The organism is Sinorhizobium glycinis, from assembly GCF_001651865.1.
Lineage (GTDB): Bacteria > Pseudomonadota > Alphaproteobacteria > Rhizobiales > Rhizobiaceae > Sinorhizobium > Sinorhizobium glycinis.
On record NZ_LPUX01000064.1, the window covers coordinates 339,250 to 453,704 of the forward strand.

At 63.3% G+C, this 114,455-nt stretch carries 100 protein-coding genes and 2 pseudogenes (2 of these 102 only partly in view); 57 read left to right on the forward strand and 45 right to left on the reverse strand.

The window, feature by feature from the left end; all coding sequences use genetic code 11:
• The 4 genes from AU381_RS21485 to AU381_RS21500 all read left to right on the forward strand — a co-directional run.
• Positions 1-1,896, forward strand: the 3' portion of a protein-coding gene (locus AU381_RS21485) for an EAL domain-containing protein (RefSeq protein ID WP_064243751.1). Its footprint begins 483 nt before the window's first position; the window shows 1,896 of its 2,379 coding nt (coding positions 484-2,379); its start codon lies beyond the left edge, outside the window; the stop codon is at positions 1,894-1,896.
• A 2-nt stretch (positions 1,897-1,898) separates the two neighbouring features.
• Positions 1,899-2,621 (forward strand): substrate-binding periplasmic protein, encoded by a 723-nt coding sequence (locus AU381_RS21490; RefSeq protein ID WP_064243752.1) that lies wholly within the window; start codon positions 1,899-1,901, stop codon positions 2,619-2,621.
• A gap of 181 nt (positions 2,622-2,802) precedes the next feature.
• The gene (locus AU381_RS21495) at positions 2,803-3,003 is read left to right on the forward strand and encodes a DUF2905 domain-containing protein (protein WP_064243753.1); all 201 of its coding nucleotides are present in this window, start codon (positions 2,803-2,805) and stop codon (positions 3,001-3,003) included.
• A gap of 97 nt (positions 3,004-3,100) precedes the next feature.
• Entirely contained in the window at positions 3,101-3,991 is an 891-nt protein-coding gene (locus tag AU381_RS21500) for a hypothetical protein (protein ID WP_064243754.1), read from the forward strand.
• A 36-nt stretch (positions 3,992-4,027) separates the two neighbouring features.
• Here the strand turns inward: AU381_RS21500 and AU381_RS21505 are convergent, their stop codons facing one another.
• Positions 4,028-6,571, reverse strand: coding sequence for an NAD-dependent epimerase/dehydratase family protein (locus AU381_RS21505; protein WP_064244181.1), 2,544 nt, complete (start codon positions 6,569-6,571; stop codon positions 4,028-4,030).
• A 303-nt stretch (positions 6,572-6,874) separates the two neighbouring features.
• Between AU381_RS21505 and AU381_RS21510 the strand changes: the two genes are divergently transcribed.
• Positions 6,875-8,104: a glycosyltransferase family 4 protein gene (locus AU381_RS21510; protein ID WP_064243755.1), complete on the forward strand. Its 1,230-nt coding sequence runs from the start codon at positions 6,875-6,877 to the stop codon at positions 8,102-8,104.
• On the opposite strand, the gene AU381_RS21515 is transcribed toward AU381_RS21510, so the two are convergent.
• The 4 genes from AU381_RS21515 to AU381_RS21530 all read right to left on the reverse strand — a co-directional run bounded on the left by AU381_RS21515 (position 8,098) and on the right by AU381_RS21530 (position 11,975).
• Positions 8,098-8,913, reverse strand: coding sequence for an HpcH/HpaI aldolase family protein (locus AU381_RS21515; RefSeq protein WP_064243756.1), 816 nt, complete (start codon positions 8,911-8,913; stop codon positions 8,098-8,100). The two genes, AU381_RS21510 and AU381_RS21515, sit on opposite strands and share 7 nt — an antisense overlap.
• 73 nt (positions 8,914-8,986) lie before the next feature.
• Entirely contained in the window at positions 8,987-10,000 is a 1,014-nt protein-coding gene (locus AU381_RS21520; protein WP_064243757.1) for a TRAP transporter substrate-binding protein, read from the reverse strand.
• A 38-nt stretch (positions 10,001-10,038) separates the two neighbouring features.
• Positions 10,039-11,319, reverse strand: a complete 1,281-nt coding sequence (locus AU381_RS21525; RefSeq protein ID WP_064243758.1) for a TRAP transporter large permease subunit — start codon at positions 11,317-11,319, stop codon at positions 10,039-10,041.
• A 104-nt stretch (positions 11,320-11,423) separates the two neighbouring features.
• Complete coding sequence (locus AU381_RS21530) at positions 11,424-11,975, reverse strand: TRAP transporter small permease (protein WP_064244182.1); 552 nt, start codon at positions 11,973-11,975, stop codon at positions 11,424-11,426.
• Between the two features lie 188 nt (positions 11,976-12,163).
• Between AU381_RS21530 and AU381_RS21535 the strand changes: the two genes are divergently transcribed.
• Positions 12,164-13,240 (forward strand): LacI family DNA-binding transcriptional regulator, encoded by a 1,077-nt coding sequence (locus AU381_RS21535; RefSeq protein WP_064243759.1) that lies wholly within the window; start codon positions 12,164-12,166, stop codon positions 13,238-13,240.
• Positions 13,241-13,349: 109 nt separating this feature from the next.
• The gene (locus AU381_RS21540; RefSeq protein WP_064243760.1) at positions 13,350-14,111 is read left to right on the forward strand and encodes a fumarylacetoacetate hydrolase family protein; all 762 of its coding nucleotides are present in this window, start codon (positions 13,350-13,352) and stop codon (positions 14,109-14,111) included.
• A 320-nt stretch (positions 14,112-14,431) separates the two neighbouring features.
• Here AU381_RS21540 and crcB read toward each other — a convergent pair whose 3' ends face one another.
• Positions 14,432-14,821 (reverse strand): fluoride efflux transporter CrcB, encoded by a 390-nt coding sequence (gene crcB / locus AU381_RS21545; RefSeq protein WP_064244183.1) that lies wholly within the window; start codon positions 14,819-14,821, stop codon positions 14,432-14,434.
• A gap of 572 nt (positions 14,822-15,393) precedes the next feature.
• Between crcB and AU381_RS21550 the strand changes: the two genes are divergently transcribed.
• The 12 genes from AU381_RS21550 to AU381_RS21605 all read left to right on the forward strand — a co-directional run bounded on the left by AU381_RS21550 (position 15,394) and on the right by AU381_RS21605 (position 29,292).
• Positions 15,394-17,313, forward strand: coding sequence for a methyl-accepting chemotaxis protein (locus AU381_RS21550; protein WP_064244184.1), 1,920 nt, complete (start codon positions 15,394-15,396; stop codon positions 17,311-17,313).
• Between the two features lie 59 nt (positions 17,314-17,372).
• Positions 17,373-17,552: a hypothetical protein gene (locus tag AU381_RS21555; RefSeq protein WP_064243761.1), complete on the forward strand. Its 180-nt coding sequence runs from the start codon at positions 17,373-17,375 to the stop codon at positions 17,550-17,552.
• 52 nt (positions 17,553-17,604) lie between these two features.
• Positions 17,605-19,707 carry a putative bifunctional diguanylate cyclase/phosphodiesterase gene (locus AU381_RS21560; RefSeq protein WP_064243762.1) on the forward strand — a complete coding sequence of 701 codons (2,103 nt, stop codon included), beginning with the start codon at positions 17,605-17,607 and terminating at the stop codon, positions 19,705-19,707.
• Between the two features lie 19 nt (positions 19,708-19,726).
• Positions 19,727-20,974: an ABC transporter substrate-binding protein gene (locus AU381_RS21565; RefSeq protein ID WP_064244185.1), complete on the forward strand. Its 1,248-nt coding sequence runs from the start codon at positions 19,727-19,729 to the stop codon at positions 20,972-20,974.
• Between the two features lie 76 nt (positions 20,975-21,050).
• The gene (locus AU381_RS21570; protein WP_064243763.1) at positions 21,051-21,944 is read left to right on the forward strand and encodes a LysR family transcriptional regulator; all 894 of its coding nucleotides are present in this window, start codon (positions 21,051-21,053) and stop codon (positions 21,942-21,944) included.
• Between the two features lie 117 nt (positions 21,945-22,061).
• Positions 22,062-23,201: an ABC transporter substrate-binding protein gene (locus AU381_RS21575; RefSeq protein ID WP_064243764.1), complete on the forward strand. Its 1,140-nt coding sequence runs from the start codon at positions 22,062-22,064 to the stop codon at positions 23,199-23,201.
• Between the two features lie 58 nt (positions 23,202-23,259).
• Positions 23,260-24,138 carry a branched-chain amino acid ABC transporter permease gene (locus AU381_RS21580; protein ID WP_064243765.1) on the forward strand — a complete coding sequence of 293 codons (879 nt, stop codon included), beginning with the start codon at positions 23,260-23,262 and terminating at the stop codon, positions 24,136-24,138.
• Complete coding sequence (locus tag AU381_RS21585; protein ID WP_064243766.1) at positions 24,135-25,106, forward strand: branched-chain amino acid ABC transporter permease; 972 nt, start codon at positions 24,135-24,137, stop codon at positions 25,104-25,106. The genes AU381_RS21580 and AU381_RS21585 overlap by 4 nt, the downstream gene beginning before the upstream one ends.
• Entirely contained in the window at positions 25,103-25,846 is a 744-nt protein-coding gene (locus AU381_RS21590; RefSeq protein WP_064243767.1) for an ABC transporter ATP-binding protein, read from the forward strand. Before AU381_RS21585 ends, AU381_RS21590 begins: the two co-directional genes overlap by 4 nt.
• Before the next feature lie 3 nt (positions 25,847-25,849).
• The gene (locus tag AU381_RS21595; protein ID WP_064243768.1) at positions 25,850-26,569 is read left to right on the forward strand and encodes an ABC transporter ATP-binding protein; all 720 of its coding nucleotides are present in this window, start codon (positions 25,850-25,852) and stop codon (positions 26,567-26,569) included.
• Positions 26,570-27,403 (forward strand): shikimate dehydrogenase family protein, encoded by an 834-nt coding sequence (locus AU381_RS21600; RefSeq protein WP_064243769.1) that lies wholly within the window; start codon positions 26,570-26,572, stop codon positions 27,401-27,403.
• The gene (locus tag AU381_RS21605) at positions 27,400-29,292 is read left to right on the forward strand and encodes a bifunctional sugar phosphate isomerase/epimerase/4-hydroxyphenylpyruvate dioxygenase family protein (protein ID WP_064243770.1); all 1,893 of its coding nucleotides are present in this window, start codon (positions 27,400-27,402) and stop codon (positions 29,290-29,292) included. Before AU381_RS21600 ends, AU381_RS21605 begins: the two co-directional genes overlap by 4 nt.
• Before the next feature lie 230 nt (positions 29,293-29,522).
• On the opposite strand, the gene AU381_RS21610 is transcribed toward AU381_RS21605, so the two are convergent.
• The 4 genes from AU381_RS21610 to AU381_RS28880 all read right to left on the reverse strand — a co-directional run bounded on the left by AU381_RS21610 (position 29,523) and on the right by AU381_RS28880 (position 35,557).
• Positions 29,523-30,173 (reverse strand): response regulator, encoded by a 651-nt coding sequence (locus tag AU381_RS21610; RefSeq protein WP_064243771.1) that lies wholly within the window; start codon positions 30,171-30,173, stop codon positions 29,523-29,525.
• On the reverse strand, positions 30,145-33,705 hold the full coding sequence (locus tag AU381_RS21615) for a hybrid sensor histidine kinase/response regulator (RefSeq protein WP_064243772.1): 3,561 nt from the start codon (positions 33,703-33,705) through the stop codon (positions 30,145-30,147). Before AU381_RS21615 ends, AU381_RS21610 begins: the two co-directional genes overlap by 29 nt.
• 180 nt (positions 33,706-33,885) lie before the next feature.
• The gene (mctP, locus tag AU381_RS21620) at positions 33,886-35,391 is read right to left on the reverse strand and encodes a monocarboxylate uptake permease MctP (RefSeq protein ID WP_064243773.1); all 1,506 of its coding nucleotides are present in this window, start codon (positions 35,389-35,391) and stop codon (positions 33,886-33,888) included.
• Positions 35,381-35,557 (reverse strand): DUF3311 domain-containing protein, encoded by a 177-nt coding sequence (locus AU381_RS28880; protein WP_014331092.1) that lies wholly within the window; start codon positions 35,555-35,557, stop codon positions 35,381-35,383. The genes mctP and AU381_RS28880 overlap by 11 nt, the downstream gene beginning before the upstream one ends.
• A 493-nt stretch (positions 35,558-36,050) precedes the next feature.
• Between AU381_RS28880 and AU381_RS21625 the strand changes: the two genes are divergently transcribed.
• Positions 36,051-36,407, forward strand: a complete 357-nt coding sequence (locus AU381_RS21625; RefSeq protein ID WP_064243774.1) for an SPW repeat protein — start codon at positions 36,051-36,053, stop codon at positions 36,405-36,407.
• 149 nt (positions 36,408-36,556) lie between these two features.
• On the opposite strand, the gene AU381_RS21630 is transcribed toward AU381_RS21625, so the two are convergent.
• The 6 genes from AU381_RS21630 to AU381_RS21655 form a co-directional block, all read right to left on the reverse strand.
• The gene (locus tag AU381_RS21630) at positions 36,557-37,645 is read right to left on the reverse strand and encodes a Gfo/Idh/MocA family protein (protein WP_064243775.1); all 1,089 of its coding nucleotides are present in this window, start codon (positions 37,643-37,645) and stop codon (positions 36,557-36,559) included.
• Between the two features lie 11 nt (positions 37,646-37,656).
• Positions 37,657-38,442, reverse strand: coding sequence for a ThuA domain-containing protein (locus tag AU381_RS21635; protein ID WP_064243776.1), 786 nt, complete (start codon positions 38,440-38,442; stop codon positions 37,657-37,659).
• Between the two features lie 139 nt (positions 38,443-38,581).
• The gene (locus tag AU381_RS21640) at positions 38,582-39,607 is read right to left on the reverse strand and encodes an ABC transporter ATP-binding protein (RefSeq protein ID WP_064243777.1); all 1,026 of its coding nucleotides are present in this window, start codon (positions 39,605-39,607) and stop codon (positions 38,582-38,584) included.
• 64 nt (positions 39,608-39,671) lie between these two features.
• Entirely contained in the window at positions 39,672-40,502 is an 831-nt protein-coding gene (locus AU381_RS21645; RefSeq protein WP_064243778.1) for a carbohydrate ABC transporter permease, read from the reverse strand.
• Entirely contained in the window at positions 40,502-41,488 is a 987-nt protein-coding gene (locus AU381_RS21650; protein ID WP_064243779.1) for a carbohydrate ABC transporter permease, read from the reverse strand. Before AU381_RS21650 ends, AU381_RS21645 begins: the two co-directional genes overlap by 1 nt.
• A gap of 141 nt (positions 41,489-41,629) precedes the next feature.
• Positions 41,630-42,892 (reverse strand): ABC transporter substrate-binding protein, encoded by a 1,263-nt coding sequence (locus AU381_RS21655; RefSeq protein WP_064243780.1) that lies wholly within the window; start codon positions 42,890-42,892, stop codon positions 41,630-41,632.
• Between the two features lie 366 nt (positions 42,893-43,258).
• Between AU381_RS21655 and AU381_RS21660 the strand changes: the two genes are divergently transcribed.
• A complete protein-coding gene (locus AU381_RS21660; protein ID WP_064243781.1) occupies positions 43,259-44,287 on the forward strand; it encodes a substrate-binding domain-containing protein in 1,029 nt (342 codons plus the stop codon).
• Positions 44,284-45,501 (forward strand): BaiN/RdsA family NAD(P)/FAD-dependent oxidoreductase, encoded by a 1,218-nt coding sequence (locus AU381_RS21665; RefSeq protein ID WP_425288628.1) that lies wholly within the window; start codon positions 44,284-44,286, stop codon positions 45,499-45,501. Before AU381_RS21660 ends, AU381_RS21665 begins: the two co-directional genes overlap by 4 nt.
• Before the next feature lie 118 nt (positions 45,502-45,619).
• On the opposite strand, the gene AU381_RS21670 is transcribed toward AU381_RS21665, so the two are convergent.
• On the reverse strand, positions 45,620-45,829 hold the full coding sequence (locus AU381_RS21670; protein ID WP_064243782.1) for a dodecin: 210 nt from the start codon (positions 45,827-45,829) through the stop codon (positions 45,620-45,622).
• 268 nt (positions 45,830-46,097) lie between these two features.
• Here AU381_RS21670 and AU381_RS21675 point away from each other — a divergent pair, with 268 nt between their 5' ends.
• Positions 46,098-46,751 carry a glutathione S-transferase family protein gene (locus AU381_RS21675; RefSeq protein ID WP_064243783.1) on the forward strand — a complete coding sequence of 218 codons (654 nt, stop codon included), beginning with the start codon at positions 46,098-46,100 and terminating at the stop codon, positions 46,749-46,751.
• 391 nt (positions 46,752-47,142) lie between these two features.
• Here the strand turns inward: AU381_RS21675 and AU381_RS21680 are convergent, their stop codons facing one another.
• From AU381_RS21680 to AU381_RS21695, 4 genes are read right to left on the reverse strand one after another with little or no spacing between them, the layout of a single operon-like run.
• Positions 47,143-47,916, reverse strand: coding sequence for an ABC transporter permease (locus AU381_RS21680; protein WP_064243784.1), 774 nt, complete (start codon positions 47,914-47,916; stop codon positions 47,143-47,145).
• Entirely contained in the window at positions 47,900-48,730 is an 831-nt protein-coding gene (locus AU381_RS21685) for an ABC transporter ATP-binding protein (protein WP_064243785.1), read from the reverse strand. Before AU381_RS21685 ends, AU381_RS21680 begins: the two co-directional genes overlap by 17 nt.
• 12 nt (positions 48,731-48,742) lie before the next feature.
• On the reverse strand, positions 48,743-49,744 hold the full coding sequence (locus AU381_RS21690; protein WP_064243786.1) for an ABC transporter substrate-binding protein: 1,002 nt from the start codon (positions 49,742-49,744) through the stop codon (positions 48,743-48,745).
• A gap of 45 nt (positions 49,745-49,789) precedes the next feature.
• Positions 49,790-50,872 carry a 4-oxalomesaconate tautomerase gene (locus AU381_RS21695; protein WP_064243787.1) on the reverse strand — a complete coding sequence of 361 codons (1,083 nt, stop codon included), beginning with the start codon at positions 50,870-50,872 and terminating at the stop codon, positions 49,790-49,792.
• Between the two features lie 114 nt (positions 50,873-50,986).
• Here AU381_RS21695 and AU381_RS21700 point away from each other — a divergent pair, with 114 nt between their 5' ends.
• Positions 50,987-51,886 carry a LysR family transcriptional regulator gene (locus AU381_RS21700; RefSeq protein ID WP_064243788.1) on the forward strand — a complete coding sequence of 300 codons (900 nt, stop codon included), beginning with the start codon at positions 50,987-50,989 and terminating at the stop codon, positions 51,884-51,886.
• A gap of 355 nt (positions 51,887-52,241) precedes the next feature.
• Positions 52,242-52,838, forward strand: coding sequence for a tyrosine-type recombinase/integrase (locus AU381_RS21705; RefSeq protein ID WP_064243789.1), 597 nt, complete (start codon positions 52,242-52,244; stop codon positions 52,836-52,838).
• Between the two features lie 199 nt (positions 52,839-53,037).
• Here the strand turns inward: AU381_RS21705 and AU381_RS21710 are convergent, their stop codons facing one another.
• Positions 53,038-54,615, reverse strand: coding sequence for a 4-hydroxyphenylacetate 3-hydroxylase N-terminal domain-containing protein (locus AU381_RS21710; RefSeq protein WP_064243790.1), 1,578 nt, complete (start codon positions 54,613-54,615; stop codon positions 53,038-53,040).
• A gap of 229 nt (positions 54,616-54,844) precedes the next feature.
• Between AU381_RS21710 and AU381_RS21715 the strand changes: the two genes are divergently transcribed.
• The 7 genes from AU381_RS21715 (at position 54,845) to AU381_RS21745 (ending at position 60,290) form a co-directional block, all read left to right on the forward strand.
• Positions 54,845-55,450, forward strand: coding sequence for an FAD synthetase family protein (locus tag AU381_RS21715; RefSeq protein ID WP_064243791.1), 606 nt, complete (start codon positions 54,845-54,847; stop codon positions 55,448-55,450).
• Positions 55,437-55,964 (forward strand): flavin reductase family protein, encoded by a 528-nt coding sequence (locus AU381_RS21720; RefSeq protein WP_064243792.1) that lies wholly within the window; start codon positions 55,437-55,439, stop codon positions 55,962-55,964. Before AU381_RS21715 ends, AU381_RS21720 begins: the two co-directional genes overlap by 14 nt.
• A gap of 40 nt (positions 55,965-56,004) precedes the next feature.
• Positions 56,005-56,874, forward strand: a complete 870-nt coding sequence (locus tag AU381_RS21725; protein WP_064243793.1) for an intradiol ring-cleavage dioxygenase — start codon at positions 56,005-56,007, stop codon at positions 56,872-56,874.
• A 136-nt stretch (positions 56,875-57,010) separates the two neighbouring features.
• Positions 57,011-58,135, forward strand: a complete 1,125-nt coding sequence (locus AU381_RS21730; protein ID WP_244520104.1) for a muconate/chloromuconate family cycloisomerase — start codon at positions 57,011-57,013, stop codon at positions 58,133-58,135.
• Positions 58,132-58,533 carry a hypothetical protein gene (locus AU381_RS21735; RefSeq protein ID WP_156528648.1) on the forward strand — a complete coding sequence of 134 codons (402 nt, stop codon included), beginning with the start codon at positions 58,132-58,134 and terminating at the stop codon, positions 58,531-58,533. The genes AU381_RS21730 and AU381_RS21735 overlap by 4 nt, the downstream gene beginning before the upstream one ends.
• A complete protein-coding gene (locus AU381_RS21740; protein ID WP_064243795.1) occupies positions 58,530-59,399 on the forward strand; it encodes an alpha/beta fold hydrolase in 870 nt (289 codons plus the stop codon). Before AU381_RS21735 ends, AU381_RS21740 begins: the two co-directional genes overlap by 4 nt.
• Positions 59,400-59,405: 6 nt before the next feature.
• A complete protein-coding gene (locus AU381_RS21745; protein WP_342028747.1) occupies positions 59,406-60,290 on the forward strand; it encodes a LysR family transcriptional regulator in 885 nt (294 codons plus the stop codon).
• Positions 60,291-60,609: 319 nt separating this feature from the next.
• On the opposite strand, the gene AU381_RS21750 is transcribed toward AU381_RS21745, so the two are convergent.
• On the reverse strand, positions 60,610-61,281 hold the full coding sequence (locus AU381_RS21750; protein ID WP_064243796.1) for a protein-L-isoaspartate(D-aspartate) O-methyltransferase: 672 nt from the start codon (positions 61,279-61,281) through the stop codon (positions 60,610-60,612).
• Positions 61,282-61,684: 403 nt separating this feature from the next.
• Positions 61,685-62,401 (reverse strand): Crp/Fnr family transcriptional regulator, encoded by a 717-nt coding sequence (locus AU381_RS21755; RefSeq protein WP_064243797.1) that lies wholly within the window; start codon positions 62,399-62,401, stop codon positions 61,685-61,687.
• Between the two features lie 275 nt (positions 62,402-62,676).
• On the opposite strand from AU381_RS21755, the gene AU381_RS21760 reads away from it, so the two are divergent.
• Positions 62,677-62,883, forward strand: coding sequence for a hypothetical protein (locus AU381_RS21760; RefSeq protein WP_064243798.1), 207 nt, complete (start codon positions 62,677-62,679; stop codon positions 62,881-62,883).
• A 136-nt stretch (positions 62,884-63,019) separates the two neighbouring features.
• On the opposite strand, the gene AU381_RS21765 is transcribed toward AU381_RS21760, so the two are convergent.
• The 4 genes from AU381_RS21765 to AU381_RS21780 form a co-directional block, all read right to left on the reverse strand.
• Positions 63,020-64,339 (reverse strand): alpha/beta hydrolase, encoded by a 1,320-nt coding sequence (locus AU381_RS21765; RefSeq protein ID WP_244520105.1) that lies wholly within the window; start codon positions 64,337-64,339, stop codon positions 63,020-63,022.
• A gap of 162 nt (positions 64,340-64,501) precedes the next feature.
• Positions 64,502-65,950: a mechanosensitive ion channel domain-containing protein gene (locus AU381_RS21770; protein ID WP_064243800.1), complete on the reverse strand. Its 1,449-nt coding sequence runs from the start codon at positions 65,948-65,950 to the stop codon at positions 64,502-64,504.
• A 239-nt stretch (positions 65,951-66,189) separates the two neighbouring features.
• Positions 66,190-66,597, reverse strand: coding sequence for a cupin domain-containing protein (locus AU381_RS21775; RefSeq protein ID WP_064243801.1), 408 nt, complete (start codon positions 66,595-66,597; stop codon positions 66,190-66,192).
• 79 nt (positions 66,598-66,676) lie between these two features.
• Positions 66,677-67,441 carry an SDR family oxidoreductase gene (locus AU381_RS21780; RefSeq protein ID WP_064243802.1) on the reverse strand — a complete coding sequence of 255 codons (765 nt, stop codon included), beginning with the start codon at positions 67,439-67,441 and terminating at the stop codon, positions 66,677-66,679.
• A 654-nt stretch (positions 67,442-68,095) separates the two neighbouring features.
• Between AU381_RS21780 and AU381_RS21785 the strand changes: the two genes are divergently transcribed.
• Positions 68,096-69,010, forward strand: a complete 915-nt coding sequence (locus AU381_RS21785) for an MBL fold metallo-hydrolase (protein ID WP_064243803.1) — start codon at positions 68,096-68,098, stop codon at positions 69,008-69,010.
• Between the two features lie 84 nt (positions 69,011-69,094).
• On the opposite strand, the gene AU381_RS21790 is transcribed toward AU381_RS21785, so the two are convergent.
• The 5 genes from AU381_RS21790 to AU381_RS21810 form a co-directional block, all read right to left on the reverse strand.
• Positions 69,095-69,787, reverse strand: coding sequence for a response regulator transcription factor (locus AU381_RS21790; protein ID WP_064243804.1), 693 nt, complete (start codon positions 69,785-69,787; stop codon positions 69,095-69,097).
• 103 nt (positions 69,788-69,890) lie between these two features.
• Positions 69,891-70,265, reverse strand: a complete 375-nt coding sequence (locus AU381_RS21795; RefSeq protein ID WP_064243805.1) for a response regulator — start codon at positions 70,263-70,265, stop codon at positions 69,891-69,893.
• A 2-nt stretch (positions 70,266-70,267) separates the two neighbouring features.
• A complete protein-coding gene (locus AU381_RS21800; protein WP_064243806.1) occupies positions 70,268-70,909 on the reverse strand; it encodes a response regulator transcription factor in 642 nt (213 codons plus the stop codon).
• The gene (locus AU381_RS21805) at positions 70,906-74,124 is read right to left on the reverse strand and encodes an MASE1 domain-containing protein (RefSeq protein ID WP_064243807.1); all 3,219 of its coding nucleotides are present in this window, start codon (positions 74,122-74,124) and stop codon (positions 70,906-70,908) included. Before AU381_RS21805 ends, AU381_RS21800 begins: the two co-directional genes overlap by 4 nt.
• Positions 74,125-74,520: 396 nt before the next feature.
• On the reverse strand, positions 74,521-74,892 hold the full coding sequence (locus AU381_RS21810) for an SPW repeat protein (protein WP_064243808.1): 372 nt from the start codon (positions 74,890-74,892) through the stop codon (positions 74,521-74,523).
• 439 nt (positions 74,893-75,331) lie between these two features.
• Here AU381_RS21810 and AU381_RS21815 point away from each other — a divergent pair, with 439 nt between their 5' ends.
• From AU381_RS21815 to AU381_RS31250, 14 genes and pseudogenes are all read left to right on the forward strand, one after another.
• Positions 75,332-75,961 carry a TetR/AcrR family transcriptional regulator gene (locus AU381_RS21815; RefSeq protein WP_064243809.1) on the forward strand — a complete coding sequence of 210 codons (630 nt, stop codon included), beginning with the start codon at positions 75,332-75,334 and terminating at the stop codon, positions 75,959-75,961.
• A complete protein-coding gene (locus tag AU381_RS21820) occupies positions 75,954-76,478 on the forward strand; it encodes a cupin domain-containing protein (RefSeq protein WP_064243810.1) in 525 nt (174 codons plus the stop codon). The genes AU381_RS21815 and AU381_RS21820 overlap by 8 nt, the downstream gene beginning before the upstream one ends.
• Before the next feature lie 300 nt (positions 76,479-76,778).
• Entirely contained in the window at positions 76,779-77,165 is a 387-nt protein-coding gene (locus tag AU381_RS21825; RefSeq protein ID WP_244520106.1) for a hypothetical protein, read from the forward strand.
• A 337-nt stretch (positions 77,166-77,502) separates the two neighbouring features.
• Positions 77,503-80,472, forward strand: a complete 2,970-nt coding sequence (locus AU381_RS21830) for a calcium-binding protein (RefSeq protein ID WP_064243811.1) — start codon at positions 77,503-77,505, stop codon at positions 80,470-80,472.
• A gap of 204 nt (positions 80,473-80,676) precedes the next feature.
• A complete protein-coding gene (locus AU381_RS21835; protein ID WP_064243812.1) occupies positions 80,677-81,294 on the forward strand; it encodes a calcium-binding protein in 618 nt (205 codons plus the stop codon).
• Positions 81,295-81,372: 78 nt separating this feature from the next.
• Positions 81,373-82,002 carry a response regulator transcription factor gene (locus AU381_RS21840; RefSeq protein WP_064243813.1) on the forward strand — a complete coding sequence of 210 codons (630 nt, stop codon included), beginning with the start codon at positions 81,373-81,375 and terminating at the stop codon, positions 82,000-82,002.
• Between the two features lie 190 nt (positions 82,003-82,192).
• On the forward strand, positions 82,193-83,383 hold the full coding sequence (locus AU381_RS21845) for an aminotransferase class V-fold PLP-dependent enzyme (RefSeq protein WP_064243814.1): 1,191 nt from the start codon (positions 82,193-82,195) through the stop codon (positions 83,381-83,383).
• 22 nt (positions 83,384-83,405) lie between these two features.
• Positions 83,406-84,350, forward strand: a complete 945-nt coding sequence (locus tag AU381_RS21850; protein ID WP_064243815.1) for an HpcH/HpaI aldolase/citrate lyase family protein — start codon at positions 83,406-83,408, stop codon at positions 84,348-84,350.
• A 14-nt stretch (positions 84,351-84,364) separates the two neighbouring features.
• Complete coding sequence (locus AU381_RS21855; protein WP_064243816.1) at positions 84,365-85,549, forward strand: malate--CoA ligase subunit beta; 1,185 nt, start codon at positions 84,365-84,367, stop codon at positions 85,547-85,549.
• An 11-nt stretch (positions 85,550-85,560) separates the two neighbouring features.
• On the forward strand, positions 85,561-86,460 hold the full coding sequence (gene sucD / locus AU381_RS21860; RefSeq protein WP_064243817.1) for a succinate--CoA ligase subunit alpha: 900 nt from the start codon (positions 85,561-85,563) through the stop codon (positions 86,458-86,460).
• Between the two features lie 107 nt (positions 86,461-86,567).
• Positions 86,568-88,160 (forward strand): BCCT family transporter, encoded by a 1,593-nt coding sequence (locus AU381_RS21865; RefSeq protein WP_064243818.1) that lies wholly within the window; start codon positions 86,568-86,570, stop codon positions 88,158-88,160.
• A gap of 251 nt (positions 88,161-88,411) precedes the next feature.
• Entirely contained in the window at positions 88,412-91,387 is a 2,976-nt protein-coding gene (locus AU381_RS21870) for an NAD(P)-dependent oxidoreductase (protein WP_064243819.1), read from the forward strand.
• Positions 91,388-91,393: 6 nt separating this feature from the next.
• A pseudogene (locus AU381_RS28885) lies at positions 91,394-91,633 on the forward strand (DUF4147 domain-containing protein); the annotation flags it as partial.
• Between the two features lie 16 nt (positions 91,634-91,649).
• Positions 91,650-91,760: an MOFRL family protein gene (locus AU381_RS31250; RefSeq protein ID WP_162273453.1), complete on the forward strand. Its 111-nt coding sequence runs from the start codon at positions 91,650-91,652 to the stop codon at positions 91,758-91,760.
• A gap of 188 nt (positions 91,761-91,948) precedes the next feature.
• On the opposite strand, the gene AU381_RS21880 is transcribed toward AU381_RS31250, so the two are convergent.
• From AU381_RS21880 to hutC, 5 genes are all read right to left on the reverse strand, one after another.
• Positions 91,949-93,340 (reverse strand): sensor histidine kinase, encoded by a 1,392-nt coding sequence (locus AU381_RS21880; protein ID WP_064243821.1) that lies wholly within the window; start codon positions 93,338-93,340, stop codon positions 91,949-91,951.
• Between the two features lie 292 nt (positions 93,341-93,632).
• A complete protein-coding gene (locus AU381_RS21885; RefSeq protein ID WP_064243822.1) occupies positions 93,633-94,040 on the reverse strand; it encodes a type II toxin-antitoxin system VapC family toxin in 408 nt (135 codons plus the stop codon).
• On the reverse strand, positions 94,037-94,270 hold the full coding sequence (locus tag AU381_RS21890) for an AbrB/MazE/SpoVT family DNA-binding domain-containing protein (RefSeq protein ID WP_064244189.1): 234 nt from the start codon (positions 94,268-94,270) through the stop codon (positions 94,037-94,039). Before AU381_RS21890 ends, AU381_RS21885 begins: the two co-directional genes overlap by 4 nt.
• Before the next feature lie 115 nt (positions 94,271-94,385).
• Positions 94,386-96,347, reverse strand: a complete 1,962-nt coding sequence (locus tag AU381_RS21895; protein WP_064243823.1) for an elongation factor G — start codon at positions 96,345-96,347, stop codon at positions 94,386-94,388.
• 283 nt (positions 96,348-96,630) lie between these two features.
• A complete protein-coding gene (hutC, locus tag AU381_RS21900; protein WP_082910274.1) occupies positions 96,631-97,338 on the reverse strand; it encodes a histidine utilization transcriptional repressor HutC in 708 nt (235 codons plus the stop codon).
• A gap of 266 nt (positions 97,339-97,604) precedes the next feature.
• Here hutC and AU381_RS21905 point away from each other — a divergent pair, with 266 nt between their 5' ends.
• From AU381_RS21905 to repC, 5 genes and pseudogenes are all read left to right on the forward strand, one after another.
• A complete protein-coding gene (locus AU381_RS21905) occupies positions 97,605-98,147 on the forward strand; it encodes a dihydrofolate reductase family protein (protein ID WP_064243825.1) in 543 nt (180 codons plus the stop codon).
• 6 nt (positions 98,148-98,153) lie between these two features.
• Positions 98,154-98,266 (forward strand): annotated as a pseudogene (locus AU381_RS29870) (IS5/IS1182 family transposase); the annotation flags it as partial.
• 203 nt (positions 98,267-98,469) lie between these two features.
• Complete coding sequence (gene repA, locus AU381_RS21910; RefSeq protein WP_064244190.1) at positions 98,470-99,663, forward strand: plasmid partitioning protein RepA; 1,194 nt, start codon at positions 98,470-98,472, stop codon at positions 99,661-99,663.
• 3 nt (positions 99,664-99,666) lie between these two features.
• Positions 99,667-100,671, forward strand: a complete 1,005-nt coding sequence (gene repB / locus AU381_RS21915; protein ID WP_064243826.1) for a plasmid partitioning protein RepB — start codon at positions 99,667-99,669, stop codon at positions 100,669-100,671.
• A 156-nt stretch (positions 100,672-100,827) separates the two neighbouring features.
• Entirely contained in the window at positions 100,828-102,150 is a 1,323-nt protein-coding gene (repC, locus tag AU381_RS21920; protein WP_064243827.1) for a plasmid replication protein RepC, read from the forward strand.
• Positions 102,151-102,581: 431 nt separating this feature from the next.
• On the opposite strand, the gene AU381_RS21925 is transcribed toward repC, so the two are convergent.
• Positions 102,582-103,418, reverse strand: coding sequence for a hypothetical protein (locus tag AU381_RS21925; protein ID WP_064243828.1), 837 nt, complete (start codon positions 103,416-103,418; stop codon positions 102,582-102,584).
• Positions 103,419-103,927: 509 nt separating this feature from the next.
• Between AU381_RS21925 and AU381_RS21930 the strand changes: the two genes are divergently transcribed.
• Positions 103,928-105,073: an RHE_PE00001 family protein gene (locus AU381_RS21930; protein ID WP_064243829.1), complete on the forward strand. Its 1,146-nt coding sequence runs from the start codon at positions 103,928-103,930 to the stop codon at positions 105,071-105,073.
• Positions 105,074-105,117: 44 nt separating this feature from the next.
• Here the strand turns inward: AU381_RS21930 and AU381_RS21935 are convergent, their stop codons facing one another.
• Positions 105,118-105,624: a hypothetical protein gene (locus AU381_RS21935; protein ID WP_064243830.1), complete on the reverse strand. Its 507-nt coding sequence runs from the start codon at positions 105,622-105,624 to the stop codon at positions 105,118-105,120.
• A gap of 114 nt (positions 105,625-105,738) precedes the next feature.
• The gene (locus AU381_RS21940; RefSeq protein WP_064243831.1) at positions 105,739-106,599 is read right to left on the reverse strand and encodes a DMT family transporter; all 861 of its coding nucleotides are present in this window, start codon (positions 106,597-106,599) and stop codon (positions 105,739-105,741) included.
• A gap of 115 nt (positions 106,600-106,714) precedes the next feature.
• Here AU381_RS21940 and AU381_RS21945 point away from each other — a divergent pair, with 115 nt between their 5' ends.
• Positions 106,715-108,112, forward strand: coding sequence for an aminotransferase-like domain-containing protein (locus tag AU381_RS21945; protein WP_064243832.1), 1,398 nt, complete (start codon positions 106,715-106,717; stop codon positions 108,110-108,112).
• Between the two features lie 67 nt (positions 108,113-108,179).
• Here the strand turns inward: AU381_RS21945 and AU381_RS21950 are convergent, their stop codons facing one another.
• Positions 108,180-109,079 carry a LysR family transcriptional regulator ArgP gene (locus AU381_RS21950; RefSeq protein ID WP_064243833.1) on the reverse strand — a complete coding sequence of 300 codons (900 nt, stop codon included), beginning with the start codon at positions 109,077-109,079 and terminating at the stop codon, positions 108,180-108,182.
• A 102-nt stretch (positions 109,080-109,181) separates the two neighbouring features.
• On the opposite strand from AU381_RS21950, the gene AU381_RS21955 reads away from it, so the two are divergent.
• The gene (locus AU381_RS21955) at positions 109,182-109,790 is read left to right on the forward strand and encodes a LysE/ArgO family amino acid transporter (RefSeq protein ID WP_064243834.1); all 609 of its coding nucleotides are present in this window, start codon (positions 109,182-109,184) and stop codon (positions 109,788-109,790) included.
• Between the two features lie 16 nt (positions 109,791-109,806).
• Here AU381_RS21955 and AU381_RS21960 read toward each other — a convergent pair whose 3' ends face one another.
• Positions 109,807-111,147 carry a mechanosensitive ion channel family protein gene (locus AU381_RS21960; protein WP_064243835.1) on the reverse strand — a complete coding sequence of 447 codons (1,341 nt, stop codon included), beginning with the start codon at positions 111,145-111,147 and terminating at the stop codon, positions 109,807-109,809.
• A gap of 468 nt (positions 111,148-111,615) precedes the next feature.
• Here AU381_RS21960 and AU381_RS21965 point away from each other — a divergent pair, with 468 nt between their 5' ends.
• The gene (locus AU381_RS21965; RefSeq protein ID WP_064243836.1) at positions 111,616-112,773 is read left to right on the forward strand and encodes a ceramide glucosyltransferase; all 1,158 of its coding nucleotides are present in this window, start codon (positions 111,616-111,618) and stop codon (positions 112,771-112,773) included.
• 242 nt (positions 112,774-113,015) lie between these two features.
• Here the strand turns inward: AU381_RS21965 and AU381_RS21970 are convergent, their stop codons facing one another.
• The gene (locus AU381_RS21970) at positions 113,016-113,696 is read right to left on the reverse strand and encodes a redoxin domain-containing protein (RefSeq protein ID WP_064243837.1); all 681 of its coding nucleotides are present in this window, start codon (positions 113,694-113,696) and stop codon (positions 113,016-113,018) included.
• A 209-nt stretch (positions 113,697-113,905) separates the two neighbouring features.
• Positions 113,906-114,455, reverse strand: partial view of a bifunctional sugar phosphate isomerase/epimerase/4-hydroxyphenylpyruvate dioxygenase family protein gene (locus AU381_RS21975; RefSeq protein ID WP_064243838.1) — the final stretch only. It continues 1,340 nt past the right edge of the window; only the last 550 of its 1,890 coding nucleotides appear in the window; its start codon lies off the right edge, out of view — the gene reads right to left on this strand; its stop codon occupies positions 113,906-113,908.

Sequence of the window (114,455 nt, forward strand, 5' to 3'; positions counted from 1 at the left end):
GCGGCCGCAATTCTGGGCAACCGCATGATGGTGACGAGACCGCTGCTCCGCCTGACGCACGCCATCGAGGCGACGCGCCGGCTCGGGTCGCGCCATATGGTGGACTGGGTGTCCGCCGACGAAATGGGAATGCTGGCCGCCAACTTCAACGAGATGCAGGCACGCCTCGCCCAGGAGGAAAACGACCTCAAGCGCGCCCACCAGAAGACGACGCGGATCTACAACCTCACGCCGGCGAAGCTCTATTCCGTCGACGAAGACGACCGCCTGACGGCAGTGAGCGACTACTGGCTGCTCGCCACCGGCTACGACCGCGAGACGGTTATCGGCCGTCCCTTCGCCGATTTTCTCGACCCGTCGACGCGCGACGCCTACGAGAACCGCAAGCGGCAGGCCACCGCAGGCGTGGAAGCGGCAACCGTCACCGTCAAGTTCAGATGCGCCGACGGCCGCCTCATCGACGTTCTGATCAAGGAGGTGCAGGCTCTCGAGGCGGGCGAAACCCTATCGCTGGCCGTCATGACCGACGTCACGGAATTGAAGACGGCGGAACAGCGCAACCATGTGCAGGCGATCACCGATCACCTGACGGGCCTCCTCAACCGGCCGGGCTTCGAGATGGCGCTCGATGGAGCGATCCGGCAGACGGCCGAAGACGGCGGTGAACTCGCCTGCCTGCTCATCGACCTCGACCGTTTCAAGCCGATCAACGACAATCTCGGCCATGCCGCCGGCGACGAAGTGTTGCGCCAGATCGCCGGCCGGATCCGTTCCCAGGTGCGCGGCGAGGACAGGGTCGGGCGGCTCGGCGGCGACGAATTCGTCGTGCTGATCCCGGCAGGCCAGGCACGGAACGCCGCGCTGCAAATCTCCGAGCGCATCGCCGCCGCCTGCGCAGAGCCGGTCATCGTCGACGGCAACACGCTGTCGCTGAGCGCCAGCATCGGCATCGCGCTTTATCCCGCGCAGGCGAAAACCGCCGCCGAGCTGCTGCAGAAGTCGGACATGGCGATGTACGCCCGCAAGCACAACGGCAAGAACGGCGCGAAACTCTTCGACCCGCTGATGGCAAGCCTTGCTCAGGAAAGGCTCAAGATCGACACCTATATCGAGGAGGGCCTGCGGCACGATTGGTTCGACGTCCATCTGCAGCCGATCGTCGATCTCAAAGGAGGGCAGGTCGCCGGCTTTGAGGCGCTGATGCGCCTCAATCATCCCGAACACGGCGTCCTGCCGCCGGCGGATATCATCCGGGTCGCCGAAGAAACCGGCGCGATCCTCAGGATCGGCGAGCGCATCTTCGAGAAGGCCGTGGCGCATCTTGCCCGCCTCTCTTCCATTCCCGGTCTCGAAAACGCCTATCTGGCCGTCAACTTCTCACCCCTGCAATTTTGCCCGGAACTGCCGGCCAGCACGTTTTCCGCCTTGATGAAATGGGGGATCACCCCCGCCCGCATCGTCGTCGAAATCACCGAAGCGGTGCTGATGCACCACAGCCCCGATATTCGCGACCTCCTGAGCGCGCTGAGCAATGCCGGGATGAAAATCGCCCTCGACGACTTCGGCACCGGCTATTCCTCGCTTAGCTACCTCGTCCATTTCCCGGTCAACATCATCAAGGTCGACCAGGCCTTCACCCGGTCGCTGACGGACGAAAGCGAAACGGTCCGCCGACGGGTTCTCAAGCTCATCGCCGGCATCCACACCGTGGCGAAGGAGCTGAAGTGCCAGGTTGTCGCCGAGGGGATCGAGACCGAGGAGCAGCTAAACGCGCTCCTCTCCTTGGACGTCAGCTGCGGGCAAGGCTATTTCCTCGGGCGTCCCCAGCCCGTCGGCGACATCTTATCCAGACTCGAATGCGAGCACCGGCCATTGCTGGCCGTGCAAGGGACCTGACGATGAAACAGCTCTTCTTCTTGATAACGCTTCTCTTTCCCCTGGCCGCCCAATCGGCGGACGTGAAATTCGTGACCGAATCCTACCCGCCCTTCAACTTTCGCGACGGCGAAGCCTACAAGGGCGCTTCGGTCGAGCAGGCCAGGCTTCTCATGGAGGATGCCGGCCTCAAATATACGATGGAGATGATGCCCTGGGCCCGGGCGCTTTTCCTAGCCGAGAACCACGAGATGCACTGCGTCTTCACCACCGTCCACAACAAGGAGCGGCACGGCCGCTTCAAATGGGTGGAACCTCTGCTGAAGAGCCGCACGGTGCTGATCCGCAAGGCCGGCTCGCCCGCCAATCCGAAGACCCTCGACGAGGCGAAGGCCTTCAAGGTCGGCACGCAGCGCGACGACTTCACCCAGACCATCCTCGAGGAAAACGGCTTTCCGCGGATCGATCTCGCCACCGACCTGGAACTGACGCTCAAGAAGCTCTTGACCGGCCGCGTCGACCTGATGCCGATTTCGGAGAAATACTTCGACAAGCTGAAGCGTGAGGGAACACCCATCGAGTCGACGGTGGTGCTTGCCGAAGACATCTACTCGATCGCCTGCAACCCCTCCGTTCCGGACGAACTGATCGGCCGCATGCAGAAGGGCCTCGACAAGGTCATCGCCGACGGAACGCAGGCGCGCCTCTTCGAGCAATACGGACTCGCGAGCGAAGAGCAGAAGTAGCCTGCCAACCCGACTGCGGCGCCGTGCGTGTTTTCAGGCGCACGAAGTTCGCCGTAGAGGTTTGAATTGCTGCAAGTTTTTCTCCCTACCGGATACGATTTAAGGAAGCACGGCAGTAGGCCGTCCGCGGCTAGCCCTGTATGATCGGGAAGTCCACGCTTCGCGAGGCCGCCAGGCACAGATGTCCCGTATCCTGATCATCGTCGGCCTCATCATCGTTGCCGTCGGCATTTTCTGGCCCTGGCTCGCGCGCATCGGCTTCGGCAGGCTGCCGGGCGACATCCTGATCGTGCGCGAGAATTTCACTATCTACATCCCGTTCACCACCGGCCTCATCGTCAGCATTCTCCTGACGGTGATCCTCTGGCTGGTTAACCGGTAGGGCCTTGCCACCACGCGCGCGGCGGGAAGGGAACGAATCCGGTTTCGCCCGGTTAGTTTCCGTAACGATAACATCGTGAATCTCAAGGAAGCTTTCCATGAGCGATCCGGCTTACACGAGTCCCGTAGCGACGCCTTCCGAGCCTCTGGTCGTCACAGTGCCGAACAAGCTCTCCTGGGCAGCAATCTTCGCCGGCGTAGCCCTGGCTCTCGCAGTCCAGCTCCTGCTCAACCTGCTCGGCGTCGGCATCGGCGCTGCCGCCTTCGATGTCGGCGGCGGCGACAGTCCCGGCCCCGGCACCTTCTCGATCGCGAGCGGCATTTGGTTCGCTCTTTCGGGCATCGTCTCGGCGTTTGCGGGCGGCTACCTGGCCAGTCGCCTGTCGGGCCGGTTGGGCACGACGACCGGGGCCTATCATGGTCTGACCTCCTGGGCCGTCACCACGCTGATCGTCGTCTACCTGCTGACCACCTCGGCCGGTGCTCTGCTCGGGGGTGCGTTGAGCGGGCTCTCCTCCGTCGTCGGCGGCACCGGGCGCACCGTCGCAACCGCGGCGACGACGGCAGCTCCGGCGCTGGCGACGGCGGACGACCCGTTCGCGGATATCGAGCGGCAGATCCGCGAGACCATCGGCGGCGACGATCCGGCGGCGATGCGGGATGCGGCGGTCGCGTCGATCCGCGCCCTCGTCACCGGTGACGAGGCGCAGGCGGAGGAAGCGCGCAACCGTGCTGCCGACGCCCTGGCGCGGGCCGAGAACATTCCCCCCGATCAGGCGCGCGCCCGCGTCGAAGAATACGAGCAGACCTACCGCACGGCCGTCGAGGATGCGCGGCGGGTGGCTGCCGATGCGGCGGATACGGCCGCGACCGTGGTCTCCAGCGGCGCATTTCTCGGGTTCTTCTCGCTCCTGCTCGGAGCCGCCGCCGCCTGGCTTGGCGGCTGGTACGGCACGCGTCGCCTCGACGCGTTGTCGGACGTCTCGTAACCCGAGGCGGACCGACGCCGATCCAACTCGGATCAATCAGACGATCGCCCGATCCCAGCCACCGTAATGCTCATCGCTGCGCGTCCCGCGCGGCAGGCTGAGGGCAGTCAGGCCGAGGCCGATCAACACATCCGCGAAGCCTGCCACCGTCGCGCCGCCGGAAAACAGGAACGGCGACGCCGCGACCCATGCGCCGAGCGCGACATTGAGGAAGCGCACCGGGCGGGCGACCTCCGCCATTGCCGTGACGGCGATCATGACGACGAGGCAGCCGGCGACATGGTCGCTGTAATAGAGCGGCGGAGAACTGCCGAAGATCAGCGGCGTCGTCATCAGGACCGCACCGAGGAACACGCTCGCCACCAGCGTCCACGGGAAGGTCACCCCGCCGGTGATGAATTCCTTGAATAGCTCGGAAGCCGGGCGGTCGAGGTCAGGCTCCGGCGACTGGTTTTCCGAAAGGGCCGGGCCGCCCATCCAGAAGGTCCGCCAGAACGGCTCGCCGGCCTTCGTTGCCCGCCAGAGATACTGGACGGCCGCCAGCACCTCGTCGATCGAATAGGGAATCAGCACCACGGTGACGGCCGCCTGGACGATGCAGAGCGTGCAGAGCGCGCCGATCAGCGGCGGCTGGATGATGATGAAGGAGACGCTGACCACGCCGAGCGGGATGATCAGGAGCCCGAACAGCAGCACCATCCACGGCATGGTGCGCCATCGGCGGCGGTCGCCGATCGCGCCGGCGAGAATGTCGAGCGCATAGGCGAAGGCGCCGAATCCGGCATCGGCGATCGGAAAGCCCTTTGAGACCCACGACGTCACAACCGCTTCGCTGCCATTGCGGACGGGCGCTTCGCCCGCGCCGAAGAACGGGTCCCAGAGGCCGTCGATATGGCCCATCTGGTAGGCGGCGAGATAGCGTGAGACGAACAGGCCGACAAAGGCGAGCGCCACGATCGGAATGCGCTGTGTGAAGGCGGAGGGCGAATAGCTCCAGCCGAGCGGCCGGTCGTCATCCGCCGCAAGCGCCCGGCTGCTGATGCCGGGTGTCGGCGGGATCATGACGGCGAAGACCGGAATGAGCAACCCGGCAAGCGTGTCGATGGCGTAGGCGGCGGCGCTGGTCGTCCAGAAGACCAGCGGCGCGAGCATGACCCAGACGCCGAGACCCGCCGCGATCCATTGGGTCCAGGACCAGCGGCGATACATGCCGAGAAGCGTAAAGAGCACGACGAGCAGGCCCGACGCGATTTCGCTCATGCCGAGGCGCGCATTGCGGATATCGGCCGCCGCGATCTCGTGCCCGAGGGCAGGCGGCGGCGGGACGGCGACGGGATCGAAAAGGCCGAGCGTCATCGGCGAGGCGACGAGCCACAGGCCCAGCGCAACATTGACCATCGGCGCCCAGAGGGTGCGAAGCCGCTGGCGCTCGACGGCGGCCGCGACTTGCCTGTTGCTGCGCTCCAGCGGCGCTTCGAGCCGACTTTTCGCCTGCTCGATCTCCGGCTCAGAGGCTGCAACGACGGAGGGTTCGAGCTTGTTCTTCTCGTACCAGTCGGTCGGATCGTCCTTCAGGCGACGGATCATCTCCGGCAGGGTGCGGGAGAGGCTGTGTTTCGGCTTCCAGCCGATCAGGGTTTCGGCGCGGGAAATGTCGATCTCGAAATGGTCGTCCGAGTTTTCGATCATCCACGGTTTGATGTCGCTCTCCTGATCGAGCACCTCCGTCTGCATCCACGACCCCGTCTTGGCGAGACCCTTTGGCAGGACGAAGGTGCGCCAGTCCTCGCCGTGGAGAAGCCGCCCGATGCGCTTCTGCAATTCCCCGTAGGAAAGTGTTTCCTCCTCGCCGATCAGCATCACGCTTTCGGCCGGCAGTTCGGCGCGGCGGTCGACGGTGCGCACGACGGCGTCGACCAGATCGTCCTTGTGCAGATAGGGCTGTCCCGCCTCAAGATCGCCGGTGAACAGATAGGCGGTCGGCAGCCGCTCGAAGATGCGGGCGATCTGCTGGGCGATGAAGGCGGCCCGGCAATCCTCGTCATAGACGCCGGCGAGCCTCAGGATCACCGTGTTGACCTGCCCGCGCTCCTTGGCGATCACCGCTTCGGTCTCCGCCTTCGACTGCGGATAGGCCCAGGAAGGCTCCAGCGGCGAGTCCTCGTCGATCCTCGCGCCCTTCTCCGGGCTCGGCGCATGCACCAGCAGAGTGCTGGAAAAGATGAACTGCCCGGTCTCCAGTCCCTTCAGTTCAGTGAGCAGCCGGCGCGTGCCCTGGACATTGACCGCATCATATTTCGGGTCGTTCTTGCCGGTGGTGTCGTAATAGGCGGCGAGGTGGATGACCGAGGCGACGCGGCCGCCGCTGCGCTTGCGCACCTCCTCCACCGCCTTCTTGACGCTGTCGCCTGAGGTCAGGTCGATCTCGATCGTCTCCAGGCGGTTCGACGATCCCTTCGGCGCAGCCACGTCCAATCCGATAAGGCGGTAGCGGTCCTCCAGGCCGCGGGCGATCGCCTGTCCGAGAAAACCACTCGAGCCGGTGATGAGAACGGTCGGTCGATCCATGTCGTTCGGCATTTCGAAACCTTCGCGGGAGTCTTGCAGCAAACGTCCCTCCGGAGGGGAAGGTTCCGATCTCGATCTGCCGGGCCGCTGCGTCCTCACATGCTTTGAAGAACCGATCGCCTGCGGCCGCGAGCGGACTTCTAGTTGCGGACACAACCCATCTGCGAGGCGATGGACGCCTCTGCAGCCACAGGCAGCCAGCTCCTGCTCTTCGGGAACAAGAGCCGCTCTCGGCAATTGTTGCAGGTGAGATCGTCCCTGCCCTTCGAGCGAACGCCCCCGCCCCCGCCTTCGCTCCGTTACAGGAGTTCAGCAATGAAAATTGCCCAGATCGCCCCGCTTGCAGAACGCGTTCCGCCTAAGCTTTACGGCGGAACGGAGCGGATTGTTCATTGCCTTACCGAAGAACTCGTCAGGCTCGGCCATGACGTCACGCTCTTTGCGAGCGGCGACTCGCTCACTTCTGCCGAGCTCGTGCCCTGCTCGCAGGTCGCGCTCAGGCTCAATGCGGATGTCATCGACTTCCTCCCCCATCACGTCGTGATGCTCGAGGAAGTCCGCCGCCGTGCACAGGAGTTCGACGTCCTGCACTTCCATATCGATCTGCTGCATTTTCCCCTGGTCAGGGATTTCGCCGACCGGACCGTGACGACACTTCACACACGTCTCGACTTATTGGACCTCCAGCCCTTCTATCGGCTCTTCACCGACATTCCCGTCGTGTCCATATCCGACGACCAGCGCCGGCCTGTACCGCCCATCAACTGGAGGGGCACCGTCTATCATGGCTTGGACGAGGCCGTATTGCCGTTTACCGGAAAGCCCGCCGGCAACTATCTGGCCTTCCTGGGACGGATTTCACCCGAGAAGGGCCCGGACAGGGCGATCGAGATCGCCACGCAGACCGGCATGACCCTGAAGATCGCGGCAAAAGTGGACAAGGCGGATCGCCCCTACTGGGAAAGCGTGGTCCAGCCGATGATCGCAAGCCATCCGAACGTCGAGTTCGTCGGTGAAATCGACGAACACCAGAAGGCGGAGTTCCTGGGCAACGCCGCGGCGCTTCTCTTCCCGATCAACTGGCCGGAACCCTTTGGCCTGGTGATGATCGAGGCCATGGCCTGCGGGACGCCGGTGCTCGGCTTCCGCTACGGCTCCGCTCCGGAGGTGATCGAAGACGGCGTATCGGGGATACTCGTCGATTGGGTGGAGGAGGCGGTCGCAAGGATGGACGAGGTCCTGAGGCTCGACCGGCGAAGAGTGCGCGCGGCCTTCGAGCGCCGCTTCACGACGGAGCGAATGACGCGCGACTATCTGGAGATCTATCGCAACCTTCCCGGTCTCCGCACCGAATCAAGCGCGACGCGTGCAGCAGCAAGCGATCGCATCGGCCTCGAGGTTGCCCACCAGCCCTGGCGAACCGCAGTCGAGAGCGCTTCGCCGCTCGCGGAGCGCAGCAAGAGCCGCGGGGCCATACCGGTGGTCCTCGATAACCCCAAGACCATCGGACCGGAGCAGCCCCGCGGCGGAAGACCCGGTCAGTAAGACTTCTGCAAGTGCGGGGATGCGGCCACTTGACCGCCTTTGCGCAGGGCCCGGTACTCGGCCACGGCCGCCAGGCCCGCGTCGCGCAGCAGCGCCACGTCATGCGGGCCGGCAATGACGCGGTAGCCGCGCTCGATCAGTTCGGCGACCGAGGCGCCGGCATTCGGCACGGTGCCCATGATCTTGCCGGAGGCGAGAATTGCCTTTTCGGCGCGTTGAACCAGCTCGCGCACTTCCGGATGGCCGGTCTGTTCGAGGCGGCCGATCGAGCCGGCGAGATCGTTGACTCCGATGAAGATGATGTCGGCGCCTTCCGTGGCGGCGATCGCCTCGGCATTGTCGACCGCCGTATGGGACTCGATCTGCACGGCGATCAGCATGTTCTCATTGGCCTTGTGGATATAGCCGGGCTCCAGCCCGAAGGTGGAGGCGCGCACCACGCCCGCCGCATAACCGCGAATGCCCTGCGGCGGATAGCGGCACGCCCGAACCGCGGAGAGCGCCGCTTCCGCCGTATCGACCGAGGGGATCATCACCGACTGCACACCCGCGTCGAGCACCCGCTTCAGGAAGACATGGTCGTTCCAGGGGACCCGCACCAGCGCCGGCGACGGCGTCGTCTCGATGGCGCGCAGCGTGTCGATGATCTCGCTGGTCTCGCCGACGCCATGCTCGTGATCGACGAGCAGGAAGTCGAAGCCGGCATGGCCGAGGATTTCGGCATTGGTCGGCGAGCCGCCGCCGACCCAGCATCCGAACGCGACGTGACCGGCGGCAAGGTGGGCTTTCAGGCGGTTGGGTGTGTACATGGACAGTCAGCCTCGAATGTGACGGGAGAGAAGGCGGAGAGCGCACTCACGCTCCCTGCCGGAGGTGGAGATCTCAGTTGGCGGCGCGCACCCGCTGGATCGTGTCATTGAGCGCCTTGACGAGGTCCGGATTGGCGGCGCCCGCGAATTTCTCGGCAACCGGCTTGGTCTTCTCGCGGAAGCGGGCGATTTCCTCGGGCGGCAGCTTGGTGACCGTCATGCCGGAGGCGGCAAGCGCGTCGACCGCCTTCTGGTCGGCATCGCGCGAGAGCTGGCGCTGGAAGGCGGCTGCCTCGCTGGCGGCTGCCTGCAGCAGGTCCTTCTCCTCCTGGTCGAGCTTCTCCCAGAGCGGCTTCGAGAAAAGCAGCACCATCGGATTATAGGTGTGGCGCGTCAGCGTGATGTATTTCTGCACCTCGTTGAGCTTGGCCGTCAGGATGCTCGGCGCCGGGTTTTCCTGGCCGTCGACCGTGCCGGTCTCGAGCGCCGTATAGACCTCCGGGAACGGCATCGGCACCGCATTGGCGCCGAGCGCCTGGAACATCTCCAGATAGATCGGCGACTGCACGACGCGGATCTTCAGGCCCTCGATGTCGTCGACCTTCTCGACCGGGCGGCGGCTGTTGGTGAGATTGCGGAAGCCGAGCTCCCAATAGGCGAGCACGACGAGGTTCTTCTCGTCGAGTTCCTTGGCGAAGGTCTTGCCGACCTCGCCGTCCATCACGGCGTCGGCTTCCTTGGTCGATTCGAACAGGAACGGCAGGTCGAGTATGGCGAAATCGGGCGCCAGGCTTGCCATCAGTCCGGCATTCATCACCGACATCTGCAGAAGCCCGCCCTGCAGCGACGTCACCGACTGCAGGTCGCCGCCGAGCATGCCGGCCGGGAAGACCTTGACGTCGATCTTGCCGCCGCTCTTTTCCTTGACGATCTCGGCGAATTTGCGCTGGCCGATGACGAGCGGCGAGCCTTCTGCGCCGGCGCTGGCGAAGCGGATCGTCTGCTCGTGGATTTCGGCGCCGGCCGAGAGCGGCGCGACGGAAGCCAGCATCAGGCCGGTTACCATTGCCATCAAAGTCTTACGCATGTCGTTTCCTCCTTTATACGATGCGATTCTTGCGAGATTCAGCGCCCCAGCCAGGCGGCGGGCACGGTGACGAGTTCGGGAAAGGCGATCATCAGTCCCAGCACCACGAGCTGGGCGACCATGAAGGGCGTGACGCCGCGGATCACCGTTTCCATGTTGAGCCGCGAGACGCCGGCGACGACGTTCAGCACCGTGCCGACCGGCGGCGTGACGAGGCCGATGGAATTGTTGATGATGAACAGCACGCCGAAATAGATCGGGTCGATACCGGCCGCCTGCACCACCGGCACCAGCACCGGCGCGAGGATCAGGATGGTCGGCGCCATGTCCATCGCCGTTCCGACGATGACGACGAGGATCATGATCGCCAGCATCAGCAGCTTGGGGCTGTCCATGAAGGGCGACAGGAGCTCGATCACCTGCCCCGGCAGGTCGGCGATGGTGATCAGCCAGGCCGAGACGAGCGCGGCCGCGACCAGGAAGATGACGACGCTCGTGACCTTGGCGGAGGAGACGAACACGGCATAGAGCTGCGAAAGGCTGAGCTCGCGGTAGATGCAGGTGGCGACGAAGATCGAATAGACGGCGGCAACGACGGCGGCCTCGGTCGGCGTGAACAGGCCGAATTTCAGGCCGAAGATGATGATCACCGGCAGGCCGAGCGCCCAGAGGCTTTCGCGCAGCGCCTTCAGCCGCTCCGCGCCGCTGGCGCGCGGTCGAAGTTCGATCTCCTCCTTGCGCACCATCAGCCACCAGGCGACCGCAAGTCCCATGCCGATCATCAGGCCCGGCGCGATGCCGGCCATGAAGAGCTTCGAGATCGACAGATTGGCGGTGACGCCGAAGAGGATGAAGGCGATCGACGGCGGGATGATCGGGCCGATGACCGAGGCGGACGCCACGAGGCCGGCCGAACGCGCCTTGTCATGGCCGGCCTTGACCATCATCGGCACGAGCAGCGCGCCGAGCGCTGCCGCATCGGCGACGGCCGAACCGGAAAGCGCCGAGAGAACGCAGGCCGCGATGATCGCCACATAGCCGAGCCCGCCGCGCACATGGCCGACCAGCGTCAGCGCCAGCGCCACGATCCGCTTCGACAGCCCGCCGGCATTCATCACCTCGCCCGCCAGCATGAAGAAGGGAACCGCGAGCAGCGTGAAACTGTCGGTGCCGCCGACGAGGTTCTGCGCCAGGATCTGCGGGTCGAACATGGCGAGCTGGACCATCAGCGCCACGCCGCAGATCAGCAGCGCGTAGGCGATGGGCATGCCGATCGCCATGGCGGCGAGGAGGGCTGTGATGAAGACCAGGATTGTCATCGCGGACCTACCTTTGCCGGCGATACAGCGGGATCAGTCCCATCGCATCGCGGCTGCAACTTTCGGAAGCGCCGATGGCGCATTGAGACGGCTCGGCAACAGCCTCAGCGCGGCGGCGCGCTGCCGGGCGGCAATTGCGCGATGTCGAAATCCTCTTCCGACTCCCGGACGCCGATCAGCTCCTCGTCGCTGATCCGGCCGGTGAGCGAACGCAGCAGCGAGAGGCAGAACCAGGCGGCCGCGAAGCCGGTGAAAATCAGCACCGGCACGAAGAACCAGGCCTGGGAGATGCCCATGACCGGCGTCGTCATGCCGAGATTGATGCCGAACTGCTGCCAGGTGCCGGAGAAGATCAGCCAGGTCGCATAGAGCATCAGCAGGTTCGAAAGAACGAAGCAGAAGAGGCGTCCCTTGCGCGACAGGCGCCGGATCAGCGTATCGACGCCGAGATGCGCCTGCTCGAACAGCGTCACCGCGGCGCCGAGAAAGACCACCCAGACGAAGAGCAGCCGCGACAGCTCCTCCGACACCGAGATGCCGGTGTTGAAGGCATAGCGCAGCACGACGTTGCCGAAGACGAGAACCAGCATGGCCGCAAGGCAGGCGGCGAGCAAAAACTGCACCGGACTCAGCAGGAATTTGCGGATCGCGATCAAGATAGCTCCTCCTCCGATGAATGCCTTCCCGGTCATGCGCCTCGGCACATCACCGCCTCCGGAAAGCCGATCAGAATGTAAGCGCTTACATAGCATTTCCAGCCCGCCTGTCAAACGGAAAGTAAATGGGTTGGAAAAGTGCATGTATCCGTATACATATTCAATCGATTGAGGAGAGATCGATTCAAATGGGACGTGGAGGAAGAGAGCGGAAGGGACAGCCAGGGGCCCGCGCCCTCGACGTGGCGGCGCTCGCCGGCGTTTCGACCGCCACGGTGTCGCGCGCCTTCAATGCGCCGGAAAAGGTCGCGCCGGAAATTCGCGAAAAGGTGCTGAAGGCCGCGGCCGAGCTCGGCTGGATGCCGCACCCGGCCGGCGCGGCGCTCGCCAGCCGCCGCACCTGGCTCGCCGGCGTCCTCATCCCGACGCTCGACAACGACGTCTTCGCTTCGCAGGTCGGCGCCTTGCAGACGCGTCTGTCCGCGGACGGCGTCACGGTGCTGATCGGCTGTTCGAACTACGACGCCGACCAGGCCGCCAACCAGGTCCGCACCATGCTGGCGCGCGGCGTCGAGGCGTTGGCGGTCGTCGGGGAATCGCACCGGCCCGGCCTGTTCGAGACGATTTCAGCACGCGGCGTCCCCTATGTGGTCACCTATTCGCACCGGCCCGGCTCCCCTCACCCGAGCGTCGGCTTCGACAATGCCGCCGCCTTCCGGCGCATCGCCCGCCACCTGCTCGATCTCGGCCATCGCGATTTCGGGCTGATCCATCAGCCGTCGATCGACAACGACCGCGTTGTGGCCCGCATTGAGGGCCTGCGCGCAGCGCTTGCCGAGGAAGGCGTGGCGCTGAGGCCGCCGCATGTGCGCGAGGGGCCGGCGAGCATCGCCTTCGGCCGAGAGAGCCTGCGCTCGATCATGGAAGCCCCGGGACCGCGTCCGACGGCGGTCGTCTGTGGCAACGACGCGCTGGCGATCGGCGCGCTCATCGAGGCCCGGGCGCTCGGTATCGGCGTGCCGGAAGAGCTCTCCATCACCGGTTTCGACGACGTGGCGATGGCGGAGCAGACCGATCCGCCGCTCACCACCATGCGCGTCGACAATGCCGAGATCGGACGGCGGGCCGCGGACTATCTGCTGGCCTGCCTCGCCGGCCGGCAGCCGCCGCCGCCGCCGCCGCTCGAAAGCCGCCTGATCCTCAGGGCATCGACCGGTGCCCCTACAGCGCCGCGCGTCTTATCAGACGCGCAAAGGTCGCTGTAGCACTTTGAATTGCTGCATGTCTTTGTCCCTAAATCGAGTGCGATTCAAGGAGACATGCAGTAGCCGTACCGCTGCCTGACCCTGTCCCTCCCAACACGGATTGATCGCCATGCCCGACGCCTCACGCTCCTTCGATCCCGCTGAGCTCGCCCAGCGCCTTGCCGCCGCGAAGGACCGCATTGCCGCCGCGCATCTGCCGGTACCCGCGACCATTGCCCAGGCGACCGCCGTGCAGGCCGAGTTCGTCGCGCCCGAGAACGCGCCCGCCGCGGGATACAAGGTCGCCCGTTCGCCCGAAGCCGTCGGCGTCGCCGGCCGCCTCTCGCCGATTGCGATCCTCGGGCCGGATGCGCAGCCCGTCGCCTTTCGCTGGCGGAAAGGCCTGCGCGTTGAGGCGGAGATCGGCTTCCGCCTTGCCTTGAGCCTGCCGCCGCGAGAAGCCGGCTACAGCCGGGATGAGGTGATCGCCGCCATCGGCGCGGTCCACCTCGGAATCGAGGTGCTCGACAGCCGCATCGAGGAAGGCGGCAAGGCACCGTTCCTTCTCTTCCTCGCCGACCGTCTCGGCAATGCCGGCTATGCGCTCGGCCCCGAACTGCCGCGCGATCTTCTCGACGGCGCGGAGGGGCGGCCGCTCGAAGTGACCCTGGACGGAGCCCCGCTCTTTGCGGGCGAGGCCCACCACCCGGCCGGTGACGTGCTCGCCTGGCTCGTCGGCTGGGCCAACGAAACCCAAAGGGCGGAGGACACGCTGTCCGCCGGGGAGATCGTCACCACCGGCAGCCTGTGCGGCGCCCTCGAAGTGGGCGCGCCCGGCACCGTCGACGTGAAGTTCGATGGCAGGTGGAGGCTGCTGGTCCGGTTCGAATAGCTGGGGCCGATCAAGTTGCAGCGGCGGATTGGCAGTGCGGATGCCGATACCCCCCTCTGCCCTGCCGGGCATCTCCCCCACAAGGGGGGAGATTGGCCAGAAGCAAAGCCCTGCCCGACAGTGAAAAGACAAACGCCGAAGTCGGCGACTTTCAAGCGTACGCCCTGCATAGTCGATTGAGCGAGACATCGCCGCTTGCCAATCTCCCCCTTTTTGGGGGAGATGCCCGGCAGGGCAGAGGGGGGTGCCGCTTTGGGCAATTTGCAAGCTACCCAGCTGATAAGGCAACGAGCCAGATTAGATCTACAACGCCGCACCCTTCACGCCGCCTGCCCCGCCGTCAACAACCGGACGAGCATCAGGCCGGCAAGCAAACCGGCAAGCGAAAGGACCACGGAGGACGCCGCATAGATTGCCGCAGCCGTCCACTCGCCGCGCTCCCAGAGGCTGATCGTGTCGAGCGAGAAGGCGGAGAAGGTCGTGAACCCGCCGAGAACGCCGGTCGCCAGGAAAAGCCGCACGTCCTGAGGCAGTTCACCGCGCAAGGCGAGGTACTCGGCAAGCAGGCCCATTGCGAAGGAGCCGGCGACGTTGATCGCCAGGGTGCCAAAGGGGAAAGCGGCATCCAGGGCCTGAGCGGCGAACTGGTTGACGCCATGGCGCACCGCGCCGCCCAGTCCGGCACCGAGGAATACCAGCAGATAGCCTATCACTATGTCTTTCCCTCCTACGACACGGGGCTCGGACAATAGGGCGACAGACCGCCGCCGACAATCGTCAGGCACGGTAATCTCCGCCGAGGCATGAAGGCTCGTTTCACCGCGGCGCCGATGCGTTTCAGATCGGAGCACTGGTCCTATCCACTTTCTGCATCGGCCTGTCCACTTTCCGCCGCGATCTGTACTGCCGGCGCTGTACTTAAGCGTTTGTTTACTCAAGGCGGTTTGGGTGTGATTGCGATAGGAATTGTCACCGCAACCGGCGGACGGTGTTCGGCGGGGTCCCGCGGTGGCGATTCATAGAGGCGATCGGTTGCATCCGTTCGCTCCAGCGGGATGAGCCCGCGGGACTTCCAACGACCGCATGATTCGAGGAAAGGCTGGCCGCGCTCGGCACGGAGCGCGAAGCGAAAGCTGCGTGCTCGAATTCTGCGGCTCCGCTGCCGCCTTCGCCGGACGACCCTCCCGTCGCCCGACGTCGAAGCGGCGGAAACGGAGGGAGCGCGACATAGTCTCGACCAATGGAGACCCCGGTCTCCGAGTACAGTTCAGAGGTAGTCATAGTGAAACGGCCAAGTGTGAAATTGTCCCTGATCGGCTCCGCCGCCGGGATGGTCCTGATAACCGCAGTCATCTCCTGGGTGTCCATCAGTTCGCTGTCCGACATCGACGTGAAGAGCGACGACGTCGTCGACAACTGGATGCCGAGCCTCGAACGTTCCAAGGAGATGGACACGGCCCTTTCCGACCTGCGGGTATCCTTCAACCGCCATGTTCTTGCGTCCAATGACGAAGAGGAGCGCGCGGCCGAAAAGGCGATCGAGGAGGAAAAGGTTCATTTGTTCAAGGCGCTCGACGACTATGCGGCGCTTGTGAGCGAGGCAGACGAACAGGCTGAACTCGCGAAGATCAAGAACGCGGCCGGTGAACTGATCGACGCAGGCGGCAAGATGATCGAGGCTTCGAGGGCAGGCCGGGACGAGGACGCCAAGCAGGTCATTTCCAAACAGATGGCCCCGCGCTTCGCCGAGATCTCCAAGTCGATCGACACGATCGTCGGCATCAACAAGGAGGGTGCGGCCCGGGCCGGCGCAAACATACAACAGCTCCTCGAGAATGCCCTGCGCATGATCTATGTCCTTTGCGGCATCGCTCTTCTCGTCGGAACGGGCGCAATCGTGTTTGCCGTGGCCGGTATCGCGAACCCCATCGCCCGCATCACCGCCGCAATGCGCAACCTCGCTGCCGGCGACTCGGCAACCGGGATTCCCTTCGCCGGCCGCCAGGACGAGATCGGCGCGATGGCCGAGGCCGTCGAGGTGTTCCGCCAGAACGCGCTCGCCAATCTGCGCCTTGAAGAGGAAGCGTCGCAGGCCCGCAGCCGCCAGGAGACCGAGCGCGCCGAGGTGCAACGGCGCAGCGAGCGCGAGGCCGAGCAGCTGCGCTTCGCCTCGGACAATCTCGCCGCCGGGCTGAAGCGGCTTGCGGCCGGCGACCTCGCCTTCCAGCTCAACGACGCCTTCGCACCGGACTTCGAGCCGCTGCGCCAGGACTTCAACCAGTCGGTCCGCCAGCTCGGCACGGCCATGTCCTCGATCGCCGAAAGCATCGGCACGATGGACAACGGCACCCGCGAGATCGCCTCCGGCGCCCAGGACCTCGCCAAGCGCACCGAACAGCAGGCCGCCTCGCTCGAAGAGACCGCCGCCGCCCTCGACGAGATCACCGCCAATGTCGGTTCCTCGACGAAGCTGACCGAGGAGGCCCGCACCGTCGCGACCCAGGCCAACCAAAGTGCCGCCAAATCGGCCGAGGTGGTCTCCCATGCCGAGGAGGCGATGCGCCGCATCGAGGAGAGTTCGCAGCAGATCTCCAACATCATCGGCGTCATCGACGAGATCGCCTTCCAGACCAACCTCCTGGCGCTGAATGCCGGCGTCGAGGCGGCCCGCGCTGGCGATGCCGGCAAGGGCTTCGCGGTCGTCGCCCAGGAGGTGCGCGAGCTCGCCCAGCGCTCCGCGCAAGCCGCCAAGGAGATCAAGGGGCTGATCCAGAATTCGACGACCGAGGTCGAAAGCGGCGTCAAGCTGGTTCGCGATACCGGCGAGGCGCTCAACGTGATCGGCGGCTTCATCGGCCAGATCAACAGCCACATGAATTCGATCGCGGTTTCAGCCAAGGAGCAGTCGACCGGCCTTGCCGAGATCAACACCGCGGTGAACGCGATGGACCAGAGCACCCAGCAGAATGCGGCGATGGTGGAAGAATCGACCGCCGCGGCTGCGAGCCTCGCCCAGGAAGCGGCGAAGCTGCGCGACCTCGTCGCCCGCTTCAAGATCGAAGGGGTTTCCGGCCCGCGTGCCGCCGGCGAGACGGCGAAGCCCGTCGCCTCCCCGGCCCGGGCGCTCGGCGGCCGCATCGCCCGCGCCTTCGGCGGCAAGGCGGCAACCGCCGCTGCCGTCGACGAATGGGAGGAGTTCTAGGCTTTTCCCTGGGATGGGAGTTCGCCCACCGCCGTTCCAACAATGCATGGAATTCCTGAATGTCGAATATCGCTGTTTTTCCACCCAGAACGTCCGAGGACCGGGCCCGCGCGGCCGATCTGCAGGACGCCAGGGACCGCATGCTCTCAGTCGCCGCCGAACTCGACCGCATCGTCAAGGCATTGTCACAGGAAGGCTTGCGGGCGGCCTGCGAACAGGCGGCAAGAACCGGTACCTGATGGCAGGATCGGCGGGGGAGGAACAAAGGTGCGAGCGGGACGGGCTGACGAGATGATTGGAAAACCGCCGAGCAAGCCTCGGCAATCCGTCGAGAACTATATTCGATCGATCGGCCGGCATTACCTCCAAGCCGTCATCGTGATGACGCTGCTGATCGCCGCCACCTACCTGACCATGGTGGTCGCCCTTGACCGCCATTCGCTCCAGCAGAAGATCAGCTTTCTGACCAGCAACCAGTTCATCCGGTTCCAGCAGCTCGCCAGCCAGACGCGGGCGCTGATGCGGGCTTCGGCCGATCCCACCCTGCCGGAATACATCACCAGCCCGATGCGCGACGATATCCATCGGGCGATCGGCGATATCCATGCGATGAGCGCCGAGTTGCACGAACTGCATCAAAGCATCGGCGGCAATCTCCTGGAGCGGCTCAACCCGCGCGACGAGGTCTCGGAGCAGTTGCGTCTCGAGCTCTATGCGCGGCTGGAAGACTTTCTGGAGCGGGCCACGCGGATCGCCAATGCCACGACCGAGGACCGCCGGCAGCGCTATTCCTTCTGGGGCCCGATCGACTTCGCCGTCGCGGCCGACGGCATGCTCATGCGCCAGTTCGCCGAACTGATCCGCCACGTGCATGATCGCAGCGGCGTCAGCATTGACAACGCCAAGCTGATCAGCACGGGTCTCCTCGCGCTGATCGCCGCCACCGTGATCCTGGCGAGCATCCTTCTGTTCGGCCCGCTCTTGAAGAAGCTGCGCAACGAACATCGCCGGACGATGGCTTTCGAGAAGCGGCTGACGCTTCTCGCCCACACCGACGCCCTGACCGGCCTCAACAACCGCTCTTCCTTCAACGCCGCGCTCGGCAATCTCTTTGGCGAGCTGGAGCGGACCGGCAGCGGCTTCTCCATGCTGCTTGTCGACCTCGACCGCTTCAAGAGCATCAATGACGGTCTCGGCCATCCGGCGGGCGATGCGGTGCTGCGCCACGTCGCCCGCGCCCTTCAAAAGACGGCGCGAGCGAGCGACGTCATAGCCCGGCTCGGCGGCGACGAGTTCGCCGTGCTCCTGCCGGGTATCCGCGATGCTTCCGTGCTCGACGCGGCTGCCGAGCGGGCGATCGAGGCAATCGCCGCTGAAATTCCCTTCGAGGATCGCATGCTGCAGGTCTCCGCCAGCATCGGCGGCGCCGTCGTGCCCGATCACGCCGTGGACGAGGCCGGATTGATGCGCATCGTCGATCTTGCGCTCTACACGGCGAAGGGCAGCCGCAGCACGACCGTCATATTCGACGAAACGGCGCTGGCACGGCGGCTCGAAGAGAACCAGCTCTCGCTCGCCCTCGTGCTTGCGGCCGATCGCAACGAATTCGTCGTACACTACCAGCAGAAGGTCGATCTGCCGACCGGGGCGCATCTGGGCTTCGAAGCTCTGGTGCGATGGCAGCATCCCGAGCTCGGCTTGCTTGCGCCCGGCCGCTTCCTGCCGTTGATGGAAGGAACGCAGCTCATCCGCGGCATGACCCGCGCCGTCATCGCCGCGGTCGGCCGCGACCTCAAGGCCTGGAAGGCCGCCGGGCTTACTCCCGGCCCCGTATCGATCAACCTGCCCGAGACCCTGCTCGTCGGCGACGAAGGCTACGAGTTCTTTGCAGGCACGATTCGGGAGAACGGCCTGGAATGGCGGGATTTCGCGGTGGAGATCACCGAGGACGTCTTCCTCAATCGCTCGGCCGATCAGATTCTTGCGACAGTGGCGCGCTTCCATAAGCACGGTGTTTCGATCTCGCTCGACGATTTCGGCACCGGCTTTGCCTCGCTCGTCCACCTGCGCGATTTCCCCTTCGACGAATTGAAGATCGACCGGAGCTTCGTCGACGGCATAGGCAGGGACGCCCGCAGCGAGCAGATCATCCGCGCCATGATCCACCTCGCTCAGAGCCTCGGCAAGCGCTGCGTCGCCGAAGGCATCGAGACGGAAGGGCAACGGCGCTTCCTGAAGGACGCCGGTTGCGACGTCGGCCAGGGATACCATTTCGCCAGGCCGGAGCCGGCCGCCCTTGCAGGCAAGCGGCTGCCGCGACAGGCAGCCGCGATCGACCGGCACACGGCCGCCGGGGCCCCTGCAGCGTCCCGGCGGCGGCTCGCCCTGCGATAACCGTTTCAAGGAGGAGATTGTGACAAGAAAATTCAAGGGAGCCTGCCTGGCGGCGGCCCTGCTCGCGGCGAGTTCACACCCGCCTTTGGCCGCCGATCACCGCGGCACAGTCGATGTCGTGCATTTCTGGATTTCACAGAGCGAGTCGGCGGCGCTTGACGTGTTGCGAAAGGCGTGGGCCGAGGCCGGCCATGAGTGGATCGACCTGCCGGCAGAAAACAAGGTGGCGGTACAGAGAATCGTCAGCGATCGCATCGCCAACGGCTACGCGCCCGCCGTCATGCAATGGAATGCCAACGAAGGCTCCCGCGAGCTGCCGGAAATGGGGATCGTGCTCGACATCGAAGAGGTCGCGACGGCGGATGGCTGGCGTCGCGTCCTGCCGGCAACCGTGCTCGATCGCATCACCTACAAGGACAAGGTGTTCTTCGCGCCGACCAACATCCATGCGGAGAACTGGCTGTGGACCAGCGAAACCGTCTTCCGTGAGGTCGGCTTGAAGGCGCCTGAAACCTGGGACGAGATCTTCGCCGCCGCCGACAGGATCAGGGCGGCCGGCCATCTGCCCATAGCGCTCGGCGATGGCCCGTGGGAGGTCTCCCTGATCTTCAACGGCATCCTCTATTCCAAGGTCGGCGCCGAGGGCTACACCCGGATCATCCGCGGCGATCCGGCGCTGGTCAGAGATCCGCGCATGGCCGAGGCGCTCGACATGCTGCGGCGTCTGTCGCGCTATGCGGAACCGGCTTCGGCCCGCCAGCGCAAGACCTGGGCAGACGCCACCGTCGCTGTCGGCAGCGGCAAGGCGGGCATGCAGTTCATGGGAGACTGGGCCAAGGGCGAGCTGGTGGCGCGAGGCTACGCCGTCGACAAGGACTTCGGCTGCAGCCTGATACCAGGCACGGAGATCGCCTATTTCATGGTCATCGATGCCTTTGCCTTCCCGCTGACCAACCGCGAGGACGCCGGCGAGGCGCAGCGCGCCTTCGCGCGCATGGTGCTCGATCGCGACAACCAGGTCGCCTTCAGCCGTCTCAAGGGCTCGCTGCCGGTCCGTACCGACGTCGATCCGAGCGGGCTCGACCGCTGCGGCAGGCTGGGCCTCGAGAAGATCGTCCAGAAAAGCGGCGTCAGCGCCCAGTCGATGGCCATGCCCGCGCAGATGTCGGAGGGCTGGATCGGGGTGCTGGCGGCGTTCTTCAACGACCAAGCCATGTCCGTCGAGACCGCCCAGCGGCGCCTCTATGACATCGTCAACCGCCAATGAGGGAGCGAACATAGCAACTTGTTTCTGCGGCGCCTGAAACTTACCAATAGGGTCGTTGGAGGCGTTGGGAGGCGTCATGCTGACTTTGCGACAGATCGAGGTGATCCGCGCGATCATGGTCACCGGCACCATCGCCGGTGCGGCGAAGCTCCTCGGCGTCGCGGCGCCCGGCGTGAGCCGGCTGATGAAGTACACGGAAGACAGTCTTCGGGTTCGCCTCTTCAACCGCAGCCATGGGCGATACGTGCCGACGCCGGAGGCTCGCCACATCTTCGGCTTGCTCGACACCGTCTATCGGCAGGTCGAGGATCTGCAGTTTGCCGTGCAGCGGCTGGAAAAGGGCGACGGGCTGGAGCTCAGCGTCGGCTCGGTTCCGAGCATCGCCAATGTGATGGTGCCGCGGGCGATCGCCAAGCTGCGCCAGCAATATCCATCACTCTACATCGACATCAACATCCTCAAGATCGAGGAGGCGATCGATTATCTGCTCGTCGGCCGCGGCGAGGTGGTGGCGATCAGCTCCTATCTCGAACATTCGATCATCCATTTCGAGCCGCTCGCCACCGGCCGGCTGCTCTGCATCGTTCCGCAGGACAGTGAGCTCGCCGGCAAGGACACCATCGCGCCGGCCGACATCGCCCGACATGCCCTGATCGGCATCGATCCGAACGATCCTTACGGACGGGTGATGACCGAGATTTTCCGCCGTCAGAACCTCGCCTATGATATGAAGATCAAGGCGCGTTTCGGCACGACCGTCTGCGCCCTCGTCGCCGCCGAGCTCGGGATTGCCATCATCGACGAGTTCACCGTCGCCGCCGGCCGGGTGCCGGGAATCAAATGCCTCGAAATCGAAGCGGACACGACCTTCCCGACCTTCGTCGCCTATCGGCGCGACGTTCCGCTGTCGATCTTTTCGGAGCGCTTCATCGACACGCTGAGAACCGAAATGACCCGCGCTAAAAGATAACATGATGTTATTGACTCTGCATAACTTGGTATTTGCCGTTACGTAAGAGATGGGACAGTATCACGCAGCTGGGCGGGGGAGGTTCACCGCCCATGGAAATGAAATGAGGAGGAGAACATGACGAAAAGAGCACTTGCGTCGATCGCGATCGCCATGGCGATATCGGCCGGCCTGCCAGGCCTGTCCTGGGCGGATACGATCAAGATCGCCAATGTGATCGAGCTTTCGGGCGCCGGCGCCACCGTAGGGAGCAACTGGCGCGACGCGCTGAAGCTCGCCTTCGAGGAGATCAACGCTGCCGGCGGCATTCTCGGCGAACAGGTCGAGGTGACGGATTACGACACGCAGACCGACCCGACGACCTCGCGCGCCATGGTGCAGAAGGCGATCGACGACGGCGCCTATGTCATCATGGGGCCGATCTATTCCGGCTCGGTCAAGGTCAACATGATGGTCGCCCAGCAGAACGGCGTGCCGCAGCTGACCGGCGCCGAGGCGCCGTTCATCACCGACATGGGCAATCCCTATATTTTCCGCACCTCCTTCGGCGCGCAGCAGTCGATGCCGAAGCTGGTCAAGTATCTCACCGAAGAAATGAAGGTGAAGTCGGTCGCCGTCGCCTGGGTCAATGACGATTTCGGCAAGGGCGGACGCGATTCCTTCGTGGCCGAGCTGGAGAAGAACGGTGTCGCCGTCAACGCCGACGTGTCGAGCGAAGTGGGCCAGGCGGATTTCGCCGCCGACGTCATCAAGCTGAAATCGAGCAATGCCGATGCGATCTTCGCCTATCTTCACGAAGAGGAAAGCGCCCGGCTTCTGAAGGAAATCCGCAAGCAGGGCGTCACCCAGCCGATCTTCGGCGAAACGACGCTGATGAACCAGAAGGTCGTCGACCTTGCCGGCGAAGCGGTCAACGGCGTGCGCGGGCATGTCGGCCTCAGCGCCAATGCGCCGATCCCCGGCATCGAGGAATTCGCCAAGAAGTTCGAGGCGAAGTACAGCTACAAGCCCGACCACAACGCGATCAAGGCCTATATGGGCGCCTATGTGGTGAAGTACGTCACCACCAAGAACGGCAAGGTCGACCGCCAGGCTTTTGCCGATGCGCTGCATGGCCTGACCATCACGCCTGCTGACGAACCCGGCATCCTGATGGAGACGAGCTGGGACGACAAGGGCGAGGTCAACCGCGAAAGCTTCCTCGTCGAGGTCAAGGACGGCAAGCAGACGGTCGTGACCACGCTGCCGAAACTCTAAAAACGGTGAGGCTTCCGGCCCGTCGGGCCCGAAGCCCCCTTTCTTGGGGACATCTTCCATGAATACGTTTTTCCAGTTGTTCGTCTCCGGACTGGCAACGGGGTCGATCTATGCGCTCGCGGCGATCGGCTTCACCCTGCTCTGGCAGGCGTCGCAGACGATCAATTTCGCCCAGGGCGAGTTCATCATGCTGCCCGCCTTCTTCGTTCTCGCCGGCACGCAGTTTCTCGGCCTGAGCTTTCCGGTGGCGATGGCGATCGCGGTGGTTCTCTCGCTGCTGCTGCTCGGCCTCGGTTTCAAGCGGATCATCATCGATCCGTTGCTGCCGCACGGCGTCCTGCCGATCGTCATCGCCACGATCGCGCTCGGCATCCTGATGAAGGAAGGCGTGAAGCAGTTCTACACGGCCGAGGCGCTGCCGTTCCCGGCCCTGTTTTCCGACCGCACCCTCAACGTTCTCGGCGCGGCCATCTCGGTGCAGGACATCGCCGTGCTGCTGATCGCGCTCGGCGCGGTGGCGCTGCTGCAGCTCTTCCTGAACGGCACGAAGATCGGCCGCTGCATGCAGGCGACCGCGCAGAACCCGAACGTGGCCGAAATCCTTGGCGTCCCGGTCCGCCGGATGATCCTCTACACGTTCCTGATCAACGCCGCCCTCGCCTTTCTCGCCTCCATCCTGATCTCGCCGATCTACCTGGCGAAGTTCTCGAACGGCGAGACGCTCGGCCTCATCGCCTTCATCGCGGCGATCGTCGGCGGCTTCAACCAGATCCGCGGCGCGCTTGCCGGCGGTCTGCTGATCGGCGTCATCGACAATCTATCGGCAGCCTACATTTCCGCGTCGTATCGCTCCGCGGTGCCGCTGATCCTGCTCATCATCATCATCCTCGTGCGGCCGCAGGGCCTGCTCGGCAAGGCAGAAGGACGCACCGTATGAGCAAGCACTCTCTCCTCACACTGGTCGCGGGTCTCTCGATCCTGATCCTGCTTCCCTTCACGCAGTCCAACTACGGCGTCTTCGTGCTGTGCTCGTGGCTGGTCTATTCGATCTCCGCCATGGGGCTCAACCTGACGCTCGGCTATGCCGGGCAGGTCTCGCTAGCCCAGGCTTCCTTCATGGGCATCGGCGCCTACATGACGGCGCTCATGACCATGGCGGGCGTGCCGTGGCCGGCGGCGATGATCGCGGCGATGGTCTCGTGCTTCGTCATCGGCTTCCTGCTCGGCTATCCGGCACTCAGGGTCCAGCACCACTTCCTCGCCTTCATCACGCTGGCCTTCAACGCCCTCGTGGTGCTGGTGCTGCGCAACGAGGAATGGCTGACCGGCGGCACCTACGGCATCGTCGGCGTCCCCCGGCCGGAAGTCTTCGGCCTGCCCACGCAGACGCCGCTCGCCTTCTACTTCTTCGTGCTTGCGCTGTTCGTGCTGATGGCGGCGGGCCTCTACGCCATCATCCGCTCGCCCTGGGGCCGCGCCTTCAAGGCGCTCAGGGAAAACCCGATCCGCGCCAACAGCCTTGGCGTCGACATCCGCCAGACGACGCTTCTCGCCTTCGCCATCGGCTCCTCCTATGGCGGGCTTGCCGGCAGCCTGCTGGCACAGCTCACCCAGTTCATCGACCCGCACTCCTTCGGCCTGACCATCTCGCTCAAGGTCCTGCTGATGGTCATCGTCGGCGGCGCAGGCTTCTTCTTCGGCCCCATACTCGGCGCGCTGCTGATCGTTCTCGCGCCGGAATTCCTGCGCTTCACCGAAGGATACTATCTGATGATCTACGCCACGCTGGTCATCGTGCTGATGGTCTTCTGCCCGACTGGCCTGCTCGGACTGGTCGAGCGCGCCCGCACGGCCATGAAGCTCAGGCAGAACCCGAATGCCACGACCTGGGAGGCAGGACGATGACGCCGGTCCTTTCCGTACGCAATGTCAGCAAGTCCTTCGGCGGCTTGAGAGCCGTGGACGACGTGTCGTTCGACGTCCACCAGGGCGAGATCCTGGGCCTGATCGGCCCGAACGGCAGCGGCAAGTCGACGCTCTTCAACTGCGTCCTCGGGCAACTGCCTGCCTCGACGGGAACCGTGCTCGTCGACGGCAAGGAGGTTGCAGGCAAGCGCCCCTGCGACCTCAACAAGCTCGGCGTCGGCCGCACCTTCCAGATGCTGCAGGTCTTCCCCGAGATGACGGTGCTCGACAACATCATCCTGGCCGGCCAGGAGCACAAGGGCACGATGCTGTCGCGCCTCTTCGGCAAGCCGGATGCGGGCCTCACCGAAGAGGCCTTGAGGATGATCGACTTCTTCCGGCTCGGGCACCAGACCCACGAGAAGGCGGGATCGCTCTCCTATGGGCAGCAGAAGCTGCTCGACGCCGCCATGGCCTTCATGGCGGGACCGAAGCTGGTGATGCTCGACGAGCCCGCCGGCGGCGTCAACCTCACCATGCTCGCCGACCTCAAGGAGCGCCTGAAGACCTTCAACCAGGAACGCGGCGCCACCTTCGTCGTCATCGAACACAACATGGAATTCGTGATGTCGCTCTGCACGCGCATCATCGTGCTGGCGAACGGCAGGATCATCGCCGAAGGCGACCCGGAAACGGTGCGCAACGATCCGACCGTCATCGAAGCCTATCTCGGAGGTTGAGCCATGCTGGAACTCAAGCAGGTCTATGGCGGCTACGGCAAAATGACGATCCTGAACGGCACGTCCTTCAAGATCGACAAGGGCACGATCACCACGGTGATCGGCCCGAACGGGGCAGGCAAGTCGACGGTCTTCAAGGCAATCTTCGGGCTCCTGAAGATCCGCTCCGGAAACGTCCTTCTGAACGGCGAGGACGTGACGTCCCTGCCGCCGGCGAAGATGCTCGGCAAGGGCGTCACCTATGTGCCGCAGGGGCGCAATCTCTTCCCGATGCTGTCGGTGCGCCACAATCTCGAGATCGGCGGCATCTCGTCCGGTGACCAGGCCAGGATCGCCAGGCGCATCGACGAGGTGATGGAGCAGTTCCCGATCCTCAAGGAAAAGGCGAAGGAACAGGCGATCACGCTTTCGGGCGGCCAGCAGAAGCAGCTCGAGATCGCCCGCGCACTGCTGCTCGATCCGTCGCTGATCCTCATCGACGAGCCTTCGATCGGTCTTTCCCCGCAGATGATCAACGAGACCTTCCGCACGCTGATCCGGCTGCGCGACCAGGGCGTGACCATCCTGATGGTCGAGCAGAATGCCAAGGCCGCGCTCGCCATGTCCGATTTCGGCCTCGTGCTCGAACAGGGCCGGAGCCGGATGTACGACCGGGCCGACAAGCTGCTCGCCGATCCGCGCGTCGGCCAGCTCTTCCTCGGCGCCCATCTCGAGGAGGCCTGAATGCAGCCCGTCCCGGAGATTACCGGAAAGACCGTCTTCATCCCGCTCATCGGCCACCCGGTCGAGCAGGTGAAGTCGCCGGGACCGGTGAACGCGTGGTTCTCCGACAATGATGTGGGAGCCGTCCTCATCCCGGTGGATATCTTCCCCGAGAAAGTGGCGGCCTTCCTCGATGCCATTCGAGGAACGCCCAATTGCCCCGGCGTTTCGGTAACGATGCCGCACAAGCAGGCGGCCTATGCCGGGGTGGACGAACTGACGGATAGGGCCCGCAGGGCCGAGGCCGTCAACATCATCCGCAGAAATGCGGATGGCACCCTGCTCGGCGACATGGTCGACGGCGATGCCATGGTCGCGGCCCTGGCGAAGAATGGCGTCAGCATTGCCGGCAAGTCGGTGCTGGTCGTCGGCGCCGGCGGCGCCGGAACGGCGATCGTCTATGCGCTTGCCGAAGCGGGTGCCGCGGCCATCATCGTCATCGAACGCGATCGGGCGAAGGCGGACCGCCTGATCGGGCAGCTGCGCCGCGACTATCCGCGCCTCCAGGCACACGACGCCCTGCCGGACGACATCGACGTCGAGATCGCCATCAATGCTTCGCCTTCCGGCATGAACGCGGCCGATCCCCACCCCTTTCCGCTGGAGCGGCTGACAAAGGCGGAAATCATCGCCGACGCGGTGACGAAGCCGGCGGTGACGCCCTGGCTCGAAGAGGCCAGGCGCCGCGGCATCGCCATCCAGCCCGGCGCGGAGATGACGCTCGCGCAACTGCCGACGCAGATCGCGTTCTGGGGGCTCGACAAGGCTTGCGGGCAGGAAGGAAAGCGGCGATGAAGACCTCGATCGCAACCGTCTCGATCAGCGGCGAATTGCCGGACAAGCTCGCCGCGATCGCCGCCGCCGGCTTCGACGGCGTCGAGATCTTCGAGAACGACTTTCTGGCCTTCGACGGCAGCCCCGCTGATGTCGGACGGATGGTGCGCGACCATGGTCTCGAAATCACGCTCTTTCAGCCGTTCCGCGACTTCGAGGGCATGCCGGAGCCGCACCGGACGCGCACCTTCGATCGTGCGGAACGCAAGTTCGACGTCATGCAGCAGCTCGGCACCGATCTCCTGCTCGTCTGCTCCAACGTCTCGCCAATCTCGCTTGGCGGCATCGATCGGGCCGCTGCCGATTTCCGGGAACTCGGCGAGCGCGCCGCGAGGCGGGGGTTGAAGGTCGGCTTCGAGGCGCTCGCCTGGGGCAGGCATATCAACGACCATCGCGATGCCTGGGAGATCGTTCGCCGCGCCGATCATCCGAATATCGGCCTGATCCTGGACAGCTTCCACACGCTGTCGCGCAAGATCGAAGTGAACTCGATCCGTTCCATCCCGAAGGAAAAGATCTTCATTGTCCAGCTCGCCGATGCGCCGCTGATCGACATGGATCTCCTCTACTGGAGCCGGCATTTCCGCAACATGCCGGGCGAAGGCGACCTGCCGGTCACCGACTTCACCCGCGCCATCGCCGAAACCGGCTATGACGGCTATTTCTCGCTGGAAATCTTCAACGACCAGTTCCGCGGCGGGGCCGCCAAGCCGATCGCCACGGACGGTCATCGCTCGCTCATCTATCTCGGCGATCAGGTGCGGCGGCATCCGAATGCCGGCTCGCTTACTGTGGCGCCGATGCCGGAGCGGGCTCCGGTCCAGCGGGTCGGCTTCGTCGAGTTCGCGGCTTCCGATGAAGACGCCGCTGATCTGACCGCGATCCTGAAGACGCTCGGCTTCCGCAAGGCGGCCACGCACCGCTCGAAGAAAGTCGATCTTTACCAGCAAGGCGAAATCCGCATCCTGGTCAATACCGACGAAAACGGGTTCGCCAGTTCCTCCTATGCCGTCCACGGCAGCTCCGCCTATGCCATGGCACTTGTCGTCGACGACGCAAAGGAAGCGATGGAGCGGGCGCTGGCACTCGACGCCGAGCCCTTCAGCCAGCCTGTCGCAAAGGGCGAGGCCGAACTGCCGGCAATCCGCGGCGTCGGCGGTGGGCTCCTCTATCTGCTCGACGACAGGACCGATCTCGGCCGCATCTGGGAGATCGATTTCGAGCCGTTCGAGGATGGTGGCGGCGAGGCGGAAGACGCCGGGCTCCGGTACGTCGACCATGTCGCCCAGACGGTCGCCTATGAGGAAATGCCGACCTGGCTCTTGTTCTACACCTCGATCTTCGCGGCCGGGAAGACGCCGATGGTCGACATCATCGATCCTGCCGGGATTGTTCGCAGCCAGGTCGTCGAGAATGCCGCCGGGACGCTCCGCCTGACGCTCAACGGTGCGGAAAACCGCCGCACGCTGGCGGGCCACTTCATCGCCGAGACGTTCGGCTCCGGCATCCAGCATCTCGCCTTCCATACGGACGACGTCTTCGCAACCGCGGCGGCACTCCGCCGCAACGGCTTCCGCCCGCTGCAGATCTCGGCCAACTACTACGGCGACGTGGAGGCGCGCTTCGGCCTCGAGCCGGAACTGACCGAGCGCCTGAGGGCGGAGAACATCCTCTATGATCGCGACGAGCAGGGCGAATTTTTCCAGCTCTACAGCCCCACCTACGGCGAAGGCTTCTTCTTCGAGATCGTCGAGCGGCGCGGCTATCGCGGCTATGGTGCGGCCAACGCCATCTTCCGTATCGCCGCGCTGAAGAAACACCTCAGACCGGAAGGGCTGCCGAAACTGTAGCGGCCGCCGGGAGGGCATGTTGCTACCCCCTCTGGCCTGCCGGCCATCTCCCCCACAAGGGGGGAGAATATGTGCGGCAGGCCCCCGCTCCTGCCCAACCGCTTCTGCAAGTGGGACGCTCCGGTCGAGGCGCAATGCGCGCCACATCTATTCTCCCCCCTTGTGGGACCTTGTGGGGGAGATGGCCGGCAGGCCAGAGGGGGTTTCAGTGCAACACCATCGAGAACGCCCTATCCCGCATCGCGGACGCTCGCTGACAGCAGCCGTTCGCACAGCACCGCCGCCTGGGTGCGGCTGACGACGCCGAGCTTCTTGAGGATCGCCGAGACATGCACCTTGACGGTCTGCTCGGCGATGTCCATCTCGCCGGCGATCTGCTTGTTGAGCTTGCCCTCGATGATCTTCGTCAGGATGCGCAGTTGCTGCGACGACAGCAAAGCGAGGCGTGCGCTCATCGCCGCATCCGGGTCGGCCGTCTCGGCCCCGAAGCGCGGCGGTGTCCATATCTCGCCCTCGAGGATGGCGCGGATCGCGCTCGCCATTTCCGGCAGGTCCAGCGACTTGGGGATATAGCCGGAGGCCCCGAAGGTGATCGCCTTCTGGATCGTCGCCGCGTCCTGCTTGGCCGAAACGATCGCCACCGGAAGGGTCGGGTAATGGGCATGCAGCAGGAACAGTCCGGCAAAGCCGTCGGTGCCGGGCATGGTCAGGTCGAGAAGGACGAGGTCCACCTCCTGCCGATCGCCCGAGAGCACGTTCAAGACCTCGTCGACCGACCGGCAGGCGATCAGGTCGAGGTCCGGCAGCACCGCGACGAGAGCGCTGCGCAAGGCTGCCTGGACCATCGGATGGTCATCCGCGATGACGATGCGCGTGCTCATGTCCTTCCTCCCCTTCCCTCTGCAATGCGGCGCCCTTTTGCAGGCCGACGGCATCCAGATATCGTCTCAAGGCGGCCGGTTTCACCGGCTTCGCCATGACCTCGCAGCCCAGCGCCTTCGCCTCCGCGCCGACCTCCTCGCTGCGGTCCGCAGTGATCACGAGAGCGCCGACCTCCCGGCCCCAGTGTTTGCGCAGCCTGTCCAGCACCTCGACGCCGGTCGTGCCGTCGAGATGATAATCAACGAGCGCCAGATCTGGCACCTGGCCGTCGCAATTGGCAAGCGCCGTCCTCTCGTCGCCCGCAACAATCGGCCGGTGCCCCCAGCGGGAAAGCAAGGCGGCGAGCCCCTCTCGTATCGAGCTATCATTGTCGACGCAGAGCACGGTGAGCGCGGCATGGTTCGCCACCGAGGGCTGGGCGATCTTTTCCGAAGCGGCGACTGCGGCGCCTCCCGCCGCGAGCGGGACGGTGACGGCGAAACAGGTTCCGTGCCCCGGGCGGGAGCGCACGTCCAGGCGAAGCTCGAGCAAACGGCAGATGCGCTCGACGATCGCCAGGCCGAGGCCGCTCCCCTTCTCCCGCTCCTCGCCCGTATCGAGCCGGCGAAACTCCTCGAATATCTCCTTCTGCCGCTCCGGGGCGATGCCGATGCCGGTATCGCGCACTTCGATGCACAAGCCATCCTTCCGCCGCCGGCACCCCAGCAGGACCCTTCCGCTCGGCGTGTAGCGTATGGCGTTCGAGAGCAGGTTCTGCAGCACGCGACGCAGGAGCTGCGGGTCGGTCCGGACGACGCGTGCCGAGGCAACGACCTTGAGCGCGAGGCCGCGCTGGCGCGCCAGGGCGGAGAATTCCAGCTCGAGCTGGGCGAGAAGCGAGCCGACGGAAAAATCGACGGGCTGCGCCCGCGCGGCACCGGAATCATAGGACGAAATATCGAGCAGTTCGTCGAGCAGACGCTCCGTCGAGGACAGTGCCGCCGCCGCGTTCCTCGCAAGCGCCCGCTCCTCTGCCAGCAGGCCCTTTCCTGCTTCGTCGGGCTTCAGGGTCTCGTCAAGTGCCGCCAGATAGAGCCGCGCCGCGTTCAGCGGCTGCAGCAGATCGTGGCTTGCCGCAGCGAGGAAGCGTGTCTTGCCAATATTGGCCCGCTCGGCCTCGGCCTTGGCCTGCTCAAGCGCCTGCGTCCGCTCCTGGACGCGCCGCTCCAGTTCCTCGTTGGCGCGGCGCAGCCCCGCCGCGGCCCGATGCCGCTCGGTCACGTCCGTATAGGTCGAGATATAGCCGCCCTCCGCCATGCGGTCATAGGCGATCTCCAGCACCATGCCGTCGGGCCGCTTGCGTTCGTAGACATAGGGCCAGGACTGCGTCGCGAGGTCCCGGTTGACGAGCAGTGCCTTGAGGTCCTCGGCGTCGTACTCGCCGCGCTCGCGGTTGAAGTCGACGAGGTCGGCGAGCGGCAGGCCGACGCGAATCAGGTCCTTCGGCAGGTCGAGCAGAGTCAGGAAGCGGGCGTTCCACGCCTCGATGGCGAGGTTGGCGTCGAAGACGCAGATGCCCTGCGGCACGCTTTCGAGCGCCCCTTGCAGGAGCTTGCGGTTGAAATGCAGCGCCTGCGACGCCTCGTCGAGCATCCCCACGGCTGCCTTGCGCGACAGCGAGCGGCTTTCGAGCGCCGCGGCCATCACCACGCGCGCCGACGCCGCGCCGAGCGCGCCCGCGATGAGGTTCTCGGTGAACCGCATCGCTTCCGCGTCGGCGAGCCCGTCCTGTCGCGAGCGGCGCTGTTCCACGAAATCATCGAAGGCGGATGCGCTGCGCTCGGCTCCGACGAAACGCGCGGCAAACGTCTTCAGGTCGTCGAGCCGCGTGACGAGCGGCAAGGAGGCAAGCGGTGGCTGCTGCGCGGGGACTCCCCCGGCGAAGGCCTCCGCCTGGAGGCGCTCGAGCGGCGAGCGATCCGCCAGCAGGGAGACGGCCGCAAAGACCAAGAGATTGGCACCAAGGCTCCAGAGCGTCGCATGCGAGATCGGGTCGAGGCCGGCAACACCGAACAGCGATTGAGGCTTGAGCCAGGCGAGCCCGATTGGCCCATTGGCGACAAGCGCATCGACGGCGGGGACGAGCGGCGCAATCGAGGGAAGGATCAGCGTGTAGATCCAGAAGGCGAAGCCGACGACGATGCCTGCCGTGGCCCCCGCCCCCTTGGCGCGCCGCCACAGCAAGCCGCCCAGAAGGGCCGGTCCGAACTGGGCGATCGCAACGAAGGAGAGGAGGCCGATCACCGTCAGCGGATAGGCCTGGTCGACCAGCCGGTTCATCAGATAGGCGAGCAGCAGGATCCCTGCGACGGAAATCCGCCGCACCAGAAGCAGCGCCGCGGGCGACGGCCAGATCGCGCCGGACCGGCCGACGAGGCGCGAGCGCAGGAGAAGCGGGACGATGACGTCGTTGCAGAGCATCGTGCTCAGCGCCACCGAGGCGACGATCACCATGCCGGTCGCCGCCGAGAAGCCGCCGAGAAAGGCGACCAGCGCCATCGTCGGCGCATCGGCGGCAAGCGGCAGGGAGATCACGAAGGTGTCGGGGTTTACCGTATCGGCGAAACGCGCAATGCCGGCGATGGCGATCGGCACCATCAGCACGCTGAAGAAGATGAGATAGGCGGGGTAGAGCCAGGCGGCGGCGCGCACCTGCGATAGCGACCTGTTCTCGACCACCGCGACATGGAACATGTGCGGCAGGCAGAGGAACGAGATCGCGGCGATGATGGTGTTGGATATCCAGGTCGGATCGGCAAAGTCCGGCGCCAGCAGTGACTCCATGCGCGGATCCGCTTGCGCGCGGGCGACGAGGTCGCCGAGGCCGTCGAACATGCCGAAGACGATGAACAGCGCGACGATGACGAAGGCGGACAGCTTGACGAGGCTCTCGAAGGCGATCGCCGCCATCAGCCCGCGGTGATGCTCGCTCGCATGGATATGCCGAACGCCGAACATGATGGCGAACAGCGCCATCGACGCGGCGACCGCAAGGGTGCTGTCGCCGCGGATCGGCCGGACCGCTCCGGGGGCAACGGCCGGCGCGGTCAGGATGTCGAAACTGGTGCCGACCGCCTTCAGCTGCAGCGCGATATAGGGCAACACGGCAAGCAGCGCCGCCATGGTGACGAGCGCCGCAAGCCCCTGGCTCTTGCCGTATCGCGCCGCGATGAAGTCGGCGATCGAGGTGATGTTCTGGCTTTTCGCGACCGTGACGATCCTGGCGATCAGCCGCTGCCCGAAGATGAGAACGAGGGTCGGACCGATATAGATCGACAGGAAGTCGAATCCGCTCAAAGCCCGTCCGACCGAACCGTAGAAGCTCCAGGACGTGTTGTAGATGGCAAGCGTCAGCGCGTAGCCGAGTGCCGACATCCACTCGGCCGGAACGGCCAAGCGGCGGCCCGCACCTTGCCGATCCGTCCACCAGGCAATCAGGAACAGGATCACGACATAGGCTGTAGAAACGGAGAGGACGACCCAACCGGGCATGGCACCTCGCTGCCCAACTGCAGCAATTTCAAAGTGCTATAGCGACCTTGCGGATTTGATCGGACGCGGCGCTGTAGCAGCGGCATTTTCCATCAGGCCGCCGTCGGTTCATTGCCATATCGGCCGGCGAATGGCAACGCGCGGCGCAAAGGGCCGGCCTGATCCGCCGGCCCCTTGGGATTAGCTGCGCGAGTCGGCCTCGGCGACCGTCAGGTCGTCGGCGGTCTCTTTCGCCGGCACGACGAGGTTGACGACCACTGCGACCGCGACGTTGAGCGCCAGAGCCAGCAGTCCGGTATAGACCGAGACGGTCATCCCGTCGAAGGCCAGCGCATGCAGCGGTTTCAATCCGTCCGACCAGACGAGCGCCGAGCCGCCGATGAAGCCGGCCGCCCAGCCGGCAAGCAGCGCCGGAGCCCGGAACCAGCTGGTGTAGAGGCCGAAGACGAGGGCCGGCAGGGTCTGCAGGATCCACAGGCCGCCGAGCAGCTGCAGGTCGAGCGCGAACTGGGTCGGCAGTATGAGGATGGCGAGAAGCGCCCCCACTTTCACCAGCATCGAGGTGATCTTGGCGACCTGCGCCTCGCCGGCCGGCGTGACATCGGGGTTGACCCAGACCTTCCAGAAGTTGCGGGTGAAGAGGTTCGCCGCGCCGATGCTCATGACCGCCGCCGGAACGAGCGCGCCGATGGCGATCGCCGAGAAGGCGAAACCTGCGAACCAGCCCGGGAAGAGCGTCTTGAACAGCGTCGGGACGACGTCGTTGTTGCTCTGAAGCTGCAGCCCGGCGGCGTGCCCCATGTAGCCGAGGAGCGCGAGCAGGCCGAGGAGCAGCGTATAGGCGGGCAGCAGCACCGCATTCTTGCGGATCGTATTGGCGCCCGACGAGGCGAAGATGCCGGTCAGGGTGTGCGGATACATGAAGGCGGCGAGCGCCGAACCGAGCGCCAGCGTCACATAGGGGACGAGCTGCGCCGGATCGAGCAGGATGCCGCCCTTGCCCTTCGCCTCGAAGGCCGCATCGGCCGCCGAGAAGACGGCGCTGTAGCCGCCGAGCTTGGAAGGCACGACGATGATCGCCGCGAGCACCACGATATAGATCATGATGTCCTTGACGAAGGCGATGAGCGCCGGCGCCCGGAGGCCCGACGAATAGGTGTAGAGTGCCAGCACCAGGAAGGCGAGGATGATCGGCATCTCGCCGGTCAAGCCCAGCGCCTTGATCGCCACCTCCATGCCGATGAGCTGCAGGGCGATATAGGGCATCGTGGCAATGACGCCGGTGGAGGCGACGGCAAGCTCCAAAGCGCGCGAGCCGTAGGTACCGCGGACCACGTCGCCGGCGGTCACGTAGCCGCGCTCTTTCGCCGCCTTCCACAGAAGCGGCATCACGGCGAAGACCAGCGGATAGACGATGATCGTGTAGGGCAGCGCGAAGAAGCCGTAGGCGCCGATCGCATAGACCAGCGCCGGCACGGCGATGACCGTGTAGGCGGTGTAGAAGTCGCCGCCGACCAGGAACCAGGTGATCCAGGTGCCGAACTTGCGGCCGCCGAGGCCCCATTCGTCCAGGTGATCGAGCGATTCCGCCCGGCGCCAGCGCGAGGCGAAGAAGCCCATGGCCGTGACGAGCACGAAGAAGAAGATGAAGACGGCGAGCGCCGGCATGTCGATGTTAGCCGTCATGACGCACGCTCCTGTAGACGAAATAGGTGAGCAAGGACGTCAGCGGCACCCAGGCAAGCTGGTACCAGTAGAAGAACGGAAAGCCGAAGAGCTTCGGCTCCTCGAAATTATAGAAGGGGACCCAAAGCAGCCCGATATAGGGCGCCAGCAGCAACAGGCGTATCACGTTTTCCTCCCGCGATGTCTGGACTGAAGCGGGACGAGGAAAAATATGCGCGGCTCTCCGCCCGCCTCCCGCTTTTCACTGATCGATGGCACGTGATCCTCGGCACGTGTGCCCATCGAATAGCGCCAAACGCCGCGCCGCGGCCTCCCTACTTTCGCTCCGGCGCCCCCCTACTTTCGCTCATCCTCCTGCCGCTCTGGAGACGGGGAAAGGCATGAATCTCCTTCCGGCGGGCAAGGATGTCCGGTGCGGAGGCCGGAAACAACCTTTACACGACCGGGCTTTCGGCGTTCCCCGCAGGTCATGCGCAGCCGGAATAACCTGCAAAAACCGTATATTGCGGGATTTCTTGAATCGGCTTCGATTTAAGGATAAAATTACGCCAGCAATTCAAGGCGTTACGGCAACCGTGCGATCACAGGCGACCGGAGCTGGAACGTGTGTTGCACGTGAGTGGTGACGCTTTGATCAAGCTTCATACGTGGAGGTTGTCATGCCCAACACTCTTATGGCAGGAAGAAGAAGCCAGGATTGGGCCAATCTGGTCCTGGCAGTATGCCTGTTCCTCTCGCCCTGGGTCATCGGCTTCGCATCGGATACGACGCCGACCTGGAACGCATGGATCGCCGCTATCGTGCTCGGCGCCCTTGCGGTCGCGACCCTTTCGGCATTCGCCGAATGGGAGGAATGGGCCAATATGGTGATCGGCCTGTGGTTGATCGTCTCTCCCTGGATCCTCGGCTTCATGGCGAATGTGAACGCGATGTGGACTCACGTCATCCTCGGCGTACTCGTCGCCGCCATCGCCGCCTGGGCGGTCTGGGACTATCGTCACCACTTGCACGTCTAAAGCGCGACGGCTTCGGTTCAACCGAAGCCGTCATCGTCTGAATGGAGCGAGCGGCCGTGAATTGTCGCCCGGAGTGCGTTCCCTGTGAACGCCGGCCGCGATGACTGTCTCCCGCCTCTGGAAGGACCGGAAAGCGGGAGCAGCATGTGTCACCCGCCGACGGCGAGGCGCCCGTCCTGAACCCACTCCACGTCGGCGACGCCGAGTTCCCGGCGTTCGCGTTCCGTCTCGATCGCCAGGTCGAGGACCTTCTGCAGGTCGGCGGCATGGCGGAAGCCGGGCTCGGCCATCTGCCCGGCCCGAACGGCGGCGACGAAGCGCTCGTAGTTGGTCGGCACCGTGCCCGCATCGACCTCGCGCCAGATGGCCTTTTCGACATCTGGCCCGAGGCACGCTTTGAGACTCGATCCGTCCGGCGTGTGGATCACCTCCAGCGCACCCTTGTCGCCATGCAGCCTCAGCCGCAGCTCGTTCAAATGGCCGGTCGCCCAGCGGCTCGCATGGATGACGCCCATGGCGCCGCTGTCGAACTCCACCGTCATGGCGAAACTGTCATTGGCATCGAGGTCGTATTCGCCGATCCGGTTGCCGGGTGCCTTGTCGAAGGCCTTCAGCCGGGCGAAGACGCGCTCGACCGAAATCCCGGCGCCGTAGCCGGCGAAATCCAGAATATGAATGCCGACATCCCCGAGCACGCCGTTCGAACCGTGCCTGGTCGAGAGCCGCCACAGCCATTTGGACTCGCTTGCCCAGTCGCCCCAGGCCTTCGACACCAGCCAGCTCTGCAGGTAGGAGGCTTCCAGATGCCTGACCTCGCCGATCGCGCCGGAGAGCACCAGTTCGCGCGCCTTCTGCAGCGGCGCGACATTGCGATAGGTGAGGTTGACCATGGCGACGAGGCCCGAGCGCTCGGCCGCCGCGGCCATTTCCGCCGCCTTTTCATAATTCTCCGCCAGCGGCTTTTCGCAAAGCACATGCTTGCCGGCGGCAATCAGCGCCAGGGTCGTCGGATGGTGCGCCTTGTCCGGGGTGACGTTCGTCGCGGCGTCGAACTCGCCCCACGCGATCGCCTCCTCGAGCGAGGAGAAGGTGCGGTCGATGCCGTGCTGTTCGGCAAAGGCCTTGGCGCGGTTCGGGTCGACATCGACGGCGCCGACGATTTCGACGCCGTCTATCTTGGCGAAGGCGTTTGCATGGCTGTTTGCCATGCCGCCGGTTCCGAGTATCAGCAGACGCATCGGCAGCCTCCTCATCTGTAGCCAGCCTCGCCGGCGCGGTGCAGTTTCGGGCCGCGCTCGACGATCGGCTCCAGCGCCTTTTCCACCGGCACGTTCGGCGCCTCGTGGATCGCCTTGTAGGACCCTTGAGGGTTGTAGGCCCATTTCACCGAATTGCGCAGCACATGCTGCACCGTTTGATCGTGATAGGTCGGGTAGGTCTCGTGGCCGGGGCGGAAATAGAAGATGTTGCCGGCGCCTCGCCGCCAGGTCAGCCCGGAGCGGAACACCTCGCCGCCCGCGAACCAGGAGATGAACACCGTCTCCAGCGGCTCCGGCACGGAGAACTGCTCGCCATACATCTCCTCGTGCTCGATGACGAAATTGTCGCCGAGCCCCTCGGCGATCGGGTGGCGCGGGTTGACCACCCAGACGCGCTCGCGCTCGCCCGCCTCGCGCCATTTAAGCGCGCAGGGCGTGCCCATCAGCCGCTTGAAGACCTTGGAGAAATGGCCGGAATGCAGGACGATCAGCCCCATGCCCTCCCAGACCCGCTTGGCGACCCGCTCGACGATCCGGTCGTCGACGGCGCCGTGGTCCTTGTGGCCCCACCACAGAAGCACCTCGGCCGAAGCCAGCCGCTCCTCGCTCAGCCCATGTTCCGGCTCCTGCAGCGTCGCCGTCGTCGCCTTGATCGCCGGATCGGTGTTCAGCGCCGCGGCGATGGTGTTGTGCATGCCGTCCGGATAGATTTCCCTGACGACGGCATTCGTCTGCTCGTGGATGTTCTCACCCCATACGATGGTGTTGATAGACAAGGTCGTTCTCCTGCTGATTGGGGCATCCGCCGCGGGTGCCCGCTGTCCGTGAATTGAATCAGTCGACCGTGGTCGGGCTGGGATTTCGCCCTACCGGGTCTAACGTCTGGCGTTTGGAAATGATCCGAAATCGATAGATCTAGGCGGCACCTCTGAGGATATGCCGGCCGACAGACCGTCCCGCCGCATCGAAGCGGTGGATCTGGCCGGCCTCCGGCGAAATCCGCACCGTCTCCCCCGGCTGGTGCCGCGACGTGCCGTTCTCCCGGACGATCACCGGTTCGCCGGCGCCGATATCGAGATAGATGTAGCTGTCGGATCCGAGCATCTCCGAGTGGACGACGGTTCCGGCCCATTGTCCGTCCTCGGCGATCTGCAGGTGCTCGGCCCGGATGCCGATGGTCTTCGCCTCATAAAGCTCGGCGAAGGGCCCCGAGAGGAAGTTCATCTTCGGCGAGCCGATGAAGCCCGCGACGAAGACCGAGTTGGGATTCTCGTAAAGCTCGAGCGGCGTGCCGATCTGCTCGACGCGCCCGTCCCTGAGCACGCAGATGCGATCGGCGAGCGTCATCGCCTCGACCTGATCATGGGTGACATAGATCATCGTCGTCTTGTGCATGCTGCGATGCAGCTTGGCGATCTCGATGCGGGTCGCGACGCGCAGCGCCGCATCGAGGTTGGAAAGCGGCTCGTCGAACAGGAAGACCTTCGGATCGCGCACGATCGCGCGGCCGATCGCGACGCGCTGCCGCTGGCCGCCGGAAAGCTGGCGCGGCAGGCGTTCGAGATAGGGGGTGAGCTGCAGCATCTCCGCCGTCGCCTCGACCCGCTTGCGGCACTGCTCCTTGTCCTTGCCGGCAAGCTGCATGCCGAAAGCCATGTTCTCGAAGACCGTCATGTGCGGATAAAGCGCATAGGACTGGAAGACCATCGCGATGCCGCGTTTCGACGGGACGAGATGATTGACGACCTCACCGTCGAAGGCGAGCGTGCCGGAGGTGATTTCCTCGAGGCCGGCGATCAGTCTCAGAAGCGTCGATTTCCCGCAGCCGGAGGGGCCGACGAAAACCATGAACTCGCCGGCCCGGATGTCCATGCTGACGCCCCTGATGACCTCATAGGCGCCGAAGGACTTGCGAATGTCGCGCAATTGCAGCTCTGCCATGTTTTGACTCCTAAATCAGGCGGGATGCGGGCGGAAAACCGCGCACACTTTTCCTCATCCCGCACTAGCCTTTGACGCCGCCGGCCGTCAGGCCGGAAATGATCCGCCGCTGAAAGATGAGCACCAGCACCACGAGCGGCACGGTGACGATCACCGATGCGGCCATGATGTTGCCCCAGGGAATTTCGAAGTTGCTGCTGCCCGAAAGCAGCGCGATTGCCACCGGCACGGTGCGCTGCACGTCGGACGAGGTGAAGGTCAGCGCAAAGAGGAATTCGTTCCAGGCGGCGATGAAGGCGAGCAGGCCGGTCGTGACCAGGGCCGGCCACATCAGCGGCATGAACACCCGCGTGATGATCACCCAGGGCGAGGCGCCGTCGACGATCGCCGCCTCTTCGATCTCCACCGGCAGGTCGCGCATGAAGGTGGTCAGCACCCAGACCGTGAACGGCAGCGTGAAGATCATGTAGGAGAAGATCAGCGCCAGCGGCGTGTTGAAGATCCCGATCCCGCGGATGAGCTCGAAAAGGCCGGCAAGAACGGCGATCTGCGGGAACATTGACACCGACAGGATGGTGAGAAGCAGCAGCGACCGGCCGCGAAAGCGCACGCGACCAAGCGCATAGGCCGCCGTCACGGCGAAGAGCAGCGAAATGGCGACGACCAACGTCGCCACCAGCAGCGAATTGCCGAGGTTGCGCAGGAAGCTGCCAGCCGACACGACGCTTATGTAATTGGCGACCGACAGTTCGCTCGGCCAATAATCGATGCGGAACAGGGCAGTGCCGGATTTGAGGCTCGTCAGGATCGCGTAGTAGAAGGGAAAGACCGCAATCAGAATGATCGTTGCGACGAGCAGATAGAAAGCGGTGCGTTTCGCAAGCGTGGCAACCATCAGCGTTCCCCTCCTTCGAAATTGACGCGACCAAACCACATGTAGAGGATCGTGATCGAGGCGATGATCAGGAACAGCATCGTCGAGGCGGCGGCGCCGTAAGCGAACTTGTCGAAATCGAAGAGGTTCTCGCGGGCCAGCACCGACATCGTCTTCGTCTGCGCATTGTTGGGCGTCAGCACGTAGATGAGGTCGAAGATGCGTAGCGCGTCGAGCATGCGGAAGATCACCGCGACCATCAGCGCCGGCCGGATGAGCGGCAAGGTCACCCGCCAGAACACCCGGAGCGGATGGACGCCGTCGATCTTCGCCGCCTCGTAGATGTCGACCGGTACCATCTGCAGGCCGGCGAGGATCAGGAGCGCCATGAACGGCGTCGTCTTCCAGACGTCGACGATGAGCACCGCGACCATTGCCGTGTCAGGACTGGCGGTCCAGGCGATCTTCTGGCTGATCAGCCCGAGCCCGAGCAATATCTCGTTCAGGATGCCGAACTGGTCGTTGAGCATCCAGGCCCACATCTTGGCCGAAACGATCGTCGGGATCGCCCAGGGAATGAGGATTGCCGCCCGCACCAGGCCGCGTCCGGGAAAATGAGCATTCAGCACCAGGGCGACGACCAGGCCCAGCGCCGTCTCGATGCTGACCGAGATCAGCGTGAATTTCAGCGTGTTCCAGACGGCGTTCCACCAGGCCGGATCGGCGAGCAGGCCCTTGTAGATGGTCCGGCCGCTCTTCAGAGTGATCCAGGAAAGATAGTTCTGGAAGCCGACGAACTCGGCGCCGGCAAGGTTCGTCAGCGACGCATCGGTGAAGCTGAAATAGATGGTCCGGACAAGCGGCCAGCCGGCGACCAGCGCCAGCACTAAGAGGGTCGGCGCCAGGAACACCCAGGCGGAGCGGACGCGCTGGGCCTTGAGGTCCGAATGGATATGGCTCGGATGCGCAAGCGCGGCCGGTGGATCCGCGACAGTGAGATCGGTCATGAGATGGCTCCCCTTTGCCGTTCGGCTTTCGCCGCAAGGTTTCATGGGGATGGCGGCCGGAGTGGGCCGCCATCCCCGGCGACGGCTGCAAGGCGGGGAGAGAGGTACGAAGTTTTACAGTGCCTCCCCGCCCGGGGAGGTTTACCAGCTGTCGCCTTTGAGATCGGTCAGCTCGACTTCGAGCAGTTCGAGGTTCTCGGCAGCGGTTCCGTCGCCGGAGAGCGTGTTGTGGACGGCGCTCCAGAGCTTCGAGGAGACCTCGTTATACTTGACCTTGGTGACCGCGGACGGCCGCGGCACGGCGTTCTGGAAAATCGGCTTCCAGTTCGGCATGAAGGGCTGCGCGGCGGCGATTTCCGCGTCGTCGTAAAGCGCGGCGATCGTCGGCAGCTGCGACATCTGCAGGGCACGCGCCTTCTGCACTTCCTTGGACGAGAGGAACTTTACGAGCTCGATCGCCGCTTCCTGCTCATCGGAATATTTCGACACGGCGAGGTTCCAGCCGCCGAGCGTCGAGGACGGCTTTTCTCCATCGGTCGCCGTCGGCAGCGGCATCACGTCGAACTTCCCCTTCACCGCGCTGTCGTCACCATTGCCGAGCGCATAGGCATAGGGCCAGTTGCGCATGAAGACGGCATTGCCGGTCTGCCAGACGCCGCGCGATTCTTCCTCCTGATAGGCAAGCACGCCCTCAGGCGAGATCGTGCCGATCCAGCCCTTCACCCGCTCGATGGCAGCGGCCGCCTTTTCGTTGTTGACGGAGATCGTCCCGTCTGACTCGACGATCTGACCGCCGCCCGAGGACTTGATCCATTCGAGCGCATTGCAGGTGAGGCCCTCATAGGCATTGCCCTGGAAAACGAAACCCCAGACATTCGCCTTTCCGGCGGCACGCTCCTTTTCCTGGATTTCCCCTGCGGTCGCCGCCAGCTCGTCCCAGGTCCTGGGCGGCGTCTTGCCGTATTTCTCCAGGAGGTCCTTGCGATAATAGAGCGCCGGCGCGTCGGTGAAGATCGGCAGGGCCACCAGTTTGCCGTTGACGGTCTGCGACTGGATGATCGACGGGAAGTGATCGCCGACCACGTCCTTGGCCGCCTCGGTGAGATCGATGAACTGGTCGGCGAGCTGCGGCGCCCAGATGACGTCCGTCTGGTAGACGTCGACGTCTTTGTTTCCGGCGGCCAGCCACAGCCGGTACTGGCTGAACTGCTCGCTGCTCGACGGCGGCATGGTGACGAGACTGACCTTGTGGCCGGTCTTCTTCTCGAAGGCGTCGAGCTGCTCGCGCATGAATTTCACGTTCTTGCCGGTGGTGTTGGCCGCAACCGAAAGTTCCGCGGCGGCGGCAAGATCGGCGGCGCCGAGAGCGGCGCAGAAAGTCAAGGTCCTCAGAAGCAGTGTCATGGTCGATGGCTCCTCCAAAATCCCCCACCGCTCGATAGCTCCTCGGCAAATTCGAAAACGGTTTGGCTGGAAAAAGGTGTCAGAAGCGCCAAATGATGTCAATACTCTGCCTCGCGGGACGGCGACGGATTGCCATTACGCAATTTAGTCGCTTTGTTTCAAATAGTTATGCTGTTTACAACTCTTCTTTGAATGCACTGCCCCTCTCAGTCCAAGTGACGTGCAATCAAACATTTTTTAAAACGATTTGGTAGATTTCCAGCGCTGGCGGCAGGAGGGAGCCCAACGCACGCCGATCGGTTGTTCCTCGCGGCAAAGGCGTATATTCCTCATCGAGCATCGGGGTTAAGGGAATAGACGGGCCGCATGAAGCTCAAGGAGTTCGCCAGCCAACTGGGCCTTTCGCCGACGACGGTCAGCCGCGCGCTGAGCGGCTATCCGGAGGTGAGCGAAAAGACACGCAAGCGCGTCGCGGAAGAGGCCGTGCGGCTCGGCTATCGCCCCAACATCAATGCGGTGCGATTGGTGACTGGGCGCGCCGGTGCGATCGGCGTCATCATGGGCCGCACCGGCGAATTTCACTTCGCCGAATTCATGAGCGGGATGGCCGAGCGCCTGGACGGCGAGGATATCGACATCCTTGTCAGCCCGACCGCGGATCGTGACGCCACCGATGAAATTTCGCTTTACAACAGGCTCGTCACCAGCGGCCGGGTCGATGCGGTGATCGTCCATTCGCCGAAGCCGAACGACGAGCGCATTGCCCTGCTGCATGGGCTGGGCTTTCCGTTCCTGGTGCATGGCCGCTCCGAAACCGACGTGCCGCATGCCTGGATCGATATCGACAACGAGAGCGCCATCCGGCGCGCCACCTCGCACCTCATCGACCTCGGCCACAGGCGCATCGCGATGATCAATGGCCGCCACGGGCGGACCTTCTCGCTGCATCGCGACAAGGGCTACCGCGACGCCCTGCAGGAGCGGGGCATCCCCTTCGATCCGCGGCTCGTCGCCCATGACCATTTCACCGACGAGCTCGGCTTTCGCTATTCCCGGTCGTTTCTCGAGCAATCGCCGCGTCCGACCGCCTTCGTCGCCGGCTCTATGATGACCGCGCTCGGAATCTATCGCGCGGTGCGCTCCCGCGGGCTCGTCGTCGGGAAGGACGTCTCGGTGATCGCCCATGACGACGTGTTTCCCTACCTGACGGCGGAGAACATGGTGCCGTCGCTTTCGGCGACCCGCTCCTCGATGCGCGCCGCCGGGGCGCGATCGGCGGATCTCGTTCTGCAGCTCCTGGGCGGGCGGCCAGCCGAGGAGATCCACGAGCTCTGGACCGTCGAACTGATCCTGCGCGAGTCGACCGGCCCGGCGCCGGCGGAAGCACAGTCATGAGCCGGCCAGTCATCGCACGCAGAAAGGTCGCTATCATCGGCGGCGGGCCGGCCGGCCTGATGGCGGCCGAGGTGCTGTCGGAAGCGGGCCATGCGGTGACGATCTACGAGGCGATGCCGACCGCCGCCCGCAAGTTCCTGCTCGCCGGCAAGTCCGGGCTCAATATCACCCATGCCGAGAGCTACCCGCGCTTCGCCACCCGCTTCGGCGCCGCCTCCGATCGCCTGCGCCCTGCCCTCGACGCCTTCACCCCGGACGACGTGCGGGCTTGGGCGGCGGGGCTCGGCACCGAAACCTTCGTCGGCTCCTCCGGCCGCGTCTTTCCGAAGACGATGAAGGCGTCGCCGCTGCTGAGGGCCTGGCTGCGCCGGCTGGAGGCGCAGGGCGCCACGCTTCTCACCCGGCACCGCTGGATCGGCTTTGCCGAGGACGGCTATCTCTTCGAGACGCCGGATGGGCGGAAGGTCGTCCACCCAGACGCCGCCCTGCTGGCGCTTGGCGGCGCAAGCTGGCCGCGGCTCGGCTCCGATGCCGCCTGGGTTCCCTGGCTAGACGCCAGGGGCGTAGAGGTCCGCGACTTCCGTCCCGCCAATTGCGGCTTCGACGTCGCCTGGAGCGAGACCTTTCGCGAGCGTTTCGCGGGCGAACCCTTGAAATCCGTCGTTGCCTCGTCCGAAGCCGGCGCCTTCGCGGGCGAGTTCGTGGTGAGCCGCCACGGCATCGTGGGCAGCCTCGTCTACGCCCATGCCGCCACCCTGCGCGATCGGCTCGAAGGGAATGGTAAGGCGACGCTTACGCTCGATCTCGCGCCGGGTCGAACCGCGGACCGCCTGAGGCGCGACCTGGCTCGACAGGACGGCAAGGCAAGCTTCGCCAACCGCCTCAGGAAGGGCGTCGGGCTCGAAGGCGTCAAAGCGGCGCTGTTGCGCGAGCTTGCGCCGGAAGCCTCGAAGGCCGATCCGGAACGGCTTGCGGCTGCGATAAAGGCTCTCCCCGTCCCGGTTCTGCGGCCACGGCCGATCGCCGAGGCGATCTCGTCTGCCGGCGGCATTGGCCTCGATCAGATCGACGATCGCTACATGCTGAAGACTGTTCCCGGCCTCTTCGTCGCCGGAGAGATGCTCGACTGGGAAGCGCCGACCGGCGGCTACCTGCTGACCGCCTGCCTGGCGACGGGCCGCGCCGCGGCGCGCGGCATCGAAGCCTGGCTCTGAGGCGACTGATCGGACCTATCGGCATTCCACCGGCGCAGTGCAAGCCGCCTGGTCCTTGATCGTCAGGCGGCGGGCCCGGTGCATGTAGCGCCGGGCCCTTTTCGTTCCTCGACGCCGTTCAGTCGTCGATCCGGAAGCCGACCTTCATGACCACCTGGTAGTGGGCCACCTTGCCATTGACGATCTGTCCGCGAATCTGGTCCACCTCGAACCAGTCGAGGTTGCGCATCGTTTTCGACGCCCGTGAAATCGCCGTTTCGACGGCCTCGGCAATCGAGTTCGGAGAACTTCCGATCAGTTCAACCTTCTTGTAGACGTGCCCGCTCACCGTATCCTCCTCAAGGGGTTTCCGATTTGGTATCCTTGGCATCGTAGGTCCGCAGCGGCATTCGTCGCCGCTGCCTGGACGATCATGCCCCCGTTGCGTCCCGGCCGCCAGCGAAAGCTCGGAACTTGCGGTCGACCGCGCCCGTAAAACGCAGCGGACGACAGCGGCAGGAACGCAGAGCCGTAATTGAACTGCCCCGAGGGCTATGGTGTGTCGGAATCTCGTTTAGCTGGTCGTCTTCAAGACAGACAAGCTATGGAGAACAACAATGACTATCACCATTACCGCCTTTGAGCGGTCGCCCGATCGCGGCAAGGGTCTGGCGCGTGACATGCGCGTTCGCTGGGCGCTCGAGGAAGTGGAGCAGCCTTACGAGGTCCGTCTCCTTTCGTTCAAAGCGCTGAAGCAACCCGCGCATCTCGCGCTTCATCCTTTCGGGCAGATTCCGACCTATGAAGAAGGCGATCTCGCCCTGTTCGAGTCGGGGGCGATCGTGCTCCATATCGCGGAGCGCCATGCGGGCCTGCTGCCAGACGACGCGAATGCCCGGGCGCGCGCGATCGCGTGGATGTTTGCCGCGCTCAACACGGTGGAGCCGCCGATCTTCGACCGCGCCCTCGCCAGGATCCTCGAGCACGACGAGCCTTGGTACGAGCAGCGCCTGCGTGTCCTCGAGGACAGCATCCGGAAACGGCTGGGCGGCCTTTCCAGTCGCCTTGGCGATGCCGACTGGCTCGACGGTGCGTTCAGCGCCGGTGACCTGCTGATGGTGACGGTGCTGCTCAGGTTGAAAGGATCGGCTCTACTGGACGATTATCCGAACCTCTCCGCCTATGTCGCCCGCGGCGAAGCGCGGCCCGCATACAAGCGCGCCTTCGACGCTCAACTGGCGGTTTTCACCGCCGCATCGTCCGGCCGATGAAGGTCCGCTCTGGGTGGAGAGCGGTCGATCGGCCGATTCCCGTTCTAAGACTGGAACGCGCCAGGAAGCAGAAGTTATCCCAGAGACGACCAGTTTCCGCTCTCGGACCCGTTGCGGACATACGCCGGTAGCGCATTGAAAATCCGGTAATGAGTGCAATGCGGTCTTTAACGCGCCCTGCGAAAGGGTCCCTGCAGCAGATAGTCGTCCCAGGCGGCCATTGAATATTAGCATGAGCAGCGTCGACAACGCTGACCCGGCAGGCCGAGTTCGCGAGCGGTTGCGAACTTAATTGCATCGAAGTCCGCTGGCGCCAGCGTTCTCCCCTTCATGGCCGAAGGGGAGAACGCGCGGTCGATGGGTTTGACGAGTGGCGGGTCAAAGATGCGCTTCAAGCCGGGCGTTCGGATGCGCTCGGACGCCACTTGATCAAGCGTCTCTCTGCCACGTCCAGGATGCTGTCGATGATCAGGACGAAGATCGCGAGGATAAAGATACCTGCAAAGACGCCCACTGCATCGAAATTGCCTTCGGCCTGTGCGATGAGGTAGCCGAGGCCGGCGGAAGAACCGAGATACTCGCCGATGATCGCCCCGACGACGGCAAAGCCGACCGAAGTGCGCAGGGAGGACAGGATCCAGCTCGCTGCTGCCGGGAAGTAGACGTGGCGGAGCAGGTCCGACCGCCCGGCCCCCAAAATGCGAGCGTTCGACAGCACCATCGGGTTCACTTCGCGGACGCCTTGCATGGCGTTGAAAAAAGTGACGAAGAACACCAGCGTCACGGCCAGCGCCACCTTGGACCACAGACCGAGGCCAAGCCACAGCACGAAGATCGGCGCAAGCACGACTCGAGGGATCGCGTTCAAGCCCTTGATAAAAGGGTCCAGGATGCGCGCCGCCGAGCGGCTGAGGCCGAGCCAAACGCCTGCCGCCACGCCAAGGGCCGTTCCGACCAGATAGCCGAGCACGGTTTCCGTCAAGGTGATCGCCACATGGCTATAAAAGCTGGTGTCCATCACCCAGGAAACAACCTGGTTGAAGATGTCGACCGGCGCCGGGAAAAAGAAGACGTCGATAACGCCTGCCGTGACACCGAGCTGCCAGCCGCCGACAATTACCACCAGCAGCACGACCTGGATTAAGCGTTCAGTCATGGCGTTCATAGCTTTTCTCCACTTCGCCGCGCAGCGACGACCAGATGTTGCGATAAAGATCCATGAAGCGCGGATCGAGCTTGATTTCGGCGACATCGCGCGGGCGTTCGAGATCGACGGGGAAGCTGTCGATCACCCGCGAGCGTGGTCCGGCGGCAAGCACCACGACCCGATCGCCGAGAGCAATTGCCTCCTCGAGGTCGTGCGTGATCATCACCACGGCGCGCCGTTCCTCCTGCCAAAGCCGCAATAGCTCGTTCTGCATCAGGTGGCGGGTGTGAATGTCGAGCGCCGAGAAAGGCTCGTCCATCAGGATGACCTTGGGGCCAGTAATCAGCGCCTGGGCCATCTGCACGCGCTTGCGCTGACCGCCGGAAAGCTGATGCGGATAGCGATGTTCGAAGCCCTTGAGGCCGACTTTCGCCAGCCATCTCATCGACTGCTCGCGACGTTCGGCAGCGCCGACACCCTTGAACATGGGACCGAGTTCCACGTTCTCGATCGCGGTCTTCCACGGAAGCAATGCATCCTGCTGGAAGAGATAACCGATGTCGTTCTGGATCCCGCGCACCGGCTGACCATCGATTGATACGGTGCCACTCGCTGGTTTCAGCAGGCCGGCAATCGCATTGAGTATTGTGCTCTTGCCGCAGCCGGTGGGGCCGACGATGGCGAGGAACTCGCCATCGGAGACTTTCAGGTTCACATCCTGCACGGCCACGTAGGCGCCGAAGGCCATGGTGACCGAGTCGAGGGAAACCATCGACTTTGCTTGATGCGGACTGTCCGTCGGGGATGCGGTTTTCAATACGGCCAATGCCATGACCTCCTCCTGTCAGTTGGCGGCGATGTTCGGGACCTTGCCGACGAACTCGTTCGTGTAGGTTTTCGTAAGGTCGATTTCAGCCGCGGCGACTTTTTCGTTGAAGCTCTTCAGGACGGCGAGCGGCGTCTTGATATCTTCCTCGTTGATACGCCCGTCCTTTGAAAAGATCGCCTTCGCGTTCTCGACCGCCTTGACGTAGGTGTCACGATCGCCGGAGATGAACTCCTTCGGCAGCTTGTCGACGATCTCTTCCGCGGAGTGGCTATTCATCCACTCAAGCGCTTTGACCGTCGCATTCGTGACCTTCTGGATGGTCTCCGGATTTTCCTCGATATAGCTCTGGGTGGCATAGAGGACGGAGGTTGGATAGATCCCGCCATAGATCGCCTTGGCACCCTCGTCGCTGCGCCCGTCGATCAGGATCTTGCCGACGCCCTTGGCCTCGATGAAGGTCGCTGCCGGGTCGTAGTTGACGAGGAGGTCGACCTTGCCCTGTTCAAGGGCCGCGACGGCGGCAGAGCCGGAACCAACGCCGATCAGCGAGACGTCGTCCGCAGACAGGCCGTTGCGCTGCAGATAATAGCGGACGAAGAAATCGGAAGACGAGCCTGGCGAGGTGATCCCGACTTTCGCGCCTTTGATCGTTTCCGGTTTTGCCGGGTCGAAAGTGCTGTTCTTGCCGCCAGCCAGCACGAGCCCGGAATTGCGGGCGAGCTGCACGAAGGCCACGACGGCCTTCTTCTGAGATTGCATCTGGATCGTGTGGTCGTAGAAGCCGACGGCGATATCCGTCGAGCCGGCAACAAGCGCCTGAAGCGTCTTCGAGCCGCCCGAAGCGAAGTTTTCGACGGTCACCTCCAGGCCTTCCTTTTCATAGAGGCCAAGCCCCTGGGCGACCGGAAAGGGAAGATTGTTGAGATTATAAGAACCGACGCTGATGCGGACGGGATCCGCCAACGCCGAACCGGCGAAGGCGACGGTTGCCGCGAGGGCGAGCATGAGCTTGTGCATGATATTCTCCTCCTGTTGGTGGCGCCCTCCCGGCGGCCACGATCATTATGCCGCGCAACCCAGTTGCGTGACAGGTTTTGCGAAGACATGTCCTTCGAACAGCCGGCGGGCGGTGCGAAGGATGCCGGCAACGACCTTGCCGTCCCTTTCATGAAGCTTGACGTCCAGGTGGCCGCTCGGGTGCTCAATCGAAAGCACCAGCGGCGGGTTGCGAGTGCCGACGAGACGGGAAGCGACGGTGCCTTCATTGATGCAGGCGGTGGCAATCCCCACGGCCCCGGTCGTCGCCAGCGAAGGGTGACATTGATGCGGCATGAAATAGCGCACGTTGATGTCGCCTCCCGACTTTGGCCGGGAAATGAGCACGGGCTTCGGGGTTACTTGGCTCCGCACGTCGCCAAGGCCCATCCGTTCGCCAGCAGCGATGCGCAGCCTCTCCAACCGATCAAGCAGCGTCTTGTCGGCATTGAGCTGAGCCGCTGACTCGAAGCCGGTTGCGCCGACCGAGTCTGCCTCGACCAACACCATCGGCATGGCGCAATCGATGCAGGTGACAGCCACACCGTCGATCGAATCGATAGGCTTGCCGGTGGGAAAAAGCTGACCGGTACGCGCGCCGGCTGCGTCCATGAAGGTCAGCGCGATCGGCGCTGCGCTGCCGGGTACACCGTCGATCGCCGCTTCGCCGAGATAGGAGACGTTGCCATTCGGCGTGGGAACGTCGGCTTCGATCATCTTGCCGGTATTGACGTTGTGGATTCGGACGAGCGTCGTTTCCCCTCGGGCCGGAATGAGACCCGCCTCGATGGCGAAAGGGCCGACCGCAGCAAGCATGTTGCCGCAGTTCGGTGAGGTGTCGACGATCTGTTGGTCGACCCGCACCTGGGCAAAGAGGTAATCCACGTCAGCACCAGCGATGGTGGCAGGTCCGACGATGGCCACCTTGCTCGTGACCGGGTTGCCGCCGCCGATGCCATCGATCTGCAACGGGTGACCGGAACCCATCACGGACAGCAGGATCTTGTCCCGCTCGCTGGCATCCGCAGGAAGATCGGTTGCCAGGAAGAATGGACCCTTCGAGGTGCCGCCTCTCATCAGGACGCAAGGGATCGCCAGCAGGTCGTTCATCGCTTGTGCTTCCATCGGAATTATGTCATCGCCGTATCAATCGGCCTATTTGATCCATTTATCGGAGGTACGGTCTGATTTGTGAAATGCTAAGAATCGGGAAATTGATGCAAGATGAGCATTAATTGCGAGATACTTGATCTTCGGGCGTTCTTGAGCGTGGTCGAGCTGGAGAGCTTTCATCGCGCTGCCGATGCGTTGCATCTGTCGCAGCCGGCGCTGAGCCGCCGGATTCAAAAACTCGAGCAGGCGATTGGAGCGCCGCTCCTGGAGCGAACGACGAGGCATGTGTCATCGACGGCGCTCGGAACAGAACTCATTCCGCTTGTGCGGCGCATGTTGGAGGAATTCGACGGTTCCTTGTTCGCCGTACGCGACGTTGGTACCAATCGAGGCGGATTGGTAACGATCGCATGCCTCCCTACCGCAGCATTCTACTTCCTGCCGACCGTCATTCGCCAGTTCAACGAGGAGTATCCGAACATTCGCTTTCGTATCCTCGACCTGCCCGCGACCGACGGCCTCCAAGCCGTGGCACGCGGTGAGGTGGAGTTCGGCATAAATATCATGGGCACATCGGATCCGGACTTGATCTTCGACCGGCTTGTGGAAGACCCTTTCGTGCTGGCAGCGCGCAGAGATCATCCCCTCGCTGCCAAGCCCGCGGTCGGCTGGGCAGAGCTTGAGCCCTACCATCTGATTACCGTTCATCGATCGAGCGGCAACCGAACCTTGCTCGACGCAGCCCTGGCAAAATCGAACATCAAGCTGCGTTGGTTCTACGAAGTGACCCATCTGTCCACTTCGCTCGGTCTGGTGGAGGCCGGCCTCGGAATTTCGGTCCTGCCGCGCATGGCGACCCCGCAGGATGACCATCCGTTCTTGATCACACGCCCGATTGGCGATCCCGAGATATCGCGTACCATCGGCGTGGTCCGCCGTCGGGGCGGCACCTTGTCGCCGGCGGCAGAGAGATTTCTCGATATGCTGATGGGCGCATGGGGAAGTGTTTGAAGGGACCTCCACGCGGATGCTTCAATAAACCCGATTCGCTCGCCTGCGTGAGCGGCGTCGCCGAATTGCTTTGGGTCTGCGCCGCATTCACCGAGACTGCTCGCGGCCGGCTATCTGAATGGTTGCGGGGTCGAAGCCTGCCATGTCGTCTTCGAATCTATGGGTGAGGAGCCGGAGCAGAAAATGATTTGTGGTCCTGTTTGGCGGCCGCCGTCCGCTTGCTTTGTCGCACAGCGGTCGCTCAGCACAATCTCGACCAACTTCAGCCATCCACCCAAAAATCGCTTCTCGAAGTACGATCACTCCGCTTGGAGGTTGAGCGCTGCGGTGTGGAGGCGGCTTTCGGAGGAAGGCTATGTCCAGCTGGAACTCTGGCCGCATCATCGGTCAGAAGCCCCCATTGAAGCCGAAGGAGGTCTGGGCCATCCGGACCCGCCTTCAGATGTTGGGTGCAGTGCGCGACCTGGCGCTGTTTAATCTCGCGATCGACAGCAAGTTGCGAGCTTGTGATCTGGTCGCGATCTCAGTTGCTGATGTCGCGATTTCCGGAAGGGTTCGCGAGCGGGCGATCATCATTCAGAGGAAGACCGGCCGACCCGTGCAATTCGAACTCACCGATCAAACGCGGGAGGCTGTCGGTGCATGGATTGGAAGTCGCAGACTCGGTGAAAGGGATTACCTATTTCCGAGCCGCGTGCACGCATTGCCGCATCTGTCGACGCGGCAATATAGCAGGGTCGTCGAAAGGTGGGTGTCCAGCATCGGGCTTGATCCCAAACGCTACGGCACACATTCGATGAGACGGACGAAGGCGGCGCATATCTACAAGAAGACGGGCAACCTGCGGGCCGTCCAGCTCTTGCTCAGCCACAAGAAGCTGGAGAGCACCGTGCAGTACCTCGGGATCGAGGTCGACGACGCCTTGGCCATCTCTGAGCAAGTTGAGCTGTAGTCCTTAATGGCGGCGCTTCTAACAGAAGCGCCGCTATATCGCTACGCGGAAGGCCAAATTCGACCCTACGCTGTCATCTGCAACCAGGCAATGAACGTCTGAATTGGGCTCGGAGGCAAAGAAATGCCTCCAACCCTGATCCAAAGGGTTGGAGGCATCTGGAGCTACGGTAGGGCGAAGCCGAACCAAAGTGGAACCACTAAGCTGCTTGGACGGAACCTCGGCCGACGAGGCTGATGTCATCCGGATTTATCAGATCAGAACCCGTCCACCCGGAGAGGTCGTACTCGCTCATGCAGGCTTTCACCAAGGACTGCATGGACGCGAGATCGCCGGTGACCGTCGCCGCTCCTAAGGTCTCGATCCGAAGGTTTTCATAGTTACCAGCATAATTGCGCTCATACAGTTCGTGGCGACCGCCGAACTCGGTGCCGATGGCGTCCCACAGAAGCTTCAAGAGCTTCACCCGGTCCAGCGCGGCATAGCCGTTCGAGCCACGTACGAACCGGTCAAGATAAGGACGGATCGCCTCACTTTCGAAATCGGCAGCACTCGACGGCAGATAGATGAGGCCACTCGCAACGTGACGTTCGATCAGTTCCTTGATCCGCGGATAGGCCATCGGCGCCAACACGCGATAGGCAAGACCGGCATTGAGGTTCGGCAGGTTGTAGCCTTCGGTTCCCTGCCAAGGAACCGGCGACTTCACCATCGCATCACCGAGTGCATGAAACGTGTTGCGCCAAGCGATGACCTCGCCGACGCCGGCCTGGACGCCGCGAAAATCCTTCGAGCCCGTTGCCTCGACAGCCATCGAGAAGAGACCGGCGATGAAGTCGAGTTTCACCGACAGGCGCGTAAGGCCGTGCAGCGTAAAGCGTGGGACGAAGCCCGATGCCGGGAAGAACTGATTGATCTTGTCGACGTCTCCGTAGATGAAGACGTTCTCCCAAGGCACCAATACCTTGTCGAAGACGAGAATGGAGTCGTTCTCGTCCAGGCGGCTGGAAAGCGGGTAGTCAAACGGAGATCCGGTTGCGGCCGCGTTGAACTCGTACGACGAGCGGGCAATGAGCTTGATGCCAGGCGAGTCCATTGGCGCGGTAAAGATTAGCGCAAAGGACTTGTCCTTGATTGGAATGCCATAGTGCGCGATGAAATTGTAATGCGTGAGGGCTGAGCCCGTCGCGACGACCTTGGCTCCGGACACAATGAGCCCCTTGTCTGTCTCCTTCTCGACATGCATGAAGACGTCGCGCACCTCCTCGATCGGGCGGTCACGATCGATCGGCGGATTGACGATGGCGTGATTCCAGTAGTCGAGCCGTTCCTGCGTGCGGGCATACCATATGCGTGCGTTCTCGGCATATTCACCGTAGAAGGCCGAATTTGCGCCCAGCGTTCCCAGGAACGAGGCCTTGTAGTCCGGGGACCGGCCCATCCATCCGTAGGAGACCTTCTGCAGCTCGGCAATCGCGTCCCGCGACTTGATCAGATCCTCGCTCGTCTTCGATCCCAGGAAGAAGGGATGCGTCAGCTTACCCGAGCCGGTATCGGTCAGCACACCAATTTCATTCTTCTTTTCATGGAACCGATCGTACCAGCGCGCCACCATTCGCGAGGAATTCCGAAATGCCGGATGCTCGGTGACGTTTTTGACGCGCTCACCGTAGATATAGATCTCGCGGCCGTCCTGAATGCTCTCCAGGAACTCCGAGCCCGTGTAGGCGTCAGTCGCGGTTTCTTTTTCCTCGGACGCGATAGCCAGATTGTTCATGTCGGTTCACTCCTCCATTTAGCCGGACAAGCTGCCTGCCCGGCGGGCGCCTAGATCCGAAAGGGCGCCTCCTCCCTTTCCGAGGCAACAAACTATGCGCTGAAGAAGAGCGATTGATAGGTATCATGCGATACCGGTTCAGGCATCGCAGCGTGGGCCATCAGCCGCTAGGCTTGCCTCATTGATGGCCCCGGAGAAGGCGCCATGGTTGGGAACATGGGAGGAGACCATGGATCATCACCCCGGCATTCATACGCAGATTCACGACGACACCGGATTGACGCTTTCCGGGTCGGCCCTGACGATCGGAGCCTTTGATGGCGTCCACAGCGGCCACCAGGCGTTGATCCGGTCGACTGTGCTCAGTGCGCAAAGACTCGGGGTTCCCTCGGTCGTCTACACGTTCGATCCGCCTCCCAAGGCTCTGCTGTGCGGTGCCCGTCCGCTCACTTCGATTGGCGAGAAGGTCGCGCGGATAAGCGCACTTGGCCCCGACCACATCGTCGTCGCCCGTTTCGATGCGGCCTATCGGGCCCGCACAGCCACCGATTTCATCCAGGATCTTGGTCGGATTGCGCCGCTGGTCATCTGGATCGGCTCCGATTTCCGCTTCGGTTCCTGCAAGAAAGGGACTCCGGAGTTGCTCGCCGGCTACTTCGATACGCGGATCCTTCCAGCCGTATGCTGCGAATCCGGCGAGGTCGTATCGAGCACACGCATTCGCGCCCTTAGGGCCGCAGGACGTGTCCTGGAGGCAGAACGGTTGGAAGGATGGTCGGAGCTTCTGCCGTTCCGACGGTCCAGTGACAATGGAGGACACCATGCGACTGCTTGACCCCCGTACGTTTCGCGACGCCTGCGGTGTCTTCGCGACCGGTGTTAATGTCATTACCACCCATAGCGACGGCCACGATCACGGCATGACTGCGAATGCGTTCATGTCGATTTCGCTCGATCCGCCACTGATTGCCATCTCAATCGCCGAGAAGGCGAGAATGCTCGAGAAGATCCAGAAGTCGGGGCGTTTTGCCGTCAGCGTTCTTGCTTGCGGAATGGACTCTGTTGCCTGGCACTTCGCCGGCAAGCCAAACGCTGACCTGCATGATTTGTTCGACACACTCGATGGCCTTCCAGTGATCCGCGGCGCGCTTGTCACGTTCTCGGCCATCGTCCACGACGAAATCCTCGCCGGCGATCACACGATCTTCGTCGGCCGCGTCCAGTCGCTCGCGAGAAGCGACGGCGATGAACCGCTGCTTTTCTTCAAGGGCAAATTCGGCGCCGTGGAAAATACGCGAAAGGCTGCGTCAGTCTACAGGCTTGAGGTCGAGACCGAGTTCATGTGGTGAGGACGGAACCGCCCACCTACGCATTTGCAAGGAGGAGAAAATGCGAAACGTAACCCAGCAAAATATTTCGGATGTCGTAATCGCCGCACTGTCGCCGGATATCCCGGCCCGCAACCGGCAGATTCTCGAAAGCCTCATCCGCCACATCCACGCCTTCTGTATCGAGGCGAAGATCACCCACGCGGAGCTGATAGAAGCCTGTCAATTCCTCGTCCGCGCCGGACACATCTCCAATGACGCACGCAACGAGTTCATCCTGCTTGCCGACATCCTGGGCGTCGAGGTCCTTGTCGACATGCTCGACCACGCGGTGACCGATGGCGAGAGCGAATCCACCGTCCTCGGACCGTTCTATCGCGAAAACCCGCCCGTGTTGCCGAACGGCGCCTCGATTGTTCAGAAGAGCTTCGAAGGCTCCGAGACAGTGCGTGTCCGCGGAGTGGTGCGCGACACGGCAGGACGCCCCATTCCTGGCGTGACGGTGGACGTTTGGGAGGACGCCCCGAACGGCCTCTATGAACAGCAGGATCCGGATCAGCCCGATTACAATCTTCGCGGCCGCTTCCTGACCGACGAAAACGGCGAATACGAGTTCGTCGGAATTCGGCCGGTTCCCTATCCGATCCCCTACGACGGCGCCGCCGGCGAACTGCTGAACTATATGGGCCACCACCCGTGGCGCCCTGGCCATATCCACTTCATGCTCGACAAAGATGGCTATCAAAGCCTTGTGTCGCAGATCTATGACGCGGATACCGAGTATCTCGACAACGACGCCGTCTTCGCCGTTAAGGAAAGCCTCATTGGCAAGATGGGCAAGGCCGAAGCTGGCGCGGATACGGATCTCGTCATGGAATTCGATTTCAAGCTCAAGCCGGCTACCGGCACCATGTCTGTCGCCGCCGAGTAATCACCGCAGCAGCATTCCAGCATCGATCCGCCGAGCGACGTCTCTGCGGATCAGCTCGAAAGGCAATAGGAACATGCCCCCCGCAATCGCTGAACCATCCCCAACTCCTGACCAATCCGCGGTCGGTATGCGGGACATGCGGATTCGGTCCATCGTAGCGACCATCCTCGAGGCTCCTACCATTCGCCGGCACAAGCTTTCGAACACGGAGATCGCCCACCAGGGATTTGTTCTCGTGCGGGTTCTGCTTGAGAACGGTGTCACGGGCATCGGCGAGGCCTCTACGCTCGGTGGGCCGCGTTGGGCCGAGGAGAGTGTGGAGTCAATACAGGCGGTCATCGAGAAATATCTCGCCCCCGCCCTCGCAGATCAGAATGCGATGATGTTCGAGGCCAATGCCGTGCGCATGTCAAAGGCGGCCACGCGCAATTTCGCTGCAAAGGCTGCGGTTGAGTCGGCACTTTTTGATGCCGTCGGCCGCACGCTCGACCTGCCCGCCAGTGCGTTGCTCGGCGGTCAGGTCCGCGACAGAATCGGCGTGATCTGGGCGCTTGCCTCCGGCGATTCCGGACAGGAACTTGAGGAGGCACGCGAGAAGCTACGTCTGCGTCAGCACAAGGAATTCAAGATCAAACTCGGCTTCAACGCGCCGGATGCCGATGTCAGGCGCCTGCAACACTTGCGCGCCGGCTTGGGCGACGACGTGCGGCTTATCGTCGATGTCAACCAAGCATGGACGGAAGCACTATGCCTCAGGCTCTTTCCCGCGCTCGAGGAACTCGGCGTGGCGCTGATCGAGCAACCGGTTCCGGCGTCCCAACGCGACGCCATGGCGCGTGTCGCTTCGCGGACCCGTATCCCTCTACTCATCGACGAGGCGGCCTTCACCAACACGGAACTGGCGAGTGTCGCCTCGCACGCCTGCGGAAGCGTTTATTCCCTCAAGCTGGTGAAAAGCGGCGGGCTTCTTGAGCTCAAGCGAGCGGCCGGCATCGCGCAGGCATTCGGTATCGAGCTTTATGGCGGGTGCCTGCTGGAAAGCAGCATCGGCGCAGCAGCGCACATGGCTGTGTTTTCGACGCTCCCCAAGCTCGAATGGGGAAGCGAGCACTTCGGGCCCCGTATTCTCGTGGACGACCTGGTCGCGGCGCCGCTGGTCTTCGAGGATTTCGAGATCCATGTACCGAGCGGCCCTGGGCTCGGCATGATCCTCGACGAAGATAAGGTGCGCTTCATGGCGCGGAAGGCAGGAAGCAAATGACGCCTGGAACGCCGCACACTGTACATCGCTCCAAACTCGATCAAATGGCGGAGAGACTCGACGCGACGCCTCATCTCCTGCGCCTCGGGCGCCTGTTCAATGAAACGGTGCTGATCGAGATCGACCAGGATGAGTTTTACCTCACCTTCGAGAAGGGGCGCGTCGCAGAGATCAAAGAAGGTCCAAGCAAGAAACTGCCCTGGCGCTTCGCGCTCAGGGCCAAAGGTGAGGCGCTGGACAAATTCTGGCATCCGATACCGGAGCCCGGCTTCCATGACATTTTCGGTCTTGTGAAATATGGGCATGGCCGCATCGACGGAGATATTCTGACGCTCGTGAAAAACCTGCGCTACTTCAAGGAATTCATGGCATTGGGACGGCGGGAGGAAAGCCAATGACATCGTCGATCGAGCCGATCACCGGCCGATATATCCGCCTGACCGTCGATGGCACACCTTTGCGGGTCTACTTCGAAGAAGCCGGCCGAGGCCGTCCGGTGGTCTGCCTGCATACGGCCGGGGCCGATACGCGCCAATGGCGGTTCATTCTCAACGACGAGGTTTTCACCAGTTCGCACCGCTTCCTGGCATTCGACATGCCCTGGCACGGCAAGTCTTTGCCGCCGCAAGGATTCGAGACTGCGGAATACCTTCTGACCACCGGAACCTACATCGAAACAGTGCTCTCGTTTTGCAACGCGCTGGGCCTGGAGAAGCCGCTGCTCGCGGGGTGCTCAATGGGGGGGCGGATCGCTCTGCAACTGGCAGCGCTGCATCCCGATCGTTTTGCCGGTTTCATCGCCGTCGAGGCGTCCGATTTCCAGCCAGCGTGGTATGACATCGATTGGTTTCATCGTCCCGACGCCCACGGCGGCGAGATGGGCGCCGCCCTCGTCTCCGCCAATATTGCGCCTCACGCGCCCCCCGTCGAACGGTGGAACACCCAGTGGATGTTCATGCAATCGGGTCCGGGCGTGTTCCGCGGTGATCTCAGTTTCTACACGAAGGATGACAGCCTCGTCGGCAGGCTGGGAATGATCGACACGAGACAGACGCCGGTGCATATCATGTGCGGCGAATACGACATGACCTGCACACCCGAGGACGCCCGTCGGACCGCGGAGGCCATTGACGGCGCCACCCTTGCCATCATGAAGGATCTTGGACATTTTCCGATGAGCGAGAACCCCGCCGCCTTCCGGCCCTATTTTCAGGAGGCGCTGGAGCTTATGAGACACTCCCATGCGGAGCTGACTCATGCCTGACGGACGATGATGGACTTCAAACGGCTGAGCTATTTTCTGGCGGTGGCGGAAGAGCTGCATTTCGGAAGGGCGTCCGCGCGGCTCGGCATTGCCCAACCTCCGCTCAGTCGCCAGATAGCTCAGTTCGAAAAGGAGATCGGGGCAATCCTGTTCGATCGCAGCCGCAGCCAGATCAGGCTCACCCAAGCGGGCGAACTGCTTCAGGAACGGGCAAGAGAAATATTGGAGCGCGTTGACCAGACGGAGCGCGAGGTGAAACGCATCGGCGAAGGGGTTGCAGGTCGTCTGCGGATCGCCTTCGTCGGCACCGCCACGTTCGGAGTCCTGCCCAACATCATCAAGGCATTTCGAGTTGCCAATCCGGACATCGAGTTGGCACTGTCTGCCATGAACAACGCTGAGCTGAAGCGCGCCCTGATCCAGAGGGAGATCGATATTGCTGTTGCGCGTCCGGCCATCGAGGATCCGGAGCTGAAATCCGAGACGTTGATCCAGGAGCCGCTGGTCCTTGCGCTGCCAGACGTATACGCCGACTTCCAAGGTCCGATAAAGCTCGAAGAACTGCGAGAAACGCCGTTCGTGCTTTTCCCGCGCCGGCCGAGGCCGAGCTACGCGGACTACGTCCTCGACGTCTGCAAGCGGAATGGCTTCATCCCTGCTTCACAGGTTATGGCTCAGGACTTTTTGACCGCTATCAGCCTCGTCTCGGTCGGCGTGGGGGTGTGCATCGTGCCGCAGTCGGTCGCCCTCAACGAGCGAACAGGGGTCGTCTACCGAAACTTTGAAGGCTTCAATCCGGGCACCAAACTCTCGCTAAACTATCGACGCGACAACCGCTCGCCACACCTGTTCCGGTTTCTGGCGCTCGCGCGGAAATTGGCCCGCACGTAATTCCAGATTGCTGGTGTTCCACTCGGGGCGACGATTGGAACACCAGCGTCCAAACTTCCACAACAGAGTGCACTGCAGACGTTCATCGCCCTCGAGGGGACTTCCGCTCACCATCCCACCTGTGCCGCCGACGGCGACACCTGGAAGGACCGGATTGGGCTAATCTTGCCGTTCGTCGTGTCCAGCGCCAAGGACCGCAACGGGTCGCTCCCAACCGCTCGCCGGGAGAGATGGGACATGCCTCGGACCAGCAGACGTGTCTCGCCGAGCGTCTCGGACCTAAAGCGCGCCGCGTGAATACGTTTGAATGCGACGCGCTTTAGACCGCCTCGAGCCGGCTGAACCGAACCGGGATGAGTTGCCGCGCCTCGAAGTGTCCTGCCGAATCCTTGTCGATGACCGTCAGAAACTGCTCTTCAGAGCCCACCGGAAGAACCATACGGCCCATTGGCTTGAGCTGCTCAAGCAAAGCCGGCGGCGCCTCCTCGGCAGCCGCCGTGACCAGGATCTTGTCGAATGGGGCGCGCTCAGGCCAGCCGCGAGATCCGTCGCCGATACGGATGCCGACATTTGACAAGCCGAGGCGCTGTAGGAGAGCCTCGGCATGGCTTGCGAATTCCTCGATGATTTCGACGCTCCACACTTGCCCGGCGAGTTCCGCGAGGATTGCGGTCTGGTAGCCCAGGCCGGTGCCGATCTCGAGCACCGCCTCATGCGGTTGGGGAGCAAGGAGATCGGTCATCAGAGCGACCATGAAGGGCTGCGACACGGTTTTATCGAAGCCGATCGGCAGTGGCGTGTCCTGGTAGGCAAAGGGCGCAGCCGGGGCGGGCACGAAGAGATGCCGGGGCACCCGCAGCATCGCCGCCATCACCCGTTCATCGAGCGCCGCCTTGCCCAGTTCTTCGCCTGCAAGATCGGCATAGATTGCAATCACCTCGACCATGTGCCTGCGCAGGACCGCAAGGTGCTCTTCGTTCATTGGCTTCATGGCGTGGCTCTCCTCGGCCACTTGGCCGCGAGATGGGGCCCCTCAACATTAAAGCCCACGGATATACGATAGCAAGATCAGAAGGCGAACAATCGCCCCAGCCATCTGGCGCTTCAAAGGCAAGGCCTCGGAAGGGTGGGAGAGGTCGCCCGCTCTGAGGCTACAGACCTCCCTTCATGGCGGCAGGCACGAGCGTGCGGCGATCCGTCCGGTTTCGTACAGAGCGGACAGAACGGGTGGAGCAATGGGCGTTCACGGCCTATTCTTCAACCCCGCACTCCAATGGCTTGCAATTTGCAGACTGGCCCTCGGGAAATGCTCCGAGGGCCTTTTTTCGACTTGCTGCGGCCTCGCGACGGCAGCATCATTTGCAGCAGGACGGCTGTTTCGTATTTTCGCGGGTTCAGAAGAGCGCAGTCATAAGTCGACGGTATTCTGCCTCCGGCTTACCATAGGCGTCCCGGGCGAACTCTTCGAGGGCTTGCCTGTTTCGGATAATGATGTTGCCCCTGTTCGAGCGAATGAAACCGTTGCCTTCAAGGACGTGGAGCGACGTGGTGACGCTTGGACGGCGAACCGCGAGCATCAGCGAAATGAACTCGTGCGTCAGAGGAATCTCGTCGCCCGATACACGGTCGTGACACATCAGCAGCCATCTGGCCAATCTCTCGTCCACTCCGTGCAACGCGTTCGAAATCGCAGTGTAGGTAAGCTGAATCGAGAAGGCCTCGATGCATCGGATCATCACCCGGGCGAAGTTCCGGTTACGATCCATCCACTTCCGAAATGCGCTGAACTCCATCCGGTAGGCGTCTCCTTCGATCTGCATGATGATGTCGTGCACACTGAACTCTACACCCATGGCAGCAGAAGTCGGGATGTAACCTTCACTCCCGAAGATGCCCGCCTCCGCTTTGTTCCCCTCAGGCGTCGAGGCGACCAGGGAGCCAATCCCGGACGTGAGATAATAAACATGGTCTATGGGGGCGCCGGCCGTAGCGATCAGAGCGCCTCTAGCCACTTTGACATAGTCGAGGTCAGGCGCAATCTGGTTATAGTCAGGCTCCGGAAGCAGGGCCAGCAACCGGTTGTTAACCGAAGCTTGGGGAGGAATCGCCATTGCCTTCCCCTCAGTGGGGAGCCTGAGCACCGCGGCTCTGTCGGCCGCTTTCTGCCAAGAATTGCGGATCGGTGTCTCCTTACTCTAGCATGCCGGTTGCCCGTCGGCTATCTGCAAGCCAGTATCATTCTAACTCCAGTTTTCTCCGATCCCGCGGTGTTCGTACGGTTCCAGACCCTTTGTCCCTGGGGCGCAGTATTGACTCGCCATGTCGATCAAGACGCGTAGACTTCCCCCCGCGACCGAGGCGATCGCCAGGTCCGGAGGAAGAGTTAATGAGACCCCAACGAGTATGCACTTCTGACCCACTAGGGCCTGACGAGATCGAGATGATCGAGAGCATCTTCCGTCGCGAACTGCAATTGCGGGCTTTGCCACTGAAGTCCGAGGAGGCTGAAATGCTCGCGGCGAGGCTTATCGGTGCCTATCAGTCAGGAATACGCGACGCTGCAGGCCTGACCGCCGTGGCGGAACGTATGTGATGGGCAGCACCTACCGATCACCTTGACGCGCGCCCGCGCGTCTGCTTTCTCACAAGCCAGCACAGGACATTCCGGTCACTGATGGCGGATGCCTGCAATGGGTCGAGAATTTCGCCTTCAGCAGTGTCGTGGATGGTCACTCCTTCTCAGTAAGAAGCTTAGTACTGCGGCTGAGAACGCTCCAAAATGGACGCTTTATTTCGACGAGTGGCCGACCGGGATCACCAGCCTTAAGACGGTTCCTAAGTAAAGCAGCTAGATCTTTTTGCACCGCCGGATCGGACAAGAAATAGCTATGACCCGCAAAGCCCGCTCTTCCCTTGTATTCGATAAAGTCGGCGATACCCAACAACTGCGAATTCTTCCAGAGCGCATTCGACCCCGCCTCCTTGGAGCAGATGCTGGCGCTGGTTAATCGCCCGAGCCGCACCACGCTTCCGAACAGCCCGCTTGAAAGGGCAAGCGCCCGGTCGCTGCTGGATGAATATACTGTGAGATGCAGCGAGCCCACAGGGGGCAAAGGGCCGTAGGGGGTTGCGTTTGCTCCGTAGGGCGCATCGGGATCAGACACGAATCCGAACAATCTTGCTGTGGCAACATCGAGATCGATGTCGGGAGCGAACAGCACGACATTGCTGATTTTGTAGCGCTCGGTAGGAGAAGACCGGGCGGCATAGGCCTCCATTCCGAGTTGCTGGAGGGCGGTTAATAGCACGTCTGCGCCGCGACTGTGCGCGATGAGGTGGAGCCGTTTGACAGCTCCGGTCTCGGAAATGATCCGAATAGCCTTCTTCACATCCGCTGCTGCGAACTCGCCGGACTCCCGGTCGATGTTGTAACCGTAGAAAGCGCCGCCCGATCCGCCCGCTGGCCACGAGAGCGATACGCACACAAACTCTGCAGAAAGGGCATTGCATATCTTGCCGGTGGCCTTGGCGGCATCGTCGAAACTATTGTTATAGCCATGAATAAAAATGACCAATTCTTTGCGTTTCGCCGTCGCAAGGCGCCGGGTCACCTCACCCTGCAACGCAGCGGTTGCCCGCATATGGGCATCCACAGTTGCGGGTACCCGACGGGGCCCCTGGGGCGTGAGTTCGATCGGGTACGGCGACTGCGGAAATTCTCCTATTTTGGTCGTGCGTGAAACCTGTAGCGACGCGTCAGGCTGTCCAGCCGGCCCACCGTGAAAGCGCGACCGCTCGCGAGCAAGCGTAACTGAACCGAAGCTCATTGAACGACCCCGAAATGAGCTGTAGGCGAATTGACCATTAGCCGAAGCGGCAGGCGCTCGATCGGTGACGTAAAGTAGATCGAGGGAGTTGTCCTGCTTAACGCTGGAAGCAGCAGCCTCTGTCCCAGTCGGCAATTTGCCGAAAAGATCTCTTTCCGTTGAGCAGGCCGAAAGGAAGAGAATATACTGCACCAGCAATAGTAAAGCTGCGAACTTGCGCATCCTTTGAACGAAGTCGTCACAACGCGTTGACCTTGTTTCGGACCGTATATTCATTTGTATTCCGGCATCACATTCCGTTGACGTAAGTAGCAGGAAATTCTGCCTTGGCTTGGAGTACAGGGCGGAAACAAGAAGTCCCCCAAAAGCGGCCGTTGAGAGCGGCTATCGACGAAAGACGCTATGAATTGTTCGAAGGAACGCAGCGGAGTGCTCAATCCGGTTTGGCGCACTGTGACCTGATGCGTGCGTGCCGAGTGAAAGATTGGCAAGATGTAGCGAAAGTTCGTCTTGGACCACCGGATTGTCGCGCAATAGTGCTTCCAACGCCCGGCTATCAAGTTCATAGGCTTGCAGCACCGTCAAAGCCTTGAACGTGAGCGCATTGTCATCATCCGCGACCCGGACGACGATCGCACCAGAGCCCAGTCGCAAGACCTCGGCATCCGCCCGCATCATCGCGGCGGCTCCCGAGCGGACAACCATCAAGGTCGGTTCTTTCGACGTGCGGACAAGCACTGGGTCGCCTGGGCGGTATTGTCGCATCGTCGCCGCGGCTTCGAGTTTCAAGAGCTCACTCTGTCTTACGTCCGCAAAGATCGGGTTTGAGCGCAAGATCTGCAGAAGCGTTTCCGGTAAGCGGGCTCCGGTGCCAAGACCTTCCGCCGCGACGGCCAGCGAAGCTGGCAATGCAAGGGGGATGCCCGTTGCCGCGCATTGACGATGGACCAGATCGATAACCTCGTTTCGCGCAGCGATGCGAAAGGCAACGCGCCTGACGAGAAATTGCAGCTCCAGCTCCATAGCGACTGCATCCATGCCTATGAGCGCGACAAGCGGAGCCGGATCATGGACGATGGAGTTACAGCCCATTAATGCTTGCCGCATCGCCTCGACGATGACGGACGGGTAACGCGTTGGCTTCAAGCGCAACGGGAGGATGAGCTGGTGCATCTCGTCGGGGCGACTGATATTCGTCAGGCCTATCTTGGCGAGGACGCTGTTTGGCAGGACGACGATGTTGTCGGCTGCCGTCTTGATGTGCGTCGACCGCCAGGTGCTTTCGACAACCCGTCCCTCGGTGCCATCGGTCAGCATGATCCAGTCGCCAATTCCGTAAGGGCGCCCCAATGTGAGCGCCAGACCGGAAAAGAGGTCGTTCAATGTGCTTTGCAGTGCCAGCCCGAGTATGATGGCGATGACGCCCGACGTCGCGACGAGCGTTCCGATCGCAATGCCGAACACGAAGGAAAGAATTGAAAGCGTGACCCCGAGATAGACCGCCGCGACGATCAGGTCCTGCAGCAGCCGCGCCTCGCGCGGCCGGCCGTCAAGGACGATGTAGATGCGGACAAAGCCGATCAATGCCCAGGCAAGATGCACCCACCACAGCAGTTTTGCGACGATGAGAAGGTAGCCACCTGCCTGGAACGGCTGGAACTGCTGAGGCGCAATCCCGCTTCCGACCAATATTGCCGTCATGATCGTAAAGAATGCGATCTGTACCACGAGCCGGGCGTTGGGGCGCCGCCGCCCCTGCAAATGCCAGACGCTGATACCTGCAACGCCCAGGGCAACAATCTGGACGAGGGGTGAAAGTAGCAGATCAAGCATCGCCTAAGGTGCCTCCCTTGACCCGGACAAGCCAGCGAACGAACCTCGATCCGCCTGGACTTTTTTCACCGGTGAAGAACCCGGGTGGAGGAGGCGCAGTTTTGTTTTTCTTGAATCGTCGGATCCTCACCCGAGGGTCGTACCGCAGCCAGTCGACGACGCCTCCGCGAGATGCCGGCAACCCCTCGCCTGCCGAATCCGATACTCGACGGGGTGCCGGACGCCGATGGGTCAAGACGTCATTCTTCGAATTTGGTCAGGTTGGTTTCGTTGGTGTCCACCACGAACACGGCCAGCAGACGCGCCGGCTCGCTACTGCTGGCGTTTGCGCTGACGCGATGAAAGTCACCCGGAAATTCCGGGAAGCTTTCGCCGGCATGGTAAACCTTCTCCGGCCCGCTATTGACCTGGCTCCGGATCGCCCCTTCAAGAACGGTGGCATAGATGAATGCCGACTTCGGGTGGGTGTGTGCGGGCGAGGCACCGCCGGGTCCGTATTCGACGAGCACCGCCTTGATGCTCTTGCCTTCTACATTGTGCAGCTTCTGATCGTAAACGACGGTCAACTTCGCTCTGCCGTCGTCAGCCTGCGCACCGGTGGCAAGATTGACGGCGAGTGCTGCCGTCGCGAGGATGTGCCTCAGCATGTCTGGTCTCCTGTGTGATCGGAATGGTCGGGTCGAGCGCCGCCGCCAACTCGCAACGACCCGCGCCCCGTTTGCTAGTCTAGGCAGTCATTTTCCGAGGCGGATGCTGGCTTAGCCAATCGTTGAAGCGGATTCGGCCAAGCCTCGCGTTGCTGCCGGGCACGAGCGACTCATCTTTCAGCTCCACGCCGAAGTAGCGGGCGTGAGGATCGGCAACCACCTGGCGGGCATCGTTTTTGGCCGCCAGCAAACGCGCTACGATTTCGTTGAGGCGGACCTTCTCGGGGCCGCCGATCTCAATCGTGCCGTTCGCCGGGGAGGCAAGCGCGACGTCCGCCATGACATCGGCGACGTCATCGGATGCGATCGGCTGCACATAGGCGGACGACAGATGGACGGTCTGACCGATGGTTGCCGCCTGGGCGATGCCGTCCATGAACTCGAAAAACTGCGTCGAGTGTACGATCGTGTAGGGGATGCCGGAGCTCTTGATCAGCTCTTCCTGAGCCATCTTGGCACGCATGTAGCCGCTGCCCTGCAGCCGCTCCGTGCCGACGATCGAGAGCGCGACGTGATGCTCCACGCCGGCGGCAGCGCCCGCGCTCAGCAGATTGCGACCCGCCGTCCGGAAGAATTCCAAGACGGCATTGTCCTCGAATGATGGTGAGTTTGCGAGGTCCAGCACCACCCGCGCTCCTGCGAGTGCTTCGGCAAGACCCGTTCCGGTGATCGTGTCGACGCCTGAATTCGGCGATGCCGCCAACACGTCATGGCCTTTCTTGCGCAACCGCTCCACGGTTTTTGAACCGATGAGACCGGTGCCGCCGATAACGACGATTTTCATCATTGTTCTCCTCACGAATGTGCATTGCAAAGTGTTCGCTGATGGGCAAACCGCGCAGCGCGCGGTCTCGATGGACAAGGTGTCGGTCGGCGGGGCGGTCAGCGCGATCAGGCCGGCACTGCGAGACCGGTTTCCAGGGGCAACAGTCTGATGATTCAGCATGTGTTCTCTCCCGGCCGGTCGGCGTGGCCGACGGCAGGGAGAATGCGGCGGACCGGGATGCCAATCTACTCTACGGACGTCGTTGCCATACGGAGCAGAAGCATTGGGGCAGCCCTCGTTTCGATCGGAAAAACGCGATGAAGTGGAGGAAATCCGCGCCATTCGGCATCGGACGAATGGACCTTGGGCGCGATAGCTGACCCGGACGGAAGGGGTTCGCCGATCCATTGTCGAAGAAGAGCTGAAAAGCTGTTTCCCACCGGTCAGTTTTGCGCTGGGTTTTCGCACATGCAGGCACCCGAGTGCCTATTGATCCGATACCACAGCCTGACCGCCTCGATACCTCCCGGTACTGCCGCCCCAAATCATCGCCCGTTACGCTCGTCCGAAACTACGGCCCCGTGACCGACACGTCTCGATCACGCAAGAAAGGAGCGCATCATGCCGCAGGCAGAAACGAGACCCCGTACGATTGGTCAGCAGGAGACAACCATGAACTTGGACATCTCACACCCCGGTAGGCCGGGGCCCGAAGAGTTGGTTCCTTCACGCTACGCGGTGAAAGTCGGCGAGATTGACGTGCTGGTGGTCAGCGATGGGGTGCTACCGCTCCCAACCGCGATGTTGGGACACAACGTCGAGCCGTCCGCCCGGGCGGCCTGGCTGAAAGACATGTTCCTGCCGCAGGACGCTTTCGACTGGGCGCTGAACGTGGTCGTGGCGCGTAGCGGCGGGCAGACCATACTCATCGACGCCGGGCTAGGATTGGACCCGGAATTGAACTTGCCGCGAGCCGGTCAGTTGGTCAAGCGACTGGAGGCCGCCGGCATCGATCTGGCGTCCGTGACCGACGTGGTGCTTACCCACATGCATATGGACCACATTGGCGGGCTGCTCGTCGACGGGGTTAAGGAGCGACTGCGTCCGGACCTGCGGATTCACGTGGCGGCTGCCGAGGTCAAATTCTGGGAGTCGCCCGATTTCTCCCACGTCTCCATGCCGCCGGGGTTCCCGGATGCGCTTCGGGCGGCCGCCAAGCGGTTCACGAAAGAGTATCAGAGCCAGCTGCGGCTGTTCGATGAGGAATACGAGGTGGCGCCGGGAGTGATCGTCTGTCGCACCGGCGGCCACACCCCCGGGCACAGCGTGGTCCGCATGGCGTCCGGCGGCGATCGGCTGATGTTCGCCGGCGATGCGGTGTTCGCCGTCGGGTTCGAACACCCCGACTGGCACAACGGTTTCGAACACGACCCCGAGGAGGCGGCCCGTGTCCGGGTCCGTCTCTTGCGCGAGCTGGCGGAGACCGGCGGACAGCTCGTGGCCACGCACTTGCCGTTCCCGTCCGTCGGTCGGGTGGCAGTCGACGGCGACGACTTTCGTTGGGTAGCGGCCTTCTGGGACTACTGACCGCTTGTTGGGTTGGGCCGACCTAGACGACCGCATAATCTGAAACCGCTCTGCCGGGCTGATCTCCGGCAGAGCGGTTTCAGCTTAGCGGACGCCGGCCTGGCGCAGTTGCGGAGGCAGTGTCTCAAAGGCCCGGATCAGTTCGCCGACGGAGGCAGCCCCCATCTTGTGCATCGCACTGCTGCGATGCGCTTTCACCGTCACTTCGCTGATGCCGAGATCGAAGGCGATCTGCTTGTTGAGGCGCCCGCGCGCGACTTCGTACAGAACTTCACGCTCGCGCTGCGTCAGCGTCTCGAGGCGTTCGATGTTGAGCCGGGAAATCGCCGCTGCGGCGCGCCGCTCGGCGTCCATCGCAATGCCCGCAGCGACTGCGTCAAGCAGCGTTTGGTCCCGCACCGGTTTGGTGAGGAAATCCACCGCACCGGCCTTCATCGCCTCGACGGTCATCGGGATGTCACCATGCCCGGTCAGGAAGATGATCGGCTTCGGGTTGCCGTTATCGGCCAGATGGCGCTGCAGATGGAGACCGCTTTCCCCCGGCATGCGCACATCGAGGATCAAGCACCCGGGGGCGTCCAGCAAATCCGCGTCAAGCAATTCCCGAATCGAGGCAAAGCTGACCGGCCGGAAACCCGCCGACAGGATCAGCTCCGACAGTGCCGCGCGAACCGACGCGTCGTCGTCGACAATAACAACGAGCGGCTCATCCTCTTCACTCCCAAGCTGCGGTGACGATGACGACGTTCTCCGCAGGAAAGGCTCGCTAACTCCCATGTCACCCTCCTTCTAATTGTCTCCTGCATGATTCCTCAAATCGGAATCGATTTAAGGACAAAATCATGCAGTGATTCAAAGCGCTCCAGCGACCTTTGCGCGTCTAATTAGACGCGCGGCGCTGTAGAGCAATGGCAATTGCCGCAAGCAGGGCCTGGGCATCGAAAGGCTTGCGGAAAAACCCGCTAATGCCTTGGGCGCGGCCCTGATCGGCTATCTCGTGGCGGCCCGTGATCAAGAATACCGGCAGTTCGGGACGCGACTTCTTTACAAGGTCACGAAGCTCGAGGCCGTCCATCCCAGGCATTCCGATATCGGTGATGAGCACGTCCAGGTCCGACACTCCATTGGCGAGCAACGACCCCGCCGACGAGAAGCTGCGGGCCACATAGCCCGCGGATTCCAGGAGGTCGCTCACCGATTCAAGCAGCCTTGCATCGTCATCGACAATTGCCACGACATGTCTTTTCTTGTTCATGCTCAATTCCCTCCCACTCGACGGGAGTGGGTGATCGGTATTTCCAGCCTTTCGGCGATCCGCACGAGATCGGCGAGCGAGGCTGCGGCCATTTTGTGCATCACGTTTCGTCTGTGGATCTGCAGCGTGACCTCGCTGATGCCCAACTCGGCGGCCGCCTGCTTGTTGAGAAGACCGCTCACGACGAGCGGCAGTACCTCCCGCTCTCGCGGCGTTAGCTCGCGATAGCGTTGTCCCAGAACGCTGAGCTCGGCGCGTTCCGCTCTCTTGTCCCGATCTTCAGCGATCGCCGCGCCGATTGCTGCCATGAGGTCAGCATCGCTGAAGGGTTTCGTCAGGAAATCCACGGCGCCGTGCTTGATCGCACGCACTGAAGATGGAATGTCGCCATGCCCCGTGATGAACACGATCGGCGGATGATCCCCGTCCGCGATCTGCCTCTGCAGATCGAGGCCGTTGATATCCGGCAATTCGACATCGAGAATGAGGCAGGCAGGGAGATCCGGCTTATCCGCGCTCACATATTCGCCGGCTGATGCAAAGGAAACAGCGCGCATGCCATGCGAGTCCAGGAGGTCGCTGAGCGCCTCGCGGATGCGTTCATCGTCGTCGACGATGAAGATGACATGATCATCGCTCATCATGGCGCTGCCTTCGCTTCAACCGGCAGGGTGAAGATGAACTTTGCTCCCTGCGGTTCGTTCTTCTCGGCCCACAATCGTCCGCCGTGCAGCTCGACGATCGAACGGCAGATCGCCAATCCCATGCCCATGCCGTCTTTTTTTGTCGTGAAGAACGGCTCGAATACCCTGTCGGGAAATTCAACGCCCGGACCTAAATCGCTGATCTCGGTCTGAATCACATCTCCGATATAGCTTGCGCGCATGCCAAGCACCCTGTCGCCCGCAACAGAGCCCATTGCCTCCATGCCGTTGCGAATGAGGTTGATGAGAACCTGCTGGATCTGGATATGGTCGATTGCGATCGGCGGAAGGCCGCCGTCGATCTGCAGGTCGATCCGAACGCGCCGCCGCGCCGCCTCGTCGGCCAGAAGGTTGCGCACTTCACTGATCACGCTGGTAAGCGCCGCATTGATCCTCGTGCCTATGGATTGCTTGAACAAGGCGCGAATGCGGCTGACGACGTCGGCCGCCGAATTGGCATCCCGGACGATGCGCTCTACCGTTCGCTGCGCGCGCTCGATATTCGGCGGTACGGCCGTGAGCCAACGCTGGCAGGCATGCGAATTTGCCACGACGGCTGCCAGGGGCTGGTTCACCTCGTGTGCGATGGAAGCCGAAAGCTCGGAGAGGCTGGCTGCCTGATTTGCCCGAGCCAGACTCTCCTGCGCGAGGCGCAACTGTTCCTCTGCCCGGACCTCTCCGTCGATATCCAGGCATATGACATTCCATTGAACGATCGTGCCCTCGGCATTGCGCATCGGCGCAGCACGCGTTTCAACCCAGCGATATTCGCCGTCAAATCGCCGCAGACGGTGCCTTCGTGCATAGGGTTCGCCCGTGGCCAACGAATAGGCATAGTTCTCCTTGACACCATCGACCTCGTCAGGGTGGACGCCGGCATCAAGCGTGCCCTCCAACCGGGACTTGCCCGTTCCGTCGAGCTCTTCAAGCTTATAGCCAAGGAAGTCGCGGAGCTGCGGATTGCGGTATACCGGCTCCCCATCCGGAGCGGCGCAATCGATCATTGCAGGCAGCGTCTCAACGATCTGCCAGAGGGAGCGTTCCCTTTCGCGCAGCGCCTCCTGGACGCGCAGCTGATCGTCGATGTCATGTGAGAGGCCGTACCACTGGACGATGCGTCCGCTCTCGTCCCTGAGCGGCTCCGCAGTGCCTTGTACCCAGCGATAGACGCCATCCTGACGCCGAAGGCGATACTGCTTGGAGAAGCGCTCGCCCGTGACGAAGGAACGGTTGAGAGCCTCCTCAAGACCGATCGCGTCGTCAGGGTGAACGGCGGTTTCGATTATAGCTTGCAGCCGGCTCAGGCCTGGCTTGTCCAAATCCGCAATTTCCAGGCCGAGAAAATTTATCACGCGTTTGTTGAAGAAGGTCGGTTCACCGTCGGGGCTCAGCCGCCAGAGGAGGCTTGGGACCATGTCTACGAGCTGGGAGAGCTCCCGCTCACGGTCTCGCAATGCCTCCTGTGCCCGCACCTCGTCATCGATGTCTATGGCAGCCGCGTACCATTGCACGATCTCTCCTCTTTCGTTTCTCAACGGCTCCGCACGGCCTTCCATCCAGCGATAGACGCCATCTGCGCGACGCCGCCGATATCGTATCGTGTAGGGCTTGCCGGTGAGGAGAGCGTGGCCAAGGACCTCTTTCATTCGAGGTCCATCCTCGGGGTGAACGGTTGCTCCTATCAGGACCGCCAGGCGACTCCTGTCCAGTTCGTCCCAACTGGCGACGTCCTCCATACCGAGAGATTCCAAAGTGCGCTTGCTGAAGAAGGTCGGCTCGCCGTCAGGCGCCATGCGTGCAATGTGAACCGGAACCATATCGACCAGCAGCGACAGCTCGCGCTCGCGCTCGCGCAGCGCCTCCTGCGCGCGCACCTCGTCGTCGATATCGATAGAAACCCCATACCATTGCAAGACCGTTCCGTCCTCGTCACGCCGGGGCTCGATTCTGCACTCCGCCCAACGGTAAATGCCATCCCTTTCGCGCCAACGAAATCGCATCGCCGCTCCGCTGCCGGTATCGAAACAATTCCCCAGCGTGGCCTGCACTGCCGGAGCATCCTCGGGGTGGACGAGCTCTTGCAGCAGGTTTTCGATCCGCGGCTCTTCGACGGCATCGAAGTCCTCGATAACCGAGCGGAAATGGTCCTGATATCGCTTGTTGAAGTAGGCCGACCCGCCGGTCGGCGTCGCACTCCATATCCGGGCCGGAACGGCGTCGATCAGCTGCTGCAGTTGGCGCTCGCTCTGGCGCACCGTGAGCAGCGCCAGCTGATGCTGCCGGGATATGGCGGCCACGATCAGCGCCGATAATGCCGAGATGGCCAGAAAAAGTTGCAGCATAATGTGCTTTTGCCTCTGGGCCTCGGGATCTCCGGCAAATTGGCTGGAGCCGGATATGGTGAACATCAGCGTGATCAGGGCAAGGAGGATCAAGCTGACGGCGGCGCCTTTGAACTCGAACCGCACTGCGGCCCAGAGAAGAGGCGGCATGACGATGTAGGCGAAGGGCAGGTAGCCGCTGAGTGATAGGGCCGCGACACAGAGAAGGATCAGCCCCAGGGCGCAAGCTTCCATCCATTGCGAGCTCGAGAGCCGGGGCTTGCCATGCCAGCTATTGAACATGACCAGCACCAGCGGTGCCACGATCAGGACTCCGGTGGCGTCTCCGATCCACCAAAGAGGCCAGGCCGATGTGAAGGATTGCGATTGTATGGCAAACCACGCAAGTGTCGCACTTCCGACAGTCGCGCCCACAACAGGCGCAATTCCGGCTCCCAGCACGACGAATGCGAGAACTTCTTGCAGGGTTTCCAGCCGGACCGGCCGCCCTAGCACCCGGTTCACCAGCCATGCCCCAGTCGCTGCTTCAAGCGCGTTGGCAATATAGATGAGCACGGCCGCGGGCAGCGGGCTGTGGAACCACAGGGCATTGCTGAACAGTTCAGCCAGGCAGCCGCTGAGCACCCACCAAGGCCAGCTGCAGGGTGGGGTGAGAACAAGCGTGGCCATGAAAAGCCCGCCCGGAGGCCAAATGGAAACACCTGTCCCCGGTACGATTGCGAGCGACTGAGCGAAACCGCAGCCCAGAACATAGGCCGCGAAGAATAGCCCCAGGTGAGAGAATTTGGGGCGGTGCGACCACACGCTCATCATCAGCTGCTCCTGCCGGACAAACTCGGGGGATCGTCAGCGCGTACAGCACGTGTTCTCGATATCGGGGCTGGCGAACTCGTCTCGACACCGTAGACCCGCCGCGCCACAGCCGCAATTCATGGAAATCCATGCATTGCGCCGCGACGTCGCCGCTTCGTGCAAGGCTGGATCGGACCGCGTGAGCCGGAGATTACTGCATGCGTCCTTCCTGCCTTGTTGGCTGACGGCCCGCAACTCCGAGAGACTTCGGCGACCGACGTCGACGACGAGCCGCTACTTGCCGCCCTGGCGTGAGACAAGGCAGCAAGCCAACGACCTTCTTTTTCTCGAGCTGCTTCACGACGCCTTGGCGATAGGTGTTTGCGGTCGACTACATTTCGTAAAACCGCCGCTGCCTCACTCTCCGGGCTTTAACCTGGTGCCTGAGGGCTTGTCCGTTTGGCGACCGGCAAAAAGCTGGATTGCAGCAATCGTCGCGACGCAAAGCCCAAGCAGGACGTGTGTCCACATCGCGACAGGCGCTGATCCGAAGCCGAGCAGGAATGGGGCGACCGCCGCCCAGCACCCCAGGAGGAGATTGGACCATTCGGCCCAAGCCCCATAGCGCGTGAGGGCCACGGCAGAGCAGCAGACCATCAACGTGCCCGTGATCCCCGCATTCCATGCGACGACGGGTAGTCCGCCGAACATATATGCAGCGCAAATGAAACCTGCACCAAGAACCAGATTGCTCCACTCCAACGACTTACTTGGCACTTCGCTTTTCATCTCTCATCTCCTTTTCCGGTTTGTGCCGCAGCACTTCAGGGACCGTGTGGTCGGGCTAGGAGAATGGGGCAGTATGGTGCACGCATCTATTCTGCGCAGGCATCTGCCGGGTGATGCTAAAGGCGGGAGCAGTTCGGCACTTGGATATTGGTCGTTATCCAGGCGCTCGGGCCGGAGGGCGTTCGTGCTGCTTTCGTTGAGCCACACTGATGCTACGGAAGCTGGAGAAGGTTCCCGCTTGCGATGCCACTCAAAACCGGCGCAAGCAGCCGCTGGGCCTTCTTCACCTTCTCCGTCAAGGCATTCACCCTTTTGGCGGCATGCTCTTGCGCGCCTTCTCCCTCAGCTCACGTATTATTCGATATGCGGCCCCTGCTACCCGCCAATGTCACCGAACTGCCTTATTGACATAGCAATGCAATGATGGCAGTAAACTGTCATGAGCAACACACAGACCACCCTTCGTGAACGACAGGTAAAGGCGACGCACGACCTCATTCTGGAGGTCGCGATGCGACTCATGCATGAGAATCCAAACGGTCCGTTCTCGCATGAAATCATTGCCGAGGCCGCAGGTATCGGCGCGCGTACCGTTTACCGCCATTTCCCAACCCGCGACGATCTCCTGCAGGCGATGTGGATTCGTCTGCGCGACAAGACCGGGACCCGGTTCCCGGAGAGCGAGGACGAAATCGTTCCGCTCATCCGGATGGCATTCAGCAATTTCGAAGAGCATGAAGCGCTTGTGCGCGCTTCGCTGCAGGCGGCCGGAAGCACGATCCGTGATCGCGGCGCGATCGAGGGGCGTCCGGCGTTTCGCAAGAGTCTCGCCGCCATTCTCGATGGACTGCCACCCGAAGAGGAGCGCCGCCTCGTCGCGGTCTGCCTTGCGATCTACAGCGCGCCGTTCTGGCAACTGTTGCGCGACCGCGGCCTGCTGTCTGGGCGTGAGGCTGGTGAAGCCGCGGCTTGGGCCATCGACATGATTTTGCAATCAGCGCGTGCCGCCTCGCAAAAAAGCGAACGGCAAACCGCCACATCAGCAGGAGAAGGAGAGAAGCATGAGTGAAAAACAGGGGGACGAGCGCGGCAATGTCCGTCGATTGGCTCGCGGGGAGCAGGGGAAGCTCGACGTGCTCGGCATTCTGCTTGAGTTGAAGATCGGTGAAGCCGAAACCGGCGGGCACTACAGCCTGTTCGAGGCGGTCGTGCCGCCGGGCGCGGGGGTGCCGCTGCATCAGCACGCGCAGCAGGAAGCCTTCTATGTGCTCGAGGGCCAATCGCAGTTCTGCCGCATGGGCGCGAGCGGTGCGGAATGGATCGATGTCGGCCCGGGCGATACGATCAGCATTCCCGGCGGGGCGATGCACGGCTTCCGCAATCCCGGTCCCGCGGCGGTGCGCCTGTTGATTACCTGTGCCCAAGGCATGGAAGCGTTCTTCTGCGAGGCAGGCGTGTCCGTCGCGGCCGGATCGCCTGCGCCGTCCGGCCCGCCGTCACCGGAGGACATTGATCGGGTCATCGGCATTGCGATCAGGCATGGCCAGACCTTCGCTCCGCCGGAAACAATGCCGTCGGTAGCCTGACGCCTTCAGCCCGGCGTTGTTAATTGCTTCGCCAGCAATTGCGATCGTCCTGCACGGCTTGTCACCGGTTGCAGCCCGGGAGGATTCGAGCCCCGCTTTGAAGACGCAAGTCAAATCCATCGCATTGATCCGCCCCATATGATCATTCGATTTCCCTCGCCCTCAGTGCTTCGCTAAATCGGGATCGACGGCGCGCGTGCCGCTGTCGGAACCTGATGCACAGCCGTAACCGCAATCACCGGAAAATCTGCAGTCGCCGCCAATACTGGGCCGAATTGGAATGGTCCCAAAGGAGATCTGATGATGAACCTTCTTTCGAAAATCTGCTGGATCGGAGCAGTACTCTATGCTGTCGCCGGCATGGTATTCGGCATCGTCATGTCGGCATCAGGCGACCACTCGCTTTCTCCCGCGCATGCACATCTCATTCTGCTCGGCTGGGTGACGCTTGCACTTTACGGCACATTTTACACGCTGTGCGCAGAAGCGACGAAAACCTGGGTGGCAAGAATTCAGGTCGCGCTCGCGCATCTCGGTGTTCTGGTCCTTACACCCGGTATCGTGCTCGCGATCCAGGGCAGAAGTGAAACCCCGGCCAAGGTCGGAGCAGTCATCGTGCTTATGTCCATGCTTCTGTTTGCGACAGTCGTCTTCACGCAACCAACGCGCTCGGCCAAAAGCGCCTAGCGGACCTGCTGTCACTGCATGCGATTTCCGTCGTCGGGAGACGGTGGCATCAATGACCTCGTTACGACGGATCGCCCGGACCTCCGGTGGGATCGGTCAGGTCATCGACGTGCGCAAACATTGGTCGGGACTTTTCTGAACAATATGACGATGGTCCTCGGGACCGAGGAGACAAGGACATAATCAAGATCCGTTAGAAAAGACGCCCTCCCGGGCATTCGCCGTCGGCATCTGTCAGCCGCGGCAGCACTTTCGAAAAATCCAATCCGCTTCAACGCCGCGCGTCCGCGTGCCGGCGAACGAAACCTCTGTGTCAACAAATACTCAGGAGATACGAATGGCAATGGTAATGGGTACGGACGGCGCCGATAGGCTGATAGGCGATTTCGGCACCGACAACCTTTTTGGCCTCGGTGGAAACGATACGCTCAGCGGCTCCTTCCAGGGTGACGTCCTCTTCGGCGATACCGGCGAAGACACGCTGGACGGCGACAACGGCAATGACTTTCTCGATGGCGGCGACGGAAGCGACCAAATCAACGGCGGCTCCGGCCAGGACACGATCATGTCGGAAGTGCCGTTCTCCGGAAGCGGCGATGTCGTCGACGGCAGTTCGGGAACGGACCATCTCATGGTTGACTACTCCGATCTCACGGTGGGCGTGACCATCACGGTCAAGGACTGGATCACGCCGCAGACGCTGGTCGGCAACATCCAGGCGACCAATGTCGAAGCCTTCCAGATCACCGGCACCGATTTCGCCGATACGATCACCGGCGGCAACTACAGCGACATGTTCACCGGCGGTGCCGGCGACGACAAACTGACCGGCGGTCGCGGCTTCGACATGCTGACGGGCGGCCTCGGCCAGGATACGCTCAAGGGCGGCTATGGGACGGACTTCCTCAACGGCGACGACGGGGACGATATTCTCACCGGCGACCAGGGGGCCGACTTCCTTTCCGGCGACGGCGGCGAGGACGACGTCCGCGGCGGCACGGGCGACGATTCCGTATCCGGCGGTATCGGCAATGACGGTCTCTTCGGCGACGATGGCAACGATGAAGTGCTCGGCGGCGCTGGGCTCGACAGCCTGAGCGGCGGCAACGGCCACGATTCGCTCGACGGCGGTATCGGCGACGACAAGGTCGAGGGCGGCGCCGGCAACGACACGATCACCTACGTCTATGGCGAGGGCAAGGACACGATCACCGATGCGAGCGGCAGCGACCGGCTCGTCATCCGCAGCTTCACCGGCGATTTCACCGCAAAGCTGCCGACCGAGCTGAACACGCTGGCCGGCGGCACGACCTTCGTCGGCATGGAACACTACAGCATCCATGCGACCGGGACCGGGATCAACAGGATCGTCACCGGAGCGGGCAACGACATCGTCGATGCGGGCGCCGGCAACGACTCGATCACCGGCGGTGCCGGCAACGACAATCTCAACGGCGGCATCGGCAAGGATACCGTGTCGGGTGGGGCCGGAAACGATGTCGTAACACTCGGCGACGGCGGCGCCGATACGGGCGACGGGGGAACCGACACGGATACCGTCGTCGTCGACCGCCGCTCGGCGACGGCAGCCCTGAGCTTCTCGGCGACAGGCGCGACAGCGACGCTGTCGGACGGCACCAGCCTGAAGAATTTCGAGCACTACCGGGTGTCGTTCGGCGCCGGCGATGACATCGTCAAGTCGGTCGGCAGTGCCCAGAGCGTCAACTTCTACGGCTTTGCCGGCAATGACACGCTGATCGGCACAGCCGGGTCCGACGTGCTCGACGGCGGCACCGGCAACGACAGCCTGTCCTCCGGCGCCGGCCATGACCGCCTCGTCGACCTTGGCGGCACCAATGTGATCAAGGCGGGCGACGGCAACGACACGGTCACCGTCGGCGACAGCGGCGCCGCGATCGGCCACAACACCGTCGATCTCGGCACCGGCAACGATTCCTTCAAGCGCAGCGCCTCGACCGGCAAGCTGACGCTCGACGGCGGCGCCGACACGGACTTCGCGTCGATCGATTTCAGCAAGTACAGCGCCGGGATCACCTTCAAGCTGGCGCCTTCCGTCACCGTCAGCAACGCGCCGGTCACGGTCAAGAACGTCGAGCGCATCGAACTCATCGGCGGCAGCGGCAATGATATCTTCGCCGGCGGCGGCCTGGACGACCGGCTCTGGGGTGGCAGCGGCCACGACAGCCTGACCGGCGGCGCCGGCAGGGATGTGCTCGGCGGCAATCTCGGCAACGACACGCTGCGGGGCGGCCTCGGCGACGACACGCTTTACGGTGATGGGGTCGGCTTCTACGGCGGCCTCGACAAGCTCTACGGCGAAGACGGCAACGACCGCGTCTATGCCGGCATCGGCGACGTTGCCGACGGCGGCACCGGCACCGACACGCTCGATCTCGACGTGCGCAACCAGACGAAGGACATCACCTTCAGCTTCGCGACCGGCAGCGCCACCGTCGATGCGACGACCTCCTTCAAGGCCTTCGAGGTGCTGAACTATCTCGGCAGCGCCGGCAAGGACACGGTGACGGGCGGCAGCCTCGGCGATCGGCTGGAGGGCAATGGCGGCAACGACACGCTGCGCGGCGGTGCCGGCGACGACGTGCTCACCGATGGCGCGGGCAGCGACAGCCTCTACGGCGACGCCGGCAACGACACGCTGACGCGCACCGTCTTCAGCGGAACCGATGTCTTCGACGGCGGTACCGGCACCGACACGCTGTCCTTCGGCAGTCCCACCGAGAACTCGGTGGTGCTCGACCTGCAGAACCAGGCCTCGAACCGCGGCATGGCGCAGGGGCTGACGGTGAAGAACTTCGAGATCATCAACGGCAGCGTCAATGACGACGTCATCCGCGGCGACGCGCTCGCCAACACCCTGAATGGCGGCGGCGCCGACGACGTCCTCGACGGCCGCGGCGGCGTCGATCGGCTGAACGGCGGCGCCGGCGATGACTGGCTGACCGGCGGCACCGGCAACGACCTGTTCGTCTTCGACCGCTCCGGTCGCGACGGCGAGGGCGACGTCATCACCGACTTCACGCGCGGCCAGGACAAGCTCTTGCTCGACCGCAGCGACTACGGCATCGCCGCCGCCGATACGGCGGTGACGCTCGTCGTCGGCGCCGATCCGGTGGCGACCGGCACGAAGGGCACCTTCCTGTTCGAAAGCGACAACGGCCGGCTGTGGTTCGACGCCGACGGCAAGGGCGCCGAGGCGGACCTCGAACTGGTGGCGATCCTCAAGAACGTCACGACGCTGTCGACCAGCGACTTCCTCCTCGCCTGAGGCGTATCGCGAAGATTCGCATCGAGCCCCGTCCCGCTTCGGCGGGGCGGGATCGCCCTTGGTTTGGGCGCTGCGGAAAAACAGATCCGGAACCTGCGCGTGCCGCTGAAAATCACTTAGGAGAGGAATGGGAAATATCACGGGCACGGCCGGCAAACGATGTGTTGATCGGCAGCGAACAAGGGCCTGGCGCTCGGCCTCACGGTGCGGAATTTCGAAATCATCGAAGGCAGCGATGCCGATGACGAAATCCACGGCGACGCGGCCAACAATATCCTTCGTGGCGGGGACGCCGACGATATAATCGACGGCCGCGGCGGCAACGACACGCTGGTCGGCGGCGAGGGCGACGACTGGCTGACCGGCGGCGCCGGCAGCGATCGGCTCGTCTTCGACGAAGCCGGGCTCGATGGCGAAGGCGACGTCATCACCGACTTCGTGCGCGGTGAGGACAAGCTCGTCATCGAACGTGCGGCGTTCGAGATTGCCGCAGGCGACACGGCAGTGACGCTCGCGACCGGAACGGAACCACCCCCTTGGGCAGGAAGGGCACCTTCCTGTTCGAAACGGACAATGGTCGCCTCTGGTTCGATGCCGACGGGTCAGGCACCGACGCCGATCTGCAACTGGTCGCCATCCTGCAGAACGTCAGGACCCTCTCGACGAGCGACTTTGCGCTTTTGTGACGTCGCTTCGACGCTCCTGACCCGGAACTGGGCGGAGGGCGTGCAATCGGCCGAGGCAAGGGTTCCCCCTGTGCGACCTTCGCACATTACTCACGCAAGAAGACGTTTTAGGACACGTTTCGTCGCTCGACGGTGAAATGTGCGCGGCGTCTGGTGGTAGTGTTCAGTCTATCGCAGATGGGTGCATGTCACGGCATAAGACGCAGGGAGGCACATGTCGCAGGAGGGTGGAGGCCGAGTACTGGTCGCGGAGCGCAACCCCTTGGTGATTGCCGCTCTTCGTGGCCTCTTTTCCGAAAATGCCAGGTTTTCCATCGTCGATACGGCGCGGACCTCGGCCGAACTGTGCGAGAAGCTTGCCTCCGTCGAGGCGGACTGCGTGCTGCTCAGCTGGCAGCTCGACGATGCCGAGGCGCCCGAGGTGCTCGCCGATCTCGGGCGGCTCGGGTTCGACCCGCGGATCGTTCTCTTCGCCGACACCAGCAATCCTTCGGTCGTCAACGAGACGATCCGGCTTGGTGTCAACGGTCTCTGTTACCAGTTCGAAGATCCCGAAATCCTGTTCGCGACGCTCACCGCCGTTATGCAGGGCCGGATCTGCATTCCCTATACGGTGCTCTCGAAAATCTCCAACACGCCGTTCCAGCAGCTCACCTCTCGCGAAAGTGAGCTGCTCGGCATGCTGGCCAATGGTTGGACCAACATTCAAATCGCCGCGCGAACAGGCATTTCCGAGAATACCGTGAAATACCACCTCAAGAATCTCTACGACAAGCTCGAAGTGCGCAACCGCGCCATGGCGGTCGCCCTTTACACCAAGGAGCGCCGGCGCAATCCGGAGTGATACCGTTCGTATGCTACCTGCGGGTAGTCTTTTCCTACCCATCCCTCCCAAGTGGCCACCCGTCAGGGCCGCGCTCAAGCTGCCCGTCGGGCATTCTTTTCTGCCTGAGCGAGTGTTGTGCGGACCTGGCCCGGAAGGCAGCTTTGGCGCCGAGGAAACGCCGTCCGCGGACGCAGCCATTGGAGGAACGATGTCAGGCTACAACCATCTCTTCATTCCCGGCCCCACCAACATTCCCGAACAGGTTCGCCAGGCGATGAACCTGCCGATGGAAGACATGCGCTCGCCTCGATATCCCGAGTTGACATTGCCGCTCTTCGCCGACGTCAAGAAGGTTTTCAAGAACGAGAACGGCCGCGTCTTCATCTATCCATCATCGGGCACCGGCGCCTGGGAGGCGGCGATGACCAACGTGCTCTCGCCCGGCGATCGCGTGCTGATGAGCCGCTTCGGCCAGTTCTCGCATCTCTGGGTCGATATGGCCGAGCGCCTCGGCTTCGAGGTCGATTGCATCGACAGGGAATGGGGCACGGGCGTGCCGGCCGAGCTCTATGCCGAGCGCCTCGCCGCCGACAAGGCGCACAAGATCAAGGCTGTCTTCGTGACCCACAACGAAACCGCGACCGGCGTCACCTCGGACGTGGCCGCCGTCCGGGCGGCACTCGACGCCTGCGGCCATCCGGCGCTGCTCTTCGTCGATGGCGTCTCCTCCATTGGCTCGATCGATTTCCGCCAGGACGAATGGGGTGTCGATTGCGCCGTGTCCGGTTCGCAGAAAGGCTTCATGCTGCCCGCCGGCCTCGGCTTCCTTTCGGTAAGCCAGAAGGCGCTCGAAGCCGCCAAGACCGCGCGCCACATGCGCTGCTACTTCTCCTTCGACGACATGATCAAGACCAACGATACGGGCTATTTCCCCTATACGCCGCCGACACAGCTGCTGCGCGGCCTCAGAGCCTCGCTGGACCTGATGTTCGAGGAGGGCCTCGAGAATATCTTCGTCCGCCACCACCACCTCGCCAACGGCGTCCGGGCTGCCGTCTCGGCCTGGGGCCTCAAGCTCTGCGCGACCGAGCCGAAATGGCATTCCGACACTGTGTCGGCGATCCGTTTGCCGGAAGGGATCGATGGTGCCGAGGTCATCCGTCACGCCTATCGCACCTACAACACCTCGCTCGGCAGCGGGCTCAGCAAGGTGGCGGGCAAGGTCTTCCGCATCGGCCATCTCGGCTCGCTGAACGAGGTCATGGTCCTCGGCGCGCTCTCCGCCGCCGAACTGACGCTTCTCGACTGCGGCGTGAAAATCGAACCGGGCGCGGGCGTCGGCGCGGCGATCAGGCAATTCCGCTCCGCCGCCACGGCGTCGACCGCCAAGGCAGCCTGAAAAGAACGGAAGGGGAGAACCGATGAGCCACACGATAAACCATCTCCGCCGGCTGCGCCTGCAACGCAGCGAGCTTGCCGTCCCGGGCTCCAACCCCGAGATGATCGAGAAGGCCGCCAATTCCGAGGCCGACTACATCTTCCTCGACATCGAGGACGCCGTGGCGCCGCCGGACAAGGAGCGGGCTCGCGCCAATATCGTCGCCGCCCTCAATCAGATCGACTGGCGCGGCCGCGGCAAGACGATCTCGGTCCGCATCAACGGGCTCGACACGCACTACATGTACCGCGACGTCGTCGACCTCATGGAGCAGGCCGGCGACCGGATCGACACGCTGCTCGTGCCGAAGGTCGGCGTGCCGGCCGACCTCTACATGGTCGAGGCAATGGTCAACCAGATCGAGATCGCCAAGGGCTACAAGACCCGCGTCGGCCTCGAGGCGCTGATCGAGACCGCCCTCGGCATGGCCAATGTCGACGCTATCGCCTCCTTCGGCGGACGGCTCGAGGCACTGCATTTCGGCGTTGCCGACTATGCCGCGAGCCTGAAGGCCCGCACCGTCAACATCGGCGGTCTCAACCCGGACTATCCCGGCGACCAGTGGCACTTCGGCCTGTCGCGGATGACGGTTGCCTGCCGCGCCTACGGACTGCGCGCCATCGATGGTCCGTTCGGAGATTTCTCTGACCCCGAAGGCTACAAGGCGGCTGCGCGCCGTGCCGCGGCCCTCGGCATCGAAGGCAAGTGGGCGATCCACCCGAGCCAGATCGCACTCGCCAACGAGATCTTCTCTCCGCCGGAAAAGGAGGTCGACCGCGCCCGCCGCATCATTGAGGCGCTGAAGCTCGCCGAGAGCCAGGGCAAGGGCGCGGCCTCGCTCGACGGCAAGATGATCGACGCCGCTTCGGAACGCATGGCGCGCAACGTGCTCGCCACCCATGACGCAATCACCGCCGGCCGCCGCTGAAGGGGAGGACACTTATGGACATTCACGAATATCAGGCCAAGGAACTTCTCGCCCGGTACCAGATCGACATCCCGCGCGGCGGCCTCGCCTATAGTCCCGAGCAGGCGGCCTACCGTGCCAGGGAGATCGGCGGCGACCGATGGGTGGTGAAGGCGCAGATCCATTCCGGCGCGCGCGGCAAGGCGGGTGGCATCAAGCTCTGCTCGTCCGACCACGAGATCGTCGCGGCCGCCGACTCCATGCTCGGCCGCACGCTTGTGACGCACCAGACCGGGCCGCAGGGAAAACTGGTCAGCCGCCTTTATGTCGAGGAGGCGATGGATATCGCGCGCGAGATCTATCTCGGCTTCGTTCTCGACCGCAAATCCGAGCGCATCATGATCGTCGCCTCGTCTTCGGGTGGCATGGAGATCGAGGAGATCGCCGAGGCCGAGCCTGATTCCATCATCCGCGCGACCGTCGATCCGGGCGTCGGCATGCAGGACTTCCAGGCGCGCGAGATCGCATTCGGGCTTGGCATCGACAATGCCCTGATCGGCCGCGCCACGCAGACGCTCATCGGATGCTACCGCGCCTTCGTCGACTATGACGCCTCGATGCTCGAGATCAATCCGCTGGTCGTTACCCGCCAGGGCGATCTCGTGGCCCTCGACGCAAAAATGAGCTTCGACGAGAATGCGCTGTTCCGCCGGCCGCATATCTCCGAGATGCGCGACAAGAGCCAGGAGGATCCGCGCGAAACCTACGCGTCCGACCGTGGACTTTCCTATGTCGGCCTTGACGGCAATATCGGCTGCATCATCAACGGTGCCGGTCTGGCGATGGCGACCATGGACATGATCAAGATCGCCGGCGGCGAGCCCGCGAACTTTCTCGACATCGGCGGCGGCGCCTCGCCCGAACGCGTGGCGAAATCCTTCCGCGCCGTCCTCACGGACAGGAACGTCGAGACCATCCTCGTCAACATCTTCGCCGGCATCAACCGCTGCGACTGGGTGGCCGAGGGCGTCATCAAGGCGTTGAGGGAAGTCGGCGTGCCGGTGCCGCTCGTCGTCCGCCTCTCCGGCACCAACATGGAAGAGGGCCGGCGCATCCTCGCCGAATCCGGCGAAAACATCATCGTCGCCGAAACGCTGGCCGAAGCTGCCGAGAAGGCAGTCGCCGCGTGGCGTTCGTTCACCGCCGGCAAGGCTGCCTAAGGAGGCGAAACATGTCCATTCTGCTCGACAAGAACACCCGCGTCATCGTCCAGGGCTTCACCGGCAAGATCGGCAGCTTCCACGCCGAGGACATGAAGCGCTACGGCACCAATGTCGTCGGCGGCGTCACCCCCGGCAAGGGCGGCCAGACCCATCTCGGCATGCCGGTCTTCAATACGGTGAAGGGGGCCGTGCAGGAAACCGGTGCGGATGCCTCGATCGTCTTCGTGCCGCCGCCCTTTGCGGCCGACTCGATCATGGAGGCGGCCGATGCCGGCATCCGGCTCTGCGTCTGCATCACCGACGGCATTCCTTCCCAGGACATGATCCGGGTCAAGCGATACATGCGGCGCTACCGCTTCGAGGATCGCATGACCCTGATCGGGCCGAACTGCGCCGGCATGATCACGCCCGGCGAGGCGCTGATGGGAATCATGCCCGGCTCCATCTATCTGCCCGGCCGTGTCGGCATCGTCGGACGCTCGGGCACGCTCGGCTACGAGGCCGCAAGCCAGATGAAGGCACTCGGCATCGGCGTGTCGACCTCGGTCGGTATCGGCGGCGACCCGGTCAACGGTTCATCCTTCAAGGACATGCTGGAACTGTTCGAAAAGGACCCGAACACCGACGCGGTTTTGATGATTGGCGAGATCGGCGGCCCGCAGGAGGCGGAAGCGGCGCTCTGGGCGCGCGACCACATGAAGAAGCCGCTGATCGCCTATATCGCAGGCCTTTCGGCGCCGAAGGGCCGCCGCATGGGCCATGCCGGCGCGATCATCTCCGCCTTCGGGGAATCGGCGCAGGAGAAGGTCGAGATCCTCAAGGGTGCGGGAGTAACCATCGTGGCGACGCCCTCGTCCTTCGGCGAGACGGTGGCGGAAGTGCTGTCGGTCATGAGCAAGGTTGCCTGAGTCATCACCTTTTTACGACGGTCGCGGTCCGCCGGAGAGGATCGCATGAGCGGCTTGGCTGCCCGGTTCGCACCGGGGTCATATGGTCAAATTGGGAGGAGCAAAAAATGGAGTCATCACGACCCAGTCAGATCGATCCGGCCGTATTCTGGCCGGCCATGTTCATCATCTTGGGATTTGTCGGCTGGGGGACCATGTTCCCCGAAAGCCTCTCCTCGATCTCCAAGGTGGTTCTCGATGCCATCATAAGCGGCTTCGGCTGGGGCTTCGTCGTTTCTACTGCGGGCTTCCTGGTCTTCGCACTTTTCCTGGCGGGGAGCCGCTTCGGCAAAATCCGACTCGGACAGGACGACGAGCGACCGGAATTCCGCACCGCCTCGTGGATCTGCATGATGTTCAGCGTCGGCATGGGCATCGGCCTGATGTTCTGGGGCGTCGCCGAACCCATCTACCATTTCGCCAGCCCGCCGCATGGGCAGGCGGCGCCAAAAAGCCTCGAAGCGGCTCTCGTCGCGATGAAGTACTCGTACTTCCACTGGGCACTTCACCCTTGGGCAATCTATGCCGTGGTCGGCCTGGTCATCGCCTATTTCACCTTCCGCAAAGGTAAGTCGAACCTGATTTCGGCTGCCTTCACGCCGATCTTCGGCGAGGCCGCAAGCGGGCCGATCGGCAAGGCGATCGACGTGCTTGCGCTTATCGCGACACTGTTCGGAACCGCCACCTCGCTCGGCCTTGGCGCTCAGCAGATCAACAGCGGCATAAACTTCCTCTGGGGCACGGGCGTTTCAAACGGCATCGCGCTGACGATCATCGGCGTCATGACGGTGCTGTTCATTCTCTCGGCGGTGTCCGGCGTCGGCAAGGGGATCCAGTTTCTCTCCAACATGAACATGATCATCGCGATGCTGCTGCTGGCCTTCCTGGTGTGCATCGGTCCGACGATCTTCATCTTCAACACCTTCACGGAATCGCTGGGCTTCTATCTGAGCGACCTTGTGTCCATGTCGTTGCGCACGGCCGCCTTCAGCGACGGCAAGTGGCTCGGCAGCTGGACCATCTTCTATTGGGCCTGGTGGGTCTCCTGGGCGCCCTTCGTCGGCGTGTTCATCGCCCGCATCTCGCGCGGCCGCACGATCAGGGAGTTCGTGATCGGCGTGCTCCTCATTCCGAGCGGCGTGACCTTCGTCTGGTTCACGATCATGGGCGGTACGGCGCTCCATTCCGAGCTGTTCGGCGCCGGAGGCATCGTCGATGCCGTCAACAACCAGGGTGCGGCCGTCTCGCTCTTTGCCCTTCTGGCGCAGTATCCCTTCGCCTGGCTGACATCGTTGATCGCCATCTTTCTCGTTGCGATCTTCTTCATCTCGGGCGCGGATGCAGGCGCGGTCGTGATGGGCATGCTTTCATCACGGGGGGTCCTGGAGCCGAAACCCGGCGTTGTCGTCCTCTGGGGCGTGCTTGCCGGTGCCTCGGCCGCGGTGCTTCTGGTCATGGGCGGGCTTCAGGGCCTCCAGACCGCCTCGATCATCGCGGCCGCACCGTTCCTGCTGGTGATGGTCGGGCTTTGCGTTTCGCTCTGGCATGCCCTTCTCGATGAGCTCGAGGAGGGAAAGGGGCGGCGCTCTGCGACAGCATCCGCTGAGCCGGTCACGGGAGCGGCGGAAGCTTCCGGGCTCGCACCTGAAGCAGTATCGTGACCTGAGCTCGCTCAGTTGCACGGCCGGTTCTCCGGGACCGGCCGTGCAGAAGTGGACTCCAACTGGAGCGCGAAAGGACCGCGGTTTTTTCGGACCTGGCGGGCTTCTCGCTGCCGGCGCGGCAGCAACCCTCATTGCAGGCGCACCCATGACGCATTCCGCGTGCTGTTCGACGCATATGAGGTCTTCTTTCCGACGTGTTCGATCCACTATCCGCGCATCCTTACGCCTCGAAAACAGATAGGCAGATCATGACGAATATCGCGCAGATGCAGGAACAGCGACTGAAGGCACTCGAACTGACCAAATCGGGCGCGCCGAGGCTGCCGTCCAATCCGTTCTTCGGCGTCGGCCCGATCACCGATGCGACCACCGACGAAGTGGACAGCCGCCTGCGGCGCATCGCCTTTGACGCCTGGATCGAGAAGACCTATCGCAAGTTCGACGACAGGGGTAACGACATCGGCGGCTTCACCACCGCCGAGATTTCCCGCAGCATGCACCGCGGCTATCCGGCAGACAAAATCCTGACCGACATGATGCGGGCGATCCATCGCTATTTCGGCTTTCCGAAGACGAACCGCATGGCGGTCGGGCTTGGCGGTGGCCACAGCGGCTTCACCGTCTGCGTCCAGCACCTGATGAACGCCAACGACGCCTCCCAACGCATCTATGTGGATACGCCGCAGCCGGAGAGCGATCCGTCCAGGGCCGCCGGCTTCTTCCGCCAGTCCTGGGCGACCCAGCTGATCGAGATGCAGCGCTTCGCCGAAAAGGGCTGCGAGAGCCGAATCCATTTCGCCGTCTCCGAAGGCGTGATCCCGACGGCGGCGGAGCTGTCTGAACTTGGCGTTTCGATCTTCGTCGGTGTCGGCCACGAGACGACCGGGGCCAACGCTTATACGAGCCGCGAGATCCGCGAGCTTTTGAGCTGGATCGACGGCGATCCGGCGAACCGTCATGCGGTGTTCGATGCCACCTCGATGCTCGGCGCCATGCCGTGGGAGCCCGAACTGGTCAGTGCCGTGATGGCGAAGTGCTGCCTGTTCATGCCGTTCCAGAAGGCGATCGGCGGGATTTCCGGCTATTTTGTCGCCTCCTTCACGCCGCATGCCCTGGCCCTGATCGAGAAGAACCAGCAGGATCCTGCCTGGGCAATCCCGCGTCAGCTGAAGATCGCGCCGCCGATCGACCCCAGGCAGCCGTTTTCGGCCAAGCGCTCCGTCGATGCCGGGCCGTTCTACGATGCCGCCGAAGACCGTATGCTCGGCGGCGTCATCAACACCTACAGCGCGCTCGCCTTTGCCGAAACCACCTTCGGCCTGATGCAGTCGGAGGCTCGGGTTGGTTCTGTCGTCGAACTCAACCGCCGTTCTGCCGCCAATCGCAAGGTAATCGACGAGTGGGTCAAGTCGCATCCGCTTCTGTCGCTGACCGTCACCGATGCCGAGCGGCGCGGCGCGGCGGTGACGCTGCTGAAGGTCGAGGACGACGGCATCACCGATCCCGGCGTCCACGCCCGCATCATCGCCCGTTCGAAGCAACTGCTCGGCTATGAGGGCATCACCCATCCGAACGGCGAATACGAGCCCGGCCTCGATGCGGCCCGCTACGTCAATGCCTTCCCGGGCACGCCCGGCGACTACCGCGCCTGGGTCGGCGGCATCCGCGAGCCGGAAGATGTCGTCGCGCTGCTGGAGAACCTGCAATATGCGTATCTGCGCGCCAAGATCGTCGTTCTCGAAGAGGAACTGGCGAAAAGCGGCGTCACTTTCGAGGCCCCGGCCAAGGCCGGCGGGGCCGTCCGCAAGGACGATCCCGCGCGCGCCTATACCGTGCTGATCGCAGACCTGGTCGGCCTGCGTTTCGGCCCCGACGGCAAGCCGGATCACAGCGAGATCAAGGCCTATGTCGAGGCGAAGGGCGGCGTCTTCCATCTCGGGCCGCTCGGCGACCGGTCGGTGCTCGAGAAGGGCCGCATCCATTTCTTCTACCAGCCGGATCTCAGCACCGAGGCGGAGATCCTGCCACAGACCGACAAGGGCCAGTACGACGCGCTGATCGCGGCGGCGACCTTCATTCCGAAGGCCTCCGTGTTCCCGCTCGGCGGCGTGCGCATCGGCGCCGGCACCGGCAACATGGGCTCGGCCTCCTGGGGCGGCGGCAACGGCGAGGGCGGCAGCGCGCCGCTGATGAACACGCCGGGCATCAATAGCCGCGCGACCGCTCAGATGGCGATGAAGGCGGTGCTGAAGGTCGTTCCCGACCTGCCGGTCGACAGGCTGCACCGGATGGTTGCCGAGGGCGACTTCGACACCGGCCGTCAGCTCAAGGACTTTCCAACCGCCAAGCTCGAGGGCCGGAAGATCGCCATTCTCGGCTACGGCAATATCGGCCGCGAAGTCGCCAAGCTCGCCAAGGCTTTCGGCATGAAGGTGGCGATCTACGCCCGCGAGCATCACAAGCGCTGGATCGAGGCGGAAGGCTTCGAATATGCCGCAAGTCCTGTTGCGGCGGCGACCGGCGCCGACGTGCTCTCCGTCCACATCGGCCTCGGCCGCCTGGACGCAGCGACCGGCGTCTATTCCAACGCCGGAACCGTCAATGGACAAGTGCTCGGCGCGATGAACGACGGTGCGGTACTGGTCAACTACGACCGGGGCGAAGTCGTCGACGCCGCCGCGCTCGACGAGGCGCTCTCGTCCGGCAAGATCGCGCATGCGGCGATCGACGCCGACCTCTTCAAGGACGCCGCGACCGGCAGGCTCAGCGGGCCGATGCTTCCCTATCTGCCGCTCGAAGAGCGCCACAAGGGCAAGCTGGAATTGCTGCCGCATGCGGCCGCCGACACCGACCATCCCTCGCGGGTGACCGGCGCGAAGCAGGCGGTCGACCAGATCTTCGACGTCATCCGCTTCAAATCGGTCACCAATCTCAAGGGCGACCTGCCGGAGGGCTACGTGGCAGCCGGCAGCCGCACGCCGGCCGGCATCGGACGGGTGACGAAGCGGGCGGTCACCGAGGTCGGCGGCAAGGCCGAACTCCTGGACGAATTGCGGCAGACTTCGGAAAGGGTCGCCGCAATCCTGGGTGCTCTCTCCGCCGTCTCCGATCCGGATCATCGCGGCCGGATCGTCGATCGCTACACCGGCCTGCTGGTCGAAAGTGCCGGCCGGCAGCGGGCGCTGCTCGACCAGCTCGGCCTCTACGGGCCGTCGGAGGAATAAGACTTGTTGCCGCCCGACGAGCGCCGGCCGTTCTTGACCTCGCTCTTTGATGCCGCCGTCACTGCAGCCGATCCGGCAAAGGTGATCGCCGCCAATCTGCCGCCGCGCCCGAGAGGCCGCACCGTCGTCATCGGTGTCGGCAAGGGTTCGGCGCCGATGGCAAAGGCTGTGGAGAGCCATTGGGACGGTCCGCTGTCGGGCGTCGTCGTCACGCGATACGGCTTAGGTGACGACTGCGACAGGATCGCTGGATGCGTGAGAACTGCTCGACGCCAACGATTCCTGGTCGGCGTTTCACGCCGTCGGAGACCTGTTCGCTCCCGGGCCGACCGGAACGAACGTCAACGACTTCAGGGCCATTCTCGTCGAATAGCAGGCTCGGGTCCCTGCCCGGCCGATGCGCGCATGCCGCCGACCCCCTCGTCGTGCAGGGGTTGTATTGTAACCGCCGAGACTTACGAAATCGATCCGAAACGCGCCGTTCCGGCCCTCGATCATTCCCGTCGCGAGAGTGTGGAAAGCACGTCATCCCCATCGTGTGGAGCAAGCAGCGGGCGAAACCTAATCCGGCAGCTTGAATTCAGCAGCGAACTCGGCGCCGTCAGGATGGAGCGTCAATTCCGACGTGCCGTCCAGGGAATGGCTAAACACTCCCTCCAACACTTGCGAGCCGTAGCCCTTGCGAGCGGGGGCGGTATCGATATCGCGGCCGTTCTCTCGCCAGCGAAAACGGATTAGTGTTCCATTGCCCTTTCTTCGGTGTGCCGTCCAAGTTACCTTCAGCCGGCCTTCGGGGGTGGCCCAGGCACCGTGCTTTACTGCATTGGTGGCCAGTTCATGGATCGCCATGGCGAACGCTTGCGTGCTTTCCCGCGACAGGATGACGTCCGGACCGTCGACTTGGTAGTTTTCTCCCTCATGACCGCCCTGGGCCTCCAGCTCAAGCCGCAGGACTTCAGCCATGCGGACATCGTGCGCAGGCGCGCGCATCAGCAGGTCCTGGGTCCTGGAGAGGGCGCCCAGGCGAGTTGCAAACCTGTCGCGAAACTCATCAAGAGATTGACTTTCATGCAGGCTTCGATTTGCCAGCGCGTTCACGCTCGCCAGGATGTTCTTCACCCGGTGATGCAGTTCGCCCATCAACGTCTGTTGCTGCGCCTCCAACAGGCGTTGTTCGGTGACGTCGCGTATCGCCAGCAGGATCAGGTCGAGATGATCGAGACGGCGGCCATTGAGGAGCATGATGCGCGGTCCGACCGTTTCGAAGTCGTGCTCTACCTCGACATCGTCAAAAGCATTGTTGTCGGGAAGAACATCTTCCAAGAGCTCCCTCAATTTCGGAATGTCCCATTGCCGGTTCCCGAGTTCGTACACCAGCCGGCCTTCAGTGTCGGAGCGGGAAACCTGAAACAGGTCATAGAAGGTCTGGTTCGCCCTGACGACTCGCAGATCCCAGTCGAGCACCAGGAGTCCTTCGCGAACGCTATCAATCAGCTTTTCCAGAAACTCCCGATGTCCTTCGAGTTCAAACCGGGCTTGCTCGGCTTCCGTTCGATCAGAGACTGTGAGCAGGAGCAATTCCGGCCGCCCATCATCCGCCGTTATTCTTCGGGCGTTCAGGATCATGACTCGCCTCCCGATATTGGGAAACTTGTGCTCGATCCGGTAGCCTTTCACGATCGTGCGTTCGGGCAGGACCTGCTCCAGGAGCCCGCGCAGCTCGGGAATGTCCCATTGCCCGTTTCCCAGCCAGTATATCGGCTGGCCGCGCGTTCCCTCGGCTGTGACGCCGAAGGTTTCGCAGTATGCGGAATTGACGTCGGCAACGGTGAGATCGGAAGTGAGGATCAGCAGCGGCTGATCAAGCGTCTCGACGATCGCTTCGGCAAGTCCTGCCAAACCGAAGCGCTGCCTTGCGGCACCCGCATTCCCGCTATCGTTCCCGCCGGTCATCTTTCCATAATGTGGCACCTATTTTGCGAGAGTCGAGATAATTCTGGGAAGCATTCGGTCTCGGGGAAAGGTTTCTATCGGTCGCGGTTGGGTGGAAAGCGGTCGCCAGCCAAGGCACCCCGGAGGGCTCCAAATAGCCCTTCTTCAATTTAAATGAAACCATCCTGTTGGCTGAAGGTCCGGCATCTTCGGAGGGCAATTGCCCCTGCTCTCGTAGAATGGTTCCATTTATCCAGAAAAGGCTCTACTGCATGTTCATCGACTCCTGGCGGATACGCATAGGGAAAGGATGCTAGGGAGCATCCGGCGCTATCAGCGCGAGTGATGGGAAATAGGTGCGGTAACGGCTGGTATCACGGGTCAACAAGGGGAGTTGACTGACCGCAGCGTGAGCCCCGATGAAGAAATCCGGCAAAACGCCGGTCCTGGATCCGCCTGACCGGCGATACCGGGTGAAGACCTTGCCGGCAAGAAAAAGCGCTTCGCGTGGCGTTGGCGTGAGTTCCAGTCCCGCCTCGCTCAGGAAAGCCTCGAGCTGCTCGATACGGTCATACCGCACCGCGAGCTCAGCATAGACCGTGTCGTTGATCAACAAAGGCCCCTCAAGGCTCGCCGCCTCGAGCGCAGCGATCGACCAATCGGCCCAGCGCGCATCGTCGGTGACAACGTCCAGAAGGACATTGGTATCCACCAGCGTCACGGTTCGCCGCGGGTCAACGCCATGATGGCATCGGTGCTGAGCCCCTTCCCGGCGTGACCACGCAAGCGGGCGAACCGGCTCTTGGGCCGTTTTTCGTCGGCCCGGACGAGCACGATGCTGCCGTCGTTCGAGCGGAGGAACTCAACCTTGCTGCCGGGGCCGATTCCCATCAGGTCTCGGACCTGTTTTGGAATCGTGACCTGGCCCTTGGCGGTGACCGTCGTTGCCATCTGCATCCCTCGGTAATACTCTGTCTCCTGATAGGTATTACTTGCGGGGATGCAATTCAAGCGCAGGATTGCAAGTCAGCGCCGGCCTCCCTCCCCTCGCCTTTCCCCTCGCCTCTCAATGCTCGTTCGCATGCGTGCCATGCGCGTGGATGATCGCCTGCGCCTCCTTGCCGTAGAGCTCTTCGAAATGATCGAAGCTCTTCGAAAAATAGCCGATGCCCTGCGTCGCCGATCTCAGCGCCCGGGCCAGGTCTTCAAACGCACTGCCGGGGATGAGCGCGCGGAAGATGTCCCATCCCTTCGCCGCCTCGTCGCGGTCGAAGCCGAGGACCTGGCCCTTGAGGGTCGAGACGACCGGCACGAGCGCGCCGGAATAGATCGACGGCACATGGATCTCCACCCGAAAGATCGGCTGCAGCAGCACGGCGGCGGCCTGCGACAGCGCCTGCCGCACCCCGAGTTTGCCGGCCGTCCGGAAGGCATATTCCGAACTGTCGACGGAGTGGTGCTGGCCGTCGGTCAGCAGCACGCCGATATCGATCGCCTTGAAGCCGAGCGGGCCCTTGTCCATCGCCTCGCGGGCGCCGGCTTCGACGGCCGGGATGAAGTTTCGCGGCACCGCGCCGCCCTTGACGGTTTCGGCAAAGGAGAACCCCTCGCCGCGCCCGTTCGGATGGACGCTCAGCTTGACATCCGCGAACTGACCGGCTCCGCCGGTCTGCTTGCGATGGCGGTAGTGAACCTCCGCCGACTTGGAGATGGTCTCCCGATAGACCGGGCTCGGCGGCCGCTCGCCGACCTCCACATGGAAGACATCGGAGAGCGTCCGGCAGATGTCGCGCAGGTGAACCGGCCCCTGGACGCTGACCAGTTGCGCGCCGGTCCCCTCCTCCTGCGTGACCGTCAGGCCGCGGTCGGTTTCGGCGAGTTTTGCCAAGGTTTCGGAAAGCTTGTTCTCGTCGCGCTCGCTTTCCGGCACCAGAATACGCTGGAGGATCGGGGTCGGCGGTGCCGTCCAGTCGGGCGGCGCGACCGTCGCATGGGGCGTCAGCAGGGCGGGAACCGTCAGGTGATCCGATTTCACCGCCGCGAAAACCTGCCCGGCCACGGTGATGCCGCTCGCCATCGGCCGGCCGCTCGCCGGGTCCTGGAGCGCGCCGAGGCCGGCGCCGCCGAGCACCGCTCCCTGCTTCACGCCGTTCTGCAGGGCGCGGGCGACAACCGTCTTGCCGACACTCTGCCGGTGGTAGGCGTGGAAGCTGACGGCCGTCAGCGTTGCCTCGTCGATGCCGGCAGATGCGGCCAGGCGCTTGCGCAGCGCATCGGCGCGCGGCGCCTCGTGGCGCAGTGCCTTCATCAGCCGCATGATGCCGTTGCTGTGGCTCGCCGCGCCAAGCAGCACCGGAATGATCCTGTTTTCGCTCAAAACCCGGGTCGAGATCGCATAGATCGTGTCGCTCGCCGGCTCGCGGTCCTCGATCAGTTCCTCCAGGAGCCAGTCGTCGAACTCCGAAAGATGCTCGAGCAGCTCGGACCGCGCCTCGTGCTCGCGCTCGATCGCGCTCTCGGGTATCTCGAAGAGCGAAGAGGTCTGGCCTTCGCGATAGCGCCAGGCGCGCTCCGAAATGAGGTCGCAGCTGCCGATGATCTTGTCGCCGTCGCGGATCGGGATTTGCCGCAGGACGAGCGGACGGCTGCAATAGTCCTGCAGCGCGGCGACGACGTCGCGCAGCCGGCCGCGCGGCTCGTCCATGCGGTTGACGAAGAGGATGCAGGGCGTGCCGGAGGCCTCGATCGCCCTGAGATAGGGGGCGGCGAGCACCGCCTCGTCGAGGACCGGCGAAACGCAGAGAACGCAGGCGTCGCTCGCCAGCAGCGCGTCCTGCGCATGGGCAAGCGCCTCGTTGTTGCCCGGCACGTCGAGAGCACACCAGGCCTCGCCGCCAAAATCAAATTCAGTGATGGATAGACCGTAAGGGGAAACTGACTTTTTCGGCTCGCCTTCCAGCGAGCCCAACCTTTCCACGAGCGTGGATTTTCCGATCTGCGAAGGACCAAGTACCGTAAAGCAGCGCATCCGCGTTCCTCCCTCTACCGAATGACACTCTTAGGAAGATAGGATGCCCCTCTCGGAGGCAAAGTGCCAGAGATTGCTGTTTTTTCCTGGCGAGGGGTGACGAAAGGCCGGCCGACCGAGCCCAGGCAGTCCGGAATGTCGCGTTGCGGCTGTGCGCCGCGCCTGAAGGCCAGCGGGACGGCCGGTCGTATATTAGATATCAATCATATTCGCCCAATCGACCTGCAACGCATCCATCCCTTCTGCGGATGCGTTCTGAAAATGGTGTTGACTGAAACCCGGACTATCCGTTCGCGCCAGGTGCGAATTCGGCGACGAGTTCGTGCCGATCGCCGGGATAGGTGAGCCGCACGCTGGTGACGGGCGCGCCGCCGCTCCAGGTCCGCCGCTCGATCACCAGACAGGGGGCGCCGATCGCTATGTCCAGCGCCTGTGCCGCCTGGCGGCTCGCCGCCACGGCCCGGATTTTATGCTCGGCGGTGCTCCAGGGGATCTGGCCGAGCAGCCATGAGCCCGGCGCAACCGCATCGAAACGCTCGGTTTCGGCCTCCGGCACCGCCGCAAGGCTGATCAGCCGCTCTTCGAGGCAAAAGGGCCGGCCGCCGGCGAAATGCCGGCAGGTGATTTCCAGCAGGCGCGCCGAGGCCGGCAGATCGATTCGCGCCGAATCGCCCACCTTGACCTCGCGCAGCAAGCGTTCGTCGAGATGGTAGCCATAATCCAGACCGAGCGATTCGACCTCGAGCTTGACATCATGGATCTCCATGACCGCCGACTGGACGTGCGGAAAGGTGACATAGCTACCGGATTTGCGCCGGCGTTCTATCAGGCCGCGCTTGACGAGATCGCTGAGCGCCTTGTTCACGGTCATCCGGGAGCAACCATATTGCTCCGTCAGCTCGTGCTCGTACGGAATCCGGTGGCCGGGCGGCCAGAGTCCCGAGAGAATGTTGCCCTCGACGTCGTTCAGGATTCTCTGGTGCAGCGACAGCTGCTCGGAACGGTCTCTATCCGCTGTAGGATGATCGTTGGAAATGGCGCGGCCCTCGCTGATAACCAGCCCCGCACCTTAGCGATTTCCGTCGCCGGTGACAGCCCTACCGGGTGTGTGCCGTATCTTTCCTCTGTTCAGTGTCGGAAAGCGAAGCTCTGTCATTGGTCTCACCGACGAAGCGGCGGACAGATTGCAACCAACTTCACTTCTGCGTAGCATCGGCCCGAGCCTTTCCGATGAACCGGGGGAGGAGATCCTGCAGCATGGCAAAGCTCGTCTACGCCTTGAACCAGTCCCTGGACGGGTATGTCGACCACACGGAATTTGCGCCCGATCCCGCGCTCTTTCGTCATTTCATCGACGATGTGCGCGGCCTGGCCGGCAGCGTGTACGGTCGCCGCATGTACGAGGTGATGCGGTACTGGGACGAGGATCGTTCTGAGTGGGACGCGGAGGAACGCGACTACGCGGCGGCGTGGCGGAGCCAACCGAAGTGGGTCGTGTCGCGCTCGTTGAACTCCGTGGGCCCGAACGCCACACTCGTTGGGGACGACATCGAGGCGGCGATACGCGGGCTGAAAGCTCGACTTGATGGAGAGATTGAAGTTGCCGGACCAGAGCTGGCGCGAAGCCTGACCGACCTCGGTCTTGTCGATGAGTATCGCCTGTACCTCCATCCCGTCGTGCTTGGTCGCGGCAAGCCGTTCTTCGCAGGGCCGCGGCCGCCGCTGCGCCTCGTGGCCAGCGATCGAATTGGCGAGGACGTGATTAGGTTAACATACGTTCCCGCAGCGTCGCGCGATTAGCCCGAGGACCGCTTCTTCCCCAAGCTGAAGCATTTCCGCCGCGTCGCCACCCGCTATTTCAGGCTTGCTGCCAACTTCCTCGCCATGTCCAGCTCGCCGCAACGCGGCTGTGGCTGCGCGCCGGCTTACGGCCATACCAAACAGCAGCGCGCGGGTTGTCCGCGGACAACTCTCAGGAGCGATATTCAAAACAATGCCGCGCTCTGAGCAAAGCGGGCCTATTTTCCAAGCGTTTGTCAATCAGCAACGAATCGGCGCATAGTATAACTGCGCAGATTCGCTTCCATTGCCGGTTTTTGCGCAGTTTTCGGAGATCATGATGTTGCAGCCGAGAGTCCAGAGCGTCGACGAGCAGGAGCACTTGCCCTCCCTGCTGGCTGCCGACGCTCAGGAACTTGCTCATCAACTGCAGGAACACCAAAAGAAGATCTTCTCTCCGACGGCCCAGAAGACCATGCGGCTCTTCAGCCCGGCGGAGGCCGCCGCCTTCATCGGAATCGGTGAAGGCTACCTGCGCCAGATCGCCTCAGAAGGCCACGGCCCCGAGCCGCTGTCAAACGGCCGGCGCATGTATGCGGTCGACGACATCGAGCGGATACGCCGCGTCCTCGACGAGGGCGCCAAGACGGGCAAATACATCCCGCATCGGCGGCCGGGCGAAAAGCTGCAGGTCATCTCGGTGATGAACTTCAAGGGCGGTTCAGGCAAGACGACCACTGCGGCGCACCTGTCGCAATATCTTGCGCTGCGCGGCTATCGCGTGCTGGCGATCGACCTCGATCCGCAGGCGTCGCTTTCGGCGCTTTTCGGCCATCAGCCGGAACTCGATGTGGGTGACGCCGAGACCCTTTATGGCGCCATTCGCTATGAGGCCCCTCGCCCGATCGCCGACGTGGTGCGCTCGACCTATACGACGAATCTTCACTTGATCCCCGGCAATCTCGAATTGATGGAGTTCGAGCACGAGACGCCGAAGGCGATGATCGACGGATCGGCGGAGACGCTGTTCTTCGCGCGGATCGGCGAGGTGCTGACGGAGATCGAAAGCTTCTACGACATTGTCGTCATCGATTGCCCGCCGCAGCTCGGCTTCCTGACGATGTCGGCGCTCTGCGCCGCAACGTCGGTGCTCATCACCGTGCATCCGCAAATGCTCGACGTCATGTCGATGTCCCAGTTCCTGTCGATGACCAGCGAACTGATGGCCGTCGTCGAAAAGGCGGGCGGCCGCACCAGCTATGACTGGATGCGCTACCTCGTGACGCGCTTCGAACCGAATGACGGGCCCCAGAGCCAGATGACCGGCTTCATGCGGGCGATCTTCGGCAACCGGATGCTGCAGAATGCCATGGTGAAATCGACCGCCATCTCGGATGCCGGCGTCACGAAGCAGACGCTGTACGAGGTCGAGCGCTCGCAATTCATCCGCGGCACCTATGACCGGGCGATGGACTCCCTCTCGCTCGTCAATGCGGAGATCGAAGAGATGATCCGCAGCGTCTGGGGAAGGAAGTAACCGATGGCCCGCAAGAACCTGATCGGCATCTCCGACAGCCCGGCCGCTCCGCCCGACGGGGAACGGCCGGCCGTCGATCGGCCGATCGCCGGCCTTGCCCCGGCGCATCGAACCAATGCGCTTGTCGGCGGCATCACCAGATCTCTGTCGAACATCACCCAGAAGGTCGAGCGCGCCGAGGAGCTGGAGCGCCAGCTGGCGCAGGGTCACGCGATCGTCGAACTCGACCCGGCGCTGGTCGACGCGTCCTTCGTCATCGACCGGCTCGGCGTCACGACGGAAGCGCAGGCAGCACTGGTCCAGCAGATTCGCGACCACGGACAACAGGTGCCGATCCTGGTGCGACCGCACCCGGAGGCGGAAAACCGCTATCAGGTGGCCTATGGCCACCGACGCCTTGCGGCCCTCCGCGAGATCGGCGGCAAGGTCAAGGCGGTCATTCGCGAGCTGAGCGACGACCAACTCGTGATCTCGCAGGGGCAGGAGAACAACGCCCGCACCGATCTCTCTTTCATCGAGCGGTCGCTGTTCGCGAGCCGCCTCGAGGATCGCGGCTTTTCACGCGAAACCATCATGTCGGCCCTCGGTGTCGACAAGGCGGCGCTGTCGAAGATGATCACCGTCGTGCGCCGCCTGCCTGTCGAGGTCATCGAGGCGATCGGTGCCGCGCCTTCCTTCGGCCGTCGGCGCTGGATGGAACTGGCCGACCGGCTCGAGAACGACGGCCGGCGCGCCAAGGCGCTCTCGCACCTTCGGCAAAGCGCGTTCTCGGAAATGGACAGTGACCGGCGCTTCGAAAAGCTCTTCGCCTTTCTGGCCGAAACCAAGGCACGGGCTAGATCGGAGACCTGGCTGGCGCCCGACCGGACGCGTCCGGTGCGCATCCGCGACACCGATACCGAGACGACGCTCGCCTTCAGCAAGAAGGCGGCACCGGGCTTCGCAGAATTCGTGAGGCAGAGGCTCGATGCTCTCTACCTCGAATACCAACAGGAAACAGGAGATTAAGCAGAGCAAAAGAAAAAGGCTTCCGAACGACTAGCGCTGCGGAAACCCTTCTCTCGTGTAGCAACTTGAGATTCCCATTTCCGCGAATCAGTGTCAAGCGTTTTTGGCGTCGTTTCGGCGAACGGTTTTCTTTTGCCTTGGAAAAGGTGAAGAAAAATGGAACGTGGAAGTGTGACGACGCCTTTCGGGCGCCGGGCGATGACGCTTGGCATGCTCGCAAGGCAGATCGCTGCCGGCGATAGTCCGCCGAAGCAGTCGGTCGACAAATGGAAATTGTTTCGCGCGGTCTGTGAAGCGAAGTCGGAGATCGGCGTCTCCGATCGCTCGCTCGCCGTGCTCAATGCACTGTTGAGCTTCTATCCCGGTGCCGAACTCTCGAGCGAAAACGGCCTCGTCGTGTTTCCCTCGAATGCGCAGCTTTCGCTTCGCACCCATGGCATGGCCGGCACGACGCTCCGCCGGCATCTCGCCTGCCTCGTCGACGCCGGGCTGATCGTCCGCCGCGACAGCCCGAACGGCAAGCGCTATGCCCGCAAGAGCCGCAATGGCGCAATCGGCGAAGCCTTTGGTTTCGACCTCGCACCACTGCTTGCCCGCGCCGACGAGTTCAGGGCCGCCGCCGCGAAGCTTGCCGCCGAACAGCAGCATCTGCGGCGCGTTCGCGAGCGGCTGAGCCTTTGCCGCCGCGACATAACCAAGCTCATCGAACTCAGCCGGGAAGTCATTCCCGATGCCGACTTCCAAGCCTTCGAAACGGAGTTCCACGCGCTGATTGCCGGTTGGCCGCGCAAGGCCCCGGTCGGAGTCTTCGAAGCCCTACTCGAAAAACTCGCAACGCTCCGCGACATCCTGACCAATCGATTGGAAATATTGCTGAATTCGCAAAAAACGGCCAGCAATGATCGCCAATATGGATGGCACAAACAGAATTCAGATCCAGACTCCAAATTTGAATCTGAACCGGGCTTGGGAAAAGGCGAGGGGGCCTGCCTGACGGACAATCCGAACCAAACGGAAAACGCCGCTGGAACAAGAAAACCGCGACACGAGAGCCTCAGCAACGGCCCTCCCCGGCCGCCGAACAGCTTCGTTCCGCCGACCGCGCCAGTCGAACGGTTTCGCCGTGAGATCCCCTTGCCCGCCGTTCTTGAGGCCTGCCCGCAAATTGCCGATTATGGACCATCCGGCCGGGTGGCGAACTGGAAGGACCTGATGACTGCGGCAATTGTCGTGCGCACCATGCTCGATGTCAGCGCCGACGCCTACGAGGAGGCCTGCTCGGTGCTCGGCTACGAGAATGCCGCAACCGTCGTCGCCTGTATTCTCGAGAGAGCCGACCAGATCACTTCGCCGGGCGGATATCTCAGGGATCTGACCCGACGCGCAAGGCTGCAGACCTTCACTATCGCACCGATGATCAGTGCGCTGAACCGAGCGCGGAGAGCGAGCATGCCAATGGCGGTTTGTCACGCGACATAAAGCAGCCAATCGCCGAAGATGATGTTCAAGCTGGCAGCGCGTCTCGCCTACAGCACGGCGGGCGGTGCATGCCGCCATTGCTTCAGGAGAAGGAATATCAGACACTTCAATCGACGGGGATTCGCGTAAGCCTTGGTTCCGATACCTGTTCTTAACGAATTTGCCGCTACCATAAGTCATTGATTGAAAAGCCGTCGCCATCGCGAAGCGGAAGCTATCTCGCTGATAATTTCCGCCACTCGGATGAGCGTTCAGCCCAGCCGGCGGCGATGCCTCCAAGCCTCCCACACCTCGTCCAGGTCTTCAGGATGACTGATTGGCCGCTGGCTTAGATGAGCCAGTTCAGCGGCGCGTGGCTTTCCTTCGTGGCATGGTCACCGATGAGGAACGTTGCGGGTGTTGACAGCTGTCAACCGGACCTGGACGAGCGATCACTCGCGCCAGTGCTCGGCAACCCACGGGGTCGGCCGGATGTAATGCCGCAGATAGCGAAACGGGTTCCTCTCCCTTCGCTCGGGAGAAACCAGACCCCGGATATGGCCGAGCGGAGTGGCAGCGCGACCCTTGTGGCCGAACCGACCGTCGATCGCGTGCTGCGGCAAAAGCCCGCGCGGAAAGAGAACGATCCGGGCATCGGCGGGCAGGCGCGGCGCCAGATAGTAGTTCAGCGGGAACGGCCAGCGGCAGTCCTGGCGGAAATGCAGGACATGGCGCCGCGGGAAGAATTTTGCCCCGCCTGGCGCGTTGCGCGTGACGAAGCGCTGTTCGAACCGATACTCATCCGCCACGCCTTGGGGATCGGCGCGGAACTTCTCCTGCAACGATACGAGCTTGCCGACCGGGAAGCGGAACACCGACGTCTGCCCGAGCCGCTCGAAGGGCGTCGTCTGGTTGACGGCGAGCACCACGTCGTCGGGCCCGCCGACCTCGAAGAAGCTGTCGAGCGACCCGACGATCACCACGTCCAAGTCGAGGAACAGCACCGGTCCCTTGAGGCTGCCGAGTTTCGGTCCCCAGAGCCGCGCCTTCGGCCAGATGCCCTTGGTGTTCTTCGGCATCTCGACATCGAGCGGCGGCAGGTCCTCGCAGAGAATTTCCGGGCGCAGATTGTCGCGGCTGTCGGTGAAGCAGGTGAAGGTGAAGGGCGGCGTGATGTTGCGTGCCACCATGGCGTAGAGCCGGTTGATGAAGGGTGCGCCGTATTTCGTGCCCCAGCTGATGCAGATCACCTGCTTGACGCCGCCGCTTGCTGCCAGAACGCTTGCCATGAAAGCTTCTCTCCTGTGCCTGCGCAAAACGCCCGATGCGGTGCAGCGGCGAGGATCTTGCAGACGATCGATCAAAACCCTGGCGTCTTAAAGCAGGAATTGCCGACACCTGGCAAGATGTGCAGCCGAGGCTGGTGTCGCGGCGTCCGTCCAAGCGGTGGTGGGGGAGGGGCATCGTTGCCAGGCAGGCAAGGGGCGAAGTTGACAGCTGTCAACAGCTGAAGAACAGGGCAACGCAGATGTGAGAAGAACGCTCGGCGCGCGTTCCGCATCTCTCCCCGGGAACAGGATGCGATGTCACGTCAGGCCGAACCGACGCTGTTGACAGCTGTCAACTCCATCAGCGGCCGCCGTTGACCGGCTCAGACGGGCGGTCGACGGCACCGGAATTGGGAGTGGGAAGCAATCCGATGTCCTCGGCGAAATTCCAGTGGGCAACGGCGCGCCTCCCTGTGACGGAAGGAAATTGCGTGTTAGCTTCCGTTTCAGCCAAAGGGTTTGTCTTTTTAATGAGATACGAAACACCCGATCCGCTTCATCCAGCGCTGCTTCCCGGCTTGATCGCCGCGGAGGACGGGCTTGCCCGGCTTGATGAACGCGCCGCCCGCCATGCCGTTGCCGAGGGGTTTCGCGAACGCGGACAGTTCTTCGACGCGGCGGCGGCGCTCTGGGTGGCAGGCGAACTCGTCCATGTCGAGGACATCGTTCTACACGATTCGCACATGGATGCGCGAGCGCCTTCTCACGAATTGACGATCGCCCACGCGGTCTTGCGTGCCCGGCGCCGATTGGAACTGGCCGAGCCCGGCTGGGCGCTGACCTCGACCGGGCTGAATGCGCTGAGCGGAGAGCAGCGTGCGAATGAAGGACATACCGAAGCGCCGTCCATGCAGCCGGGTTGCGAAGAGGGACTCGAATCCGCGGATGACGCCGATGACAATCCGCTCGCCAGCGAGTTCGCCGAGCTCGATGCGGCCTTAGCGCGATCGCAGCGGCTGCTGGATGACATCCACGTCGGAAGCCTCCCCGAAGCCGAGCCCCGGTCGTCGACGGAGAGGGCGGCATCGGAGCCTCCCGGCCAGCTCGGCCTGCTCTTCGACGAGGATTGGGACGAGGCGGCGCGGCTCGATGCCTGGCGTGGGGTGCTGGCCGCCGCCGATCAGCTGCCGGCCTGCCTCGGCGCCGCGGCCCTCTTCGATGCCTGGGAAAGGATCGAGCCGCTGCGCCGCCAGCATTGGCTGGGCTCGCTGCTCGTCGGCGCCTATCTGCGCTCTCGCGGCAAGGTCGCTTCGCACGTGCTCGCCTTCAACATGGGGCTGAAGACGATCCGGCATGAGCGGCGCCGCTCCAAGGACCGGCTGACGCGCCTCAATGCCTTTCTCGAGGCGATGACGGTCGCGGCCGATCTCGGGCTCAGGGAGCTCGACCGGCTGTCGCTCGCAAGGACGCAGATGGAGATGCGGATCAAGGACCGCCGCTCCAACAGCAACCTGCCGGGGCTCATCGACCTCGTCCTTTCCCGGCCGATCGTTTCGACGGCGATGATCGCCCGGCATCTCGGCGTCACCCAGCGCGGCGCCCTCAATCTGGTGCGCGAACTGGGCGTGCGCGAAATCACGGGCAGGGGGCGCTATCGCGGCTGGGGCGTGATCTAGAACAAGAAACCGGAAGCGCGCCGCGTGAATACGTTTGACGCGCTTCAGGTCCGCCGCAGATTGATTTCGCTGGTCACGACTCGCTTGCCCGAACTTGGGTCTTCATCGATCGTGCTCAGCCGCATGCCGTTCTCGCCGACTTTCTGCACGACCAGGCGCGCCCTGCGATCGCCATTCACCTCTCTGGCCCAGCGGATGGTGAGATTGATCGCGTTGCCGCGCCGGCTCCCGGTCAAGGCAGATCGGCCGCCTCTCGGCCCGACATAGACGCCACTGTACGTAGCGCCCTTCGATCTCAGATCCGCGCTGATCGAGCGCGATATGACGAGCAGGCCGCGGCAGGTGCCTTTCATCGACAAAGCCGAGCCATCCGCCTCCGAGTCGAAATTGCACGAAACATTGATCGGCGCCCGGTTGATGCGGGTCAGCACCATGCCGCTGCCGGTCCACTTGCCTTCGAGAGAATCGAGAAAGGCCGTCTCGTCGGCCAGAGCGGTGCCGGCGGTGCAGCAAAGCACGCCGAGTGTCAGCAAGAATTTTTGAAGCATCATTTTCGCCGTCCTCCCCTTCCGGACGAAACGCTGGAACGGGGAGAACGGTGCATCGCGCCGAAGGTTCCGGCCTTTGGCGCTATTCTTGTTTCGGTCGCGCCGGCTGGTTCGATCTCATGCAAATTTCTTCGCGCCGGCAACGCAGGCGACGATCGCCAGCGTGGCGGCGAGCATCGTCCAGCTCACCGTTTCATCGAGCAAGGTCGCCGCCAGGGCGAGCCCGAAGAAAGGCTGCAGCAGCTGCAACTGGCCGACGGCGACGATGCCGCCCTGCGCCAGGCCGCGATACCAGAAGATGAAGCCGACAAGCATGCTGAACACCGAGACATAGCCGAGGCCGAGCCACGAGGCGGGACGCAAGTCGGCGAAGCTTACCGGCATGGTCGCAAGCGCCAGCCCCAGCATGGCGGGAAGCGACAGCACAAGCGCCCAGGAGATCACCTGCCAGCCGCCGAGCTTGCGCGACAGATTCGCACCCTCGGCATAGCCGAGACCGCAGACGAGGATTGCGGCAAGCATCAGGAGGTCGCCGACCGGCGAGGCGGAGAAACCCTGTCGCAGGGCGAAGCCGACGACGATGGCGCTGCCAAGGCCGGAAAACAGCCAGAAGACCGGACGCGGCCGCTCGCCGCCGCGCAGCACGCCGAAGAGTGCGGTTGCCAGCGGCAGCAGCCCGACGAAGACGATCGAGTGGGCGGAGGTCACGTGCCGGAGCGCCAGCGCCGTCAGCAGCGGGAAGCCGACGACGACGCCGAGCGACACGAGGCCAAGCGGCAGGAGGTCGCCGCGTTCCGGCCGCTTCTCGCGGAAGGCGAGGAGCAGGCCGAAGGCGAGCAGGCCGGCGATCGTCGCGCGCGCCACGGTCAGGAAGACCGGATCGAAATCCATCACCGCGATCCGCGTCGCCGGCAGCGAGCCCGAGAAAATCAACACGCCCGCCATTCCGTTCAACCAGCCGCTCGTAATCCTGTCCATGCGATGCTCCTTTTTGCCCCTTATCGGTTTGACCTGTATCCGCTGAGGTGGCTGGCGCTTCCAGATACGGTAGAGTACAGTTCCGCCGAACTGTCATGGGAGGGGGCCGGTACGGATGAGACCTCAGAGCGCAGATGCCGACGGCGAGACGCTGATCGCCAGGGTCATGGCGACAGTCCGGAACCGGATTTCAGGGCGCACGCTCACGCCCGGTGCGCGGCTGCCGTCGATCCGCGCTTCCGCGACGAGCCTGAAAGTTTCGAAGTCGACCGTGGTCGAGGCATATGAGCGGCTGGCGGCGGAGGGACTGATCCGCTCGCGGCCCGGTTCGGGCTTCTTCGTCGCTGCGCCGCTGGCGCCCTTGTCGCTTGCCGAAATCGGTCCGCGCGTCGAGCGCGAGGTCGATCCCTTGTGGATCTCGCGCCAGGCGCTCGAGGCGGACGGCGATGTCCTGAAGCCCGGCTGCGGTTGGCTTCCCGCCTCGTGGATGCCGGAAGAGGGGTTGCGGCGTGCCTTGCGGACGGTGGCGCGCGGCCGTGCCGCGACGCTCGTCGAATACGGCACGCCGCTCGGGTTGCTGCCGCTCCGCCAACTGCTCGCGCGCCGCCTGGCGCAGCACGGCATCGAGGCCTCGCCGGAGCAGGTCATGCTGACGGAATCCGGCACCCAGGCGATAGACCTGCTCTGCCGATTTCTCGTCGAGCCGGGCGACGCGGTGCTCGTCGACGATCCGTGCTACTTCAATTTTCACGCGCTCCTGCGGGCGCATCAGGCAAAAATCGTCGGCATCCCCTACACGCCGGCAGGCTCCGACATCGACTGCTTTGCCGCAGCGCTTCAGGAGCACCGGCCGCGGCTCTACATCACCAATTCCGCCCTCCACAATCCGACCGGCGCGACGCTGTCGCCGCTTGTCGCCCATCGCCTCTTGAAGCTCGCCGAACAGTTCGGGCTGACCATCGTCGAGGACGACATCTTCGCCGATTTCGAGGAGGTGACGGCGCCGCGGCTCGCCGCCTTCGACGGGCTCGAGCGGGTCGTGCATATCGGCAGCTTCTCGAAGTCGCTGTCGGCGGCGGTGCGCTGCGGCTTCATCGCGCCGCCCCGCGGCTGGATCGAGCCGCTCACCGACCTCAAGATCGCCACGAGCTTCGGCGCTGCGGGATTTTCCGCCGAGCTGGTGCTGACGCTCCTGAAGGATGGCAGCTATCGCAAGCACATGGAGACGGTGCGGCAGCGGCTGTCGCGGGCGATGGCCGGGACGATCGCCAGGCTCCGTCAGATCGGGATCGAGCCGTGGATCGAGCCGCAGGCGGGCATGTTCGTCTGGTGCCGACTGCCGGACGGCATCGACGCGGCGCAACTCGCCAGAAGGGCGCTTGCCGAAAACATCGTGCTCGCCCCCGGCAACGTCTTCAGCCAGGCGCAGACGGCCGGAAATTTCCTGCGCTTCAACGTGGCACAATGCGAGGACGAGCGGCTGTTCCGGGAGCTTGCGGGGCTGATGGGGTAGCCGCCGTGCAATGCCGGTCCTCAGCCGGTCTTCGTTGATGGTTTTGTGATGCGCATACGCGACGAAGCTAACGCAGCAGCTGCTCCCGCGCCACCGTCGTCACCTCGCGCGTGAAGTCGGCGAGCCGATCGGCGGCAAGGCGGTTCACCTGCCAATAGAGCGGAACGTCCAACGGCGTGTCGGGGATCAGTTCGACCAGCCGTCCGGAGTCGAGATGCTGGCGCGCCAGCTGGGTCGGATTCATGCACCATCCCATGCCTGAAAGGCTGGCATCGAGGAAACTCTGCGTCGATGGCAGCCAGTGGGTCGGATAGGCGACGTCTTTTCCGAGCGCCTGCCGTATCCACCGGCTTTGCAGCCTGTCCTTCTGGTTGAAGGTCAGGGCAGGGGCGTTGGCGATCGCCTCCGGGGTGACGCCGTCTGCAAAGTGCCGGGCAACGAAATCGGGGCTCGCCGTCGCGTGGTAGCGAAGGGCGCCGAGCGACAGGCGCCGGCATCCCTGGATCGGCTTTTCCAGGCTGGTGACGGCGGCGATCACCCGCCCCCGCCGCAGCCACTCGGCGGTATGGTCCTCGTCGTCGAGCGCGATATTCAGCAGATATTCCGAGCGTTTGGCGAAGCGCGATATGGCCGCGACGAACCACGTGCCGAGGCTGTCGGCGCTGGCCGCGACGTGAAGCGTCACCCTCTGCTTCGGTTCGCCGGGATCGACAAGGGCCGGCAGGTGCTCGAACAGCTCGCTTTCGAGCATGCCGACAGTCTCCATGTGCCGGCAGAGCCATGCTCCCTTTTCCGTCGCGGTACAGGGGTTGCCCCGGGCGATGAGCACGGTGCCGAGGCGTTCCTCGAGCTGCTTCACCCGTTGCGAGACCGCCGAAGGCGTGACGTTCAGCATGCCCGCGGCCTTTTCGAAACTGCCTGTCTGAACGACGGCCGAGACGGCGCGGAGGGCGGAATAGTCGAGCATGGATTAGTTTCGCTTAATCAGGATCAGCAACATTAACTAGCCTGAATCCGCCCGCCGCGATAGCGGAAACGCTCACCTCAGGACGGGAGCGCCGCGCCAGGCATGAGTTTTTCGATATATGTGACGGGTCTCCTGATGGGGCTCAGCCTGATCGTCGCGATTGGCGCGCAGAATGCATTCGTCCTGCGCCAGGGCCTGCGCAACGAGCACGTCTTCGCCGTCTGCCTGGCATGCGGCTTGTCCGATACCTTGCTGATCGTGCTGGGCGTTACCAGTTTCCGGCACGTCGCCACGCTGCTGCCCTGGCTCGATCCGGTCATGCGCTATGGCGGGGCGGCCTTCCTGATCTGGTATGGAGCAAGGAACCTCTATTCCGCCTTGCGGTCGTCCGGCGCGCTGGCGGCCGCGGAGGCGCGGCCGTCGAGCTTCCGGCAGACGCTTGCCACCTGCCTGGCGCTGACCTGGCTCAACCCGCATGTCTATCTCGACACGGTTGTGCTGCTCGGAACGATCTCGACCCGATTTCCCGGACAGGAGGTTGCGTTCACCACCGGCGCGGTAACGGCCTCCTTCCTGTTCTTCTTTGCGCTCGGCTACGGCGCGACTTGGCTGCGGCCGGTCTTCCTCAAACCGTCGGCCTGGCGCGTGCTGGAAACCCTTATTGCCTTTACGATGTGGATGATCGCCTCCAAACTGTTGCGCGGGGCGTGACCGCGTCCTGATCTGATCACGTCAGGCGCCGGCCATCTGACGGGACTCGCGGCGCTGTAGCAGTCCGCTCTTCCGCACCGGTTACCTCGACCGGTGTCTTCATGATGATCTCGCGCGGGTCTGGCATCGAAATGCCGGCCGCCTCGAACGCGTCCCAGAGGGCCATGAACACCTGGCCGCGGATGTTCGTCAGTCCGTTCGCCGGATCGGAGATCCAGAACCGGAGCTTGAAACCCAGCGACGATCCGCCGAAGCCGGTCAGCCAGCAGACCGGTTCGGCATAGGCGCTGGCGACCCGCGGAATGGTCTTGGCGGTTTCGATCGCCAGGCGCGCCACCTCGTGCGGATCGCTGCTGGGGGAAACCTCGAAGCCCACGTCGATGCGGACATAGTCGCTGGAAAACGACCAGTTCACCACCTGCTTGGAAATGAAGTCCTCGTTGGGGATCAGGTATTCCTTGCCGTCCCTGGTGATGACCGAGACGAAGCGCGAGCGGAGGTCCCGGACCGAGCCGAAGGTTTCCCCGAGGGTGATCGTGTCGCCCGGCTTGATCGACTTGTCGAGGAGGATGATGATCCCGGAAATGAAGTTCGACACCACCTTCTGCAGGCCGAAGCCGATGCCGACGCCGACGGCGCCCGAAAAGACGGTGAGCGCGGTGAGGTCGATGCCCGTCGCCGAGAGCGCAATGGTGCCGGCTAGCACGATTAGGCCGATCTTGATCAGCTTGCTGATCAGCACTTTCAGCGACGGCGTCAGGTCGGCGGATTTCTGGACCCAGTTCGACGACATGTTGCCGAGGAGGATGGCAAGCCAGATCATCGCCGCGGACAAGAGGACCGCCTTCAACACGAGCAGCATCGAAAGGCGGACGGCGCCGAGATTGACGGCAACGCTGTCGAGCGCCATCAGCACCGGGCGGTCCAGGCCGAGCGCGTAGAGCGCGAAATAGAGCCAGCCGATAACCGCGACGACGCGCGCCAGCATCTGGTTGCGGATGATGCGGGTGAGCACCGCGATGATGAACCAGGCGGCGACAAGCGTCAGCACCGTGCCCACCAGCCAGCGATAGGACGGCCAGCCGTAGCGCGACAGCACGACATCGGCGATCCACAGCCAGGCGATCAGGAACAGCCATTTGAGCCGCCGCATGAAGGCGATGATGACGCGCAGCAGGTCCGGGTTTCCCTTGATCGTCCGGGCCCGAGCCTCCAGCGCCGGCTCGATGCGTTTCGCAAGCAGGCCGGAAGCGAAGTAGCCGATGGCGATCAGGGCAAACTGATAGAGCGTCCATTCGTTGATGAGGAACGTCTGGAGCCACGATGCGGCAACGTTGAGCGCTTCGACGAAATCCATCGGAATTCTCTTGGCGATCTGCCTGCTGATGTTCCGGGCGAGGGAACAAGCAGCCGACGTCGGGCGTCCGAAGGGACGCGCGGCACAGTCGTATAACTGGCCGGGGAGGGGATTTGTTCATTCCGCCCCACCTCAGTCTGCGCCTGTGGCGTCGCCTCGCCACCGGCCGAAGGAGGGCGGCGAACCAAACCCCTTCTGGCAGCCTGCCGGCCATCTCCCCCACAAGGGGGGAGAATATGTGCGGCCGGCACCTCGCTCCCACCGATACGCTGCTGCAAGTGGAAAGCTCCGATTGAGGCGAGGGCGTGCCACATCTGGTCTCCCCCCTTGTGGGGGAGATGGCCGGCAGGCCAGAGGGGGTTGCTTCGGCCGAGCCCAAGAGGAGGCCAGGTGTCATCCGCCTGTCATCTTCCGGTGATGTTTATCCAGACTCAAGTTCGTCGGAATCGCAGTTCGTTAACCGGATAAATGATGCTGATTTTTTTCGCTGCCGGTGCATTCCTCGCCATCAATCTGTTGAGCCTGATGATTGCGGGCTGGCGTATCTGGCCTCGTCTCGGCCCTCAGCCGCGGACGACCTATCGGCCTCCCGTCTCGATCGTGATCCCGCTCTGTGGGCGCGAGGAATTTTCCTGCGAGACGCTCGAGAGCGTGTTTCGCCTGGATTGGCCGGACTACGAAGTCATCTTCTGCGTCGCCGACGGGAAGGATGCGGTGGTGCCGCTGATTAAGGACGTGCGTCGGCGCCACCCGGCCGTTCCCGCCGCCATTCTCGTCGGCGACGACCGGATCAGCGCCAATCCCAAGCTGAACAACTGCGTGAAGGGCTGGAACGCGGCTTCGCATGAATGGGTGGTTCTCGCCGATTCGAACGTCCTGATGCCGGCCGATTATCTCGTTCGGCTGATGGCGGCGTGGCGGCCCGAGTCGGGGCTCGTCTGCTCGACGCCGCTCGGGTCGCGTCCACATGGGTTCTGGGCGGAGGTCGAATGCGCCTTCCTCAACGCCCACCAGGCGCGCTGGCAATATGCCGGCGAAGCCCTCGGCTTCGGCTTTGCGCAGGGCAAGAGCATGCTCTGGCGCAAGAGCTTGCTCGATGCCAACGGCGGCATCCAGGCCCTGGCGGCGGAGATCGCCGAGGATGCGGCCGCGACGAAACTGGTGAGAAGCCTCGGCCTGAAGGTGCATCTGGTTTCCGCGCCGTTCGAACAGCCGCTCGGCATCAGGACATTTCGCGAGGTCTGGGCCCGCCAGTGCCGCTGGGCGAGGCTGCGGCGCGTGACCTTTCCCCAGTTCTTCGGCCCGGAAATCCTGGCCGGCGTCGTGCCGCCGCTCCTGCTGGCGGCGATCGCCGCCACCGCTGCCGGCCACAGCCTGCTCACCGCCGCCGCTCTTGTCGCAACCGCCGCCTACCTGCCGGAACTCGTCCTCGTCCATCGGAAGAACTGGCATCTCTCCCGCTGGTCGCTCGTCGCCATGCTGACGCGCGACCTGTTGCTGCCGATCATCTGGGTTCGCAGCTGGCTCGCCGGCAGCGCCGATTGGCGCGGCAACAGGATGTCGATCGGTTCGCAGGAGTCGCGGCTTGAGACAGGCGCGCTGCCGCCGCTGGTGAGTACGTCGTAAGGGCGGCGGTGGGGGTGGGCGCGGCTATGCCGGCAAAGGTGGAGCAACGACCGCTTGTGGCGCAATCCGATCATGGTCGAGGTAACCTTCCGGCCCAAAGCGGACGTGCTTCTGATCCGATTGAACTCTAACTGACAGCCCGTTGCGGTTGTTTGCGCTGTAGTCTTCCTTACCATCAGCCGTCAAAGTCATCCCCGCCGGACGACGTGATAAAGGCCAAACGAATGTCAGAGATGCGGCCTTCAGTGTCGGAGGCTGCCGGCAGCGGCGAGCATCTCCGCCGCGTTTGGAAAGATGGAGAGGCTGTTCGGCCCGTCGCGCGCTTCAATTTGCACCCAGCGAACGATGCCGTCGGCGTCGATGAGGAAGTGCCCGACAAGCTGTGTGGGGTGGCTTGCGAAGATGGCATGATCAACTTCATTAAGCTCGAAGCCGTCCTGGGCGTTGAGTACGGTATTGGCCGCCATTGGATGTAGCGCTTCCGGCAATTCGCCCGTCGGGTTAATGCGAGCGGCCTCGAATTGCTCGATGCTTGCCCGATAGGGCCATACAGGCTGCTCGAGACTGTCTTCGGGCAGGAACTCGGCGCGCGGGACGCCGAAGGCCCGGTGCGTGGAGCAATCCTGGTCACATAGGAGCACGGCCGGCGTCGGCCGGTGCCCGAAATATATGCGGGCGCGCTCCACCGGCGTGTTGATCACGGCAACAGTTTCCACCCCCGCGGCGCGCAGGGCAGGCTGTAGGCCACCGAGCTGTCCCACCTGCCGCCGGCAGAACGGGCAGTGCAACCCGCGGAAGAAGGCGATCAGAAACGGGTGACCGTGGAGGCTGGCGAGAGAAACCGTTCCTTCTTGATTTGCCGACGGAAGCGCGAAGGCGGGCGCGCATTCCCCTGGTTGCAGCGGGCGTATCTGGTCTCCCATGGCATCTGTCCTTTGCTAGGCGTTCAGGTGAATGCTGGGCTTGATCCAAGTCCAATACCTATCACGCCACGGCACCACTCGCTATGTTCACGGTGCAAATCAGCTCGAGGTGCGAACCTTCAGAAGTCTTGCGACGGCGGCAATGTCCCCTTTTGGCGCAAAGGGGACATAGGCCGAAGGGCCAAATCCAAATGCCTCGCCCACCCCCCTCAATCCTTCGGCAACCCCTCCGGCCGCAAATGCTTCTTCAGCGCCGCAATCCTGAAGATCGCGTTGGCGGCGCCGTAGCCGCGGTAGCCCCTCCGTTCGATGATCTCGAAGAAGAAGCCTTCGCCATAGGTCGGGCTGTAGAGCTGGAAAAACTCGCCCCTGTCGTCGCGGTCGTAGAGGATGTTTTCCGCCTTCAGCCGCTCGACCAGTTCGGGGTCGAGGCCGAAGCGGGCCTCGACGTCGTCATAGTAGTTGGGCGAGATCGGCAGGGCCCGAAAACCGTTCGCCCTGAGGGCGGCCGCGGTCGCGAAGATGTCGTCGGTGGCGAAGGCGAGGTGCTGGACGCCGGAGCCGAAGGTTTCGGCGATGAAGCGGCCGGCGAGCGTGTTGCGGTTCTCCGCGCCGTTCAGCGTCAGGCGCAGCGTGCCGGCGTCATTTTCGACGACCTGGCTGCGGACGATGCCGGCCGGGTCGATGATGTCGACCATCGGCGTCTTCCGGGTGTCGAGCAATGAGGTGTAGAAGAGCAGCCAGGTCAGCAATTCTTCG

What these genes read in the sequence shown, in the direction of transcription:
- AU381_RS21490 (WP_064243752.1), top strand. Translation starts at nt 1,899, where the DNA reads ATGAAACAGCTCTTCTTCTTGATAACGCTTCTCTTTCCCCTGGCCGCC.
- AU381_RS21495 (WP_064243753.1), top strand. Translation starts at nt 2,803, where the DNA reads ATGTCCCGTATCCTGATCATCGTCGGCCTCATCATCGTTGCCGTCGGC.
- AU381_RS21500 (WP_064243754.1), top strand. Translation starts at nt 3,101, where the DNA reads ATGAGCGATCCGGCTTACACGAGTCCCGTAGCGACGCCTTCCGAGCCT.
- AU381_RS21505 (WP_064244181.1), bottom strand. Translation starts at nt 6,571, where the DNA reads ATGCCGAACGACATGGATCGACCGACCGTTCTCATCACCGGCTCGAGT.
- AU381_RS21510 (WP_064243755.1), top strand. Translation starts at nt 6,875, where the DNA reads ATGAAAATTGCCCAGATCGCCCCGCTTGCAGAACGCGTTCCGCCTAAG.
- AU381_RS21515 (WP_064243756.1), bottom strand. Translation starts at nt 8,913, where the DNA reads ATGTACACACCCAACCGCCTGAAAGCCCACCTTGCCGCCGGTCACGTC.
- AU381_RS21520 (WP_064243757.1), bottom strand. Translation starts at nt 10,000, where the DNA reads ATGCGTAAGACTTTGATGGCAATGGTAACCGGCCTGATGCTGGCTTCC.
- AU381_RS21525 (WP_064243758.1), bottom strand. Translation starts at nt 11,319, where the DNA reads ATGACAATCCTGGTCTTCATCACAGCCCTCCTCGCCGCCATGGCGATC.
- AU381_RS21535 (WP_064243759.1), top strand. Translation starts at nt 12,164, where the DNA reads ATGGGACGTGGAGGAAGAGAGCGGAAGGGACAGCCAGGGGCCCGCGCC.
- AU381_RS21540 (WP_064243760.1), top strand. Translation starts at nt 13,350, where the DNA reads ATGCCCGACGCCTCACGCTCCTTCGATCCCGCTGAGCTCGCCCAGCGC.
- AU381_RS21555 (WP_064243761.1), top strand. Translation starts at nt 17,373, where the DNA reads ATGTCGAATATCGCTGTTTTTCCACCCAGAACGTCCGAGGACCGGGCC.
- AU381_RS21560 (WP_064243762.1), top strand. Translation starts at nt 17,605, where the DNA reads ATGATTGGAAAACCGCCGAGCAAGCCTCGGCAATCCGTCGAGAACTAT.
- AU381_RS21570 (WP_064243763.1), top strand. Translation starts at nt 21,051, where the DNA reads ATGCTGACTTTGCGACAGATCGAGGTGATCCGCGCGATCATGGTCACC.
- AU381_RS21575 (WP_064243764.1), top strand. Translation starts at nt 22,062, where the DNA reads ATGACGAAAAGAGCACTTGCGTCGATCGCGATCGCCATGGCGATATCG.
- AU381_RS21580 (WP_064243765.1), top strand. Translation starts at nt 23,260, where the DNA reads ATGAATACGTTTTTCCAGTTGTTCGTCTCCGGACTGGCAACGGGGTCG.
- AU381_RS21585 (WP_064243766.1), top strand. Translation starts at nt 24,135, where the DNA reads ATGAGCAAGCACTCTCTCCTCACACTGGTCGCGGGTCTCTCGATCCTG.
- AU381_RS21590 (WP_064243767.1), top strand. Translation starts at nt 25,103, where the DNA reads ATGACGCCGGTCCTTTCCGTACGCAATGTCAGCAAGTCCTTCGGCGGC.
- AU381_RS21595 (WP_064243768.1), top strand. Translation starts at nt 25,850, where the DNA reads ATGCTGGAACTCAAGCAGGTCTATGGCGGCTACGGCAAAATGACGATC.
- AU381_RS21600 (WP_064243769.1), top strand. Translation starts at nt 26,570, where the DNA reads ATGCAGCCCGTCCCGGAGATTACCGGAAAGACCGTCTTCATCCCGCTC.
- AU381_RS21605 (WP_064243770.1), top strand. Translation starts at nt 27,400, where the DNA reads ATGAAGACCTCGATCGCAACCGTCTCGATCAGCGGCGAATTGCCGGAC.
- AU381_RS21610 (WP_064243771.1), bottom strand. Translation starts at nt 30,173, where the DNA reads ATGAGCACGCGCATCGTCATCGCGGATGACCATCCGATGGTCCAGGCA.
- AU381_RS21615 (WP_064243772.1), bottom strand. Translation starts at nt 33,705, where the DNA reads ATGCCCGGTTGGGTCGTCCTCTCCGTTTCTACAGCCTATGTCGTGATC.
- mctP (WP_064243773.1), bottom strand. Translation starts at nt 35,391, where the DNA reads ATGACGGCTAACATCGACATGCCGGCGCTCGCCGTCTTCATCTTCTTC.
- AU381_RS21625 (WP_064243774.1), top strand. Translation starts at nt 36,051, where the DNA reads ATGCCCAACACTCTTATGGCAGGAAGAAGAAGCCAGGATTGGGCCAAT.
- AU381_RS21630 (WP_064243775.1), bottom strand. Translation starts at nt 37,645, where the DNA reads ATGCGTCTGCTGATACTCGGAACCGGCGGCATGGCAAACAGCCATGCA.
- AU381_RS21640 (WP_064243777.1), bottom strand. Translation starts at nt 39,607, where the DNA reads ATGGCAGAGCTGCAATTGCGCGACATTCGCAAGTCCTTCGGCGCCTAT.
- AU381_RS21645 (WP_064243778.1), bottom strand. Translation starts at nt 40,502, where the DNA reads ATGGTTGCCACGCTTGCGAAACGCACCGCTTTCTATCTGCTCGTCGCA.
- AU381_RS21650 (WP_064243779.1), bottom strand. Translation starts at nt 41,488, where the DNA reads ATGACCGATCTCACTGTCGCGGATCCACCGGCCGCGCTTGCGCATCCG.
- AU381_RS21655 (WP_064243780.1), bottom strand. Translation starts at nt 42,892, where the DNA reads ATGACACTGCTTCTGAGGACCTTGACTTTCTGCGCCGCTCTCGGCGCC.
- AU381_RS21660 (WP_064243781.1), top strand. Translation starts at nt 43,259, where the DNA reads ATGAAGCTCAAGGAGTTCGCCAGCCAACTGGGCCTTTCGCCGACGACG.
- AU381_RS21665 (WP_425288628.1), top strand. Translation starts at nt 44,284, where the DNA reads ATGAGCCGGCCAGTCATCGCACGCAGAAAGGTCGCTATCATCGGCGGC.
- AU381_RS21675 (WP_064243783.1), top strand. Translation starts at nt 46,098, where the DNA reads ATGACTATCACCATTACCGCCTTTGAGCGGTCGCCCGATCGCGGCAAG.
- AU381_RS21680 (WP_064243784.1), bottom strand. Translation starts at nt 47,916, where the DNA reads ATGAACGCCATGACTGAACGCTTAATCCAGGTCGTGCTGCTGGTGGTA.
- AU381_RS21685 (WP_064243785.1), bottom strand. Translation starts at nt 48,730, where the DNA reads ATGGCATTGGCCGTATTGAAAACCGCATCCCCGACGGACAGTCCGCAT.
- AU381_RS21690 (WP_064243786.1), bottom strand. Translation starts at nt 49,744, where the DNA reads ATGCACAAGCTCATGCTCGCCCTCGCGGCAACCGTCGCCTTCGCCGGT.
- AU381_RS21695 (WP_064243787.1), bottom strand. Translation starts at nt 50,872, where the DNA reads ATGAACGACCTGCTGGCGATCCCTTGCGTCCTGATGAGAGGCGGCACC.
- AU381_RS21700 (WP_064243788.1), top strand. Translation starts at nt 50,987, where the DNA reads ATGAGCATTAATTGCGAGATACTTGATCTTCGGGCGTTCTTGAGCGTG.
- AU381_RS21705 (WP_064243789.1), top strand. Translation starts at nt 52,242, where the DNA reads ATGTCCAGCTGGAACTCTGGCCGCATCATCGGTCAGAAGCCCCCATTG.
- AU381_RS21710 (WP_064243790.1), bottom strand. Translation starts at nt 54,615, where the DNA reads ATGAACAATCTGGCTATCGCGTCCGAGGAAAAAGAAACCGCGACTGAC.
- AU381_RS21715 (WP_064243791.1), top strand. Translation starts at nt 54,845, where the DNA reads ATGGATCATCACCCCGGCATTCATACGCAGATTCACGACGACACCGGA.
- AU381_RS21720 (WP_064243792.1), top strand. Translation starts at nt 55,437, where the DNA reads ATGCGACTGCTTGACCCCCGTACGTTTCGCGACGCCTGCGGTGTCTTC.
- AU381_RS21725 (WP_064243793.1), top strand. Translation starts at nt 56,005, where the DNA reads ATGCGAAACGTAACCCAGCAAAATATTTCGGATGTCGTAATCGCCGCA.
- AU381_RS21730 (WP_244520104.1), top strand. Translation starts at nt 57,011, where the DNA reads ATGCGGATTCGGTCCATCGTAGCGACCATCCTCGAGGCTCCTACCATT.
- AU381_RS21735 (WP_156528648.1), top strand. Translation starts at nt 58,132, where the DNA reads ATGACGCCTGGAACGCCGCACACTGTACATCGCTCCAAACTCGATCAA.
- AU381_RS21740 (WP_064243795.1), top strand. Translation starts at nt 58,530, where the DNA reads ATGACATCGTCGATCGAGCCGATCACCGGCCGATATATCCGCCTGACC.
- AU381_RS21745 (WP_342028747.1), top strand. Translation starts at nt 59,406, where the DNA reads ATGATGGACTTCAAACGGCTGAGCTATTTTCTGGCGGTGGCGGAAGAG.
- AU381_RS21750 (WP_064243796.1), bottom strand. Translation starts at nt 61,281, where the DNA reads ATGAAGCCAATGAACGAAGAGCACCTTGCGGTCCTGCGCAGGCACATG.
- AU381_RS21755 (WP_064243797.1), bottom strand. Translation starts at nt 62,401, where the DNA reads ATGGCGATTCCTCCCCAAGCTTCGGTTAACAACCGGTTGCTGGCCCTG.
- AU381_RS21760 (WP_064243798.1), top strand. Translation starts at nt 62,677, where the DNA reads ATGAGACCCCAACGAGTATGCACTTCTGACCCACTAGGGCCTGACGAG.
- AU381_RS21765 (WP_244520105.1), bottom strand. Translation starts at nt 64,339, where the DNA reads ATGCGCAAGTTCGCAGCTTTACTATTGCTGGTGCAGTATATTCTCTTC.
- AU381_RS21770 (WP_064243800.1), bottom strand. Translation starts at nt 65,950, where the DNA reads ATGCTTGATCTGCTACTTTCACCCCTCGTCCAGATTGTTGCCCTGGGC.
- AU381_RS21775 (WP_064243801.1), bottom strand. Translation starts at nt 66,597, where the DNA reads ATGCTGAGGCACATCCTCGCGACGGCAGCACTCGCCGTCAATCTTGCC.
- AU381_RS21780 (WP_064243802.1), bottom strand. Translation starts at nt 67,441, where the DNA reads ATGAAAATCGTCGTTATCGGCGGCACCGGTCTCATCGGTTCAAAAACC.
- AU381_RS21785 (WP_064243803.1), top strand. Translation starts at nt 68,096, where the DNA reads ATGAACTTGGACATCTCACACCCCGGTAGGCCGGGGCCCGAAGAGTTG.
- AU381_RS21790 (WP_064243804.1), bottom strand. Translation starts at nt 69,787, where the DNA reads ATGGGAGTTAGCGAGCCTTTCCTGCGGAGAACGTCGTCATCGTCACCG.
- AU381_RS21795 (WP_064243805.1), bottom strand. Translation starts at nt 70,265, where the DNA reads ATGAACAAGAAAAGACATGTCGTGGCAATTGTCGATGACGATGCAAGG.
- AU381_RS21800 (WP_064243806.1), bottom strand. Translation starts at nt 70,909, where the DNA reads ATGATGAGCGATGATCATGTCATCTTCATCGTCGACGACGATGAACGC.
- AU381_RS21805 (WP_064243807.1), bottom strand. Translation starts at nt 74,124, where the DNA reads ATGATGAGCGTGTGGTCGCACCGCCCCAAATTCTCTCACCTGGGGCTA.
- AU381_RS21810 (WP_064243808.1), bottom strand. Translation starts at nt 74,892, where the DNA reads ATGAAAAGCGAAGTGCCAAGTAAGTCGTTGGAGTGGAGCAATCTGGTT.
- AU381_RS21815 (WP_064243809.1), top strand. Translation starts at nt 75,332, where the DNA reads ATGAGCAACACACAGACCACCCTTCGTGAACGACAGGTAAAGGCGACG.
- AU381_RS21820 (WP_064243810.1), top strand. Translation starts at nt 75,954, where the DNA reads ATGAGTGAAAAACAGGGGGACGAGCGCGGCAATGTCCGTCGATTGGCT.
- AU381_RS21825 (WP_244520106.1), top strand. Translation starts at nt 76,779, where the DNA reads ATGATGAACCTTCTTTCGAAAATCTGCTGGATCGGAGCAGTACTCTAT.
- AU381_RS21830 (WP_064243811.1), top strand. Translation starts at nt 77,503, where the DNA reads ATGGCAATGGTAATGGGTACGGACGGCGCCGATAGGCTGATAGGCGAT.
- AU381_RS21840 (WP_064243813.1), top strand. Translation starts at nt 81,373, where the DNA reads ATGTCGCAGGAGGGTGGAGGCCGAGTACTGGTCGCGGAGCGCAACCCC.
- AU381_RS21845 (WP_064243814.1), top strand. Translation starts at nt 82,193, where the DNA reads ATGTCAGGCTACAACCATCTCTTCATTCCCGGCCCCACCAACATTCCC.
- AU381_RS21850 (WP_064243815.1), top strand. Translation starts at nt 83,406, where the DNA reads ATGAGCCACACGATAAACCATCTCCGCCGGCTGCGCCTGCAACGCAGC.
- AU381_RS21855 (WP_064243816.1), top strand. Translation starts at nt 84,365, where the DNA reads ATGGACATTCACGAATATCAGGCCAAGGAACTTCTCGCCCGGTACCAG.
- sucD (WP_064243817.1), top strand. Translation starts at nt 85,561, where the DNA reads ATGTCCATTCTGCTCGACAAGAACACCCGCGTCATCGTCCAGGGCTTC.
- AU381_RS21865 (WP_064243818.1), top strand. Translation starts at nt 86,568, where the DNA reads ATGGAGTCATCACGACCCAGTCAGATCGATCCGGCCGTATTCTGGCCG.
- AU381_RS21870 (WP_064243819.1), top strand. Translation starts at nt 88,412, where the DNA reads ATGACGAATATCGCGCAGATGCAGGAACAGCGACTGAAGGCACTCGAA.
- AU381_RS21880 (WP_064243821.1), bottom strand. Translation starts at nt 93,340, where the DNA reads ATGACCGGCGGGAACGATAGCGGGAATGCGGGTGCCGCAAGGCAGCGC.
- AU381_RS21890 (WP_064244189.1), bottom strand. Translation starts at nt 94,270, where the DNA reads ATGGCAACGACGGTCACCGCCAAGGGCCAGGTCACGATTCCAAAACAG.
- AU381_RS21895 (WP_064243823.1), bottom strand. Translation starts at nt 96,347, where the DNA reads ATGCGCTGCTTTACGGTACTTGGTCCTTCGCAGATCGGAAAATCCACG.
- AU381_RS21905 (WP_064243825.1), top strand. Translation starts at nt 97,605, where the DNA reads ATGGCAAAGCTCGTCTACGCCTTGAACCAGTCCCTGGACGGGTATGTC.
- repB (WP_064243826.1), top strand. Translation starts at nt 99,667, where the DNA reads ATGGCCCGCAAGAACCTGATCGGCATCTCCGACAGCCCGGCCGCTCCG.
- repC (WP_064243827.1), top strand. Translation starts at nt 100,828, where the DNA reads ATGGAACGTGGAAGTGTGACGACGCCTTTCGGGCGCCGGGCGATGACG.
- AU381_RS21925 (WP_064243828.1), bottom strand. Translation starts at nt 103,418, where the DNA reads ATGGCAAGCGTTCTGGCAGCAAGCGGCGGCGTCAAGCAGGTGATCTGC.
- AU381_RS21930 (WP_064243829.1), top strand. Translation starts at nt 103,928, where the DNA reads ATGAGATACGAAACACCCGATCCGCTTCATCCAGCGCTGCTTCCCGGC.
- AU381_RS21935 (WP_064243830.1), bottom strand. Translation starts at nt 105,624, where the DNA reads ATGATGCTTCAAAAATTCTTGCTGACACTCGGCGTGCTTTGCTGCACC.
- AU381_RS21940 (WP_064243831.1), bottom strand. Translation starts at nt 106,599, where the DNA reads ATGGACAGGATTACGAGCGGCTGGTTGAACGGAATGGCGGGCGTGTTG.
- AU381_RS21945 (WP_064243832.1), top strand. Translation starts at nt 106,715, where the DNA reads ATGAGACCTCAGAGCGCAGATGCCGACGGCGAGACGCTGATCGCCAGG.
- AU381_RS21950 (WP_064243833.1), bottom strand. Translation starts at nt 109,079, where the DNA reads ATGCTCGACTATTCCGCCCTCCGCGCCGTCTCGGCCGTCGTTCAGACA.
- AU381_RS21955 (WP_064243834.1), top strand. Translation starts at nt 109,182, where the DNA reads ATGAGTTTTTCGATATATGTGACGGGTCTCCTGATGGGGCTCAGCCTG.
- AU381_RS21960 (WP_064243835.1), bottom strand. Translation starts at nt 111,147, where the DNA reads ATGGATTTCGTCGAAGCGCTCAACGTTGCCGCATCGTGGCTCCAGACG.
- AU381_RS21965 (WP_064243836.1), top strand. Translation starts at nt 111,616, where the DNA reads ATGATGCTGATTTTTTTCGCTGCCGGTGCATTCCTCGCCATCAATCTG.
- AU381_RS21970 (WP_064243837.1), bottom strand. Translation starts at nt 113,696, where the DNA reads ATGGGAGACCAGATACGCCCGCTGCAACCAGGGGAATGCGCGCCCGCC.